The organism is Methylosinus sp. sav-2 (genome assembly GCF_004366495.1).
Taxonomy (GTDB): Bacteria; Pseudomonadota; Alphaproteobacteria; order Rhizobiales; family Beijerinckiaceae; genus Methylosinus.
The window spans coordinates 1-110,040 of sequence record NZ_SOEJ01000007.1 but is presented as its reverse complement, the minus strand read 5'-3'; the positions used below and the strand labels follow the sequence as shown (position 1 = coordinate 110,040).

112 protein-coding genes, 2 tRNA genes and 1 riboswitch (1 of these 115 only partly in view) are annotated in these 110,040 nt (G+C 65.3%); of the genes, 57 read left to right on the top strand and 57 right to left on the bottom strand.

Going from position 1 to position 110,040, the window contains the following annotated elements:
- The 4 genes from EDE12_RS13505 to EDE12_RS13490 all read left to right on the top strand — a co-directional run.
- On the top strand, positions 1-441 hold the final stretch of the coding sequence (locus EDE12_RS13505; RefSeq protein WP_026598467.1) for a Ni/Fe hydrogenase subunit alpha. It extends 852 nt beyond the left edge of the window; the window shows 441 of its 1,293 coding nt (coding positions 853-1,293); its start codon lies beyond the left edge, outside the window; the stop codon is at positions 439-441.
- A 2-nt stretch (positions 442-443) separates the two neighbouring features.
- On the top strand, positions 444-932 hold the full coding sequence (locus tag EDE12_RS13500) for a hydrogenase maturation protease (RefSeq protein ID WP_084768488.1): 489 nt from the start codon (positions 444-446) through the stop codon (positions 930-932).
- 62 nt (positions 933-994) lie between these two features.
- Positions 995-1,069: transfer RNA gene (locus EDE12_RS13495), tRNA-Gly, on the top strand.
- Positions 1,070-1,178: 109 nt separating this feature from the next.
- Positions 1,179-2,306: a GGDEF domain-containing protein gene (locus tag EDE12_RS13490; RefSeq protein ID WP_026598468.1), complete on the top strand. Its 1,128-nt coding sequence runs from the start codon at positions 1,179-1,181 to the stop codon at positions 2,304-2,306.
- A 12-nt stretch (positions 2,307-2,318) separates the two neighbouring features.
- On the opposite strand, the gene ureG is transcribed toward EDE12_RS13490, so the two are convergent.
- The 13 genes from ureG to EDE12_RS13425 all read right to left on the bottom strand — a co-directional run bounded on the left by ureG (position 2,319) and on the right by EDE12_RS13425 (position 14,090).
- Positions 2,319-2,957 (bottom strand): urease accessory protein UreG, encoded by a 639-nt coding sequence (gene ureG / locus EDE12_RS13485; RefSeq protein ID WP_024879705.1) that lies wholly within the window; start codon positions 2,955-2,957, stop codon positions 2,319-2,321.
- Positions 2,954-3,697 carry an urease accessory UreF family protein gene (locus EDE12_RS13480; RefSeq protein WP_245275749.1) on the bottom strand — a complete coding sequence of 248 codons (744 nt, stop codon included), beginning with the start codon at positions 3,695-3,697 and terminating at the stop codon, positions 2,954-2,956. Before EDE12_RS13480 ends, ureG begins: the two co-directional genes overlap by 4 nt.
- Positions 3,627-4,115 (bottom strand): urease accessory protein UreE, encoded by a 489-nt coding sequence (locus tag EDE12_RS13475; protein ID WP_026598470.1) that lies wholly within the window; start codon positions 4,113-4,115, stop codon positions 3,627-3,629. The genes EDE12_RS13480 and EDE12_RS13475 overlap by 71 nt, the downstream gene beginning before the upstream one ends.
- Before the next feature lie 10 nt (positions 4,116-4,125).
- Positions 4,126-5,838 (bottom strand): urease subunit alpha, encoded by a 1,713-nt coding sequence (gene ureC, locus EDE12_RS13470; protein ID WP_026598471.1) that lies wholly within the window; start codon positions 5,836-5,838, stop codon positions 4,126-4,128.
- Positions 5,828-6,151 carry an urease subunit beta gene (locus tag EDE12_RS13465; RefSeq protein WP_024879709.1) on the bottom strand — a complete coding sequence of 108 codons (324 nt, stop codon included), beginning with the start codon at positions 6,149-6,151 and terminating at the stop codon, positions 5,828-5,830. Before EDE12_RS13465 ends, ureC begins: the two co-directional genes overlap by 11 nt.
- Entirely contained in the window at positions 6,148-6,450 is a 303-nt protein-coding gene (locus tag EDE12_RS13460) for an urease subunit gamma (protein ID WP_026598472.1), read from the bottom strand. The genes EDE12_RS13465 and EDE12_RS13460 overlap by 4 nt, the downstream gene beginning before the upstream one ends.
- A 92-nt stretch (positions 6,451-6,542) precedes the next feature.
- Positions 6,543-7,286: an urease accessory protein UreD gene (locus tag EDE12_RS13455; RefSeq protein WP_051592444.1), complete on the bottom strand. Its 744-nt coding sequence runs from the start codon at positions 7,284-7,286 to the stop codon at positions 6,543-6,545.
- A 65-nt stretch (positions 7,287-7,351) separates the two neighbouring features.
- Positions 7,352-8,050, bottom strand: coding sequence for an urea ABC transporter ATP-binding subunit UrtE (urtE, locus tag EDE12_RS13450; RefSeq protein WP_026598474.1), 699 nt, complete (start codon positions 8,048-8,050; stop codon positions 7,352-7,354).
- A 4-nt stretch (positions 8,051-8,054) separates the two neighbouring features.
- Complete coding sequence (gene urtD / locus EDE12_RS13445) at positions 8,055-8,816, bottom strand: urea ABC transporter ATP-binding protein UrtD (protein WP_026598475.1); 762 nt, start codon at positions 8,814-8,816, stop codon at positions 8,055-8,057.
- The gene (gene urtC / locus EDE12_RS13440; protein ID WP_026598476.1) at positions 8,813-9,934 is read right to left on the bottom strand and encodes an urea ABC transporter permease subunit UrtC; all 1,122 of its coding nucleotides are present in this window, start codon (positions 9,932-9,934) and stop codon (positions 8,813-8,815) included. Before urtC ends, urtD begins: the two co-directional genes overlap by 4 nt.
- 9 nt (positions 9,935-9,943) lie before the next feature.
- The gene (urtB, locus tag EDE12_RS13435; protein ID WP_024879714.1) at positions 9,944-11,515 is read right to left on the bottom strand and encodes an urea ABC transporter permease subunit UrtB; all 1,572 of its coding nucleotides are present in this window, start codon (positions 11,513-11,515) and stop codon (positions 9,944-9,946) included.
- Between the two features lie 70 nt (positions 11,516-11,585).
- Positions 11,586-12,860, bottom strand: coding sequence for an urea ABC transporter substrate-binding protein (gene urtA, locus EDE12_RS13430; protein ID WP_024879715.1), 1,275 nt, complete (start codon positions 12,858-12,860; stop codon positions 11,586-11,588).
- 36 nt (positions 12,861-12,896) lie between these two features.
- The gene (locus EDE12_RS13425; protein WP_024879716.1) at positions 12,897-14,090 is read right to left on the bottom strand and encodes a hypothetical protein; all 1,194 of its coding nucleotides are present in this window, start codon (positions 14,088-14,090) and stop codon (positions 12,897-12,899) included.
- 176 nt (positions 14,091-14,266) lie between these two features.
- On the opposite strand from EDE12_RS13425, the gene EDE12_RS13420 reads away from it, so the two are divergent.
- The 4 genes from EDE12_RS13420 (at position 14,267) to EDE12_RS13405 (ending at position 19,246) form a co-directional block, all read left to right on the top strand.
- Positions 14,267-14,608 (top strand): hypothetical protein, encoded by a 342-nt coding sequence (locus tag EDE12_RS13420; RefSeq protein ID WP_024879717.1) that lies wholly within the window; start codon positions 14,267-14,269, stop codon positions 14,606-14,608.
- 29 nt (positions 14,609-14,637) lie between these two features.
- On the top strand, positions 14,638-18,009 hold the full coding sequence (locus tag EDE12_RS13415; protein ID WP_026598477.1) for an ATP-binding protein: 3,372 nt from the start codon (positions 14,638-14,640) through the stop codon (positions 18,007-18,009).
- Positions 17,999-18,916 carry a DNA-binding response regulator gene (locus tag EDE12_RS13410; RefSeq protein ID WP_024879719.1) on the top strand — a complete coding sequence of 306 codons (918 nt, stop codon included), beginning with the start codon at positions 17,999-18,001 and terminating at the stop codon, positions 18,914-18,916. The genes EDE12_RS13415 and EDE12_RS13410 overlap by 11 nt, the downstream gene beginning before the upstream one ends.
- A gap of 123 nt (positions 18,917-19,039) precedes the next feature.
- Positions 19,040-19,246 carry a SlyX family protein gene (locus tag EDE12_RS13405; protein WP_036290821.1) on the top strand — a complete coding sequence of 69 codons (207 nt, stop codon included), beginning with the start codon at positions 19,040-19,042 and terminating at the stop codon, positions 19,244-19,246.
- Positions 19,247-19,286: 40 nt separating this feature from the next.
- Here the strand turns inward: EDE12_RS13405 and EDE12_RS13400 are convergent.
- Positions 19,287-19,371, bottom strand: a tRNA-Leu gene (locus EDE12_RS13400).
- A 161-nt stretch (positions 19,372-19,532) separates the two neighbouring features.
- On the opposite strand from EDE12_RS13400, the gene EDE12_RS13395 reads away from it, so the two are divergent.
- The 3 genes from EDE12_RS13395 to EDE12_RS13385 are packed head-to-tail and all read left to right on the top strand — an operon-like array spanning position 19,533 to position 20,961.
- Positions 19,533-20,114 carry a YqaA family protein gene (locus tag EDE12_RS13395; protein ID WP_026598478.1) on the top strand — a complete coding sequence of 194 codons (582 nt, stop codon included), beginning with the start codon at positions 19,533-19,535 and terminating at the stop codon, positions 20,112-20,114.
- Positions 20,111-20,608, top strand: coding sequence for a disulfide bond formation protein B (locus EDE12_RS13390; protein WP_134188121.1), 498 nt, complete (start codon positions 20,111-20,113; stop codon positions 20,606-20,608). Before EDE12_RS13395 ends, EDE12_RS13390 begins: the two co-directional genes overlap by 4 nt.
- A 59-nt stretch (positions 20,609-20,667) precedes the next feature.
- On the top strand, positions 20,668-20,961 hold the full coding sequence (locus EDE12_RS13385; protein WP_026598479.1) for a hypothetical protein: 294 nt from the start codon (positions 20,668-20,670) through the stop codon (positions 20,959-20,961).
- A gap of 15 nt (positions 20,962-20,976) precedes the next feature.
- Here the strand turns inward: EDE12_RS13385 and rlmN are convergent, their stop codons facing one another.
- Positions 20,977-22,143, bottom strand: coding sequence for a 23S rRNA (adenine(2503)-C(2))-methyltransferase RlmN (gene rlmN, locus EDE12_RS13380; RefSeq protein ID WP_026598480.1), 1,167 nt, complete (start codon positions 22,141-22,143; stop codon positions 20,977-20,979).
- A 78-nt stretch (positions 22,144-22,221) separates the two neighbouring features.
- On the opposite strand from rlmN, the gene EDE12_RS13375 reads away from it, so the two are divergent.
- Both EDE12_RS13375 and EDE12_RS13370 read left to right on the top strand, forming a co-directional pair.
- A complete protein-coding gene (locus EDE12_RS13375; RefSeq protein ID WP_051592445.1) occupies positions 22,222-23,538 on the top strand; it encodes a nucleotide disphospho-sugar-binding domain-containing protein in 1,317 nt (438 codons plus the stop codon).
- A gap of 2 nt (positions 23,539-23,540) precedes the next feature.
- Entirely contained in the window at positions 23,541-23,912 is a 372-nt protein-coding gene (locus EDE12_RS13370; protein WP_051592446.1) for a protease inhibitor I42 family protein, read from the top strand.
- On the opposite strand, the gene EDE12_RS13365 is transcribed toward EDE12_RS13370, so the two are convergent.
- Entirely contained in the window at positions 23,909-24,778 is an 870-nt protein-coding gene (locus EDE12_RS13365) for a methyltransferase domain-containing protein (RefSeq protein WP_026598482.1), read from the bottom strand. The genes EDE12_RS13370 and EDE12_RS13365 overlap by 4 nt on opposite strands.
- Positions 24,779-25,013: 235 nt before the next feature.
- On the opposite strand from EDE12_RS13365, the gene EDE12_RS13360 reads away from it, so the two are divergent.
- From EDE12_RS13360 to EDE12_RS13345, 4 genes are all read left to right on the top strand, one after another.
- Positions 25,014-25,547: a L,D-transpeptidase gene (locus EDE12_RS13360; RefSeq protein WP_051592447.1), complete on the top strand. Its 534-nt coding sequence runs from the start codon at positions 25,014-25,016 to the stop codon at positions 25,545-25,547.
- A gap of 453 nt (positions 25,548-26,000) precedes the next feature.
- Positions 26,001-26,504, top strand: coding sequence for a YbjN domain-containing protein (locus EDE12_RS13355; protein ID WP_024879729.1), 504 nt, complete (start codon positions 26,001-26,003; stop codon positions 26,502-26,504).
- 5 nt (positions 26,505-26,509) lie between these two features.
- The gene (proC, locus tag EDE12_RS13350) at positions 26,510-27,334 is read left to right on the top strand and encodes a pyrroline-5-carboxylate reductase (protein WP_026598484.1); all 825 of its coding nucleotides are present in this window, start codon (positions 26,510-26,512) and stop codon (positions 27,332-27,334) included.
- Between the two features lie 98 nt (positions 27,335-27,432).
- Complete coding sequence (locus tag EDE12_RS13345; protein ID WP_026598485.1) at positions 27,433-28,257, top strand: TetR/AcrR family transcriptional regulator; 825 nt, start codon at positions 27,433-27,435, stop codon at positions 28,255-28,257.
- 22 nt (positions 28,258-28,279) lie between these two features.
- Here the strand turns inward: EDE12_RS13345 and EDE12_RS13340 are convergent, their stop codons facing one another.
- The 3 genes from EDE12_RS13340 to EDE12_RS13330 all read right to left on the bottom strand — a co-directional run bounded on the left by EDE12_RS13340 (position 28,280) and on the right by EDE12_RS13330 (position 31,525).
- Complete coding sequence (locus EDE12_RS13340; RefSeq protein ID WP_198029879.1) at positions 28,280-30,775, bottom strand: esterase-like activity of phytase family protein; 2,496 nt, start codon at positions 30,773-30,775, stop codon at positions 28,280-28,282.
- A gap of 131 nt (positions 30,776-30,906) precedes the next feature.
- Positions 30,907-31,221 carry a hypothetical protein gene (locus EDE12_RS13335; RefSeq protein ID WP_024879733.1) on the bottom strand — a complete coding sequence of 105 codons (315 nt, stop codon included), beginning with the start codon at positions 31,219-31,221 and terminating at the stop codon, positions 30,907-30,909.
- A 112-nt stretch (positions 31,222-31,333) separates the two neighbouring features.
- Complete coding sequence (locus EDE12_RS13330) at positions 31,334-31,525, bottom strand: hypothetical protein (protein ID WP_024879734.1); 192 nt, start codon at positions 31,523-31,525, stop codon at positions 31,334-31,336.
- Between the two features lie 167 nt (positions 31,526-31,692).
- On the opposite strand from EDE12_RS13330, the gene EDE12_RS13325 reads away from it, so the two are divergent.
- Positions 31,693-32,388 carry a dienelactone hydrolase family protein gene (locus EDE12_RS13325; protein ID WP_026598486.1) on the top strand — a complete coding sequence of 232 codons (696 nt, stop codon included), beginning with the start codon at positions 31,693-31,695 and terminating at the stop codon, positions 32,386-32,388.
- A gap of 57 nt (positions 32,389-32,445) precedes the next feature.
- Positions 32,446-32,658, top strand: a complete 213-nt coding sequence (locus tag EDE12_RS13320; RefSeq protein WP_018265794.1) for a hypothetical protein — start codon at positions 32,446-32,448, stop codon at positions 32,656-32,658.
- A 3-nt stretch (positions 32,659-32,661) separates the two neighbouring features.
- On the opposite strand, the gene EDE12_RS13315 is transcribed toward EDE12_RS13320, so the two are convergent.
- The 3 genes from EDE12_RS13315 to EDE12_RS13305 are packed head-to-tail and all read right to left on the bottom strand — an operon-like array spanning position 32,662 to position 35,368.
- Positions 32,662-34,029 carry an ATP-binding protein gene (locus tag EDE12_RS13315; protein ID WP_026598487.1) on the bottom strand — a complete coding sequence of 456 codons (1,368 nt, stop codon included), beginning with the start codon at positions 34,027-34,029 and terminating at the stop codon, positions 32,662-32,664.
- Positions 34,026-34,805: a response regulator gene (locus EDE12_RS13310; RefSeq protein ID WP_026598488.1), complete on the bottom strand. Its 780-nt coding sequence runs from the start codon at positions 34,803-34,805 to the stop codon at positions 34,026-34,028. Before EDE12_RS13310 ends, EDE12_RS13315 begins: the two co-directional genes overlap by 4 nt.
- Positions 34,802-35,368 (bottom strand): MarR family transcriptional regulator, encoded by a 567-nt coding sequence (locus EDE12_RS13305; RefSeq protein WP_026598489.1) that lies wholly within the window; start codon positions 35,366-35,368, stop codon positions 34,802-34,804. Before EDE12_RS13305 ends, EDE12_RS13310 begins: the two co-directional genes overlap by 4 nt.
- Positions 35,369-35,623: 255 nt before the next feature.
- Here EDE12_RS13305 and EDE12_RS13300 point away from each other — a divergent pair, with 255 nt between their 5' ends.
- From EDE12_RS13300 to EDE12_RS13290, 3 genes are all read left to right on the top strand, one after another.
- Positions 35,624-36,511: a branched-chain amino acid aminotransferase gene (locus EDE12_RS13300; RefSeq protein WP_026598490.1), complete on the top strand. Its 888-nt coding sequence runs from the start codon at positions 35,624-35,626 to the stop codon at positions 36,509-36,511.
- Positions 36,512-36,671: 160 nt separating this feature from the next.
- Entirely contained in the window at positions 36,672-38,090 is a 1,419-nt protein-coding gene (locus tag EDE12_RS13295; RefSeq protein WP_026598491.1) for a glutamate synthase subunit beta, read from the top strand.
- A 7-nt stretch (positions 38,091-38,097) separates the two neighbouring features.
- Complete coding sequence (locus EDE12_RS13290) at positions 38,098-38,289, top strand: hypothetical protein (protein WP_024879741.1); 192 nt, start codon at positions 38,098-38,100, stop codon at positions 38,287-38,289.
- Positions 38,290-38,351: 62 nt separating this feature from the next.
- Here EDE12_RS13290 and EDE12_RS13285 read toward each other — a convergent pair whose 3' ends face one another.
- The 3 genes from EDE12_RS13285 to EDE12_RS13275 form a co-directional block, all read right to left on the bottom strand.
- On the bottom strand, positions 38,352-38,966 hold the full coding sequence (locus tag EDE12_RS13285) for a L,D-transpeptidase (protein WP_024879742.1): 615 nt from the start codon (positions 38,964-38,966) through the stop codon (positions 38,352-38,354).
- 159 nt (positions 38,967-39,125) lie between these two features.
- Entirely contained in the window at positions 39,126-40,487 is a 1,362-nt protein-coding gene (locus EDE12_RS13280; protein WP_084484887.1) for an SGNH family hydrolase, read from the bottom strand.
- A 98-nt stretch (positions 40,488-40,585) separates the two neighbouring features.
- On the bottom strand, positions 40,586-41,155 hold the full coding sequence (locus EDE12_RS13275; protein WP_348625814.1) for a hypothetical protein: 570 nt from the start codon (positions 41,153-41,155) through the stop codon (positions 40,586-40,588).
- 145 nt (positions 41,156-41,300) lie between these two features.
- On the opposite strand from EDE12_RS13275, the gene EDE12_RS13270 reads away from it, so the two are divergent.
- Complete coding sequence (locus EDE12_RS13270; protein WP_083967130.1) at positions 41,301-41,990, top strand: ribonuclease T2; 690 nt, start codon at positions 41,301-41,303, stop codon at positions 41,988-41,990.
- A gap of 3 nt (positions 41,991-41,993) precedes the next feature.
- Complete coding sequence (gene rlmJ / locus EDE12_RS13265; RefSeq protein WP_026598493.1) at positions 41,994-42,845, top strand: 23S rRNA (adenine(2030)-N(6))-methyltransferase RlmJ; 852 nt, start codon at positions 41,994-41,996, stop codon at positions 42,843-42,845.
- A gap of 61 nt (positions 42,846-42,906) precedes the next feature.
- On the opposite strand, the gene EDE12_RS13260 is transcribed toward rlmJ, so the two are convergent.
- A complete protein-coding gene (locus EDE12_RS13260; protein WP_024879747.1) occupies positions 42,907-43,455 on the bottom strand; it encodes a hypothetical protein in 549 nt (182 codons plus the stop codon).
- Between the two features lie 34 nt (positions 43,456-43,489).
- A complete protein-coding gene (gene ilvD, locus EDE12_RS13255) occupies positions 43,490-45,334 on the bottom strand; it encodes a dihydroxy-acid dehydratase (protein ID WP_026598494.1) in 1,845 nt (614 codons plus the stop codon).
- 113 nt (positions 45,335-45,447) lie between these two features.
- Between ilvD and EDE12_RS13250 the strand changes: the two genes are divergently transcribed.
- Both EDE12_RS13250 and EDE12_RS13245 read left to right on the top strand, forming a co-directional pair.
- A complete protein-coding gene (locus EDE12_RS13250) occupies positions 45,448-46,542 on the top strand; it encodes an NAD(P)/FAD-dependent oxidoreductase (protein ID WP_026598495.1) in 1,095 nt (364 codons plus the stop codon).
- 124 nt (positions 46,543-46,666) lie between these two features.
- Positions 46,667-48,064, top strand: a complete 1,398-nt coding sequence (locus tag EDE12_RS13245; protein WP_245267276.1) for an exopolysaccharide biosynthesis polyprenyl glycosylphosphotransferase — start codon at positions 46,667-46,669, stop codon at positions 48,062-48,064.
- A 110-nt stretch (positions 48,065-48,174) separates the two neighbouring features.
- Here the strand turns inward: EDE12_RS13245 and EDE12_RS13240 are convergent, their stop codons facing one another.
- Positions 48,175-48,447, bottom strand: a complete 273-nt coding sequence (locus EDE12_RS13240) for a hypothetical protein (RefSeq protein ID WP_024879751.1) — start codon at positions 48,445-48,447, stop codon at positions 48,175-48,177.
- A 234-nt stretch (positions 48,448-48,681) separates the two neighbouring features.
- Complete coding sequence (locus EDE12_RS21880) at positions 48,682-48,873, bottom strand: hypothetical protein (RefSeq protein ID WP_166671857.1); 192 nt, start codon at positions 48,871-48,873, stop codon at positions 48,682-48,684.
- Between EDE12_RS21880 and EDE12_RS13235 the strand changes: the two genes are divergently transcribed.
- Positions 48,860-50,035, top strand: coding sequence for a cyclopropane-fatty-acyl-phospholipid synthase family protein (locus tag EDE12_RS13235; protein WP_245275750.1), 1,176 nt, complete (start codon positions 48,860-48,862; stop codon positions 50,033-50,035). The genes EDE12_RS21880 and EDE12_RS13235 overlap by 14 nt on opposite strands.
- 10 nt (positions 50,036-50,045) lie before the next feature.
- Entirely contained in the window at positions 50,046-50,615 is a 570-nt protein-coding gene (locus EDE12_RS13230; protein WP_026598497.1) for a hypothetical protein, read from the top strand.
- Between the two features lie 99 nt (positions 50,616-50,714).
- On the opposite strand, the gene EDE12_RS13225 is transcribed toward EDE12_RS13230, so the two are convergent.
- Positions 50,715-54,344, bottom strand: a complete 3,630-nt coding sequence (locus EDE12_RS13225; protein WP_026598498.1) for a vitamin B12-dependent ribonucleotide reductase — start codon at positions 54,342-54,344, stop codon at positions 50,715-50,717.
- Between the two features lie 603 nt (positions 54,345-54,947).
- On the opposite strand from EDE12_RS13225, the gene EDE12_RS13220 reads away from it, so the two are divergent.
- Positions 54,948-55,493 carry an SRPBCC family protein gene (locus tag EDE12_RS13220; RefSeq protein ID WP_026598499.1) on the top strand — a complete coding sequence of 182 codons (546 nt, stop codon included), beginning with the start codon at positions 54,948-54,950 and terminating at the stop codon, positions 55,491-55,493.
- Positions 55,490-56,446 (top strand): hypothetical protein, encoded by a 957-nt coding sequence (locus EDE12_RS13215; RefSeq protein WP_026598500.1) that lies wholly within the window; start codon positions 55,490-55,492, stop codon positions 56,444-56,446. Before EDE12_RS13220 ends, EDE12_RS13215 begins: the two co-directional genes overlap by 4 nt.
- On the opposite strand, the gene EDE12_RS13210 is transcribed toward EDE12_RS13215, so the two are convergent.
- Complete coding sequence (locus EDE12_RS13210) at positions 56,427-57,644, bottom strand: FAD-dependent oxidoreductase (protein WP_026598501.1); 1,218 nt, start codon at positions 57,642-57,644, stop codon at positions 56,427-56,429. The genes EDE12_RS13215 and EDE12_RS13210 overlap by 20 nt on opposite strands.
- A gap of 51 nt (positions 57,645-57,695) precedes the next feature.
- The gene (gene pstS, locus EDE12_RS13205) at positions 57,696-58,742 is read right to left on the bottom strand and encodes a phosphate ABC transporter substrate-binding protein PstS (RefSeq protein WP_026598502.1); all 1,047 of its coding nucleotides are present in this window, start codon (positions 58,740-58,742) and stop codon (positions 57,696-57,698) included.
- Between the two features lie 241 nt (positions 58,743-58,983).
- Here pstS and EDE12_RS13200 point away from each other — a divergent pair, with 241 nt between their 5' ends.
- Both EDE12_RS13200 and EDE12_RS13195 read left to right on the top strand, forming a co-directional pair.
- A complete protein-coding gene (locus EDE12_RS13200) occupies positions 58,984-59,391 on the top strand; it encodes an NADH:ubiquinone oxidoreductase subunit NDUFA12 (protein ID WP_024879759.1) in 408 nt (135 codons plus the stop codon).
- Between the two features lie 117 nt (positions 59,392-59,508).
- The gene (locus EDE12_RS13195; protein ID WP_024879760.1) at positions 59,509-60,183 is read left to right on the top strand and encodes a DUF2155 domain-containing protein; all 675 of its coding nucleotides are present in this window, start codon (positions 59,509-59,511) and stop codon (positions 60,181-60,183) included.
- Here EDE12_RS13195 and aat read toward each other — a convergent pair.
- Positions 60,155-60,862 (bottom strand): leucyl/phenylalanyl-tRNA--protein transferase, encoded by a 708-nt coding sequence (gene aat / locus EDE12_RS13190; RefSeq protein ID WP_024879761.1) that lies wholly within the window; start codon positions 60,860-60,862, stop codon positions 60,155-60,157. The genes EDE12_RS13195 and aat overlap by 29 nt on opposite strands.
- A gap of 234 nt (positions 60,863-61,096) precedes the next feature.
- Complete coding sequence (locus tag EDE12_RS13185; RefSeq protein ID WP_026598503.1) at positions 61,097-63,046, bottom strand: malonate decarboxylase subunit alpha; 1,950 nt, start codon at positions 63,044-63,046, stop codon at positions 61,097-61,099.
- A gap of 349 nt (positions 63,047-63,395) precedes the next feature.
- Between EDE12_RS13185 and EDE12_RS13180 the strand changes: the two genes are divergently transcribed.
- Positions 63,396-63,884: a cupin domain-containing protein gene (locus EDE12_RS13180; protein ID WP_026598504.1), complete on the top strand. Its 489-nt coding sequence runs from the start codon at positions 63,396-63,398 to the stop codon at positions 63,882-63,884.
- On the opposite strand, the gene EDE12_RS13175 is transcribed toward EDE12_RS13180, so the two are convergent.
- Both EDE12_RS13175 and mdoH read right to left on the bottom strand, forming a co-directional pair.
- Positions 63,863-64,168: a hypothetical protein gene (locus tag EDE12_RS13175; protein WP_024879764.1), complete on the bottom strand. Its 306-nt coding sequence runs from the start codon at positions 64,166-64,168 to the stop codon at positions 63,863-63,865. The genes EDE12_RS13180 and EDE12_RS13175 overlap by 22 nt on opposite strands.
- Before the next feature lie 26 nt (positions 64,169-64,194).
- The gene (gene mdoH / locus EDE12_RS13170; RefSeq protein ID WP_026598506.1) at positions 64,195-65,994 is read right to left on the bottom strand and encodes a glucans biosynthesis glucosyltransferase MdoH; all 1,800 of its coding nucleotides are present in this window, start codon (positions 65,992-65,994) and stop codon (positions 64,195-64,197) included.
- A gap of 127 nt (positions 65,995-66,121) precedes the next feature.
- On the opposite strand from mdoH, the gene EDE12_RS13165 reads away from it, so the two are divergent.
- The 5 genes from EDE12_RS13165 (at position 66,122) to EDE12_RS13145 (ending at position 70,289) form a co-directional block, all read left to right on the top strand.
- Positions 66,122-67,093, top strand: coding sequence for a zinc-binding alcohol dehydrogenase (locus tag EDE12_RS13165; RefSeq protein ID WP_084768494.1), 972 nt, complete (start codon positions 66,122-66,124; stop codon positions 67,091-67,093).
- A gap of 12 nt (positions 67,094-67,105) precedes the next feature.
- Complete coding sequence (locus EDE12_RS13160) at positions 67,106-67,504, top strand: 6-carboxytetrahydropterin synthase (RefSeq protein ID WP_024879767.1); 399 nt, start codon at positions 67,106-67,108, stop codon at positions 67,502-67,504.
- On the top strand, positions 67,501-68,547 hold the full coding sequence (locus tag EDE12_RS13155) for a glycosyltransferase family 4 protein (protein ID WP_026598508.1): 1,047 nt from the start codon (positions 67,501-67,503) through the stop codon (positions 68,545-68,547). Before EDE12_RS13160 ends, EDE12_RS13155 begins: the two co-directional genes overlap by 4 nt.
- Positions 68,544-69,386, top strand: coding sequence for a methyltransferase domain-containing protein (locus tag EDE12_RS13150; protein ID WP_024879769.1), 843 nt, complete (start codon positions 68,544-68,546; stop codon positions 69,384-69,386). Before EDE12_RS13155 ends, EDE12_RS13150 begins: the two co-directional genes overlap by 4 nt.
- 129 nt (positions 69,387-69,515) lie before the next feature.
- Positions 69,516-70,289 carry a DUF4261 domain-containing protein gene (locus tag EDE12_RS13145; RefSeq protein ID WP_024879770.1) on the top strand — a complete coding sequence of 258 codons (774 nt, stop codon included), beginning with the start codon at positions 69,516-69,518 and terminating at the stop codon, positions 70,287-70,289.
- Between the two features lie 44 nt (positions 70,290-70,333).
- Here EDE12_RS13145 and EDE12_RS13140 read toward each other — a convergent pair whose 3' ends face one another.
- A complete protein-coding gene (locus EDE12_RS13140; RefSeq protein ID WP_024879771.1) occupies positions 70,334-70,873 on the bottom strand; it encodes a cytochrome b in 540 nt (179 codons plus the stop codon).
- Positions 70,874-71,498: 625 nt separating this feature from the next.
- Here EDE12_RS13140 and EDE12_RS13135 point away from each other — a divergent pair.
- On the top strand, positions 71,499-72,998 hold the full coding sequence (locus EDE12_RS13135; protein ID WP_024879772.1) for a phosphomannomutase/phosphoglucomutase: 1,500 nt from the start codon (positions 71,499-71,501) through the stop codon (positions 72,996-72,998).
- Between the two features lie 4 nt (positions 72,999-73,002).
- Here EDE12_RS13135 and EDE12_RS13130 read toward each other — a convergent pair whose 3' ends face one another.
- The 3 genes from EDE12_RS13130 to EDE12_RS13120 all read right to left on the bottom strand — a co-directional run bounded on the left by EDE12_RS13130 (position 73,003) and on the right by EDE12_RS13120 (position 74,931).
- Positions 73,003-73,758, bottom strand: coding sequence for a TadE/TadG family type IV pilus assembly protein (locus tag EDE12_RS13130; RefSeq protein ID WP_026598509.1), 756 nt, complete (start codon positions 73,756-73,758; stop codon positions 73,003-73,005).
- Positions 73,755-74,357 carry a TadE/TadG family type IV pilus assembly protein gene (locus EDE12_RS13125; protein ID WP_245275751.1) on the bottom strand — a complete coding sequence of 201 codons (603 nt, stop codon included), beginning with the start codon at positions 74,355-74,357 and terminating at the stop codon, positions 73,755-73,757. The genes EDE12_RS13130 and EDE12_RS13125 overlap by 4 nt, the downstream gene beginning before the upstream one ends.
- A gap of 106 nt (positions 74,358-74,463) precedes the next feature.
- On the bottom strand, positions 74,464-74,931 hold the full coding sequence (locus tag EDE12_RS13120; RefSeq protein ID WP_024879775.1) for a pilus assembly protein N-terminal domain-containing protein: 468 nt from the start codon (positions 74,929-74,931) through the stop codon (positions 74,464-74,466).
- Positions 74,932-75,165: 234 nt separating this feature from the next.
- Here EDE12_RS13120 and EDE12_RS13115 point away from each other — a divergent pair, with 234 nt between their 5' ends.
- The 10 genes from EDE12_RS13115 to EDE12_RS13070 all read left to right on the top strand — a co-directional run bounded on the left by EDE12_RS13115 (position 75,166) and on the right by EDE12_RS13070 (position 84,190).
- On the top strand, positions 75,166-75,330 hold the full coding sequence (locus EDE12_RS13115) for a Flp family type IVb pilin (RefSeq protein WP_024879776.1): 165 nt from the start codon (positions 75,166-75,168) through the stop codon (positions 75,328-75,330).
- A 142-nt stretch (positions 75,331-75,472) separates the two neighbouring features.
- Positions 75,473-75,637, top strand: a complete 165-nt coding sequence (locus tag EDE12_RS13110) for a Flp family type IVb pilin (RefSeq protein WP_024879777.1) — start codon at positions 75,473-75,475, stop codon at positions 75,635-75,637.
- A 139-nt stretch (positions 75,638-75,776) separates the two neighbouring features.
- Positions 75,777-76,283 carry a prepilin peptidase gene (locus EDE12_RS13105; RefSeq protein ID WP_024879778.1) on the top strand — a complete coding sequence of 169 codons (507 nt, stop codon included), beginning with the start codon at positions 75,777-75,779 and terminating at the stop codon, positions 76,281-76,283.
- Between the two features lie 136 nt (positions 76,284-76,419).
- Positions 76,420-77,208: a Flp pilus assembly protein CpaB gene (cpaB, locus tag EDE12_RS13100; RefSeq protein ID WP_026598511.1), complete on the top strand. Its 789-nt coding sequence runs from the start codon at positions 76,420-76,422 to the stop codon at positions 77,206-77,208.
- Positions 77,209-77,239: 31 nt separating this feature from the next.
- Positions 77,240-78,721 (top strand): type II and III secretion system protein family protein, encoded by a 1,482-nt coding sequence (locus EDE12_RS13095; protein WP_245267277.1) that lies wholly within the window; start codon positions 77,240-77,242, stop codon positions 78,719-78,721.
- Between the two features lie 21 nt (positions 78,722-78,742).
- Positions 78,743-79,468: a CpaD family pilus assembly protein gene (locus EDE12_RS13090; protein WP_024879781.1), complete on the top strand. Its 726-nt coding sequence runs from the start codon at positions 78,743-78,745 to the stop codon at positions 79,466-79,468.
- Positions 79,468-80,721 carry a hypothetical protein gene (locus EDE12_RS13085; RefSeq protein WP_024879782.1) on the top strand — a complete coding sequence of 418 codons (1,254 nt, stop codon included), beginning with the start codon at positions 79,468-79,470 and terminating at the stop codon, positions 80,719-80,721. The genes EDE12_RS13090 and EDE12_RS13085 overlap by 1 nt, the downstream gene beginning before the upstream one ends.
- Before the next feature lie 32 nt (positions 80,722-80,753).
- Positions 80,754-82,193 (top strand): CpaF family protein, encoded by a 1,440-nt coding sequence (locus tag EDE12_RS13080; RefSeq protein ID WP_026598512.1) that lies wholly within the window; start codon positions 80,754-80,756, stop codon positions 82,191-82,193.
- Positions 82,194-82,209: 16 nt separating this feature from the next.
- Positions 82,210-83,181, top strand: coding sequence for a type II secretion system F family protein (locus EDE12_RS13075; RefSeq protein ID WP_024879784.1), 972 nt, complete (start codon positions 82,210-82,212; stop codon positions 83,179-83,181).
- Between the two features lie 37 nt (positions 83,182-83,218).
- The gene (locus tag EDE12_RS13070) at positions 83,219-84,190 is read left to right on the top strand and encodes a type II secretion system F family protein (protein ID WP_024879785.1); all 972 of its coding nucleotides are present in this window, start codon (positions 83,219-83,221) and stop codon (positions 84,188-84,190) included.
- Here the strand turns inward: EDE12_RS13070 and EDE12_RS13065 are convergent.
- Both EDE12_RS13065 and EDE12_RS13060 read right to left on the bottom strand, forming a co-directional pair.
- The gene (locus EDE12_RS13065) at positions 84,162-85,046 is read right to left on the bottom strand and encodes a tetratricopeptide repeat protein (RefSeq protein WP_026598513.1); all 885 of its coding nucleotides are present in this window, start codon (positions 85,044-85,046) and stop codon (positions 84,162-84,164) included. The genes EDE12_RS13070 and EDE12_RS13065 overlap by 29 nt on opposite strands.
- A gap of 67 nt (positions 85,047-85,113) precedes the next feature.
- Positions 85,114-86,181: an FUSC family protein gene (locus tag EDE12_RS13060; RefSeq protein ID WP_026598514.1), complete on the bottom strand. Its 1,068-nt coding sequence runs from the start codon at positions 86,179-86,181 to the stop codon at positions 85,114-85,116.
- 87 nt (positions 86,182-86,268) lie between these two features.
- Between EDE12_RS13060 and EDE12_RS13055 the strand changes: the two genes are divergently transcribed.
- The 3 genes from EDE12_RS13055 to EDE12_RS13045 are packed head-to-tail and all read left to right on the top strand — an operon-like array spanning position 86,269 to position 88,966.
- Positions 86,269-87,663, top strand: coding sequence for a leucyl aminopeptidase family protein (locus EDE12_RS13055; protein WP_026598515.1), 1,395 nt, complete (start codon positions 86,269-86,271; stop codon positions 87,661-87,663).
- On the top strand, positions 87,660-88,508 hold the full coding sequence (locus tag EDE12_RS13050; RefSeq protein WP_026598516.1) for a C40 family peptidase: 849 nt from the start codon (positions 87,660-87,662) through the stop codon (positions 88,506-88,508). The genes EDE12_RS13055 and EDE12_RS13050 overlap by 4 nt, the downstream gene beginning before the upstream one ends.
- On the top strand, positions 88,505-88,966 hold the full coding sequence (locus tag EDE12_RS13045) for a MaoC family dehydratase (protein ID WP_026598517.1): 462 nt from the start codon (positions 88,505-88,507) through the stop codon (positions 88,964-88,966). Before EDE12_RS13050 ends, EDE12_RS13045 begins: the two co-directional genes overlap by 4 nt.
- Before the next feature lie 25 nt (positions 88,967-88,991).
- Here the strand turns inward: EDE12_RS13045 and EDE12_RS13040 are convergent, their stop codons facing one another.
- From EDE12_RS13040 to EDE12_RS13020, 5 genes are all read right to left on the bottom strand, one after another.
- The gene (locus EDE12_RS13040) at positions 88,992-89,774 is read right to left on the bottom strand and encodes a purine-nucleoside phosphorylase (protein WP_026598518.1); all 783 of its coding nucleotides are present in this window, start codon (positions 89,772-89,774) and stop codon (positions 88,992-88,994) included.
- Between the two features lie 102 nt (positions 89,775-89,876).
- Positions 89,877-91,499, bottom strand: a complete 1,623-nt coding sequence (locus tag EDE12_RS13035; RefSeq protein ID WP_026598519.1) for an ABC transporter ATP-binding protein — start codon at positions 91,497-91,499, stop codon at positions 89,877-89,879.
- Positions 91,500-91,507: 8 nt separating this feature from the next.
- Positions 91,508-92,650, bottom strand: a complete 1,143-nt coding sequence (locus EDE12_RS13030) for an ABC transporter permease (protein ID WP_036290826.1) — start codon at positions 92,648-92,650, stop codon at positions 91,508-91,510.
- Between the two features lie 33 nt (positions 92,651-92,683).
- Positions 92,684-93,793 (bottom strand): microcin C ABC transporter permease YejB, encoded by a 1,110-nt coding sequence (locus tag EDE12_RS13025; protein ID WP_026598521.1) that lies wholly within the window; start codon positions 93,791-93,793, stop codon positions 92,684-92,686.
- Positions 93,794-93,799: 6 nt separating this feature from the next.
- Positions 93,800-95,689, bottom strand: a complete 1,890-nt coding sequence (locus EDE12_RS13020) for an extracellular solute-binding protein (RefSeq protein WP_245275753.1) — start codon at positions 95,687-95,689, stop codon at positions 93,800-93,802.
- A 309-nt stretch (positions 95,690-95,998) separates the two neighbouring features.
- On the opposite strand from EDE12_RS13020, the gene EDE12_RS13015 reads away from it, so the two are divergent.
- Positions 95,999-97,450, top strand: a complete 1,452-nt coding sequence (locus EDE12_RS13015; RefSeq protein WP_026598523.1) for an NAD-dependent succinate-semialdehyde dehydrogenase — start codon at positions 95,999-96,001, stop codon at positions 97,448-97,450.
- A 5-nt stretch (positions 97,451-97,455) separates the two neighbouring features.
- Here EDE12_RS13015 and EDE12_RS13010 read toward each other — a convergent pair whose 3' ends face one another.
- Complete coding sequence (locus tag EDE12_RS13010; RefSeq protein WP_024879797.1) at positions 97,456-97,887, bottom strand: cupin domain-containing protein; 432 nt, start codon at positions 97,885-97,887, stop codon at positions 97,456-97,458.
- 137 nt (positions 97,888-98,024) lie between these two features.
- A riboswitch (cobalamin riboswitch) is annotated at positions 98,025-98,229 on the top strand.
- Positions 98,230-98,405: 176 nt separating this feature from the next.
- On the opposite strand from EDE12_RS13010, the gene EDE12_RS13005 reads away from it, so the two are divergent.
- Genes EDE12_RS13005 through EDE12_RS12995 form a run of 3 tightly spaced genes read left to right on the top strand, consistent with a single transcriptional unit; the run spans position 98,406 to position 101,539 of the window.
- Positions 98,406-100,364 carry a TonB-dependent receptor gene (locus EDE12_RS13005; protein ID WP_245511933.1) on the top strand — a complete coding sequence of 653 codons (1,959 nt, stop codon included), beginning with the start codon at positions 98,406-98,408 and terminating at the stop codon, positions 100,362-100,364.
- 24 nt (positions 100,365-100,388) lie between these two features.
- Positions 100,389-100,952: a hypothetical protein gene (locus EDE12_RS13000; protein WP_024879799.1), complete on the top strand. Its 564-nt coding sequence runs from the start codon at positions 100,389-100,391 to the stop codon at positions 100,950-100,952.
- A 50-nt stretch (positions 100,953-101,002) separates the two neighbouring features.
- Positions 101,003-101,539, top strand: a complete 537-nt coding sequence (locus tag EDE12_RS12995) for a hypothetical protein (protein ID WP_134188119.1) — start codon at positions 101,003-101,005, stop codon at positions 101,537-101,539.
- 74 nt (positions 101,540-101,613) lie between these two features.
- Here the strand turns inward: EDE12_RS12995 and EDE12_RS12990 are convergent, their stop codons facing one another.
- The 9 genes from EDE12_RS12990 to EDE12_RS12950 form a co-directional block, all read right to left on the bottom strand.
- On the bottom strand, positions 101,614-102,567 hold the full coding sequence (locus EDE12_RS12990; RefSeq protein WP_024879801.1) for a hemolysin family protein: 954 nt from the start codon (positions 102,565-102,567) through the stop codon (positions 101,614-101,616).
- On the bottom strand, positions 102,560-103,078 hold the full coding sequence (ybeY, locus tag EDE12_RS12985) for an rRNA maturation RNase YbeY (RefSeq protein ID WP_026598525.1): 519 nt from the start codon (positions 103,076-103,078) through the stop codon (positions 102,560-102,562). The genes EDE12_RS12990 and ybeY overlap by 8 nt, the downstream gene beginning before the upstream one ends.
- The gene (locus EDE12_RS12980; protein WP_024879803.1) at positions 103,075-104,121 is read right to left on the bottom strand and encodes a PhoH family protein; all 1,047 of its coding nucleotides are present in this window, start codon (positions 104,119-104,121) and stop codon (positions 103,075-103,077) included. The genes ybeY and EDE12_RS12980 overlap by 4 nt, the downstream gene beginning before the upstream one ends.
- Entirely contained in the window at positions 104,118-105,560 is a 1,443-nt protein-coding gene (gene miaB, locus EDE12_RS12975; protein WP_026598526.1) for a tRNA (N6-isopentenyl adenosine(37)-C2)-methylthiotransferase MiaB, read from the bottom strand. The genes EDE12_RS12980 and miaB overlap by 4 nt, the downstream gene beginning before the upstream one ends.
- A 12-nt stretch (positions 105,561-105,572) precedes the next feature.
- Complete coding sequence (locus EDE12_RS12970; RefSeq protein ID WP_024879805.1) at positions 105,573-106,388, bottom strand: lysophospholipid acyltransferase family protein; 816 nt, start codon at positions 106,386-106,388, stop codon at positions 105,573-105,575.
- 63 nt (positions 106,389-106,451) lie between these two features.
- Positions 106,452-106,943, bottom strand: coding sequence for a GNAT family N-acetyltransferase (locus tag EDE12_RS12965; RefSeq protein ID WP_024879806.1), 492 nt, complete (start codon positions 106,941-106,943; stop codon positions 106,452-106,454).
- An 11-nt stretch (positions 106,944-106,954) separates the two neighbouring features.
- On the bottom strand, positions 106,955-107,662 hold the full coding sequence (gene tsaB / locus EDE12_RS12960; RefSeq protein ID WP_024879807.1) for a tRNA (adenosine(37)-N6)-threonylcarbamoyltransferase complex dimerization subunit type 1 TsaB: 708 nt from the start codon (positions 107,660-107,662) through the stop codon (positions 106,955-106,957).
- 46 nt (positions 107,663-107,708) lie between these two features.
- The gene (locus tag EDE12_RS12955) at positions 107,709-108,260 is read right to left on the bottom strand and encodes a NifU family protein (protein ID WP_024879808.1); all 552 of its coding nucleotides are present in this window, start codon (positions 108,258-108,260) and stop codon (positions 107,709-107,711) included.
- Positions 108,261-108,350: 90 nt separating this feature from the next.
- The gene (locus EDE12_RS12950) at positions 108,351-108,788 is read right to left on the bottom strand and encodes a hypothetical protein (protein WP_024879809.1); all 438 of its coding nucleotides are present in this window, start codon (positions 108,786-108,788) and stop codon (positions 108,351-108,353) included.
- A gap of 317 nt (positions 108,789-109,105) precedes the next feature.
- Between EDE12_RS12950 and fixJ the strand changes: the two genes are divergently transcribed.
- Positions 109,106-109,804, top strand: a complete 699-nt coding sequence (fixJ, locus tag EDE12_RS12945) for a response regulator FixJ (RefSeq protein WP_024879810.1) — start codon at positions 109,106-109,108, stop codon at positions 109,802-109,804.
- The last annotated feature ends 236 nt before the right edge of the window (positions 109,805-110,040 follow it).

The window sequence follows — 110,040 nt, the reverse complement described above, 5'->3', positions numbered from 1 at the left end:
GCGAAGGAGGCGGCGCGCGAGGCGGGCCTCGAGGCCGTCTGCGTCAATCCCTATCGCAGCATCATCGTGCGCGCGGTCGAGACGATCTATGCGCTGGACGAGGCGCTGCGCATCATCGCGCGCTATGAGGAGCCGGACGCCTCCTGCGTCGCGATCGAGCCGCGCGCCGGCGTCGGCCATGCCGCGACCGAGGCGCCGCGCGGCATGCTCTATCATCGCTATCGGCTCGAGGCGGACGGAACGATCGCCGAGGCGATCATCACCCCTCCGACCTCGCAGAATCAAGCGATGATCGAGGAGGATCTGAAGCGCCTCACCGGCGCCTTTCTGCATCTGCCGGAGGACGAGCTTCGTCATCGCTGCGAGCAGACAGTTCGCAATCACGATCCCTGCATCTCCTGCTCGACGCATTTTTTGCGGCTCGAAATCGATCGGGGCTGAAGATGCGGCGTCGCATCCTTCTGTGCGTCGGCAATCCGGATCGCGGCGACGACGGCGCCGGCCCACGCGTCGGCGCGCTGCTACGCGAGGCGGCTGCGCTCGATATCGTCGAATGCCGCGGCGACGCGAGCGCCATTCTCGCGGCGCTGGAAGAGGCCGCCGAGGCGGTTATCGTCGATGCAGCCATTTCCGGCGCGCCGGCCGGGACGGTGCGGCGCTTCGACCTCGGCGACGAGGGGGAGCTGTTACCGATCGATTCTGGCTGGTCCAGCCACGGCTTCGGCCTCGCCGAGGCGATCGGCCTCGCGCGCGCCCTCGGCGCGTTTCCGCCTGTTTGCGTTCTGTTCACGATCGAGGGCGAGAGCTTCGCTCCGGGCGCGCCCCTATCGGCGGCGGCGCAGGCCGGCGCGGCGGCGGCGGCGGAGCGGATTCTCGCCGAGTTCGCGGCGAAAGAGCGCTCGGACGGCGCTTCTTTTTTCACCGCGGGATAAATTGTCCGACCTTGCCCACAGAGCAGAAAAACCCTATAGGAATAACTGTCTTCAGGCGGTACGCGGGCGTAGTTCAGTGGTAGAACGACAGCTTCCCAAGCTGTATGTCGTGGGTTCGATTCCCATCGCCCGCTCCATTTTGCGCAGTCTGTTTCAACAGCGCTCGCTTTTCGGCCGCCTCGCTCGAATGCGCTTTCGATTCGCATCGCGGAGCCGGTCGGAAAGTCTCATCCGGATCGTGTGACCATGGCGGATTGTCTCCCGACCTTGCTGCTGATGAATTCTGCCGTATTCGCGGTTCTCGGCGCCTTTCTCTATCTCGTCTGGCGCGAGGATCCGGAGGCCGCGGAATATCGCTGGTGGTGCGCGGCGCAGCTCATGATCAGCCTAGGCGTCGCTCTGCTATCCTTGCGCGAATCCTATCCGCTGCTCGCGATCGGCCTCGGCAATGCGCTCACTCTGTGGGGCGTCGGCCTCGTCTGGGGCGGATCGCGGGTTTTCATCGGCCGTCCCGTGGACATGCGTCTGGCGCTCGCCGGCGGCGCGATCTGGCTGCTCTTCTTCTCCCTGAGCGTCGATTCGGTCCGTATCGTCGACCGCTGCGCCATATCGGCGGTCTATGCTTTTCTGCTCGCCGACGAATTCTCCTCGGTGCGTCGGCACAGGACGCGCACGCAGCAGGCGACGATCGCGCTCGCCGCCGCGCATGCCTGCTTCGGGGCGGTGGTCGCGGTCATCGTCGTCATGCTGATGGCGCGCGGCGCTCCTTTCGATCCGAAGCCCTTCGTCGTCTCCGTCGCGCTGGAATCCGTGAGCTATGGTCTGCTGATGGGCTTTGCTCTGCTGGCCGTGACCAAGGAGCGGGCCGTCGCGCGGCAAAAATTCATGGCGGCGACCGATCCGCTGACCGGCCTCTCCAATCGGCGCAGCTTCGATCATAATGCCGATGCGGTGATCCGCAGCTCGCGCGGCCAGGGCGATTCGGCGCTGCTCATCTTCGATCTCGATCGGCTGAAGGCGATCAATGACAGCTTCGGCCATTCGATGGGCGACCGCGCGCTGACCACTTTCGGCGAAGTGGCGGCCAAGAGCATTCGCAACGAGGATTTTCTGGCGCGCATCGGCGGCGATGAATTCGCGCTGCTGCTGACGCGGGTCGATAGCGCGCGGGCGGTCGCCGTGGCCGAACGCATTCGTTCGGCCTATGTTTCCGCGGCGGCGGCGCTCGGCGACGGATTGTCATCCGTCAGCGTCGGCATCGCGCTTTCCGACCAGGAGACGAGCGATCTCTCCGCGCTGAAGGAGGCCGCCGACAAGGCGCTCTACGCCGCGAAATCCGGCGGCCGCAATCAGGTCTTCGTGGCGCAGGCGTGAGATCGAGCGGCCTCAGCGCGCCTCGGCGCGGGTAAGTCCGCCCATGCGCTCGATAAAGCCGGCGATTGTATCGAGCCCGATATTCTCCTTCAGATTGGCGAAAACGAAGGGCCGGCCGCCGCGCATTCGGCGGGCGTCGCGATCCATCACCTCGAGCGAGGCGCCGACCAGAGGCGCGAGGTCGATCTTGTTGATGACGAGAAGGTCCGAGCGCGTGATGCCGGGGCCGCCTTTGCGCGGAATCTTGTCGCCGGCCGAGACGTCGATGACATAGATGGTGATATCGGCGAGCTCGGGGCTGAAAGTGGCGGCGAGATTGTCGCCGCCGCTCTCGATGAGGATGAGATCGAGATCGGGGAATTTGCGGTTCATCTCGGCGACGGCGGCCAAATTGGCGGAAGCGTCCTCGCGGATCGCCGTATGCGGGCAGCCGCCCGTCTCGACGCCGATGATGCGCTCGGGCGCGAGCGCGCCGGAGCGGGTGAGGAATTCCGCGTCCTCTTTCGTGTAAATGTCATTGGTGATGGCGGCGAGGCGATATTTGTCGCGCAGCGCTTTGCACAGCCGGTCCATCAGCGCCGTCTTGCCGGAGCCGACCGGGCCGCCGACGCCGACGCGCAGCGGACCGTGAGGAGAATGGGGCGCGGTCATGAGCGGAACAGCCTCGTATATTGCGTTTCATGGCGCATGGACGCGATGTCTATGCGCAGGGCGGAGGTGGTGAGCGTGTCGAGCGGCGTCGTCTCGGCGGCGCGCGCGGCGCGCATGATGATGGGCGTGAGCGCGGCGAGCGCCAGCAGCCCATCGGTCTGGCCGAGCGGAATGAGCCGCACGCCGGCCGAGACGAGATTGGCGGCGAAGGCGTGAGCAAAGGCGCGCAGAGCAGCGTCCAGCGGCGCGTCCACGACCGCCGCGCCGACCGCGACGGGAAAGGCGATCTCGCCATCGCGCCGCGCGGCGAGCGCATCGAGCGGCGAACCAGGAAAAGCGGCGCATGTAGCGCGTGCGAAGGCCGCGCCCTGATGGCGCGACTCCAGCGCAGTCTCCGCGCTCGAGCGCCAGGCGGCGGCAAGATCGGCTGTCACGTCTAGCCCATCCACGTCATTGGCGCGGGCGGCGCGCCAAGCGGCGGCGAGAAAGACGAGATCACACCAGCCGCCGCCCATTTCCAGTGCTGCGCCGATATAGGCTTGGAGGCCGCCGCGGTCGCTGACGTCGCCCGTTTCCACGGCCCACTCCAATCCGTGGCTGAAGGCGAAGCCGCCGACGGGATAGGCCGGCGACATGAATGTTAGCAGCGACAGCAGCCAGTCGCGTGGCTCAACCATGTCCGTGGTCATGATGACCGTGCGCGTGATGATGATCGTGACTATGCGATGAATGGCCGCCATAGGCGCCATTCTCCGGATCGAACGGCAGATCGCGCCGCGTGACGATCCCGCCCAATCCTTCGACCATGTCGGCGATGACGGAATCGTCTCGAATGACGAGTCGATCGGGAAAAATCTGAATGGCGAGATGGCGATTGCCGAGATGATAGGCGAGGCGTGGCAGGCCCGCCGTTCCCGCTTCTATCACCAGAACCGGCTCCGGTTTTGCGACGACGCGGATTACCGAGCCGTCCTCGAGCGCGAGCCCGTCGCCCTCGCCGAGCCGCGCGGCTTCGGCGAGATCGAGCAGGAACGCCTCGCCCTGATCGCTGGTCAGGCTGCGGCGCCGACGATGGCGCTCGTCCCAATCCAGCGTCGCCGTCCCGCGCTCTCGCCCTTTGTCCCAGCTTCCCGCGGGAAGCCTATGCGCCGCACGCATCTTCGCCCTCTCAAAACAGGAAATAGCGCTGCGCCATTGGCAGCACGGTGGCCGGCTCGCAGGTCAGCAGCTCGCCATCGGCGCGCACTTCGTAAGTCTGGGCGTCGACCTCGATCTTCGGCGTCGCGTCATTGAGGATCATGCTGCGCTTGGAAATCCCGCCGCGCGTGTTGGTCACGACATGCAGCGGCCGCTCGAGCCCATATTTCTGCGCGACAGACGCCTCCCGCGCGGCGCGGCTGACGAAGGTGACGCAGCTCTGCGTGAGGCTGCGGCCGAAGCCCGCGAACATCGACCGATAATGCACGGGCTGCGGCGTCGGTATGGAGGCGTTGGGATCGCCCATCGCCGCCATCGCAATGCTGCCGCCCTTCAATATGAGATCCGGCTTAACGCCGAAGAATGCCGGCGACCACAGCACGAGATCGGCGAGCTTGCCCGGCTCGATCGAGCCGACGAGATCGGCGATTCCATGCGCTATGGCGGGGTTGATCGTATATTTCGCCACATAGCGGCGGGCGCGGAAATTATCATTGCCGGCGCCGTCGCCAGCGAGCTTGCCGCGCTGTCGGCGCATCTTATCCGCCGTCTGCCAGCAGCGAATGATCACCTCGCCGACGCGGCCCATCGCCTGGCTGTCGGAGGAATACATCGACAGCGCGCCGAGGTCGTGGAGAATATCCTCCGCCGCGATCGTCTCCTTGCGAATGCGGCTCTCGGCGAAGGCGATGTCCTCTGGAATCTTCGGGTCGAGATGATGGCAGACGAGCAGCATGTCGAGATGCTCGTCGAGCGTGTTGATCGTATAGGGTCGCGTCGGATTGGTGGAGGAGGGGAGCACATTGGGCTCGCCCGCCACTTTGATGATGTCCGGCGCATGGCCGCCGCCGGCGCCTTCCGTATGAAAGGCGTGAATGGTGCGGCCCTTGAAGGCGGCGATCGTCGCCTCGACGAAGCCGCTCTCGTTCAGCGTGTCGCTGTGCAGCGTGACCTGCACGTCATATTCGTTGGCGACGGTCAGCGCGCAATCGATCGCCGCCGGGCTCGAGCCCCAATCCTCATGCAGCTTGAGGCCGATCGCGCCGGCCTCGATCATCTCGACGAGCGCTCGCGGCTGGCTGGCGTTGCCCTTGCCGAAAAAGCCGAGATTGACCGGCAGCCCCTCGGCAGCCTGCAGCATGCGCCTCAAATGCCAGGGGCCGGGCGTGCATGTCGTCGCCTTTGTCCCTTCGGCGGGGCCAGTGCCGCCGCCGAGCATCGTCGTGACGCCGCTCGCCAGCGCTTCCTCGCACTGCTGCGGGCAGATGAAATGAATATGCGTGTCTATGCCGCCCGCGGTGACGATGCGGCCTTCGCCGGCGATGATCTCCGTGCCCGGTCCGATGATGATATCGACGCCGGGCTGAACATCGGGATTGCCGGCCTTGCCGATGCGCGCGATGCGCCCGTTGACGATGCCGATATCGGCTTTGACGATGCCCCAATGATCGAGGATCACGGCATTGGTGATGACGGTGTCGACCGCGCCTTCCGCATTGGAGCGTTGGCTCTGGCCCATGCCGTCGCGGATGACCTTGCCGCCGCCGAATTTCACCTCTTCGCCATAAATCGTGTGATCGCGCTCGATCTCGATCAGCAGCTCCGTATCGGCGAGGCGAATGCGGTCGCCGACCGTCGGTCCGAACATTCCGGCATAGGCGCGCCGAGAAATCTTATTCGCCATCTCGCGCCCCCAGAGGTCCCATCACCGCGCCATTGAATCCATAGACCGCGCGCTCTCCGGCATAAGGAACGAGCGTGACGATGCGCGTCTGTCCCGGCTCGAAGCGCACGGCCGAGCCGGCGGGAATGTCGAGCCGCATGCCGCGCGCCTTGGCGCGATCGAATTGCAGCGCGCTATTGGTCTCGCCGAAATGATAATGCGAGCCGACCTGAATCGGCCGATCGCCCGTATTGGCGACGGCGAGCGAAATGGTGGCGCGGCCTTCGTTGAGGGTGATCTCGCCCTCGGCGGGAATGATCTCGCCCGGTATCATCGGATCGGCTCGTGAACGGTGACGAGCTTCACGCCATCCGGGAAGGTCGCCTCGACCTGCACCGCCTCGATCATCTCGGCCACTCCCTCCATCACCTGCTCGCGCGTCAGCACGCTCGCGCCTCGAGTGCGCAGCTCCGCCACCGAACGTCCGTCGCGCGCGCCTTCGACGACGAAATCGGTGATGAGCGCGACCGCCTCCGGATAGTTGAGCTTGGCGCCGCGCTCGAGGCGCCGGCGCGCCACCATCGCCGCCACGGCGACGAGCAGCTTGTCTTTTTCGCGCGGCGTCAGATGCATTCCGCGTCCTCCCTGTCGAGCGAGCCTGAAGGCTCGCGGTCCTTTGGCGCGCTCGGACCGCGAGCCTTCTAGCTCGCCCCGGCGCATCTTCTTTAGTTTAGCCACAGACGCGGCGCTGCGCCGCGTCCGCCGGTCGCCTCGGGTCGCAACGCCGCCATCGCCTCGATCACCGCGCCACGCAGCCGCGCCGCGTCGCTATCGAGAAAGCGCATCAGCAGAACGCCATTGACGAGCGTCGCCGCGCCTTGCGCGAGGTCGCGCGCGCGCGGCAGAAGCGCCGAAGCATGCGGCCCGGCGATGACGATCGTCGCATAGCCGGCGGCCTCGCCGAGGCCGAAGCGAACTGCGCGTTGCGCCGCTATGTCGCCCGCGAAGCCGATGGCGTCCGCCCACACCGGCTTGCCGTCGATGCGCAGCATCCAGGCGTCGCGCAGCGCGCCATGGTTCAACCATTCGCCGCTCGCGCGCCGGCCGAACAAGATCGTCTCGACGCCGAGAAATCGCGCGCTCGGCGCGAGGTCGATCTCGATGCGCCGTCGCAGTCGCGCGCCATCGAAGAGGATGGTCTCCTGCGGCAGCCATTCGAGCCGCGCGCCTTCTCCGCAGCGAAGATGCGCGACGATCTCGGCGTCGTCGCCGCTGGAGCGATAGATTTTCTCGGCCGCCGGCGTGGTGATCGTCAGCGCGGCGCCGGCCTCGACCTCTATGTCCAGCGCATAGCAATCGCCGCCGACGACGCCGCCGCCGGTGTTGATGATCGCCGCCTCGGGCGCCTCGTTGGGCTCGACGGCCGGAAACAGCGCCCTCAGCGGCGCCTCCTGCGCCAGATGTCGCAACCGGCTCGCTCCCTGAACTTGCGCATAGCGCAATTCTATTCGGCCCCTCGCGCGTTGAGGACCGTTCACAACGCCACGAAATCCCTGATGTTGTCCTTGTCCATATCGGCTCCGAGACCTTGCTTGACGATCTGCCCGCGCGACATGACCATGTAATGATCCGCCAGCTCGCGGCCGAAGTCATAATATTGCTCGACGAGCAGAATGGCGAGATCGCCGCGTTTGCTCAAGCCCTTTATCACCTCGCCGATGAGCTTGATGATGGAGGGCTGGATACCTTCCGTCGGCTCGTCCAGAATGATGAGCTTGGGATCGGAGACCAGCGCGCGGGCGATGGCGAGCTGCTGCTGCTGGCCGCCGGAGAGATCACCGCCGCGCCGCCGCAGCATCTCCTTCAGCACCGGGAACATCTCATAGATTTCGCTCGGCACAATGGAGGCCTTGCGGGCCGGCTTCACCGCCATGCCCATCAGCAGATTTTCCTCCACTGTGAGGCGGGAGAAAATCTCGCGGCCCTGCGGCACATAGGCGACGCCGCGCGCTGCGCGCTGATTGGGCGAGAGCTTGGAGATATCCTCGCCATCGAATCTTATGGCGCCGCTGCGGATCGGCGTGACGCCCATGATGCTGCGCAGCAGCGTCGTCTTGCCGACGCCATTGCGCCCGAGCAGCACGGTGCAGGCGCCTTTGGGCGCGGTGAAGGAGACATCGCGCAGAATATGGCTGCTGCCGTAATATTGATGGAGGCCGCTGATTTCGAGCATGGTCCTAGCGCCCCAGATAGACTTCGATGACGCGCTCGTCGCTCTGCACCTCGCTGAGCGGGCCTTCTGCGAGCACGGCGCCTTCATGTAGCACCGTCACCTTGCGCGCTATGGCGCCGACGAACTCCATATCGTGCTCCACCACCATGATCGAATGTTTTCCCGCGAGCGACAGCAGCAGCTCGGCCGTGCGCTTCGTCTCGTGATCGGTCATGCCGGCGACCGGCTCGTCGAGCAGCAGCAGCAGCGGGCGCTGCGCGAGCAGCATGCCGATCTCCAGCCACTGCTTTTGGCCATGCGAGAGCAGACCTGCGCGCTCCTTGCCCTTGTCGGCGAGCTCCACCGTCTCCAGCAATTCACTGACGCGGTCGATCTGCTCGCCGGTGAGGCGACGAAACAGCGAGGCGCGCACGCTCTTGTCGGCCTTTATCGCGAGCTCGAGATTCTCGAACACGGTCAAATGCTCGAACACGGTCGGCTTTTGGAACTTGCGGCCGATGCCGGCGGCGGCGATCTGCGGCTCGTTCATCTTGGTGAGATCGAGCGAGCGGCCGAAATAGGCGGTTCCCACATCCGGCCGCGTCTTGCCGGTGATGACGTCCATCATCGTCGTCTTGCCGGCGCCATTGGGGCCGATGATGCAGCGCAGCTCGCCCGTGTCGATCGACAGAGAGAGGCCGCGCAGCGCGCGGAAGCCGTCGAAAGTGACCTGGACATCGTCGAGATAGAGCGCGACGCCGCTGGAGATATCCGGCTCGCCGATCATCGCGCGCGCTCCTTGCGGAAGGAGGCCAGCGTGTCGAAGAGGCCGATGACGCCCTTGGGCAGCAGCAGGGTGACGAGCACGAAGAGGAGCCCTAAGAAGAACAGCCAATATTCGGGAATGGCGGCGGTGAAGAAGCTCTTCGCGCCATTGACGATAACGGCGCCGATGAGCGGGCCGATCAGCGTGCCGCGCCCGCCGACCGCCGCCCATATGGCGATCTCGATCGAGGCGGCCGGCGACATTTCGCTGGGATTGATGATGCCGACCTGCGGCACATAGAGCGCGCCGGCCAGTCCGCAGATCGCGGCCGAGAAGGTCCAGATCGCGAGCTTGTAGGAGAGCGTGTCATAGCCGCAGAACATCACGCGGCTCTCGGCCTCGCGTATCGCCGTGAGCACGCGACCGAATTTGCTGGAGACGAGAAAGCGCGAGACGAGAATGAGCGCGAGAAGGCAGGCGCCGGTCAGCGTGAAGAGGATCATGCGCGTCGTCGGCGTCGCCAGCGGATAATCCACTATGCGCTTGAAATCGGTGAAGCCATTATTGCCGCCGAAGCCCGTCTCATTGCGGAAGAACAGCAGCATCATCGCATAGGTGAGCGCCTGGGTGATGATGGAGAAATAGACGCCCTTGATGCGCGAGCGAAAGGCGAAATAGCCGAAGACGAAGGCGAGCGTCGCCGGCGCGAGAATGGCGAGCGCGGCGGCATAGGCGAAATGATCGGTGAAGCTCCAGAACCAGGGATAGGCCTTCCAATCGAGGAAGACCATGAAGTCCGGCAGATCGGAATGATAGCTGCCGTCCCGGCCGATCTGGCGCATCAGATACATGCCGAAGGCGTAGCCGCCGAGCGCGAAGAATATGCCGTGGCCGAGGCTGAGAATTCCGGCATAGCCCCAGACGAGATCCATGGCGAGCGCCAGCATGGCGTAGCAGAAGAGCTTGCCGATGAGCGCGACCGATGCGTCGGAGAGGTGGAGGAAGGAGCCCTCCGGCGCGACGAGATTGGCGAGCGGCACGGCGACGAATATCGTCAGCGCCGCGGCGAGGAAGGCGAGCCAGCCGCGTAGGCCGAAGATCCGCGTGGCGAGCGATGGGGCAGGGGGGATGTAGAGCATGTCGCTAACTCAATCGGCCTGCCGGCCGCCGAGCGCGAACAGGCCCTGCGGACGCTTTTGTATGAAGACGACGATGAAGATCAGCAGGGCGATCTCCGCGAGCACGGCGCCGGCCATATTCTCGAGAATCTTGCCGGCGACGCCCAATCCGAGCGCCGCATAGACGGCGCCCGCGAGCTGTCCGACGCCGCCGAGCACCACCACCATGAAGCTGTCGACGATATAATGCTGGCCGAGATCCGGCCCCACATTGCCGACCTGCGATAGCGCCACGCCCGCGAGGCCGGCGAGGCCCGAGCCGAGCGCGAAGGCCATCGTGTCGATGCGCGAGGAATCGACGCCGACGCAGCGCGCCATGCCGCGATTCTGCGTGACGGCGCGCACGAAGAGGCCGAGGCGCGTTCGCGCCAGCAGGAAGGAGACGAGCAGCAGCACGCCGACCGAGAAGATCAGTATGACGATGCGATTATAGGGAAGCTCGAGATTGTCGGTGACGAAGACACGGCCGGACATCCAGGCGGGGTTCTCCACCTGCACATTCTGCGCGCCGAACAGGCTGCGCACCGCCTGCATCAATATGAGGCTGACGCCCCAGGTGGCGAGCAGCGTCTCCAGCGCGCGGCCATAGAGAAAGCGGATCACCGTGCGCTCTATGGCGACGCCGACGAGAGCGGCGACGAGGAAGGCGACCGGCGCGGCGGCGGCGAGATACCATTGGAAATGATCGGGCAGATGCGCGCGGAAGAGATTTTGAACGATATAGGTCGCATAGGCGCCGATCATCATCATCTCGCCATGCGCCATGTTGATGACGCCCATCAGCCCGTAAGTGATGGCGAGGCCGAGCGCGGCGAGCAGCAATATGCTGCCGAGGCTCAGCCCCGAGAAGACGACGCCGAGATTCTCGCCGATGGCGAGGCTCGATTCGACATTGCGCAGCGAGCGCGTCAGCGCGACGCGCACTTCGCCGTCGTCCTCGGTGGCGAGGCGCGTCTTCAACGCCTCGCGGACGCGGCCGGATATGGTGGTGCGCAGCGCCTGCGCGGCGGAGAGGCGCTGCACGCGATCGGCGCTCTGCAGCTCGCCGAGCGCGCGCATCTGGCGCAGCACGTCGCGGACGCTGGCGTCGCGCTCCTTCTGCTCGGCTTTCGCCAGCAAGGCGACGCGGCTCTCGTCGAGCTCGGCGCTCTGCAGCCGCTTCACCGCTTCGAGCCGGGCGGCGCGATCGGGCGAAGCAAGCTCGATCAGCGCGATCGTCTCCTCGATCGCGAGACGCAGGCTATTGCTGGTCGAGGCGTCCTCGGCGTCGGCGGGAAGCTCGGCAGGCGTGCGTTCCAGCGCGTCCACGACCTTGTCGCCATCGACGATGAACGCCTTGTCGCCGGCGAGCTTAACGCGGTCGGCGAGGAGATCGCGTAGAAAAGGGATGGCGGAGAGATCGCCGCGCGCGGCGGCGGCGCCCAGCGCTCTATGCTGCTCGTCGGGATCGCCGCCGGTCAGCTGGGCGATCGTCTCGCGGTCGAGCGCCATGGCCGGCGCGACGGACATAGCCAGCAGCAGGCCGACGATCAGTCTGAGCATACGCAAGTTTCAACGCTCCATTTCAAAGCCGCATCGGGCGGCCCGATCGCCGGGCCGCCCGCCAGTCTCGTCAATGCGTGTCCGGCTCGTCCTTTTTCTTGTCATTGCCGGGAATGAAGGGGCTCCAGGGCTGCGCGCGCACGGGGCCGGGCGTCTTCCACACGACATTGAACTGGCCGTCCGCCTTCACTTCGCCGATGAACACCGGCTTGTGGAGATGGTGGTTCTTCGCATCCATCTCGGCGGTGAAGCCCGACGGCGCCTCGAGCTTCTGACCGCCGACGGCGGCGATCACCTTGTCGACATCGGTGGTCTTGGCCTTCTCGACCGCCTGCTTCCAGAGATTGACGCCGATGTAAGTTGCCTCCATCGGATCATTGGTCAGCGGCTTGTCGGCGTTGGCGACGCCATGCGCCTTGGCGTAGGCGGCCCATTTCTTCTTGAACTCCGTATTGGCGGGGTTCTTCAGCGACATGAAGTAATTCCACGCCGCCAGATGGCCGACGAGCGGCTTGGCGTCGACGCCGCGCAGCTCCTCCTCGCCGACCGAGAAGGCGACGACCGGAACTTCCGTCGCCTTGAGCCCGGCATTGCCCAGCTCCTTGTAGAAGGGCACGTTGGAGTCGCCATTGATCGTCGAGACGACCGCCGTCTTGCCGCCGGAGGCGAATTTCTTGATGTTGGCGACGATGGTCTGATAATCGCTATGACCGAAGGGCGTGTATTCCTCCATTATGTCGGCGTCGGCGACGCCCTTGGAATGGAGGAAGGCGCGCAGGATCTTATTGGTCGTGCGCGGATAGACGTAATCGGTGCCGAGCAGCACGAAGCGCTTGGCGCCGCCGCCGGCCTTGCTCATCAGATATTCGACGGCGGGAATGGCCTGCTGGTTCGGCGCCGCGCCCGTGTAGAAGACGTTCTTCTCAAGCTCCTCGCCCTCATATTGCACCGGATAGAACAAGAGGCCGTTCAGCTCCTTGAACACCGGCAGCACGGATTTGCGCGACACCGAGGTCCAGCAGCCGAAGACGACGGCGACCTTGTCGGTGGCGAGCAGCTGGCGCGCTTTTTCGGCGAAGAGCGGCCAGTTGGAGGCGGGATCGATGACGACGGGCTCGAGCTTGCGCCCGAGCACGCCGCCCTTGGCGTTGATCTCCTCGATCGCCATCAGCGCCGTGTCCTTCAGCACGGTCTCGCTGATGGCCATGGTGCCGGAGAGAGAATGCAGAATGCCGACCTTGATCGGCCCCTTTTCCTCCGCGTGCGCCGGAACGAGCGCGGTCGACGCGAGCAACGCGCCTGCGGCGAGCATGCCGAGACTCTTCACCATAACTCTACGTTTCATTCGTCTCTCTCCCAGGTCGGATAGGTCGCGCCGCGCTCAGAATTGGATCTGAACGCCGAGGATGAACTTGTCGATGTCCTTGCGCGCGGTGAATTGGTTGATCGCGTAATTGGCCGTGATGCGCAGATTGTGTCCGTCGATCACATAGGAGACGCCCATGTCGTATTGGCGCTCCCATGTCGCGGCGAGCGTGTCGCGGAAGGATTGATAGCGGAAGTAAGGCTGGAAACGGCCCCATCCGATCACGTAAGGAATGAGATAGCCGGCGCCGACCATATAGGCTTCGCCGGGCCGTATGCCGCCGACGAGATCGGTCGAGCGGGCGTTGTTGAAATTGGTGGCGACGTCGTTCACGCCATGGGTGTAATAGCGGTAATAGGCGCCCTCGAAGGTCGCGGCGCCGAATTCGCCGAGCTTCTTCTCGAAGAGAACGTCGACGTTCCAGGCGGTGAAGTCGGCGCGCTGCAGCTGATTGCCGACGCCGTCCTGCTGATATTGCGCCGCGACGCCGATCGCCAGCACATCTGCGCCGCCGAAATAGGTGCTGCTGGTGTAATAGGCGGGATCGGGATCGGGATCGAGCAGATTGAGATTGAGGCGGCCGGCGAACAGCGGATTGCCGGATTGGTTCGACGCGCCGATGATTTGATTGTGGCCGTCATAGACGCCGAATGAATAGGTGAGGCGCTTTTCGAACAGCTTGCCCCAGACCGTGCCGCCGTCCATGCGGCCGGAGACCTTGCCGGGATAGCGCGAGACGACGCCGGGATAAGACCAGCCGAGCAGATAATAGGGACCGTCGAGATTGGCGCGGTCGCTCGGCGGCAGCATGCGGCCGCCCCAGACGTTGATCTCGTCCAGCGGCTCGAACTGGCCATAGCCGTCGAGCACCTGAATCGTATTGTTGCTGGAGACTTCCGTGTTGAAGGTCGCCTTCAGATATTGATTGAAGGACGCCGAGGAGAAGATGCGGAAGCTCTCGAGGTCGACGCGATCGGGATTGGTCCCGGGCGTGTGATTGCGCGTGACGTCGCTGAAGAAGGGACGCAGGCCGAATCCGACGCTGACCCATTGATCGTCGCCGAACGGAACCACCACACGGGCCTGCGCCGCCTGATCCCCAATCAGGCAGCAGACCGCCAAGGCGAGCGCCGGCGCGGCCTTGGCCGCGAGCTTGGACCGACGGCGCGTTGTTTCTTGCGCCGCAAGTGCTTCGTGGGATTGGTTCATCTGTCCCCCTCGTGTCGTCCCCCCGGCGATTCGCGCCGGTTTCGTCACGTCAAGGACTAGTCGTGCGAGCCCCTAGGTAGGAATACGCTGAAATGCGTATTGCTCCGTTCGCGCCTTTTCGTCGAATAGGGCATGAGAGCCGACGCAGATTCGTCGGCGCTGGGGGAGAGACGCGCATGCGCAGATCGACGGCACTGGATATTTTCGGATTGACTGCGGGAACGCTCGCGCTCGTCTTTGCGGTGGGGCAGGCGAACGCATCGTCGAAGAGCCATAAGGGGACGAAGCCGGCCGCTTCGGTCGCCGCGCCACGCTACGCCGTGGACATGTGGTGGAACATCGGCGGCGATATGGGCGGCCTGAAGAAAGCCACAGACGCCTGCGTCAAGAAGCTCGGCGAGGCCGAGCGGCCGACGCTGGTGTCGCCGCCGCCTTCGACGACGATCCTGACCAAGCCCATGCTAGACTGTCTCGAGGCGCAGGGCTGGCGACCGGCGGGCGAGCCTCGGCCGGTCTGACGCGGGCGACGCCCCAACGTAAAGAGAGCATGCGCGAGCAGCAGCGAATTTTCCCGGTCCGTCGGACCTATAACAAGTTCGTCGCGGACCAGACGCTCGAGGATTATTCGCTGCGCTACACGGCGGAAGCGGCGCGCCGCTTCACGCCTTGGCGCGTCGCCAACACAGCGCTCGGGGCGATTTCCTTTCTCGCCTGCGAGGCGCTGGGCGGCGGCGTGACGCTGATGTTCGGCTTCACCAACGCCATGGCGGCGATCCTCGCCGTCGGCGCGCTGATCTTTCTCGCCAGCCTGCCGATCGGCCATTACGCGGCCAAATATGGCGTCGACATGGATCTGCTGACGCGCGGCGCCGGCTTCGGCTACATCGGCTCCACCGTCACCTCGCTGATCTACGCCTGCTTCACCTTCATCCTCTTCGCCATAGAGGCGACGATCATGGCCGATGCGCTGCAAATGTGCCTCGGCGTGCCGCTCGGCCTCGCTTACGCTATTTCTTCGCTCGCGATATTGCCCATTGCAGCGCTGGGCATTCGCTTCATCAGCCGCTATCAGCTATGGACGCAGCCGATCTGGCTCGTGCTGCAGACCGCGCCGCTCGTCTATCTCATCGCCGTCGGTGGGCCGGCCGTCTCCGGCTGGATGTCGTTCGCCGGCGCTTCGGGCGCGCTGAACGGCTCTTTCGATCTGAAGCTCTTCGGGCTTTCCGCCTCGATCCTGCTGTCGCTGCTGCCGCAAATCGGCGAGCAGGTCGATTATCTGCGCTTTCTGCCGACGACGGCGCGCATCGGCGCGCGCAGCTGGCGTTTCGCGCTCTTCGCGGCCGGGCCGGGCTGGATATTGATCGGCGTCGCCAAGCTCGCCGCCGGCTCCTTTCTCGCCTATCAGGCATTGTCGCTCGGCGTTCCGGCCGAGCGGGCGGCGCAGCCGAGCGAGATTTATTATCTCGCCTTCTCGAGCCTCGTTCATTCGCCCGGCCTCGCGCTGGCGCTCACCGGTCTCTTCGTCGTCGTCTGTCAGACGAAGATCAATGTCACCAACGCCTATGCCGGCTCCATCGCCTGGTCCAACTTCTTCTCGCGCATCACGCACAACCATCCCGGCCGCGTCGTCTGGCTGGTGTTCAATGTCACTCTGGCGCTATTGCTGATGGAATTCGGCGTCAGCCATGTCATAGACAGCATTCTGACCTTCTACTCGAATTTCGCCGTCGCCTGGATCGGCGCGCTGACCGCAGATCTCGTCGTCGACAAGCCGCTCGGATTGAGCCCGCCACAGATCGAGTTTCGCCGCGCCTATCTCTATGACGTCAATCCGGTCGGCTGTGGGGCGATGCTCGGCTCGCTCATCGTCTCGACGGCGGCGCTCTATGGCCTGCTCGGCGACACGCTGCAGCCGCTTTCGGCGATCGTCGGCTTTATTGTCGCCTTCTCGCTCGCGCCGCTCATCGCCTACGCCACCGGCGGGCGCTATTATATCGCGCGCCCGCAGGCTGTCTTCCGCGAGCCCATGCGCTGCATGATCTGCGAGAACGAGTTCGAGCCCAGCGACATGGCGTCATGCCCGGCCTATGGCGCGGCGATCTGCTCGCTGTGCTGCTCGCTGGACATGCGCTGCAAGGACGCCTGCAAGCCCGAGGCGCGGCTCGCCTCGCAGGCGCGCGCGCTCTTCTCTGCGCTTCTGCCGAGATTCTCGCTGCCCTTCTTCTCGACGCGCGCCGGCCGATTTCTCGTCGTGCTCGGTCTGCTCGCGGTGACGAGCGCGGCGATCCTCGGCGCGATCTATTTCCAATATGCGGCCGTCGTCGGTCCGGTGCAGAGGCCGATCATTCGCACGACGCTGGAGATCGTTTTCGTCGGCCTGCTGCTCGTCATGGGCGTCGCCGCCTGGACATTGGTGCTCGCGCAGGAGAGCCGCCGCGTGGCGGAGGAGGAGACCCGCCGCCAGACCGAGATTCTGCACGAGGAGATCGCGGCTCACGAGCGCACCGACGCCGAGCTGCAACGCGCCAAGGAGGCGGCGGAGGCGGCCAATATCGCTAAGACGCGCTTCATAGCGGGGCTCAATCACGAGATTCGCACGCCGCTCAACGCCATCAACGGCTATGCGCAATTGCTGGAGCGCGACGCCACTGATCGTCCGCAGGACGCGGTGCGCGTCATCCGCCGCAGCACGGAGCACATCACCAATCTCATCGACGGATTGCTGGACGTCGCCAAGATCGAGACCGGCTCGCTCGATGTGGCGCGCGATATTTTCCGCATCGACGAGACGCTGGACCAGCTCGTCGATATGTTCCGCCTGCAGGCGGCGGCCAAGGGCGTCGCCTTTCGCTATGAGCGCAGCCCCGATCTGCCGCGCTATGTGCGCACCGACAGGAAGCGCCTGCGGCAAATCCTCATCAATCTCGTCTCCAACGCCGTGAAATTCACCGAGCGCGGCCATGCGGGGCTGAAGGTCTCCTATCGCAACGACATTGCGGAGTTCATCGTCGAGGACACGGGGATCGGCATCATGCCGGAGGATATGCAGCGCATTTTCGCGCCCTTCGAGCGCGGCCGCATGGCGGCTGTCTCCGCCATTCCCGGCACCGGCCTCGGCCTCACCATCACCAAGCTGCTGACGCAGATCATCGGCGGCGAGATGCGCGTCGAGAGCGAGGTCGGTCGCGGTAGCCGCTTTGTCGTGCGCCTCTATCTCACCGCCGCGACCTCGCCGGAGGAGGGGCAGAAGCCGCCACAGATTCGCGGCTATGCCGGGGCGCGCAAGACCATTCTCGTCACCGACGACACGGCGACGCACATCGATGTGATGCGCCAATCGCTGGGCGGGCTCGGCTTCGACGTGCTGACGGCTTCTAATGGCTCCGATTGCGTCGCGCTCGCCATCGAGCGCAATCCCGATCTCGTCATGCTCGATATCGCAATGCCCGGCATGGACGGCTGGGAAGCGGCGCGGCGATTGCGCGACGCGCTCGGGCCGGAGACACCGATCATGATGGTCTCCGCCAACGCCCATGAGCTGATGGAGCGGCGCGGCCCCGATTCGCCGCATGATGATTTTCTAGTGAAGCCGATCGAATTTTCCGAAATGCTGGACCGCATCGGCAATCTTCTCGGGCTCGATTGGTTCTATGTCGCGGCGCGCGCCACGCCCGGAGCGGAGCCTTTCGCGCCGGCCGCGCTCGCTTTGCCGCGCGAGAGCGTCGAGAAGCTGCTGCATCTATGCCGCGTCGGCCACAGCCGCGGCATAGAGGCCGCGCTGCGCGAGATAGAGGAGGCGGCGCCGGAGCGCTCCGCGGCGATCGCCCAATTGCGCGCCATGGCGCAGAATTTCGAATTCGAGGAGCTGGCGCAGACTCTGGAGGCCGCATTGACGCAGGAGATCGAGCATGTCGGCTGATCTGCGCCAGCGCGACACGGCGCTCGTCGTCGATGACAATCGCGACGAGCTCAGCCTGCTCGTCGAGGCGCTGGAGCGCGCCGATTTCACTGCGCTCGCCGCCACCAATGGCGAGGCGGCGCTGGCTCTGCTCGAGCGCGTGACGCCCAATGTCGTCGTGCTCGACGCGGTGATGTCCGGCCTCGACGGTTTTGCGACCTGCCGGCGCATAAAGCAGAATCCGCGTTTCGCGCATCTGCCGGTGATCTTCCTCACCGGGCTCAAGGACACGAGCCATGTGCTCATGGGCCTCGAGGCTGGCGGCGTCGATTATGTGGTGAAGCCGGTCATCATAGAGGAGCTCGTCGCCCGCATTCGCATTCACGTCTCCAACGCGAAGGCCGCCTTTGGCGCGCGCGTGGCGCTGGACGCCACGGGCCGCCATCTCCTGGCGACGGATCGCGACGGACGTCTGCTCTGGTGCACGCCGCAGGCGGCCGATCTTCTCGCGGCGCGTCTCGGCCCCTTCGAGATTTTGCGTTCGCAGCCGCCGGAGGCTTTTGCGGCGTTGCTGCGCGAAGCGGCCGAGCGCCGCGACCATGACGCCTCCGCGGCGGCGGGGCCGGTCGCCATCTCTTTTCTCTGCGAGATCGGCGGCGACGAGCTGCTGTTTCGCCTGACCGAGCCGCAGAGCGTCAGCGACGAGGCGTTTTTGGCGCAGAAATTCGCGCTGACATTGCGCGAGGCGGAGGTGCTGAGCTGGCTCGCGCGCGGCAAGTCGAATCACGACATAGCCGAGATTCTCTGCATCTCGCCCCGCACGGTACACAAGCATCTGGAGCGCATTTTCGTGAAGCTCGGCGTCGACAGCCGCTCCTCCGCGACCTCAGTGGCGCTGCAGACGCTGAAGGCATTGGCGGCGGATTGAGGGGGCGACACACGCTCCGGCCGGGCGGAGCCGGAGCGGAAGCTCTTGTCTTTCCGCGCGATCGAAGCTTGGATGCGCGCGCCGGCCGATGGAATGCGTGGCGCGATGGAGCCCTTATGAGCGATGAGCTTTCGGATATGTCCTCTCGTCTCGTCGCCCTGGAGACGGCGCTCGCGCATCAGGGACAGGACCGTCGCCGAGCTGAACGACGTCATCGCCTCGCAATGGCGAAGGATCGACACGCTGGAACGGCAGATCGCCCGCTTGCGCGAGGAGTTCCAGACGCTCGGACTCCGCGACGCGCCGGAGCGACCGCCGCCGCATTATTGAGATGCGAGCGCGGTTCTATCTACTTGAATTATTAGGCTATTGGTGCCCCTGGCCGGAGTCGAACCAGCACTCCTTGCGGAACTCGATTTTGAGTCGAGCGCGTCTACCAATTCCGCCACAGGGGCGCGGGCCGGCGGGGCCGGCGTCGCGGCGCGGATATTAGCCGGGCCGAAGCCTCCGTCAAGGCGAGCTTGCGCGTTTCGCACGGCCGATGCGCGGCCAGCCTCGCCTCCGCCGCCGCGAGATGGTAAGCGAGGGGCGCTTCGCCCTTAGAACCGGTTGGAAAATGATCAAAAAGCTCTACGACTGGACCATGTCGCTCGCCGGCAGTCGGCATGCGCCTTTCGCGCTCGGCGCCATAGCTTTTGCGGAAAGCTCCTTCTTCCCGGTTCCGCCGGATGTGATTCTCCTGCCGATGTCGCTAGCCGAGCCCAAGCGTTCCTGGTTCTATGCCGGCATCTGCACCGTGGCCTCTGTGGCCGGCGGCGCGCTCGGCTACGCCATAGGCGCGCTGTTCTACGACACGATCGGCCTGTGGCTCATCGATCTCTATGGCTACGCCGCCAAAATGGAGGCGCTGCGCGCCTTTTACGCGCAATGGGGCGCGCTCTTCATATTGGTGAAAGGGCTGACGCCCATTCCCTATAAGCTCGTCACCATCGTCTCCGGGCTGATGGATTATAATTTCGGCCTGTTTCTCGCGCTCTCGCTGGTGACGCGCGGCCTGCGCTTCTTCATCCTCGCCGCCGCCATCAATCATTTCGGCGATTTTCTGCGCGACAAGCTCGAGGCGCATTTCGGCCTGTTCATCGGCGGGATGGCGGCGATCGTCGTCGTCGGCTTCGTCGTAGCGGCGAAATTCCTGTGATCGCGGCGCTGCTCTCCACGCGACAACGCGCGGCGCTGGCCGTTCTCGGCGTCGCCGTCGCCACCATAGGCGGCGCCTGGATCATCGAGGCGATGGGCTTCGCCCCCTGTGAGCTGTGCCTGAAGCAGCGCATTCCCTATTATGCCGGCATTCCGCTCGCCGCCTTCGCGGCCATAGCGCTGCAGCGGGGCGGGGAGGGGGCCGCGCGCGTCGCCCTGGCGCTGCTCGGGCTTTTGTTCGCGGCGGGAACGGCGCTGGCGCTCTATCATTCGGGCGTCGAGCTGAAGCTCTTTCCCGGCCCCTCCGAATGCACGGGCGCTCTGCGCAAGGCCGGCTCCTTCGACGATTTCCGCTCCTCGCTCGACAAGATGAAAGTCGTGAGCTGTGATCGTCCGGCGTTGCGCATCTTCGCGCTCACGCTCAGCAATTGGAATGTGCTGATCTCCGCCGCTCTCGCCGCCATCGCCTTTCGCGCCGCGCGCGGCGGCCGCTGAAATTCTCCGACCGGCCTTGTCGCAGGGCCGGCTCGCGCCATCCTCTGCCCGATAGAGATGTGACCTTTCCTCTCGGCGGCGACCAATCGGAGAATTCGATGCGAGTCTTCCAGCAATACGACATGCAGACGCAGGGCGTTCAGACCAGTCCGGACGGTTCGCCCAACACGCGGGCGCTCGGCCGGCATCTCATCCTATTGGAGAATCGCTTCAACGAATTGGCGAACGACGTCAATCTGATGCAGGACAAGCTGACGAAAATCCTCATCACGCTCGACAAGCTCGCCAATAAGGGCGCGCCGACCAATGGCCCCGTTACCAGCGCGGAGGCGCTGCGCCGGCTGCTGGGCTGACTGTTCCGGCCTGGCTCACTCCACCGCGAGCCGCGCCCTTGCGCGCAGCTTCTCGGTCTCGCTCTTCAGCTGACCGCAGGCCGCGAGAATGTCGCGGCCGCGCGGCGTGCGCACCGGGCTCGCATAACCGGCGTTGAACACGATGTCGGAGAAACGCTCGATCGTCTCCCAATCGGAGCATTCATAAGGCGCGCCCGGCCAGGGGTTGAAGGGGATCAGATTGATCTTTGCCGGAATGCCCTTCAGCAGCCGCACCAATTCGCGCGCTTCCGCCGGGCTGTCGTTGACGCCCTTCAGCATCACATATTCGAAAGTGATGCGCCGCGCATTGGAGGCGCCGGGATAGTCGCGACAAGCGTCGAGCAATTCGCGGATCGGATATTTCTTGTTGAGCGGCACCAGCTCATTGCGCAACGGATCGCGCACGGCGTGCAGCGAGATCGCGAGCATAGGCCCGCATTCGGCGCCGAGCTTCTCGATCTGCGGCACGACGCCCGATGTCGAGACGGTGATGCGCCGCTTCGACAGCGACAGCCCGTCGCCATCGGACATGATCTCGATCGCATCCTCGACCTGCTCGAGATTATAGAGCGGCTCACCCATGCCCATGAAGACGATGTTGGAGACGGCGCGCACATCCGGCCCCGAGGGCACGAGCCCATCTGTGGGCGGCTCGAGGCCGGGGAAATCGCCGAGCCGCGAGCGCGCGACGAGAAGCTGCGCGACGATCTCGCGCGTCGTCAGATTGCGCACCAGCTTTTGCGTGCCGGTGTGGCAGAAGCTGCAATTGAGCGTGCAGCCCACTTGGCTGGAGACGCATAAGGTGCCGCGGTCGCTCTCGGGAATGTAGACGCATTCGATCTCCGCGCCCTTGTCGTTGGCGTCGACAGGGTCGAGCCGCAGCAGCCATTTGCGCGTGCCGTCGGTGGAGACCTGCTCGGCGGCGATCTCCGGCAGCGTGAGCGTGAAACGCTCGGCGAGCTTTGCGCGCACGACTTTCGAGATGTTGAGCATCTCGGAAAATTCGCGCGCGCCGCGGAAATAGATCCAATGCCACAGCTGCGAGACCCGCATTTTGATCTCGCGCTCCGGAATCTCTATGGCGCGCAGCGCATCGGCCAGCTCGGCGCGCGTGGCGCCGGCGAGCGACGGCATTGGATCGGAAGCGGAAGCGGCGGTCATCTAAGTCCTCTTTCTCACGAGGAAAGCAGTATAACATGCGCGCGGGCCGACTCCATGGGGCGGAGGAACAAAGCGGTTATGGGAGACGGGCGGAAAATCGTCATAGCGACCTTCGGCTCGCTCGGCGACCTCAATCCTTATGTGGCGCTCGCTCATGCCTTGAAGCGCCTCGGCTTTCGCCCGGTGATCGTCGCCTGTGCCTTTTATCGGGAGTGGATCGAGAGCGAGGGGCTCGGCTTCGCCGTCATGCGGCCGGATATAGACGAGTTGGCCGCTAGGCTCGGCATGGATATAGGCGGGCTCGCCGATCGCGTCGCGCGCGAGGACGGCTTCATGTTCCGCGAGCTGATCTTTCCTTATCTGCGCGAGAGCTATGAGGATGTCGCCGCGGCGAGCGAGGGCGCGGCGGCGATCATCGCGCATAGCATCTGCTTTTCGGCCAAGCTCGCAGCGGAGCGGCTCGGCGTGCCGCTCTTCGACGGCGTGGTGTCGCCGCTCTTTCTGCTCTCCGCCTATGATCCGCCGCTCGGCCCGCGCTCGCGCTTCATGGCGCAGCCGCGCTCGCGTCTGGCGCTCGCCTATAACAAGGCGCTCGGCTTTGCGCTGACGCATTTTCTGGCCTTTCAGGGGCGGCCGATCGCGCGGCTACGGCGTGAGCTCGGCCTGCCGCATCGGCGCGGGCGCGCACTCTTGACCGGAGGCCCCTATGCGCTGGGGACGCTCGGCCTGCTCAGCCCGCTGCTGGCGCCGTCGCAGCCCGATCATCCGGCCGATCTCTTTGTCGCCGGCCATACTTTCCACGATCGCTTCACCGATACGGCCGAGGCCTTGCCGGCGGGGCTGGCGGAATTTCTCGCCGCGGGCGAGCCGCCGATCGTCGTGACGCTGGGCAGTTTCGTCGTGCATGCCCGCTCGGACTTCTACCGCGCCGCCGGCCGCGCGGCGTTGAGCCTCGGGCGCCGCGCGGTGCTGCTGGTTGCCGATGAGGAGCGCGAGGCGCTGGCCGAGGGATTGCCGCCGCAGCTTTTCGTCGCCGGCCATGTCCGCCATTCGCTGATCTTCCCGCGCGCCGCCGCCATCGTTCATCACGGCGGCTCGGGAACTTGCGGGCAGGCGCTGCGCGCCGGGAGGCCGCAGCTCGTCGTCCCCGTCTTCGGCGATCAGCACGACAATGCCGCTCGAGTGGCGCGTCTCGGCGTCGGGCGGCTGCTGCCCTATGAGCGCTGCGCCGCCGACCGCCTGACGAAGGAGCTGGGCGCGCTGCTCGCCGACGCGCGTCATGCGCAGAAGGCCCGCGAGGCCGCCGATCGCATAGGCTGCGAGGATGGCGCCGCCGCGGCTGCGGCGAAGATCGCCGAGTTGATCGGATGCGCGGCAATTGCGGTCGAGGCTTAAGGATGACAAATCCGATTCTTGTCGCGATAGCGATGATTTTGCTCGAATTATCTGCGGTTCGGGCCGGGGAGGGGCGTCTTTCTCTGGCCAAGGGCGAGACGCGGACAATCGAATTCGTCGAGAATCCGTCCACCGGCTATGTCTGGCGCTTCGATCGTGAGGCGAGCGAAAATCCGGCGATCATGCGGGTCCGCGACGGCGGCTTCACGCCCGCGGGCGGCGCGCCGGATCGGCCGCTGGCGGGCGCGCCGGGCCGGCGTTTCTTCCGCATAGAGGCCGTCGCAGCGGGGAGAGCGCGTCTGGTCTTCGTCGAGGAGCGTCCTTGGGAGAAGCGCGCCGTTCAGCGGCGGACGATCGAAGTTCTGGCGCGCTAACCTTCCTTCGGCTTCAGCGCATCGGCGAGCCGCATTTGCGCCGAGCCTGGCTGCAGCGGCTTCTGCTGGCTCTCATGCGGCGCCCAGCCGGAGAGCCAGACCAGCTCCATCGTCGCGCGCACGCGGCCGTCGGCATCGGAAAAGCGTGTCGCGTAGATTTCCGCCGCGCGCAGCAGAATGGCGCGCCGCAGCGGCTTGCGGGAGCGCTCCGTCAGCACATTGGCCGCGCCCATGGCGCGCAGCTCGGCGCAGAGCGCGAACATGGAATCATAGCGTAGCGTGAAGGAATCGACGTCCGTCACCGGCAGGGCGAAGCCCGCGCGTTGCAACAGCCCGCCGAGATCGCGCAGATCGACGAAAGGCGAGACGCGCGGACTGGCGCCGCCGGAAATCTCGTCCTCCGCCTGGGCGAGCGCGGCGCGCAGCTCTATGAGGCTTGCGCCGCCCGGAAAGCAGGCCAGAAACAGCCCATCCGGCGCCAGCATGCGCCGCGCCTGGGCGAGCGCGCCCGGCAGATCGTCCACCCATTGCAGCGCAAAGCCGGAGACGATGAGATCGAAAGCCTCCGCCGCGAAGGGCAGCGCCTCCTCCTCGGCGACGAGATCGACGCCGGGCTCGTAGAAACGCCCGGCCCGCAGCGGCGCGGGACGCCCGCCGGCGGCGACGGTCTGCGCGAAATGCGCCGCTGGGGTGCAGAGATCGAGCGAGCGGGGGAAGGGGCGCTTTATGCCCGCCAGCCGGTCGGCGAGATCATCGGCGGCGCGCGCCAATAGAAAATCCGGCGCGCCGCGCGCTGCGGCCCGCGCCAGCCGGCGACGCAGCAGAGCGCGATCGAAGATCGCCGGCGCGGACTGTCCTCTCTCCATGCCCCGTCATGCCCCGAACGCGCGGCCCGCGCAACCGCCGCCCGGCGCGCCGGAAATGGGGCCGCGGAAATTAGGCGGGGATTTCTCGGCATTTGTCGCGCTTTAGCGAGACAGGTAAGGAAATCTTAGTGTTAAACCGTAACCGCAACTATGGGATGGCTGGCGCGGAATGTGGCCGAAGCTAGAATGCGCGACATGTTCGAATGCGACGCCGGCCATTCGGAGAAGGTGAGCCATGTGCATTTCGTTTCGTCAGCGTATTTCGAGTTTCACGGCCGCGGCGGCGCTCGCGGGCGGCCTCGCTCTGCCGGGGACGGCGAGCGCGGCGCATAATGTCGTCTCCTACAGCGCCCCGGTTCAGGCGGGCACTGTGGTCATCAGCGCCCGCCAGCGCAGCCTGTTCCTGGTTAACGGGGACGGCACCGCCATTCGGTATCCGGTCGCCGTGCCCAAGGCCGGCAAGGAATGGTCCGGCTACGCCCATATCGACGGGAAATATGTGAATCCCGATTGGGTTCCGCCGGCGGTGGTCAAGCAGGACCATCCCGAGCTGCCCAATTTCATCCATGGCGGCTCGCCGCATAATCCGATGGGCGTCCGCGCCCTGACGCTCGACCGCAATCAGGTGGCGATCCACGGCACCACCAATAAGATGCGCGCCTCGGTCGGCACGGCCGCTTCCTATGGCTGCATTCGCATGCTGAACGAGGATGTTGTGGACCTCTATGAGCGCGTCGGCGTGGGCACGCCGGTGGTCATGACGCCCTGATCACGCTTTTCGATCGATCAGAACTCACGCCCCAATAGATAATAGAGTGCGTCATCCGATCGGATCGGAGCGGATGACGCGCTCGAAAGACGAAAGCGGAACAGCTCCAAGGCCGTCGCGCAGCTTCGCGCAAGCCGAGCGGCGGAGACTTGTCCCATGGTTTTTCGTTCCGCGAATGCTTCAGCTTGTGGACGTCGGCCCGCCGCCTGTAGACCGGCCGGAACGAATCCACCACTGTGCGACAAATCGACGAACGCACTTGAGGTTCGCGCCCACGAAGAGTTGAGTCGGCGGCATTTCAATCGTTTCGAGTATAGTGAACGAGCAGGACGATTCGTTTCGTCGGCGGTTCCCGAACAACGGGAACGCGAGGCTCGCAGTCAGCGTATGCGTCTCTGAAGAGAGAAGCGTCCGTCGCCCTCGTCTGGCCGACCCTCACATTAGGTTTCGCTCATGCTGATCGCACCTGACAAAGACTTCGACCGTCCCCTGCATCCCGTCGACATCGTCGAGCAATTGGCGGCCACCAATGACTGGAGCTTCGATCGTGACGCCGAAGACGAGATTTCCATCTCGGTCGCCGGCGGCTGGACGGACTATCATGTGGCCTTCACCTGGCTGGCGGAGCTCGAGACGCTCCATGTGAGCTGCGCCTTCGATCTGCGGGTGCCGGAGCGCCGCCGCACCGAGGCGCAGGCGCTGATCCGCACCATCAACGAGCAGCTCTGGGTCGGCCATTTCGATCTTTGGCCGACCGAAGGGGTGGTCATGCATCGCCAGGGCCTGCTGCTGACTGGCGGCGCCCAACCCTCCGGCCCGCAATGCGCCGCTCTGCTGGACCATGCGCTGGAGACCTGCGAGCGCTATTATCAGGCGTTCCAATTCGTGCTCTGGGCCGGCAAGGGCGCTAAGGAAGCGCTCGAGACCGCGACCTTCGAGACCAAGGGAGAAGCGTGATCCAAATGGCCGACGCGGCCGAGCTGCCCCGCTCCATCACTCTGGTCGGGGCCGGAAAAATGGGTTTCGCCCTGCTGCAGGGCTGGGCGGCTCGCGGGCTTTCTGGCGCGGGCGTGACCATTGTCGAGCCGCAGCCTTCGCCGGCGCTCGTCTCGTTCGCGCAGGAGCGCGGCTTTCGCCTCAACCCCGAAAATCGCGAGGCCCCGCGCGCGCTTCTGCTCGCCGTGAAGCCGCAGGCGCTGGATCAAGTCGCGCCGACGATCGCGGGAGAGGCCGGCGCCGATACGCTCATCGTCTCCATTCTCGCCGGCAAGCGCGTCGCCGATCTTTCCGCGCGGCTGCCGCAGGCGCGGCTTTTCGTGCGCGCAATGCCCAACACGCCGGCCGCCATAGGCCGCGGAATCACCGGCGCCTTCGCCGCGCCCGCCGTCGATGCGGAGAATCACGCGCTGGCGGAGGCTCTGCTCGCCGCCGTCGGCGAGGTGGTGTGGGTCGAGACCGAGCCGCTGGTCGACGCCGTGACTTCCGTGTCCGGCTCCGGTCCGGCCTATGTCTTCTATTTCGTCGAGTGCCTGACCAGAGCGGGCGTCGAGGCCGGCCTGCCGGAGGAGACGGCGGCGCGGCTGGCCCGCGCAACCGTTTCCGGCGCCGGCGAGTTATTGCGTCAGAGCGCCGATACGACGCCGGCGACGCTTCGTCAGAACGTCACCTCGCCCGGCGGCACGACCGCGGCGGCGCTCGAGGTCCTGATGGCGGGCGACGGCCTCGCGCCGCTGCTGGAGCGCGCGGTCGCCGCGGCGAAGCGCCGGGCGGGGGAATTGTCCGGCTGAGCGGCGCAAAGCGCTTCCGATTCGGCAAAAACGCCCTAAATTAGCTTGCCTAAATTGACTTGGAAGCGGCTGGCTTCGAGCGATGTGAGGAGGCGGCGATGGCGACGAGCGGCAAGACCAACGAAACAGGCAATGGAAGCGGCTCGGTCCGCGACCGTATCGTCGAATCCTTGATGCGGCTGGCGGCGCGCCGCGCCTTCGAGGATATCGCGATTTCCGACATCGCCCAGGACGCGGATGTCTCGCTCGCGGATTTCCGCGACTGCTTTCCGTCCAAGGGTGCGGTGCTGGCGGCTTTCTCGCGCAAGATCGACCGGCAGGTGCTGGAGGATTTTGCCGGCCGCTATGCCTCGGAGCCCGCCAAGGAGCGGCTCTATGAGGTGCTGCTGCGCCGTCTCGAGGCGCTCGAGCCCTATCGCAATGCGCTGGAATCGGTGTCGCAATGGGCGTCCACCGATCCGCTGGCGGCGGCCGCGCTCAATCGCGAGACGGTCAATTCCATGCGTTTCATGCTGGAGGCCGCCGACATAGACAGCGAAGGCGCGCTCGGCGCGTTGAAGCTGCAAGGCCTCTCCATCGCCTGGTGGCGCGTGCTCGGAACCTGGTTCGACGATCGCGACGTCGATCTGTGCCGCACCAAGGCCGCGCTCGACCGTGAGCTCTCGCGCAGCGAGGCGGTGATCGAGCGGATCGAGGATGTGAGCCGCTTGACCTCGCCGCTGCGCGGTCTGGCGCGGGCAGTGTTCCGCGGAATGACCGGCCGCCGTCGCCACCGCCATCATGCGCGCGACCGCGACGATGAGTTCGAGGAAGATTATGAGGAGGCGCGTCGGCGTCATCACCACGCCGAAGATCATCCTCACGCCGATGGACATCACCACGGCGAAGGCCATCGCCGGCATCCGGACGACGCCACCGCTTGACGGCGGCGTCGTCCCGCTTTCATCAAAAGCCGATGCGCACGGCCGTCGTCACCGAATGGGCGACGGCCCCGTTGCGAGTCGCGACATCGGCGTCATAGCCGATGCGCCAGCCGATATTCGGCGCGAGATCGCCCTGCGCGCCGACGCCGACCGTGACGGAATTGCGATCATAGGTCGGAATGAGGATCGTCTGCGTCGCCATTTGGCTGAGCACGCCGGCGAGACTGACGTTCACACGCCTGGGATCGCGGTCGAGCATCTCATTATAGGCGACCCGCACCCAAGGATTGACGCCGAGGAAAGAGGCCGAGACCTCGCCGCCAAAGCGCAGCGTCGTCGCATAGGTCGAGTGCTCCGGATAGACGACATTGCCGCCGGCCGCCCCGCTCTCCGTATAGCCGCGAATGGTCGCATGGGTCTGCGTCACGCCGAAGAAGGGCGTGAATTGGAAGGCGTCGAGCTTCAGCTTGGCGCCGATCTCGCCGCCGAACGCGTAAGAATCGACGCTGGTGCGGCCGACGCCGGTGAGCCCATAGGCGCCGAGGCGGCGAATGTCGGAGAAGCCGACGTCCGGCGAGAAGGTCGCCGTTCCGTGCAGATAGAAGAGATCGCCGAAATAGCCGGCGTAGAGGCTCGGCGAGACGGTCGGCGAAATGTCGAAATAGCCGAGCGCGCCGCCGCCATATTGGCCTGCGCGCACCGTCGCCGCGACGCCCACGCGAATCTCCTTCCAGCCATAATCGACGCCGAAGGAGCCGCCATAGAGCGTGCGGTCGCCGTCGAGCCCGGGTCGCGACGCAGTGGGGCCGAAATCGACATTTCCGCCGAGCCAGGTGGAGAGGCCCTGCGCCGCGAAGACGCCGCTCTGCGCGCGTCGAATCGATTGCAGCTGCGCGATGACCGGCGCGGCGGCGCTCGAGGCGAGGCCGAGAGCGCCGGCGTCGATGCGTCCGAGCACCTGGGGCGTCGTATCGCGCATGGATTTGAGGAACAGCGGATCGACGGCGGTCGGCAAAGTGAGCTGATAGACCAGGACCATATTGTCGTTGTTCTGGCCGGAGTTATAGCTCTGGCCCTGCATCACGCCATTGGTCGTGGTGAAATCATTGTCGTTGGAGACGAAGAGGTAGAAGTCGTTCGGCCGGCCCTCGACGAGCGTCGGGACGAGCGCCATGCCCTCCCATTTCTCTGACAGAGTGAGCTGCGACTGCGCCGACTGGCCGGGCGCGCCATTGTTGAGATTGAGGCCGAAGCGGGCGAGTTGCGTCGTGTTGAGCATGTTCACGAGCTCGACCGACTGCGCCGGCGTGATCGCCGGATTCAGCACGCCATTGGGCGCGACCTGACCGCCCGCCGTCGTATCGGCGGCCGTGCCGGCGATATTGGTCGCCTGACCGATGTCGACGAGATAGATGGATTTGACCATGATCGGATTGCCGCCCGCCGGACCCTGGCCGGTTCCGTCGCGCGCCAGCACGAGGAACTGCTTGTCGTTGAGCGCCACCATCTCGCTCTGCGCCGCGGTGCGATTGGCGCTGCCGCCATCGCCGTTCAGCCTGTAGGTCGGCAGCTGCAGCACATAGGTCTCGATCGGCGCCGCCGGCGTCGGATTGAGCGAAATATCATAGACCAGGATGCGCGTATTGTTGCGCGTCTGCTGTCCAGAGGCCTGATCCTGCATCGTCGCGCTCTGCAGGATCGCGAAAAGCCGGTTGCCGTCCGGGCTGACCGAGACCGCCTCGAGCCCCTGATTGTTGCGGCGTCCAGTCGTCGGCGCGACTGTCGAATTGAAGTCGATCGCGCCATTGGTCCGCGGCAGCAGCGCCGAGGGAACTCCGACCGAGCCGACGAGATTGCCATTGGCGTCGAAATAAAAGATCGACGGGCCGTATTCGTCGCTGACGTAGAAGCTGCGGTCGGTCTTGAAGGCCAGCCCCTCGGCGTCGAGCGATAGCTTGCCGGCGCCGATCGAGCCAGCGGAAGGGCTCGGCGTGAGGCGGCCGAAGAGATTGACGGCTCCCGACCCAGAATCGGCGCCGGTGAATGTCTTGCCCTGATTGTCGCGCAGCAGGACGCCGCCGTCGGGCGTCATCTGCACCTGATTCTGCGAGCTGGTGGAGGCGGGGAGATTCGCGCCCGAATAGGGCGAGAAGGCGATGTTGAAGCGCAGCAGCCGTCCCGCATAATCGGAGAAGACGCCATTGGCGGGATCGTTGAGGCCGCGGTCGGGCAGGGCGAGCATGGTCGCGACGAAAGTCGAGCCGCTGCGCCGCCAGGAATAAGGGTCGATGGCGAGGCTCGAGAAGGAGCCGAGCGTGTCGCCGAGGAAGTCGATCGTCCCCGCCGGAAGACGTCCGGTTCCGACGAGACCTTGATTGGTGAAGGTCACGCCACCCAGGCCGACGGAGGCGGCGCCGTCATTGGCGACGATATTGGGCGTACGATAGGTCTGCGCCATTGCGGCGCCGTGAAGCGCGAGCGTCGAGATGGACGCGAGCAACCAGTAACGAAAAGGCATTTTATCCCCCGGCTTTAGCTTGGCCGGAGGTCTATGGCCGCCTGTTAACGATTCGGTGACAGTCTGGCCACGATCGTTAACAGAGCGGAAACATTTTCACGCTGTGGCCTTTGCGCCACGATGCGCGAGCGTCACAAGGACACGTAGACGAATTTGAGGCCCTTGAGTGTCGGGTAGTTCTCGCGCAGCGCCTTGGCGACCTTGCCGACGAGATCCTTGTCGCCGGCGGCCGAAGGGCCGACGAAATCCGTTCCCTGCATCCATGTCTCGAGGAAGCAGTGGAGCGTGTTGTCATAGGCGTCGTCGGTCGGATGCGCCGTCTTGTCGACGAGCGAGGCGATTCCGTCGGTGCTGACCTCGAGCCGCCAGTCGCGGTCGTCGACGACCGAGCCGATGAGCTTCGCAATGTCGGCGTCGGTCCAATCGCCCTTCAAATCAACGGCCATTTTTTTCGCTCCTTGGTGCGCGCGGCTTCGGCGGCGCGGGACAAAATGGACGAAGGGCCGGGAACGCCTGTCGGATATCCGACAGGCGCGCGTCGCGGCCCTTACCGCTCGCTCACTTCTTGGTGAGCTTGGCCACCGCCATATCGATCGCCGTCGTCGCCTCGCCGACGGTCAGCCAGGCGTCCGCGCGGTCCTCGCTCTTGAACGACTTGCCGAGATTATACGGCTCCTCACCCGGCACGTGCAGGAAACAGGCCCATTTTCCGTCGGCCTGCTCCTCGACCGTCACTTTGTAGTCCGCCACGCGGTCCTCCTCCTGTTGCTTTGCGTTGGGTCTCACGGTGCGCCGGTCCGTCTCCGGCGCGGCGACGATGAAGCAGATTGGGCGCCATATGCCGAGACATGCGGCGGCACGCTTATTGAACCTCCCTTTTTGGCCGGCGGGGCGCCGGCGCACGGAGGACGCACCCCATGACCGACATTGTGGAAGGGCCGGCGCTGGCCGCTCTCTCCTGCGGCAAGCCCGCTTTTCTCGTCGTGATGCTGCATGGGGAGGGCGCCGACGGCCAAACCATGGTCGATCATGCGCTCAATTGGGCGCCGACCATGCCAAAGGCCGAGTTTCTCTCCGCCGAGGCGCCCGCCGGCGCCGATGGCGTGAAGCGCTGGTTCGACGCCGCTGATCCAGAGGGGCTCGCCAAAGGGCTGGCGGCGCTCGAGCGCTTTCTCGAGGCGGCGCTGGCCAAGCGCCGGCTGCCGGCGTCGCATCTGGCGCTGGTCGGCTTCTCGCAAGGAGCGACCCTCTCGCTGCTCGCCGGCGTCGCGCGGCCGGGGCCGGCGGCGGCGGTGGTCGCCTTTGCCGGCGGTCCCTATGGCGCGGCGCCGTCCATCGGCCCTGATGGCGCGCCGCCCGTGCTGCTGATCCATGGCGACGCCGACGCCATCTCGCCGCTCGCCGCCGTGCGCGAGACCAAGACGGCTCTCACAGGGCAGGGCGCCAAGGTCCTGTCGATGACGCGCAAGGGTCTCGAGCATGCGATGGACGATGACGGGGTGATCGCCGCGGGCGATTTCCTCACCGAGCATGTCGTGCACAAGAAGAGCGCGGCGCATGAGGACGATCACGATCATGACCACGACGATCACGATCACGATCACGCGCATTGAGGCTCGGCACGGCTCTTGCGGGACGAGGTCAGGCACATTGCGAAAGGAGATCAGAACATGGCCCTGACCGCCGAGGACATAAAAGAAGGCAAATGCTATGCGACCCGCGGACCGGAGCGATACAAGGTGATCGCCATCAATCCGCGCGGGATCGTCACCTTCCTGACCTGGGAAGGCAATCAGAAGCCGAGCCCCCTGCGCGCCAATTGCGGCATGAAGGCCTTTCTGGAAGGCGTGACGAAGGAAATCCCCTGTCCGGCGGAGGGCTGACCGTCACACCGGCAAGGTGACGGTCGCGCGCAAGCCGCCGAGCGGCGAGCCCTCGAGCGTCACCTCGCCGCCATGCGAGCGCGTGATGTCGCGCGCTATGGCGAGGCCGAGGCCCGAATGGCTCTCGTCCTGATTGCGCGACTCGTCCAGCCGGTAGAAGGGCCGAAAGGCGTCTTCTCGCCGCTCGACCGGAATGCCCGGGCCGTCGTCGTCTATGTGGATGGTCAGCATATGGCCGTCATTGACGGCGGTGAGCGATATGTTTTTCGCATAGCGCTGGGCGTTGCCGACGAGATTGGCGAGGCAGCGGCGGAAGGCGGCCGGGCGCACGGCGACCTGCCTGCGGCCGGCAAAGCTCGTCTCGGCCCGAAGGCCGCGCCGCTCCGTGTCGGTTTTCAGCTCGTCCAGAATGGCGGTCACATCGGTCTCCGCCGTCGCCTCGCCGCCGTCGCCGCGCGCGAAGGCGAGATAGGCCTCCACCATGCGCTCCATCTCGTCGACGTCCTTTTTCATCTCGGCCGTCTCCGCCGTCTCGCCGATGAGGGCGAGCGACAGCTTGAAGCGCGTGATGATGGTGCGCAGATCATGCGATACGCCATTGAGCATGGTGGTGCGTTGCTCCATGGCGCGCTCGACGCGGCGCTTCATCTCCAAAAATGCGGCGCCGGCCTGCCGCACCTCGCGCGCGCCGCGTGGGCTGAAGGCGACCTCGCGGCCCTTGCCGAATTCCTCCGCCGCGCGGGCGAGGCGCAGAATCGGACGGATCTGATTGCGCAGGAAGGAGGTGGCGATGGCGATGATGACCAGAGACGCGATCACGGTCCAGATGAAGAAGATTTCCGAGTTCGACGCATAGGCCTGGGTGCGATGCGCGAGCAGGCGCATCACCGAATCGTCGAGCGCGACTCTGATTTCCACGATGTTGGAGCGCCCCACCGTGTCGATCCAGAAGGGGCGCTGCAGGCGCAGCGACAATTCCCGCGACAGCGTATGGTCGAGCAGCGAGAAGAAGGGCTTGGCGGCGGGCGGCGGCAGCGGCTCCTTGGGCAGGAAATGAACGTCTATGCTCAAATCCTCGCCGGCGATGCGCTGGATGATGTCGCGATGCTCATCCTTGGGAAAGGCCTCGTAGAAATCGATCAGCGCCGCCACATCGCGCGCCACGGCGGCGGAGAGGCGAGACGTCACCGCCTGCCAATGCCGCTCCATGAAGAAATAGGCGACCGCCGATTGCAGCAGCACGATCGGTAGAATCACGATCAGCAACGAGCGGGCGTAGAGGCCTTTGGGCATGCGCTCGTGCAGCCAGCCGGCGAAGCGCCGCCAGAGCTGGCGCGGGGCGTCGAGCGCGGCGGGGAGGGCTGATGTCATTGCGCTTTTCCGTATTCCTCGTCCGGTCCGATGACGGCGTCCGCCCACAGCCTGTATCCGCGGCCGCGGATCGTCTGCAAATGGCGCGGGCCTTGCGCGTCGCTCTCGAGCTTGCGGCGCAGCCGCGCCACCTCGACATCGACGCTGCGTTCGCCGGCGCTCTCGACTTTGCCATTGACGAGGCGCTGCGCCAACCTCTGCCGTGAAACGATCTCGCCCGCATTCATCGCCAGCACGCGCAGAATCTCCTCTTCGCGAGTCGTCAAATGGACGATTCGATCATGCTCGCGCAATCGGCCCTTTTCGAGATCGAAGCCAAAGGCGCCGAAACGCACGCTCGCGGCCGCCGGGGTAGGGCGGGCGGCTCGGCCGGCGCGGCGCAGAATGCTGGCGATGCGCAACGACAGTTCGCGCGGCTCGAAGGGCTTGGCGAGATAATCATCGACGCCGGCCTCCAGCCCGGCCACGCGATCGGCCGTCTCGCCGCGCGCGGTCAGCATGAGAATGGGGGAGGAGCGCAGCGGCTCCGCCTCGCTACGCAATTTGCGCGCGAATTCCGGTCCGCTCTCGCCGGGCATCATCACATCGAGGACGATGAGGTCGAAGGTCATGTCCGCGAGCCGCGCGCGCGCCTGGGCGGCGTCGCCGGCGGCGCTGACCAGATAGCCCTGCGCGGCGAGATAGCGCGACAGCAGCGAGCGTATGCGCCTGTCGTCGTCGACGACGAGAATATGCGGGCCGGGCTCGGCCGCGGTCTGCGGCGCCGGCGCGCTCATGCGGCGTCGTCTTCGGTGAGCGGCCGCCGGCGCCGGCGCGGCGGCAGATGGGCGCGCACTTTCTCGCGGTCCGGCGCGTTGACCATGGCCAGCAGAAAATCGACGGTCGTCTCGCGCGCCTCCGGCGGCAACTCGCCGAAGACGCGGCGAAAGCGCTCCGATTGCAGCGTCGCCAGCTCCTGGGCGAGACGTGCGCCCTTGGCCGTCGGAAAGAGGAGGCGCTGGCGGCGATCGGTCGCGCCCTCGCGCGCCTCGACGAAGCCGGCGTCGAGCAATTGCTTGAGCACGCGGTTGAGGCTCTGCTTGGTGATTTTCAGAATATCGAGCAGGGCGGCGATGGCGAGGCCGGGGCGGCGATAGACGAAATGCAGAACGCGGTGATGGGCGCGGCCGAATTGGTAATTCTCGAGCAGCCGGTCGGCGTCGCCGACGAAATCGCGATAGGCGAAGAAGAACAGCTCGATGAGATCGAACATGGGTTCGCTCTCGGGCGCAGGCTCGCGTCCGACGAGCGCCTGCGTCGAGGTCGGGCGCAATGGCTTGCGTTCAATGGATGCTTTCACGTCGGGAACCGCTATATGTCGGTGGAAGCGAAAAAGCCGTGAACCATGCCCTGGACAGGGCGCTCGGAAGCCCGCCCTCTGAATGGGAGGGTGAAACGCTCCCTCCGGCGCCGCTCGATCGTCCTGAACTTATACGTCAGCTATATTGACATATTTCTGACCGATGGCTAGTGGTTTGGAGAAGGCCGGCTCGAGACCGGCCGCCGCATGGGACGGCTCCCTTCTTTTTCGCCCTTGACCTCATCGGAGTGTCGGATGTCGGTTTTGCCTTTCGACCAGCGCGACGGCTACATCTGGTTCAATGGCGCGCTCATCCCCTGGCGCGACGCCAAGCTCCACGTTCTCTCGCATGGGCTGCACTATGGCTCCAGCGTGTTCGAGGGCGAGCGCGCCTATGGCGGCGTGATCTTCAAATCGACCGAGCATTCCGAGCGCTTCAAGCGTTCCGCGCAGATCCTCGATTTCGAGATTCCCTATAGCGTCGCCGAGCTCGACGCCGCCAAGGCCGCGGTGGTGAAGGCCAATGGCTTCGACAGCTGCTATGTGCGGCCGGTGGCTTGGCGCGGCAGCGAGATGATGGCCGTCGCCGCGCAGAATTCGACGATCAATGTCGCGATCGCCGTGTGGGACTGGCCGAGCATGTTCGACGTGGCCACCAAGATGAAGGGCATTCGCCTCGACGTCGCCGATTATCGCCGGCCCGATCCGCAGACTGCGCCCTCGCTGGCCAAGGCGGCCGGCCTCTATATGATCTGCACCATCTCCAAGCATCGCGCCGAGCGCCGCGGCTACGCTGACGCTCTGATGCTCGACTGGCAGGGCCGCGTCGCCGAATGCACCGGCGCCAATATCTTCTTCGTGAAAGACGGCGTGCTGCACACCCCCATCGCCGATTGCTTCCTCGACGGCATCACGCGCCGCACGGTCATCGATCTCGCCCGCCGCCGCGGGATTGAGGTGGTCGAGCGCCGCATCATGCCGGACGAGCTGCCGGAGTTCAGCGAGTGCTTCATCTGCGGCACGGGCGCCGAGGTCACGCCGGTCGCGGAGGCCGGTCCCTATCGCTTCACGCCGAGCGCGATCTCGCGCACGCTGATCGAAGACTACACGCGCGAAGTCGATCCGAAAGCGGCCGCCGCCTGAGCTTCGCCGCGTAAAAGCGCGCGCGGAGAGACATTCGCGAGCCGGCGGACGAGTCGGGAAAGCGATATCCGAGACGATTTGCTTCGTGTCCTACGCGTCTTCGTGGTAAAAAATCCCTCGAAGGCACCATTGATACGACGGGCCGAGGGGTTGGCGAGGCATGGGAAAGGTCACGGGGTTTCTGGAAGTCGACCGGCAGGACCGCAAATATAAGCCGGCCGCCGACCGTATCCGCCATTATGACGAATTCGTCATCGCCCTCTCCGAGGAGGCGACCCGCAATCAGGCGGCGCGCTGCATGGATTGCGGCATTCCGTTCTGCCACAATGGCTGTCCGGTCAATAATCAGATCCCCGACTGGAACGACCTCGTCTATCACGGCGACTGGCGCCGCGCGCTGGCCAATCTCCACTCCACCAATAATTTTCCGGAGTTCACCGGCCGCGTCTGCCCTGCGCCCTGCGAGGCCTCCTGCACGCTGAATCTCGTCGACCAGCCGGTCACGATTAAGACGATCGAATGTGCGATCGTCGACCGCGGCTTCGAGGCGGGCTGGATTTCGCCCGAGCCGCCGAAGACCAAGACCGGCAAGCGCATCGCCGTCGTCGGCGCCGGCCCGGCCGGGCTCGCCGCCGCGCAGCAGCTGGCGCGCGTCGGCCATGACGTGCATGTCTATGAGAAGTTCGCCAAGGCCGGCGGCCTGCTGCGCTACGGCATTCCCGACTTCAAGATGGAGAAGCATCTCATCGACCGCCGTGTGGCGCAGCTCGAGGCGGAAGGCGTGGCCTTCCACTATAATGTGCATGTCGGCGTCGATCTCGAGGCGGAGAAGCTCGTCGCCGAGCATGACGCCGTGATCCTCTCCGGCGGCTCCGAGCAGCCGCGCGATCTTTCCATTCCGGGGCGCGATCTGCGCGGCGTGCATTTCGCCATGGATTTCCTGCCGCAGCAGAACCGCCGCGTCTCAGGCGAGCCGCTCGTCACCAATGAGCCGATCCTCGCCTCCGGCAAGCATGTCGTCGTCATCGGCGGCGGCGACACGGGCTCGGACTGCATCGGCACATCGGTGCGCCAGGGCGCGCTTTCGGTGACGCAGCTCGAGATCATGCCGCGCCCGCCGGAGAAGGAAGCCAAGCTCGTCACCTGGCCGGACTGGCCGCTGAAGCTGCGCACCTCCTCTTCCCATGACGAGGGGTCGACCCGCGAATTCGCGGTGATGACGCGCGAGTTCATCGGCGCCGACGGAGCCGTCACCGGCCTGCGCTGCGAGCGCGTCGATGGCAAGCTGGCCGCCATTCCTGGCAGCGAGTTCACGCTGAAGGCCGATCTCGTGCTGCTGGCCATGGGCTTCGTCTCGCCGGTCCGCGAGGGCCTGCTGGAAAAGCTCGCGGTCACGCTGGACCCGCGCGGCAATGTGGCCGCCGACGTCAAATCCTATCGATCGTCACGCGAAAAAGTCTTCGCGTGCGGAGACATGCGGCGCGGGCAATCGCTTGTCGTATGGGCGATCCGCGAGGGCCGGCAGTGCGCCGCCTCGGTGGACGCCTTCCTGATGGGCGAAACAAATCTACCGAGGTGAGGAAAACATGCCCACGGCCTTGTGGTTCTGCGAGAATATCGGAAATTCGGCTCTGCCCTATGCGCTGCTCGCCATGCCGATCGGCGGCGCCTATCTCTATGGGCAGAAGAAAACGCGTATCGCCTGGATTTTGATCGGCGTCTGGGTCGTCGCGCAGGTCATCATCTCCGGCCTGACCAACGCCAATTGCGTCGGCTGACGCGACCGAGCCGAAAATAAGACGCCGGCGCTCGTCGCGAGACGAGCCGCCGGCGTTTCTCGTCAGAGGACGTGGACCTGCGTGCCGACCTTCACGCGGCTATAGAGGTCGCTGACGTCGCCGTTCAGCATGCGGATGCAGCCGGAAGAGACGCCATGGCCGATCGTCCAGGGCTCGTTCGAGCCATGGATGCGGAACATGGTGTCGCGGCCGCCCGAATAGAGATACATGGCGCGCGCGCCGAGCGGATTATTGGCTCCGCCGCTCATATGGCGCGGCAGATCGGGGCGGCGGTGCAGCATGGCGGAAGGCGGCGTCCAAGCCGGCCAGGCCTCCTTGCGGCCGATATGCGTATGGCCGCGCCAGGTGAAGCCCGGACGGCCGACGCCGACGCCATAGCGCATCGCCTGGCCATCGTTCATCGACAGATAGAGAACGCGATTCTGCGTGTCGACGGTGACCGTTCCCGGCCGCTGGCGGGTCGGATCGGCGACGACCGAGCGCGTCGAGGAATATTCGCCGGAGAGCTGGCCCTCGGAAGAGGACGGGGCGCTCGCCGCCGCCGAGCGTCCGCTGAATAGAAAGGCGAACGGGTTTTCGAAAGCCTGCGCGGCGGGCGCAGCGCAGCCGAAGCCCAGCGCGAGTGCGACAGAAAGAGACGAACGACGAAAATACATGATGGATACTCCCTTCGAGGCCCTCGGGCCTTTCGAGCGGGAGAAAAATGCGCCGCCGGCGCGCCTGTTCCCTCGAGGCCGCTTCGCCAGCGCGCTTCATTCGAGACGAATTGAATGCGGAATTGACGGTTTCCGCGCGTTTTGAGCGAACCGTCCCGCTCAGCGCGTCTCGGCGGCGGAGGGGGCGACGGCGGGCTCCGGGGTCGAAGCCTGCGCAGGCGTCGGCGCGGAGACCGGCGTGACCTTGGCGCCGCCTCGCGGCCAGGAGAAATCATCGGCGCGGCCGGGCTGGCTCGGCTGCTCGCCGCCCTCGACGAAAATATGATCGACGAGCGCGCGCGCCGCGGCGGCTTGGGCCTCTCCCGTCGTGGAGGGGGATTTCACGCGCCGCGCCAGCTCGCCGTCCGCCGCGACGGCGGCGCTCGTCAGCGACTGCGTCTGGCCGATCGCCGGCCGATCCGCCGGCAGAGTGGGCGCGACCGCGGGAGCCGGGCCGCTCGGCGCGATGATCTGGACCGGCGGGGCGACGACGGCGGCCTCTGCGGGCGGCGTTTCCTCGGCCGGGGGCAGGGCGGCTTCCGCCGGCGCGGCGTCGGGCGTCGGATGGCGCGCGTCGAAGAGCCGCTTGATCTCGCCCTCGACGAAATGGGCGAGCTTTCGCGCGCCGACATCGGTGAAATGGACGCCGTCCGCCGACCGCAGCTTGACGATGCGCCCGTTTATATCCGGGCCGAAGGCCTGGTATTGGTTGCGCTCATCGGCGAAGGCCTCCCAAATATCGATGAAAGCCGCGCTGTCCTGCGCCGCCGCCTGGCGGTAGATGTCGTTGAGCTTCGCCATATCGGCGGCGAAATGCTCGCTCTTGGTGACGGGCAGAGAGACCCAAACCAGCGGAATCTTCTTCTCGCGAAACGCCGCGCGCACAGTCTCCACCCGTTGGGCGTAGCGCTCGCGCCAGCGCGGCGACAAGGTCTCGATCGTCTCCGCGCCCTCGTGAATGGCCTGACGATCATTGGAGCCGATCATGATGACGGCCATGTCGATCTTGTCGCCGCCGGCGAGTAGCTCGCGCGCGGCCTTCGGCCAATCGAAATAATCCTCGCGCACCAGGCCCGTGCTGTCCTTCGCCCGGTGCAGGATGCGAATGTCGGCGCGGTCCGAATAGGCCTCGTCCAAGCCGTCGGCCAGCATTTGGCCCAGGCTGTCGCCGATCACCGCCACCTGGAAGGGCGGCGGGGCGTTGGGGTCCTCGGGCTTTTGCGTCTTGTCCTTCTTGGCCGCCTTGCTCTGGCCGTGCCAATAGGCGGGCGCGCTATATTCGCGATGCGGCACCAGCCGGCGCATGCGGCCGGTCTCGCGCGCAGCCGGGCGGGCCTCCGAATGGGCGCGTGGGCGGCCGCCGAACAGCCCTTGAAAGAAATCCCCGACCGGGTCCTGCGCCCGCGCGCTGTCCACACCGCTAAAGAGCAGCGCGAGGAAAAGAATCGCGAAAAGGCCGAGGGTGCGGGAGAGGCTGCGCATATCGCCAATATAGCGCGGCCCCGGCGTCAAAGCGATCCGGCGCCGCGCTGAGACGCGCGGGGCGGATCGCTTCGCCGTTAGCGGCTGCGCTCGCGCTATTATCGTAAATGCGCGGGCGCTTGCGGATTATGCGCCGGATCGGTGTCGTGCTTGGAAAGCTTCTCCACGACGCCGCCGCCGACGAAGGGCGTGAGATCGGCTTCGAGCGCGTCCGCAGCGGCCTTCGGATAGACCTCCTCGCCTTCGACATAAAGGGAGAAGGATTTGACGTGCTTGGCTTTCTTGACCGGGTCTTCGATCGTCGCCTTGGTCCATTTGTAGAGCGGAAAATGTTCGACGCCCTGTTTCTCCGCCTCGGCGACATAATGGGCGAAAGCGTCGAATTGATTGCTCAGCGCGGCGTGATGCTTGGCCAAAATCGCGGCGATCGGCGCGAGAGCGGCGTTCTGCGGATCGGTGCGGGCGAGCTCGGCGTAGTCGTCGCTGATGTTCAGCCGGATCTGATAGCGCAATTCTTCGCTCATCTTGATGCTCCTGATGTCGGGACGCCCGGACGCCGCGCCGTCTTGGCCGTCGATCGTCGCGGCGCGCGCCGGCTCGGTCCGCGCCGCTTCGGCGAGCCCGAGCAGCGCCATTGCGGCGAAGAGCGTGCGAATTGCGCTCGGCACGTGGCGTTTCTCCGTGACGTCGTCCCATTATCCTAGTGAATAAGTAGGTTACGTCAACGCCCGTCGGCTTTCGCCGAACCGCCGCTTGACGCGACGCCTCACGCTCCGGCATCAATCCGCATCCGGGCTTTTTCGGAGCGGGCGCATGTTCAAGCAAACGACCCTCGTCGGCGCCGTCCTGGCGCTCCTGTCGCTTTTCGCGCCGATCGGCGTCATGGCGGACCCGGAGCGGAGCGCGGCGATCGATCCGGCGGAGGCGCGTGGCGCCGGCGGCTTCGACTTCTATGTGCTGACGCTCTCCTGGTCGCCAGCCTTCTGCGAGAGCGGCGGCGGCCGCGAGTATCGCGCGCAATGCGAGCCCGGCCTCGGCAAAGGCTTCGTCACTCATGGCCTGTGGCCGCAATATGAGCATGGCTTTCCGAGCGATTGCGACGGCGCCGCGACGCCCTCGCGCATGGCGCTAGAGCATGTCGCCGGCGTCTACCCCGATGAAGGCCTGGCGCGGCACGAATGGCGCAAGCATGGCCGTTGCTCGGGCAAGAGCCCGACCGATTATTTCCTCGACGTGCGCCGCGCGACGCAGAGCGTGACCATACCGGCGCCGCTCGAGCGGCCGCGGCAGGCGCAGAGCTTTGCGCCGCTCGATATTCAGCGCGCCTTCATCGCCGCCAATCCGCGGCTGCGGCCGGGCATGCTCGCCGTCACCTGCCGCAAGGGCGCGCTGCAGGATGTGCGCATCTGCTTCTCGCGCGATCTGCGCGAGTTCCGTCCCTGTCCCGAGATCGCGCGCGGCGCTTGCCGCTCCGGCGAAATCTCCGTGCCGGCGCCCTTGTAGACGATGAATTATCGCCATGGGTTTCATGCCGGCAATTTCGCCGATGTGTTCAAGCATGCGCTGCTGGCGCGGCTTCTCCTCTATCTCACGCGCAAGGAGACGCCGTTTCGCGTCATCGACACGCATGCGGGGGAGGGCGCCTATGATCTTTCCGCCGATGCGGCCGAGCGCACGGGCGAGTGGCGCGGCGGCATAGGCCGGCTCGCCGATCTCTCCGGCGCCGATGCGCGGCTGCGCGATCTGCTCGCGCCCTATCTCGATATCGTCGGCCCGCTCGGCGCCGAGGGGCGGCCGGCGCTCTATCCCGGCTCGCCGCTGATCGCGATGCGCTTCATGCGCCCGCAGGATCGCGCCGTCTTCTGCGAATTGCGGCCGGACGCTTTCGACGCGCTGCAGACGCGCTTTGCGCGCGACAAGCGCGTGAAGGCCATTCATCTCGACGGCTATGTCGGTCTCTCCGCCTTCGTGCCGCCGAAGGAGCGGCGCGGGCTCGTGCTCATCGATCCGCCCTTCGAGCAGCGCGACGAGACCGAGCGCATGCTGAAGACCTTTCTCGACGCGCATCGCAAATGGCCGACGGGGATTTATGCGCTGTGGCGGCCGATCAAGGATGCGGCGGAGCAGCGCTGGCTGATCGGCGCCTTGCGCTCCAGCGGCGTGAAGAAGATTTTGCGTCTCGATCTGTGCGTCGGCGGCGCCGAGGCGGACACCAAGCTGCGCAGCACCGGCCTTCTCGTCGTCAATCCGCCCTTCACTTTCGAGGAGGAGGCGCGGGCGATCTCGGCCTTTCTCGCGGAGCGCTTGGCGCAGGGGCCGGGCGCCGGATGCGAGATCGAATGGGTGAGCGGGGAGTGACGCGGCAAGAGCGAGCCGCTTCATGAAACGTTACGGGCCAAAAGCGATATTTTCTGCGCGCCTATCTTGGGTATGACGGAATCATGCCGCGTGCCTCGGAATGTGTGATGACGCGGTCGAAATTTCTCGATCTGCTGTCGCGGAGTGTTTCATCTCCGCAAAATAGGATGGCTATCCAATCGTCATGGGCATTCAGCGACGGGCGTTGCGAATGAGTCTTAGTAAAACATGCGGCCCTGAGCGGGTAGCCTTCCGGCTGGCCAGGACGGAACGGTTCGTTCGGATGCTTATACTCGACGTGCAGAGCCAAGGTATGGCCGAGAGTATTTCGAAAAAAGAAGATGGCATCCGATTCCAAAGATCTGCTCCCGGCGATGCGACATGTGCAACGGTCGTCCTTTCCGCAATGATAGTTGGCCCAGAATGGCTGTATCGTCGGCTTTTTGCGCCACCGAACCGCGCGCTGCTCGTCGATTAAAACGGGAGCGCCTGCGTAATGCGCTTGCGCTCGCGTTCCTCGGATGAGCCAATCGCGAACGGTGATCGAATTGAAGACCGCATCTGCGATCGCATCGAGAAATGGCTGCGCCTTTTCCGAATATGCCGCCATGTCTCATCTCATGAGAGAAGTCTGTCGAACTCATTCACTCCCCTGGAACCTCGCGCACGGCGCCGCGCGCGGCGCTGGTCGTCATCGCCGCATAGGCGCGCAGAGCCTTCGAGACCTTGCGCGCGCGCTTGGCCGGCTTCCAGCCGTCCTTGCCGCGCGCGTCTTCCGCCGCGCGGCGCTTCGCCAGCTCGTCCTCGGAAACGGCGAGGCGGATGGAGCGCGCCGGAATGTCGATCTCGATCTTGTCGCCTTCCTTCACCAGACCGATGAGGCCGCCCTCGGCCGCCTCCGGCGAGACATGGCCGATGGAGAGGCCCGAAGTGCCGCCGGAGAAACGCCCGTCGGTGATGAGCGCGCAGGCTTTGCCGAGGCCCTTCGACTTCAGATAGCTCGTCGGATAGAGCATCTCCTGCATGCCGGGGCCGCCGCGCGGACCTTCGTAGCGGATCACCACCACATCGCCGGCGACGATTCTGCCATTCAAGATCGCATCGACCGCGGCGTCCTGGCTCTCGAAGACGCGCGCCGGACCGGCGAATTTCAGAATGGAATCGTCGACGCCCGCCGTCTTCACGATGCAGCCGTCGAGCGCCAGATTGCCGGTGAGAACCGCGAGTCCGCCGTCCTTGGAGAAAGCGTGGTCCGCATCGCGCACGGCGCCTTTCTCGCGGTCGAGATCGAGCGCGTCGAAGCGGCGGCTCTGGCTGAAGGCCACTTGCGTCGGCACGCCGCCCGGCGCGGCGCGGTAGAAAGTCGCGACGCTCTCGCTATTAGAGACGCGCACGTCCCAACGCGCGAGCGCCTCGCCGAGCGTCGTCGCATGCACGGTCGGCAGATCGGTATGCAGCAGGCCGGCGCGCGCCAGCTCGCCGAGAATGGCGTAAATGCCGCCGGCGCGATGCACATCCTCGAGGTGAATGTCCGGCACGCTGGGCGCGACCTTGCACAGGACCGGCACGCGCCGCGACAGGCGGTCGATGTCCGCCATCGTAAAGGGGACTTCCGCCTCATAGGCGGCGGCGAGAATATGCAGCACCGTATTGGTGGAGCCGCCCATGGCGATGTCGAGCGTCATGGCGTTCTCGAAAGCTTCGAACTTTGCGATGGAGCGCGGCAGCACGCTGGCGTCATCTTGCTCGTACCAGCGGCGGGCGAGATCGACGATGAGATGGCCGGCCTCGACGAAGAGGCGCTCGCGATCGGCGTGCGTCGCCAGCACAGTGCCATTGCCTGGCAGAGCGAGGCCGAGCGCCTCGGCGAGGCAGTTCATCGAATTGGCCGTGAACATGCCGGAGCAGGAGCCGCAGGTCGGGCAGGCCGAGCGCTCGATCACCTCGACATCGGCGTCGCTCACTTTGTCGTCGCCGGCCGCGACCATGGCGTCGACGAGGTCGAGCGCGTGGCTCTCGCCATGCAGCACGGCCTTGCCGGCCTCCATCGGGCCGCCGGAGACGAAAATGGCGGGGATGTTCAGCCGCAGCGCGGCCATCAGCATGCCGGGCGTGATCTTGTCGCAATTGGAGATGCAGACGAGAGCGTCGGCGCAATGGGCGTTGCACATATATTCGACGCTGTCGGCGATGATCTCGCGCGAGGGCAGGGAATAGAGCATTCCGTCATGGCCCATGGCGATGCCGTCATCGACCGCGATCGTGTCGAACTCCTTGGCGACGCCGCCGGCCTTCTCGATCTCGCGCGCGACGAGCTGGCCGAGATCCTTCAGATGCACATGGCCGGGCACGAATTGGGTGAAGGAATTGGCGACGGCGATGATCGGCTTGCCGAAATCATCATCCTTCATGCCGGTGGCGCGCCACAGGCCGCGCGCGCCCGCCATATTGCGTCCATGAGTGGTGGTGCGGGAGCGGAACGGCGGCATGGGCGGCTCTCTTCTTCTTTCAAAAAGCGTGTCGCAGATGCACTATCCCAAGGAGCCAGACCCCGCAACCGGCCGAAGCCGGCGGAGCGTGAGCGTCGGCCGAGAGGAAGCCCATGGCGCGCGCATTGATCGTCGGCGCCGGCGTGGTCGGGCTCGCGGTCGCCCGCAGCCTCGCGTCGCAGGGCCATGAGGTCATCGTCGCCGAGGCCGGCCCTGCCATCGGCGGCGGCGTCTCCTCCCGCAATAGCGGGGTGATCCACGCCGGGCTCTATTATCCGACCGGCAGCCTGCGCCATCGGCTCTGCGTCGAAGGGCGGCGCGCGCTCTATGCTTTCGCGCAGAGCCATGGCGTCGCGCATCGCCGGCTCGGCAAGCTGATCGTCGCGACGGAGCCGGGCGAGGAGGAAAAGCTCGACGCTCTGCTGGCGAATGGGCGCGCCAATGGCGTCGAAGGCCTCGCCGCCTGTAGCGCTGCCGAGGCGCGACGGCTGGAGCCGGCGCTCTCTTGCGCAGCGGCGCTGCTCAGCGCCGAGACCGGCGTCATAGACGCGCCCGGGCTGATGCTGGCGCTTCGCGGCGAGATCGAGGATCACGGCGGCGCGATCGCTCTGGCGACGCCGGTTCCGGGAGCCGAGCGGATCGGCGACCTCTGGCGCATTCGCTTCGGCGGCGTCGATGCGGGCGTGGTGGAGGCCGAGCTTCTCGTCGTGGCCGCGGGGCTGCGCGCCCAGGCGGTCGCCGCCGCCATAGCGGGGCTCGATCCGGCGGCTATACCGCCGCTGATCCTCGCCAAGGGCAGCTATTTTGCCTTTTCCGGCCGCGCGCCCTTCACGCGGCTGATTTATCCCGCTCCCATCGATGGCGGGCTCGGCGTCCATGTCACATTGGATCTCGCCGGCCGCATGCGTTTCGGACCGGATGTGGAATGGATCGACGCCGAAGATTATCGCGTCTCGGCCGCGCGCCGCGCCGATTTCGAGGCGCGCATTCGTCGCTACTGGCCGCAGCTGCCGGCCGAGAGGCTCGTTCCCGACTATGCCGGAATAAGGCCCAAGCTGACCGGGCCGGGCGCGCCCGCGGCGGATTTTCGCATTCTCGGCCCGGCCGATCACGGCCTCGCGGGGCTGGTCTGCCTGTTCGGCATAGAGAGCCCGGGACTCACCTCGGCGTTGGCGCTCGGCGATCATGTCGCCGCCTTGCTGGACTGAACGCATCTGTCTCGAAACAGAGCATATGCGCGACTTGCATTGACAGAAAATTAAGCTACATTACTTCCGAATATTTTCGGGGTTGACTAGTATGTGGTTGGATTTCTGCGACTCGCGGGACGTCGTGTGGTCCCGCAGATCGACTCGCAAGTCGAAACGAATTTCGCTCCATAATTTTTCTGCCGGATTTGCCGCCTTCGACATTTTCACTCTGATCGTCGCGGGCTTCGCATGCGTGGGGCTTCCCGGCGGATCGGCAGGGGCGTCGCCGCAGGAGTGGCAAATCTGGGCGATTTTCTTCGCCGCCTCCCTGCAGTTCGGATTGGCGCATATTTTCGAGGTCTATCGGACCTCGAGCGTGCTCGATCGCCGACATGTGCTGCGGCGCGCGACGCTTTCCTTTCTCGCCACTTTCGCCTTGATGATCTGCATCGCCGCGGCGACGAAATCGGCGGAGAGCTATTCGCGCCTCTGGTTCTTCTCTTGGGCCGGGTCGAGCACGGCGATCGCGGTCGCCGCGCGCGCCTTGATCTTGAGGCGCATCCGCGAGGCGCTGGCGGAAAGCGCCTTCGTCCATCGCGCGCTCTCGGTCGGCGTGCTCTGCGACCCGCTGCATCCGCGCGAGATCGAGGGTGAGACCCGCAATGAGGAGGTCGTGGTCGGCTACGCCAAATACGCCGATCTCGCCGAGCTCGCGGATTTGTCGGATCGCATCGTCCAGGACGAGATCGACCATGTCTATCTCGCAGCGCCCTGGGCCGAGATACCGAATGTTCTGCGCAATCTCGACATGCTGCGGCATCTCTCCACGCGCGTGTTCGTCCTGCCTGCGGATCGGCGCGTGCTGGCGGATGTCGTCGGCGTCGCGAAATTCGGCGACCGCATCTCCTTTTGTGGAATTGAGGAGCCGATTCACGGCTGGAGCCTCTGGTTCAAGCGCCTCGAGGACATTGCTCTCGCCTCATGCGCTCTCATTCTGCTGGCGCCGCTGATGGCGGCGACCGCGCTGGCGATCAGGATCGACTCCCCTGGTCCGATCTTCTTTCGACAGCAGCGCGTCGGCTTCAACGGCCGCATTTTCGAATTGTGGAAATTTCGTTCCATGTTCGCCGAGAAGACCGATGCGCACGCCACCGTTCAGACCAGTCGCGGCGATCCGCGCGTGACGCGCATAGGGCGTCTCATCCGGCGCTCGAGCATCGACGAGCTGCCACAATTGATCAATGTGATCCTCGGGGATATGTCGATCGTCGGCCCGCGTCCGCATGCGCTGGCCACCAAGACCGACGGGCGCAATCTCGAGGAGCTGGTCGAATATTACGCCGTGCGCCACAGGGTGAAGCCGGGCATGACCGGCTGGGCGCAAGTCGAAGGGTTCCGCGGCGAGCTGGACACGCTGGATAAGCTGCGCAACCGCGTGGACTGCGACCTCTATTACATCGACAATTGGACGCTTCTACTCGACGTCGGCATCATATTCCGCACCATGATGATGGTGCTGCGCGATTCGCGCGCTTATTGAGAGAGGCGGCGCGGCGTCTGATCGCCGAGCCTAGGGCTGCTGCGACGAGGGCCGCGCCACGGCCGGCCCTCGGAAAATTCCGCGCGCTTCGTTAATTCGCTGCGCTTCCCTCACCACTCCCGATTCGCGTCATTGATGATGACGACGCCGATCGCCTTATCGGCGTCCATGCCGCTCGACAGCCTGTGCGGGCCGAGATGGTCCTTGCTGTCGGGGTATCGATTGAGCATCACCAGCTCGATCATGGGCGCGCCGCAGTCATAGAGGCTGTCGTCCTCGCCATGGACCAAGACGCGCGCGGCCGCGGGCAGTTTCTGCAAGGCCTCGATCAGCTCGCCGACCGTCTTGGGGCGCTCGCGGGTGAATTTCGGTTCCTCGGCCAAGTCGATCTCCTCTTACGCATCAGCCCTCGCCTGCGGCGCAGGGTCGTCCATGCAGAGACGCCCATGCAAGAAACGGCGCGCAGGGCCGGCCGGGCTTCATCCCGCCGCCGGCGCAAAAAAAAGCCGCCCCGCGATGGGGCGGCTCGAAAAAGGCTCAGGAGAAGGTCGAGAGGAGGAATTCCACACTCTGCCGCTGTGGCTGGTCTGAGAGACCGGGGCCGGTGAGCGACCTGCTCACAATGGCCCGCGCCGGATCGCGGCGATGTGCGTGAACGCACGGGCCGGCGGCGCGGCGGCGTGGCCATGCCCGCATATTGAAGCATGGGCGCACGGCGATATCTGAGGTTTCGGCGCTTTGCCGAACTCCAGCCGGACGTCGCAAATGACAGCGCTGTTTTCGCTCGAACGGCTCTTGACGAGAACCATCGCAGCGGGCTCGCTGACGCTCGTCGGGCCGGACGCCGGCGTGCGCCGCTTCGGGCGCGGCGCGCCGGAGGTGACGGTCGAGATCAAGGATCGCAATCTCGCGCAAAAGCTGGCGCTAGCGCCCGATATCGCTCTCGGCGAAGCCTATATGGACGGCTCCTTCGTCATAGGGAGCGGCGATATCTACGATTTCTTCGACTTGTGCTTCGCCAATTTCGGCCAAGGCTACGGCCATTGGCCGTGGCGCGCCGGCGCCATGGCGCGACGCATGCAGAAGCGCCTCGCGCGCAGCAATTCGCCGAGCGCCGCGCCGGACGAGATTCGCGCGCATTACGATCTCTCCGATGAGCTCTATGCGCTGTTTCTCGATTCCGGGCGTCAATATTCCTGCGCCTATTATCTGACGCGGGAGGACTTGGCCGAGCAGGCGCAGGAGCAAAAGCTCGCCCATATCGCCGCCAAGCTGCTGCTGCGGCGCGGCCAGCGCGTGCTCGATATCGGATGCGGCTGGGGCGGGCTCGCGCTCTATCTCGCGCGCGTCGCCGATGTCGAGGTGACGGGCCTCACCCTCTCGCAGGCGCAATGCGACTATGCACAAAAACGCGCGCGTGAGACGGGTCTCGACAATCGCGTTCGGTTCGCTGTGCAGGATTATCGCGAGGAGACCGAACATTATGACCGGATCATATCGGTCGGCATGTTCGAGCATGTCGGATATGGCCGCTATTGCGAATATTTCGAGAAGCTGCGCGCGCTTCTCGTCGAGGATGGCGTCGCGCTGGTCGACACCACGGGCAGCGCCGCCGGGCCGGGCGCCGGCAACCCATGGATCGAGAAATATATTTTTCCCGGCGGCCAGGCGCCCGTTCTCTCGGAGATCAGCGCGGCGATCGAGCGCGCCGGCCTCTATGCGACCGACATAGAGATTCTGCGCCTCCATTACGCCGACACGCTGCGCATGTGGCGACGACGCTTCAAGGACAATTGGTCGCGCATAGCGGAGATCTACGACGATCGCTTCTGCCGCATGTGGGAGTTCTATCTCGCGAGCTGCGAGGCGGGGTTCCGGCATTCCGGGCTCGTCGACTTCCACATTCAGCTGGCGAGGCGCATCGACGCCGTGCCGCTCACCCGCGACTATCTATATCGCACGAGCATATGAGGAGACAGTCATGGCGTCCGGCGAGGAGACCAGCCAAGTTCGCGAGGCTGTCGGCGTGTTCGACACCGCCGACGCGCTTCAGGAGGCGATTGACGAATTGCAGACATCGGGCTTCGATCTCGCCGAAATCAGCCTGATGGCCGGCGAGCAGACCGTCGATGCGAAACTCGGCCACGCCTATAAGAAGGCGGCGGATGTGGCGGACGACGCCGATGTTCCGCGCGGCTCGTATATCTCGCCGGAGTCGATCGGCGAGGCGCAAGGCGCGCTGGTCGGCGGACTCGGCTATATCGGCGCCATTGGAGCGGCGGGGCTGATCTTCGCGAGCGGCGGAACCATGGCGGCCGCGCTCGCGGCGGCGGCTATCGCCGGCGGCGGCGGCGGGTTGGTCGGAGCGCTCTTCGCCAGGCTGATCGGCGAGCATCACGCGCAATATCTGCAAGAGCAGCTGGATCGCGGCGGCATATTGCTATGGGCGCGCACGCGCGACGCGGCGCATGAGAAAAGCGCCGTCGAGATTCTCAACAAGCACTCTGGCCGCGACGTCCATGTGCATGGCGTGCCAGACGCGCCTTTGTGAGCGGCGCGTGGTCTTTGTCTACTCGGCGGCGAATGCGAAGATTCGCCGCCGAGCCGTATTTCGAAAATCAGCGCGACTCAGCAGACGACGCCGTTGCGCTCAGCTGCAGCCTGTGGTGCTGCCGCAGGTCTCGCATTTCAGGCATGTCCCATTGCGCACGAGCGTGAAATTCGCGCATTCGGGGCAGGCTTCGCCGACATAGCCTTTCATCCGCGCTTCGGCGCGCTTGTCGGCGACGCTCTCCACCGGGCGCGTCGGCGCGGTCCAGCCGAGCTCGGACAAGGGCTGCTCCGCCTCTTCCGTGACATTCTCGCGCAGCGCCGTCGCGCCGCCGCGCACCAGCATCAGCCGATCCGTCTTGGAGCGCAGCAGGCCTTTCGAGACGACCGACGATGCGCTCTCTGGCGCCTTGCCCTCATGCTCGCCCTTGCCGAGCACGTCATGGCCGATATCCTCCGGCGACACATGGGCGAGGTCGTTGCGCCCGAGATAGGAGATCGCCAGCTCGCGGAACACATAGTCCAGAATGGACGTTGCGTTCTTGATCGCGTCATTGCCCTGCACGAAGCCCGCGGGCTCGAAGCGCGTGAAGGTGAAGGCGTCGACATATTCCTCGAGCGGCACGCCATATTGCAGGCCGAGCGAGATGGCGATGGCGAAATTATTCATCAAGCTGCGGAAGGCGGCGCCTTCCTTGTGCATGTCGATGAAGATCTCGCCGAGGCGCCCGTCCACATATTCGCCCGTGCGCAGATAGACCTTATGGCCGCCGACGGCCGCCTTCTGCGTATAGCCCTTGCGCCGATCCGGCAGCTTCTCGCGCTCGCGCACCACTTGATGCACCACGCGCTCGACGATGCGTTCGGCGATCGCCGCCGCGCGCGCCGGCGCATTGGCGGAGAGGATCTCCTCGGCGACTTCCTCCGCCTCGTCGTCCGCGTCGGAGACGAGCTGCGAGGAGAGCGGCTGCGACAGCTTGGAGCCGTCGCGATAGAGGGCGTTGGCCTTCAGCGCGAGCTTCCAGGACAGGAGATAGGCTGCCTCGCAATCCTCGACGGTCGCATCATTGGGCATGTTGATCGTCTTGGAGATCGCGCCCGAGATGAAGGGCTGCGCCGCCGCCATCATGCGGATGTGGCTCTCCACCGACAGATAGCGCTTGCCCGTGCGCCCGCAGGGATTGGCGCAATCGAACACGGGATAATGCTCCGCCTTCAAATGCGGCGCGCCTTCCAGAGTCATCGCGCCGCAGATGTGGACATTGGCCGCCTCGACGTCCTGCCTCGTGAAGCCGAGATGCGTAAGCAGATCGAAGCTCGCATCTTCCAGCGCCGCCGCCGGAACCTTCAGCGCGCCGGTGAGGAAATCCGCGCCGAGCGTCCATTTGTTGAAGACGAATTTGATGTCGAAGGCGGAGGCGAGCGCCTTCTCCACCGTCTCGATCTTCTCCTCGGTGAAGCCGCGCGCGCGCAGCGAGGTCGTGTTGATCGCCGGGGCGTTGGAGAGCGAGGCGTGGCCGACGGCGTAGGCCTCGATCTCGGCGATCTCGGATTCTCTGTAGCCGAGGGCGCGCAAAGCTTCCGGCGCGGCGCGATTGACGATCTTCAAATAGCCGCCGCCGGCGAGCTTCTTGAATTTCACCAGAGCGAAATCCGGCTCTATGCCGGTGGTGTCGCAATCCATGACGAGGCCGATCGTGCCGGTCGGCGCGACGACGGAGACTTGCGCATTGCGATAGCCATGCTCCTCGCCGAGCGCGAGCGCCTCGTCCCAGGCGCGGGTCGCGCGGGCGATGAGCGCCGCATCGGGGCAGGCGGCGTGGTCGAGCGGCACGGGCGCGGTCGCGAGTCCTTCATAGCCGGCGCGCTGGCCATGGGCGGCGCGGCGGTGATTGCGAATGACGCGCAGCATGGCTTCGCGATTGGCCTCGAAGCCCGAGAAGGGGCCGCGCTCCTTGGCCATTTCCGCCGAGGCGCGATAGGCGACGCCGGTCATGATCGCGGAAAGCGCGCCGCAGATCGCGCGGCCGGCCTCGCTGTCATAGGCGATGCCGGAGGACATCAGCAGGCCGCCGACATTGGCGTAGCCGAGGCCGAGCGTGCGATATTCGTAAGACAGCTGCGCGATCTCCCGCGAAGGGAATTGCGCCATCAGCACGGAGATTTCTAGCACGACGGTCCACAGCCGCACAGCGTGCTCATAAGAGTCGACGTCGATGCGTTTCGTCTGCGGATCGCGGAACTGCAGCAGGTTCAGCGAGGCGAGATTGCAGGCGGTGTCGTCGAGGAACATATATTCCGAGCACGGATTGGAGGCGCGTATGGCGCCGCCGGCCGGGCAGGTGTGCCAGTCGTTGATCGTCGTGTGGAACTGAATGCCGGGATCGGCCGAGGCCCAGGCGGCATAGCCGATCTTCTCCCACAATTCGCGAGCCTTCAGCGTCTTGGACGGCTTGCCGTCGAGACGGCGCGTCAGCGTCCAATCGCCATCCGTCTCCACCGACTTCAGGAATTCGTCGGTGACGCGCACGGTGTTGTTGGAGTTCTGGCCGGAGACGGTGAGATAGGCCTCGCTGTCCCAATCGGTGTCATAGGTGTCGAAGGAAATGTCCTTATAGCCCTGACGCGCGAATTGAATGACGCGCTTGATGTAATTGTCCGGCACCTCGGCGCGGCGCGCGGCTCTGATCTCGCGCTTCAGCGCCGGATTCTTCTCCGGGTCGAAGCAATCGAAGCCCGGCCCCTCGCAATTGACGCAGGCGCGCAGCACGGCTTTCAGATGCTTCTTGACGATCTTGGAGCCGGCGACGAGCGAGGCGACCTTCTCCTCCTCCTTCACCTTCCAGTCGATGAAGGCCTCGATATCGGGATGGTCGACATCGACCACCACCATTTTCGCGGCGCGGCGCGTGGTGCCGCCGGATTTGATCGCGCCCGCCGCGCGGTCGCCGATCTTGAGGAAGGACATGAGGCCGGAGGAGGAGCCGCCGCCCGAGAGCTTCTCCTTCTCGCCGCGCAGCTTGGAGAAATTGGAGCCGGTGCCGGAGCCATATTTGAACAGGCGCGCCTCGCGCACCCAAAGATCCATTATGCCGCCGTCATTGACGAGATCGTCCTCCACCGACTGGATGAAGCAGGCGTGCGGCTGCGGATGCTCATAGGCGGTCTTGGACTTGGTCAGCTTGCCGGTCTGGTAGTCGACATAGAAATGACCCTGGCTGGGGCCGTCGACGCCATAGGCCCAATGTAGGCCGGTGTTGAACCATTGCGGCGAATTGGGCGCCGCCATCTGGCGCGCCAGCATGTAGCGCAGCTCGTCCTGAAAGGCGGAGGCGTCCTCCTCCGTGTCGAAATAGCCGCCCTTCCAGCCCCAATAGGCCCAGGCGCCGGCGAGACGGTCGAACACCTCGCGCGCCGAGGTCTCGGAGGAATAGCGCTCCGCCTTGGGCAGAAGGGCGAGCGCCTCGGAGTCGGGAACAGAGCGCCACAGGAAGCTCGGAACCTCATGCTCCTCGACGCGCTTCAGCCGCGCCGGCACGCCGGCCTTGCGGAAATATTTCTGCGCGAGCACGTCGACGGCGACCTGGCTCCAATCGGCCGGCGCGTCGATATTCTCGAGCGAGAACACCACCGAGCCGTCAGGGTTGCGGATCTCGCTGCGCGCGGCGCGAAATTCGATATCCGCATAGGGAGACTGGCCGGCGGTCGTGTGGCGTCGCTCGATCTTCATCGTATTTCGATCCTCGAAAATTGCGCGCGGTGAATCGATCGCGGCCGATGAGTCGGTCGCGACAAGCTCGTTTTGGCAGGGACTCTACGTCGGCTGGAAACGCAGATACGGGGGTCGGGCCGCAGCGCGGCGGATAGCCGCGGCGACGAGGCGCAGCTTAGGCTGCCGAAAAGCGTCGCGCCGCCCGCTCGGGGCGCGCGAGAACCAGCTTTTTCGATCATCCGCCGCTGCGTCATTAGACCCCGGCACAGTGCGTCACTCTTCCATGGGCGTCAAGATGTAGTGTGAGGAATAAATAATCAGACAATATCTTGCAAAATTCCGTGGATAATGGGGAAAGCCGAGTCGCGCTCTGGACAACGGGCTCGACGTGAGCCGAGCTTTACGTAAGGGGGATCGGAGCGCGATTCTCGAGCAGGCCGGCGGGCGGCGACTCATTCCTCGCCGAAAGCTTTGTCGCCTCTCCGGGAGCTCTGCCGCCCTATGGCGGGATTTTCCGCCCGCCGAGATCGGGAGTCTTGACGCCGCAGGGCGCGGAGGAGTTAGTTGCGCGCCGGCGGCGCCGGGGCAATAGGCGCCTAAAAAGCCCTGCAGGAGGTAGTCATGTCATTCGTCGTCGCGCGCCGGGGTTTCCTGGCCGCCTTGTCGCTCGCGGCTCTGGCTTCGTCGGCCGCGCTCGCCCACGGCCCCTCGCGCCAGAAGGTGACGGAGACGATCGAGATCGCGGCTCCGGCCGAGAAGGTCTGGGCCATCGTCGGCAATTTCCAGGATTTGAGCTGGCTGCCCCCCGTCGCCAAGACGGAAGGAACGGGCGACAACACGCCCGACAAGGCCACGCGCCATATCACGCTGAAGAATGGCGGCGAGATCGACGAGCTGCTCACCAAATATGACGCCAAGGACTTCTCGCTCGCCTATCGCATCGAGAAGGTGGATGTGAAGATCCTGCCGGTGAACAATTACTCCTCGACGATCACGATAAAGCCGCAGGGCGACAAGAGCGTCGTCGAATGGCGCGGCGCCTTCTACCGCGGCTTCCCGAACAACGATCCGCCGCCGGAGCTCTCCGACGAGGCCGCGCTGAAGGCGGTGGGCGATCTCTACAAGGCCGGCCTCGCCTCGCTGAAGGCCAAGGTCGAAGGCAAATGATCTCTGCATCCTGGGGCAGGGCGGCGCGCGCCGCCCTTCTCGGGCTCGCTCTCGCCTCGCCCGCGGGAGCGGACGAGGCTTTCGTCACCAATCAGGGCAGCGGCGATCTCACCATCGTCGATCTTTCGACCATGGTGCCCGTCGCGACTCTGCCGATCGGCGGCAAGCCGGCCGGCGTCGCGGTCTCGGCTGATGGCGCGCGCGCCTATGTGACGAGCCCGGAGGGCAAATATCTCTCCGTCGTCGACACGCGCGAGCGTCGCGTCCTGCGCAAGATTCCGCTGGAGGGCGGTCCGCTCGGCCTCGCCGTCGCACCGGATGGCAAGCGCGTCTATGTCGCCGACATGTATGAGCAGCGGCTCTTTGCGGTCGATCCGGAAGCGGGCGTCGTCGCCACGGCGAAAGTCGGCGTCACGCCCTCCGGCGTCGCGGTGACGCCGGACGGCAAGACGATCCTCGTGGCGATTCGCGACGCCAATAAAATCGCCTTCGTCGATGCGGCGTCCTTCGAGAAGCTCGGCGAGCTCGATGTCGGCCGTCATCCCTTCGGCGTCACCATCGACGCCAAGGGCGAGCGCGCCTACACCGCCAATGTCGAATCGGATGATGTCAGCGTCGTCGATCTTTCGAGCCGGCGCGTCATCGCCACGGTGAAGGTCGGCAAGCGGCCCTATTGCGTGGCGCTGGCGCAGGGCAGGGGCTTCGTCACCGATCAATATGCCGAATCGGTCAGCGTCTTCGATCTCTCGACATTCGCGTCGGTGTCGCAGGTGAAGGTCGGCGAATATCCGGAAGGCATAGGGGCGAGCCGCGACGGCAAGACGATCTATGTCGCCAATTGGTTCACCAATGAGTTCTGGTCGATCGCCGCCGACAGCCTGAAGGTGATCGCCAAGGCCAAGACCGGCGACGGCCCGCGCGCCTTCGGCGCTTTTATCCGCGCGATGAATTGATGTGCTCCGGCCGCACGCCGAGGCCGATCAGCCGCGCCGGCAATTGCCGTAGCGCCGGGAAAATATCCAAAAGCCGCAAGGCCAGCGGCGGCTCGAAGGGCTGGTCTGCGGCGAGCACGTTGCGGATCACGCGATTCTGAATGAAGAGCTGCAGCCGTTGCGTCAACCGCGCCGGAAGCTCGCGGCGCTTCTGCACGGCGCCGACATCCGCGTCGCGCAGCGTCCCATCGCGCAGCTTTTCGGCGAGGAGATTGGCGGTCGCCACAGCGTCCTGAATCGCGAGATTGATTCCAACGCCGCCGATCGGCGACATCGCATGGGCCGCGTCGCCGATGCAGAGCAGGCCCGGCCGGCTCCAATTCTTCAGCCGATCGACCTGAACGGTCAGCAGATTCACATCCTCCCAATCGCGCAAATCCTCGACGCGATCCTCCAGAAAGGGAACGCTGTCGGCGAGGGCGCGGCGAAGCTCGTCGATCGGTCGGCTCCGCAGCGCCTGCGCGCCGCCTTTTGGAATCACATAGCCGATCTGCCAATAGGAGCCGCGCTCGATCATCGCCACCATGCGGCCCGGCGCGATGCGGCCGAAAGTTTCTTCCGGATCATCCGCCTTGCGCCGCAGCTCGAGCCACAGCACATCCATGGGCGCGCCCAATTCCTCGACCGCGAGGCCCGCCGATTCGCGCATCCGCGACGTCCGCCCATCCGCGGCGATGGTGAGATCGGCTCTGATCTCGAGCGGTCCCTCCGGCCCCTCGGCGCGCAGGCCGACGATGCGGCCGTCCTCCTCGAGGAGTCCCTCTGCTGCGGTCTTCATCGACAGGCGGAAGTTCGGCAGCTTCTTCGCCTCGCCGGCGATGAAGTCCAAAAAGTCCCATTGCGGCATGAAGGCGACGAATTTGCACAAGGTCGGCAGGTGGCGGAAGTCGGCGACGACGAATTTGCGGTCTCCCAAAACCGCGGAGAGCTGAAACGCCTTGCGATGCGGCAGCTTCAGAAATTTCTCGAGCAGGCCGAGCTCGAACATCAGCTGAAGCGTGGAAGGATGAATCGTGTCGCCGCGGAAATCGCGCAGGAAATCCGCGTGCTTCTCGAGGACGATCGTCTCGACGCCGGCGCGGGCGAGCAGAAAGCCCACCATCAGCCCCGCCGGGCCGCCGCCGACCACGCAGCATCTCGTGGAGATCGTCTGCGTCATCGGCCGCTCCTGTGCGAATAGGCCGCGCGCGGCCGCTGCCGACCTTTATGGTCAGTTCAGCAGCGGTTTTCCATTCGCATCCTTCACATTGGCCGCCCAGCTCTTGCGAATCAGCGTCACCACGGAGGCTGGCATGGGCTCGAAATCCAGCTCCTCGGCCGCCGCGGCGCCCTTGGAGAAAGCCCAGTCGAAGAATTTCAGCGCTTCCAGCGCCGCGGCCGCATCCTGCGGCTGCTTCGGCAGCAGAATGAAGGTCGCCGCCGCGATCGGCCAGGAGCCCGCGCCCGGCTGCTCGGTCAGCAGATGGAAAAAGCCCGGCGCGCCGGCCCAATCGGCATTGGCGGCGGCGGCCTCGAAGCTCTCCTTGCCCGGCGCGACGATCTTGCCGTCGCGATTCACCAGGCTGACGGCGGCGAGCTTATTCTGCTTGGCGTAGGCGAATTCGACATAGCCGATCGCGCCTTTGGCGGTGGCGACATTATTGGCGACGCCCTCATTGCCCTTGGCGCCGAGGCCGAGCGGCCATTCCACAGCCACGTTCTCGCCCACCTTCGCCTTCCAATCGGCGGAGACGCGGGAGAGATAGTGGGTGAAGCAGAAAGTCGTGCCCGATCCGTCCGAGCGGTGCACGACGACGATCGACGTCGCCGGCAGAGCGATCTTCGGGTTCAGCGCGTGGATCGCCGGATCGTTCCAGAGCTTGATTTCGCCGATAAAAATGCGCGCGAGCGTGGTCCCGTCGAGGACCAGCTCATTGGAGCCGACCCCGTCCAGATTGACGACGGGGGTGACGCCGCCCACCACTTGCGGCCATTGGATGAGCCCGGCTGCGTCGAGCTCCTTGGCGCTCAGCGGCTGGTCCGAGGCGCCGAAAGTGACTGTCCGCGCCTTGATCTGGCGGATGCCGCCGCCCGAGCCGATCGATTGATAATTGACGCGATTGCCGGTTTCTTTCGAATAGCTCTGCGCCCATTTGGCGTAGATGGGCAGGGGAAAAGTCGCGCCGGCGCCGGAAATATCGAGGGCGCGCGCGCTCCCCACTGAAAGGATCGCCGCCAGAGCGGCGTGAAGAATGAGCCTCGAGGCTTTGGAAATCATGCGGCCGTCCCTTGGAATTTCGACGCGTGGCTCTTGTCCACGAGAGCTGGAAGCCAATGGTTTCAGCTCTCTGCGGCGCGCCTTGGCGGCGCGACGGCTGTCGTTTTTCTGTCACATGCCTCCTTTTCTACGACTTCGCGCCAAAAGCAAAGCCCACGCAGCGGAAGTGGCGCGCCCGACTGGACATTGCGCTGTCTTGACGCAATAAGGGGCCACGCAAACATTCTTGGACGCTTCCGACATGTCCTACATCATTCGCTTCTTCACTTGGTGGAACCGGGCGACGCTCAGCACGGGCCTGTGGACGCTGCTCTATGGCGAGCGCGTCGGGACGGATGAGTTCGGCAATGTCTATTACCGCCGCCGCGGCGGCAAGAAGGACAAGGCGCTCGGCTTCGAGCGCCGCTGGGTCATCTATAAGGGCTATGCCGAGGGCTCGGCGACGCCGCCCGGCTGGTACGGCTGGCTGCACCACACGGTCGACACGCCGCCGACGCAGGAGAAATACGAGCCGAAGGAATGGGAGCTGACCTATCGCCCCAATCTGACCGGCACCTCCGCCGCCTATCATCCGCCGGGCTCGATCCTGGCCGAGGGCCGCCGCGCTCCCGCCGGCGGCGACTATCAGGCCTGGACCCCCGAGGCTTGAGGCGAGACGGTCGCGGCCCTGTCCGCGACCATCGATCCGCCACGCTCTTCCTATTCAACGACGGCGCATGAGGCGCGGGCGGCTGGCCCGAGCCAGAGATCGGAAACGAGAGCCGATATGATCTCCCGCTGCTTCCGCCTGCGTTTCGCTCTTTCGGGAGCCGCCTTCCTCGTCGGCCTCGGCGCGGCGGCCGCGGATCCCATACGCAATCCCACCGCCATTTTCGCCGGGCTCGACAAGACGACAGGCCGGATCATCAATTTCGACGTCGCCATAGACGAGACCGTGCAATTCGGCTCGCTTCAGGTGACGCCGCGCGTCTGCAACACGCGTCCGCAGACCGAGGCTCCGCAGACCACGAGCTTCGTCGAGGTCGACGAGCAGGACACGGGGAAGAACGACGCCAAGCGGATTTTCTCCGGCTGGATGTTCGCAGCGAGCCCAGGCCTGCATGGCGTCGAGCACCCGGTCTATGACGTTTGGCTGGTCGATTGCCGCGGCGGCAAGGAGATCGTTCAGGCGCCGGCGGCCGATCCTGCGGCGGCGGCCACTGCCGTCCCTGCGCCGGAGAAGAAGCGCTCCCGCTCTCGCAAGGTCGAGCCGGTCGCGCCCGTTCCGGTCGAGGCCGCGCCGATCGGCCCGCGCGATTCGGTTCCGCCAGAGGCCGCGAAGGCCCCGGAGAGCGCCGAGCCAGCGGCCGCGGCTCCGGCCGAAAAGCCCAAGAAGAAGAAAAAGAAGCAGCCCGCGCAGGAGCCGGCGCCCGCTACGGCGCCTTCGCCTTTTCCGTTCTGAGCTGTGGCTCCGGCCGCAGAATCGCGACGATCTCGCGGCCGGGAACGGGCGCGTCGTCCGGCCAGGCGGCGAAACGGGCAGGGACCGACAAAGACTGCTCCAGCAGAGCATGATAGGCGTCGCGGCTGACCTCTATCGCGCCGAGCGAGGCGAGATGCGTGGTCATGAATTGCGTGTCGAGCAGGCGGAAGCCGCCTTTGACGAGCCGCGCGACGAGGTGCGCCAGCGCCACTTTGGAGGCGTCGGTCTCGAGGTGGAACATGCTCTCGCCGAAAAAGGCGGCGCGCATAGAGACGCCATAGAGGCCGCCGACCAGTCTTCCATCCCGCCAGCATTCGACCGTATGGGCGAAGCCCATGTCGAACAGCTTGCGATAGAGCCGCTTGATCTCGGAATTGATCCAAGTGTTCTCGCGCTTGGGCGCGGAGGCCGCGCAAGCCGCGATCACGGCGTCGAAATCCGTATCGACCCGCACCTCGAAACGATCCGATCGGATCGTCTTGGCGAGCGAATGTGAGACCTTGAACGCATCCAGCGGGAAAATGGCGCGCTCCTGGGGGTCGACCCAGAAGAGCTGCTCCTCTTCGGCGCTTTCCGCCATTGGGAAAAGGCCGATCGAATAGGCCCGCAGCAAAATCTGCGGCGTGATGGCGTAATCTGCGGAGGAAGGGCGCGACATTTCGCAGATTGTAGCGCAATGCGCGCCGGAATCGAGAGCGTTCGTCGCCCGGGCGTGGCTCGAGCCGCCGAAAGGGTGAACGGGGCGGGGCGCGCCGAGCGAGACTAGGTGGAAACACGTTCTACAGAGCGCCTTCGGCGCTCGGGAGGGGAGAGCAGCTCCTCGCGTCTCACCCCACCCCGGCTCGATATCGCCGGCCGACCCTCCCCCTGAAGGGGAGGGTAGAATGGCCGCTCAGCCTTCGCCGATCACCTCGAGGAAGCTATGCGCGTCCTCCTTGCGCTCGAAGACATGCGGGGCGATGCCGCGCTTGCTCAGCGCTTCCTTGAGCTTCAAGCGCAGGAAGGCGCTGGTCGTGTAGCGCGTCGTCGTCACATAATAATTCTCGAGCATATATTGGATCATCTCCGCATAGTAATCGTAGAGATGCTCGCTGATGCGGAAGTTGTCGAGATTGACGACCTGATTGACGCGCTTGCCGATCTTCTGGCAGGCGTCGATCAGCATCTTGCGCAGATCGTCGATGTCGCGCTTGGAGCGCGCGCTCCAGCCCTCGAGATTGAGGAACTGAATATTGCGATCGGCGTCATAGCTCACGCGATCCTGCAGATCGAGATTGAGCAGATCGGAGATCAGGCCCATCGGCTCGTCGACGAAGATGCGCTTGTCCATCAAGATCGGATGCTTGACGATGGGCTTGAAGTCCATATGCGGAAGAATATCCCGCTCTATGTCTATGCCCGGCGCGATCTCGATCAGCTCGAGACCCTCCTTCGTCAGCTGGAAGACGCAGCGCTCGGTGACATAGATCACCGGCTGCTCGCGCTTTTGCGCATATTTGCCGCTGAACGTCACCTGTTCGACGAATTTCAGGAATTTGCGGGCGCGGCCCTCTTTGAGGATTTTCACCTCGCCGTCCTGAATCGCAATGTCGAGCCCGCCGGCGGTGAATGTGCCAGCGAAGACGACGCTGCGCGCGTTCTGGCTGATGTTGATGAAGCCGCCGCAGCCGTTGAGGCGTCCGCCGAAGCGGCTGGTGTTCACATTGCCCTGCTCGTCGCATTCGGCCATGCCGAGGCAGGTCATGTCGAGACCGCCGCCGTCATAGAAGTCGAATTGCGTGTTCTGATCGATGATCGAATCGGCGTTGGTGGCGGAGCCGAAGGAGGAGCCCGAGGCGAGCACGCCGCCGATGGCGCCGGCTTCCGTCGTCAAAGTGATGAAGGGGGTGAGCTTCTCTTCATTGGCGACGGCGGCTATGCCCTCCGGCGCGCCGACGCCGAGATTGACGACGCCGTTGGGGGGCAGCTCGAAGGCGGCGCGGCGCGCGATGATCTTGCGCGCGTCGAGCGTCATTTTCGCCATGCTCTCGACCGGAACGCGAATCTCGCCGGCCAGCGCCGGATTATAGATGATCCCGTAATTCATACGGTGCAGCTCGGGCTGATCGGCGACGACCACGCAATCCACCAGAATGCCCGGAACCTTCACGTCCTTGGGCCGGATGGAGCCGGCCTCGACGATGCGCTCGACCTGCGCGATGACGATGCCGCCATTATTATGCGCGGCCATCGCCTGGGCGAGCACGTCGAGCGTCAGCGCCTCCTTCTCCATGCTGATATTGCCGGAGGGGTCGGCGCTGGTGCCGCGGATGAAGGCCACGTCGATCTTCGTCGCCGTATAGAACAGCCATTCCTCGTCGTCGATGACGACATGCTTGACGATCTCTTCCGTCGTCACTTCGTTGACGCGGCCGCCGCCGAAGCGCGGATCGACATAAGTATAGAGGCCGACCTTGGAGAAGAGGCCGGGCTGACCGGCGGCGCAGGCGCGATAGAGCTGCGAGATGACGCCTTGCGGCAGATTATAGCCGAGAATCTTGTTCTCCGCGGCGGCCTGAGCGACCTTGGGCATGCGGCCGAAATTGCCGGCGATGACCCGGCGCAGCAGGCCTTCATGATGCAGGCGGCCGGTGCCGAGCCCTTTGCTGTCGCCGGCGCCGGCGGTCATGATGAGCGTGAGGCCGCTCGGTCCGCCGGTCTCGACGAAGCGCTTCTCCAGCGCGGCGTGCAACGCCTCGGGAATGCAGCTCTGGACGAAGCCGGTGGTGGTCAGAACGTCATTTTCGCTGATGAGCGCAATCGCTTCGTCGGCTGTAATGACCTTGTTGTTCTTGTTGTTCATTTCCCTCGAGTTTCCTCCTCGCCGCCCGGCAGGGCGAAGGCTGCGGGCGTTGTCATTCCCGCGTTCCGCAATAGAAGGGCGCCGGGTTCGAACTGCCCTCGACACTAGAGTTTGCGACAGGGTTTCGCAATAGCGCCAGGAAATCGCCGCAGAGCCGCGAAGGCCCAAAACGCCTCGTTCGGCTGCGGCTCCGCGTCGCAGCTCGGCGAGCGCGCTGCGGCGCCGCGAGGGCGAGAGTCGGCGCTCAAATGCATATTTATCTTATAGGCTTTAGCGACTATGCTGCGCTCATGGTCGGCGAGACGCGGCCGAACTGCGATATTTTCCGACGGCGTCCATAGAGCAAACCATGACCAAGCTCAGATTTCTCCTCGCGGGCGCCGCAGCGGCGGCGGTTCTCGGCCAGACCCTGCCCATTGGCGCGGAGCCAGAAAAGAGTTTCGTCTACAAGCCCGCCGACGAGGTTCAATTCAAGAGCCCGCTCGGCATCGGCCCCGCCCAGGCGGTGCTGTTCGGCGATCCGTCGAAGCCCGGCGTCTATGTGGTGCGCGTGCGCTTCCCGCCTGGACATCATTCCAATCCGCATTTCCATTCGAAGGATCGCCATGCGGTGGTGGTCTCGGGCACATGGTGGAACGGCGTCGGCGAGGAGCTGGATTTCAAGAAGGCGCGGCCGGTGACGGCGGGCTCCTATGTGCTGCATCCGGCCGGCGGCGTGCATTGGGACGGCGCGGGCGAGGAGGAGGTCGTCATTCAGATCACCGGCGAAGGGCCGGTGGAAACGACGTCGGTCGGGGCGCCGGGCGCGCCGCAGGGCTATTGGCCGAAGCCGAAGTGAGAGCGGCCCATCTCCAGTGACGCGATGGCGCGCGGCTCCATCGCGCCCATGGCGTGGGCGGCCGCGTCCGAAAGCGCCGCGACCGCCATCAGCAGAGCCCCGGCGAGCGCGGCCGATGCGAGAAAGCGTTGCGCCGGGGGCAGCGGCTCGTCGGCGGCCGGCCGCGGGGCCACGACAACGAGCCGGCGCGGCGCCATTATGCGCGGCGCGGCGGCGTCCGCGCTCTCCGATCGCAGCACGCGCAGCGAGGCGCGGAGTTCTTCCCGGCGCGTTTCGTCTCTCATGCGAGCGTCCGATCCCATCTGATCCCTCACGCGGAAATGCGTTCGTCCGATGAAGCGATCGCCCGAGGCTCGGGCGTCGCCTCCCGCCGCTGGGGCGCGCGCAGCCGGGCGAAGATCGGCGGCGGCGCGAATTCCTCGGGGACGCCGCAGAGCCCTGCTTGCGTGAACCAGGCGCCGAGACGCGGCCAGGCGCTGGCGAGCGCAAAGGGAAATGCGGCGACATAGCCGAAGGTCAGCGGCGCCGACCACAAGGCCAGAGAAGGCGCGGAAAATCCGGCGATGGCGAGAACCAGAGCGCCGAAAGCGAATGCCGGCCAGAGCGCGCGCGCCGTCTCCCACGCGCCGAGGCTATGCGCGTCGCGGCTCTGTCCGCTCCAGCCCGTCTCGCCCTCGAAGGGAAGGCGCGCGAGCAGCACAGTGACGCCGAATGTCGTGACGGCGCCGATGATGAAGGAGAAGACAATCTCGAGCGCCGCGCCGAGCAGCAAGCGGACGGCGCCGCCATAGCGGCGCACGCCGCCCGGCGTCAGCGCAATATCCGCATAGCCGGCGAGCTTGGGCGCGAGATAAAAGCCGAGAAACAGAAGATAGAGCGCCGCCGCCGAGCCAGACGGAAAGCGCGACACATCCTCGACCAGCGGCAGCAGCGCGCCGAGCAATATGATCGCCGTCCAGGCCGGCGCGCCGATGAACATGCTGATCGCCCAGATGAGCTGAAAGCGGCTCATCGGCAGCAGTCCCGGCAGAGAGAGCAACTCCCAATACTGCATGTTCCCGCGGCACCAGCGCAGGTCGCGGCGCATGAATTCCAGCAGCGTCGGCGGATTTTCCTCATAGCTTCCGCTCTCCACCGGCAGCACGCGCACCTCATAGCCCGCGCGCCGCATCAGCGCCGCCTCGATCTGATCATGCGAGAGAATATGCCTCTCGCCGGAAAGACGCGGTAGATCGCAATATGCCGCGAAAGGCGCGATGCGCACCAGCGCATTATGTCCCCAGAAGGGGCCGCAATCGGCGCCCCACCAGGCCGCGCCCATCGTGTAGCTGCGCATTCCGGCGCGCATGCCGAATTGAAAGGCGCGCGCGAAGGCCGAGCGCGATGGCGCGCCGACCACGAGGCTCTGAATAATGCCGATGCGCGGATAGGCTTCCCCGATGCGCACGAGACGCAGAATCGTCTCGCCGTCCATCAGGCTGTCGGCGTCGAGCGGAATCATGAATTCATAGGCGCGGCCGAAGCGCTCGCAGAAATCGCGAATATTGCCGGCCTTGTATCCGATATTGTCGGAGCGTCGGCGGTAATGCAGCCGCGTCGCCTCGGCGCCTTCGGCCGCGCGCCAGCGGGCGAATTCGGTCTCTTCCTGCGCGGCGATGCGCGGATCGGTGGTGTCGCTCAGCACGAACCAATCGAAGTGAGCGCCTTCGCCGGTCGCGTCGAGATCGGCCTTCATGGCGGCAAGCCGCGTCAGCGCGCGGGCGGCGTCCTCATTGCGGATCGTCAGCGTGACGGCCGTGCGCGTGCGGATGCGGCGGCGCGTGTCGCCGGCGCGGGCGAAAGGCGCGACGCTGTCGAGCGGACGCGGATGAAAATGCAAGAGCCAGAAGCCGAGAACGGCGTTGCTGACGCCGAGCACGCTCCAGGGCGCGGCAATGGCGAAGCAAAGGAGAATCGCGGCGTCGATGACGCTCCAGCCGTCTTGCCCCAGAATATCGGCGAGCCAGATCAGCAGGGCGACATAAACGGCGGCGTTGATCGCAGCGACCAGCAGGCGTCGCCGGAACAGTTCGGATCGGTTCTGGAGACCGGCGGGGGCGGCGGCGGACATTCGCGTCGTCGTTTCCTATGCGGAACCGGGAAAATCGGCTGGCGCGCATCGCCGCCGTGTTCTAGCAATAGCCGCGAAGCATGAGGTTTGTAAATTGGCCGAGTCGAATAAATCCTATTTTAATGGTATGAAAGAGGCGCGATCGCTGTGGGTCGAGGCTCCGCGGAGCGCTGCGCTACGCGCTTCGCGTCTCGCGACGCCGGGGCCGGAAGATGCGCTGGTGCGGACGCTGTGGAGCGCGGTCAGCCGCGGCACGGAGCGGCTCGTCTTCGAAGGCCGCGCGCCGCGTTCGGAATGGGAGCGCATGCGCGCGCCGTTTCAGGAGGGCGCTTTCTCCTTTCCGGTGAAATACGGCTATTGCGCCGTCGGCCGCGTCGAGGAAGGGCCGGCCGAGCTTCTCGGCCGCGACGTGTTCTGTCTCCATCCGCATCAGGATTTTTTCGTCGCGCCCGTCGCCATGCTGCGGCCAATTCCGCAGGAGACGCCGGCCCGCCGCGCGCCGCTCGCCGCCAATATGGAAACGGCGCTGAATGGGCTTTGGGATTCGGGAGCCGGGCCGGGCGACCGCATCGTCGTCATCGGCGCAGGCGTTCTCGGCCTGCTGGTCACAGCTCTCGCAGCGCGCCTTCCGGGCGCCGAGGTGCTGATTCATGATCGCGAGGACTCTCGCGCTGAGATCGCCGAGAGTCTCGGCGCGCGATTCGTCGGCGCCGACGCGCTGGAGGGGCGGGGCGCGGATGTCGTCTTCCACGCCAGCGCCTCCTCCGAGGGGCTGGCGCTGTCGCTCGCCGCGGCCGGGCTGGAGGCGACGATCGTCGAATTGAGCTGGTATGGGGAGGGGCAGGTCTCCGCGCCGCTGGGCGGCGGCTTTCACGCCAATCGGCTGCGGCTCGTCTCCTCTCAAGTGGGGCAGGTGGCGCCCTCGCGGCGGCCGCGCTGGAGCTACGCCCGCCGGCTGGACAAGGCGCTGGAGCTGCTGGCCGATCCGCGGCTCGACGCGCTCATCACCGAGGAAGTCCCCTTCGCCGACGCGTCGCGGGAGCTGCCGCGCATCCTCGCGCCGGGGGCGAGCGGCCTCGCCACATTGTTTCGCTATTGAACGGAGAAGAAAATGTACGCAGTCGAAGTCCGCGACCACATCATGATCGCCCATAGCTTCAAGGGCGAGCTGTTCGGCCCGGCGCAGCGCATGCACGGCGCGACTTTCGTCGTCGATGTGGCGTTTTTCCGCGAGACGCTGACCGTCGACGAGGTGGTCGTCGACATCGGCCGCGCCCATGACGCGCTGAAAGCGACGCTGGCGCCGCTGAACTACCAGAATCTCGATGAGATCGAGCAGTTCAAGGGCCGGCAGACGACGACCGAATTCCTCTCGCGGCATATTTTCGACGCGATGGCCGCCGCAGCTCGCACCGGCGCGCTCGGGCCGGGCGGCGAAGGGATCTCGCGCATTCGCGTGACGCTGCACGAATCCCATGTCGCCCGCGCCTGGTTCGAGGGCGCCGTGTGAGGCGCATCGTCTTCGCCATTCCCGGAGACATAGAGGCGAGGACCGGCGGTTATGGCTATGACCGCCGCGTGCTCGCGGAATTGGCGCGGCAGGGCGTCGCGGCGGTCCATCTCGCGCTGCCGGGCGGTTTTCCGCATCCGACGGCCGAGGAGGAGCGCGCCGTCGCCGCGGTTCTCGATCGTGAATTGACGGCGGATGATGTCGCGCTCATCGACGGCCTCGCCTATGGCGCGTTGTCCGAGGCGGTGATCGCGTTTATTGCGGCGCCGATCGCGGCGCTCTGCCATCATCCGCTCTGTCTCGAGGCGGGGCTGTCGCCCGCCCGCGCGGCGGTTTTGCGCGAGAGCGAACGCCGGGCGCTGGCCCGCGCCGCTCATGTGATCGCCACCAGTGCGCATACGGGCGAGACGTTGATCTGCGATTTCGGCGTGCCGGAGCGCAAGCTGACCATCGCTCCGCCGGGAACCGATCCGGCCGAGCGCGCAAGAGGCTCGGGCGGCGCGCCGTTGCTGCTCGCCGTCGGCTCCATCATTCCCCGCAAGGCGTTCCATCTTCTGGTCGAGGCGCTGAGCGGCCTTTCCGATCTCGACTGGCGCCTCGCCATTGTTGGCGGCGCCCATCATTCGCCCCAGACGGCGGCCGATCTCGCGCAGCTCATAGAGGCGAAAGGTCTCGGCGGACGCATCGTTCTGCGTGGCGAGCTTTCCGGCGAGGCGCTGGACACGGCCTATCACGGCGCGGATGTCTTCGTCTCCGCATCGCTTCATGAGGGCTATGGCATGGCGCTCGCCGAGGCGCTGGCGCGCGGGCTGCCCATCGTCGCGACGACGGGAGGCGCTGCGGGCGACACAATCCCCGATAGCGCCGCGCTGAAAATCCCGCCGGGGGATGTGGCCGCGCTGCGCGATTCTCTGCGCGCGATCATTGCGGATTCGGCCTTGCGGGCGCGGCTCGCCGAGGCCTCCTGGCGCACCGGTCGGGCGCTGCCGCGCTGGGAAGAGACGGCGCGCATCATCGCCAATGTGACGAGGGGGCTGGCATGAGCGGTTTCTCGGCCGAATGGCTCGATCTGCGCGAGAGCGCCGATCGCGCCGCGCGCAATCCCGCCTTGCGCGAGACCGTCGCGCGCGCCTTCGCGGATCGCGAGTCTCTGACCATCGTCGATCTCGCCTGCGGGGCCGGCTCCAATTTGCGTGGCCTCGCCGAATATCTGCCGGCGCGCCAGAAATGGCTTCTCATCGATCATGATCCGGCGCTGCTCGCCGCCGCGAGAGCGCGTCTCATCGCCTGGGCGGATGTCGCGGAGGAGGGCGAGACGCTGATCCTCTCCAAGGTCGCGCGGCGCCTCGATGTCGAGTTTCGGACCGCCGATCTTTCCGGCGGCGCGGGGGCGGCGCTCGAGGGAAAGATCGACCTCGTGACTTCGGCGGCTTTTTTCGATCTCGTCTCGGCGCAATGGCTCGAGGCCTTCGCGGAGCAGATCGCGGCGCGCCGCCTGCCGCTCTATGCGATATTGAGCTATTCCGGCGAGGAGCGCTGGACGCCGCCGCATGCCGACGATGCGGGAATGCTCGCCGCCTTCCACCGCCATCAGGCGCGCGACAAGGGTTTTGGACCCGCCGCCGGGCCGCGCGCGGCGGAACTGCTGGCGCGCGCGCTGGAGAGGCTCGGCTATAGCGTCGAGACGGCGCCGAGTCCCTGGCGGCTCGGCGCGGCGGAAACGGCGCTGATCGCCGCTCTGGCCGAGGGCTCGGCGGCGGCCGTGGCCGAGACCGGGGAGGTTTCGGCTAGAATCGTCGAGGATTGGCGTCGCGCCCGCCTGGCGGCCGAGGGATGCGAGATCGGGCATTCGGACCTGTTCGCGCGGCCGAAGGGCGGATGAGGCCGGGCGGTCGGCACCGCCATGGCGCCATCTGTGCTAGAAGCAAAATGGTTCCCGACATGGGGCAATCGGGCGGAGAGTCCGCTTCGGTCTCTCGCGTCAACTCTCACCTTTCACCCGGAGCCCAGTATGGCCGCCCCCAATGAAACAATGCTCGCGCTCGTTCTCTCGAAGGATGGGCGGCTTCCCGAGGGGGAGGCGCTCGGCTCCGCGATCCGCCGGCATTTGCCGCAGGCGCAGACGCCCGACAAGGAGGTCCCGGGCGGAACCAGCGTGTTTCTCGTCGATGGCGGCATGGTGGCCATCGGCGGCGTGACGGCGCCGGCGCCCATAGCCCAGGACGACCCTTGCGTCGCCTATGCCTGGCATTGGAAGGATGTCTGGTCGGTGATCGAAGGCCATGCGGGCCATGTGGTGGTGGCCGTGACCGGCGGCGCCGACGCCAAAGCCAGAGCGCGTCTGCTCGGGCGCGCGATCACGGCGGTCATAGAGGCGACGCCCTCCGCTTGCGCCGTGCATTTCGCCGGCTCCGACGCTCTTTGGCCGGCCGCGCTCGTCGCCGAGGCGGTGTCGAAGGGCGGCGACGAGCCCCCGGTTCCCTTCTGCGTCGCCGTCGCGCTCGGCCGCGATCCAGATGGCGGCGTTTCGGCGATCACCAAAGGTCTCGACGCTTTCGGCCTGATGGAGATAGAGACGCGCGGCTATCTCGAGGATCCGAGCCAGCTCAGCGGCTTTCTGCTCGATCTCGCCGCCTATCTGATCGACGCCGGCGACGTTCTGAGCGACGGCGACACGATCGGCCCGGACGCCGACACCAAGATCATCGTGCGGCGCGAGGCCTCGGTCGTGGCGCCGGGGCAGAATGTCTACCGGCTATATTTCCCGACTCAGGGCCACGCCTGACGGCGACCGGCGGGGGCGCATCGGCCGCCCCCGCCCGGGCCTCGCTATTTGCGCCAAGACTGCGGAAGCATCCGCCAGACCACCTCGTCGCCGGCGATACGGTGGCGGATGACGCCCGCCACATGCAGCGCGATCAGCGCCAGCATGGCCCAGCCGAGAATTTCATGCAGCTCGAAGAGCTGTTTCGATAGCGGCTCGTCCTTGCCGAGGAGGGCCGGGAGATGGCCGAGCCAGAAGAAGCTCGGCCCGAGGCCATAGGCCGACAACGCAAGCCAGCCGACGATCGGCGTCGCGATCAGCAGCAGATAGAGCCCGCGATGCGTCGCTTTCGAGACGAGACGCTCGGCCGGCGTCAGATCGGCGCTTGCGCCCGGCCGATGGCGCAGTCGCGCGAGAAGGCGGGGAACCATCAGGGCCAGCACGATGACGCCGATCGATTCGTGCAGCACGAAGAGATTGTCCTGCAACGGCCCTTTATCGAGATCGGCCATCACCACGCCGGTCGGCAGGGAGGTCAGCGCCAGAGCGGCGATGATCCAATGCAGCGCCTTGGCGAGAGGCGTATAGGGCTGTCGCTCGACCATGCGAATCCTCCATGCCGTTGCGGCGGCGATGATCGCCCAGCCGTCTCGAATGCGCAATCGGCCTCCGAGACAGTATTTAAATCCTATAGGAATAATTGACTATAACGGCGTCCGGGCCTATAGCTGAACCGCGCTCAGATCTCCCCGAAAAGGGCTTTGACTCTCGCGAGTCATCGAGAGCTAGCCGGGCGCATCCCCCATGTGCGCGCCGGCGGTCGGCGCGGCGAACCACGTTGGTTCGCCGCGCTTTTTTCGTCGGAGCCGCCTCGGTCGCGTTGTCGCGCGATCGGCGCCGCCGAAGACGAATAGCGGCGACAAAGAATATTTTCGATATTTTTCCCCTCGCCGACGTAAAACCGTCACATGTCGACGTACGCTTTTTCATCCACATGAAAATCCGTAGAATTCGTCGTCGGCCATTGCTCGGCCGATGCCCCACATCTGTGCGCCTCGACCGATTCTTCGGGTCCCAAAGGACCGGAAACCGGCGTAAAGCATCCGATATCTCGATCGATCCGCCGGCGCCGGACGGCGGATCGCGGGGAGGGGGACGTCCTGTGGTTTGGCGCGGCGGCGTTTTTCCCTTATGTCCTTGCCAACCGAGGTTCGTCCTTTAGGAGATGCGATGTTTCCGACCCCCGTTTCCGATCTCGCCCCGAACACTTACGCCTATGAGACGACGCCGCTCGTGAAGCCGACGGGGTTTCGCGAATATGACGCGCGCTGGCTGTTCGAGAAGGAGCTCAACCTCATGGGGGTGCAGGCGCTCGGCCTCGGATTGGGCACGCTGCTCCATGAGATGGGCGTGCCGCTCGAGCTCGCCACCGGCCATGACTATCGCGCCTATTCCGCCTCCATAAAGCTGGCGCTGATCACCGGCCTGATGGCGGCCGGCGTGCGCGTGCACGATATCGGCCTCGCGCTCTCGCCCATGGCCTATTTCGCGCAATTCGCGCTCGACGTTCCCGCCGTCGCCATGGTCACGGCTTCGCACAATGACAATGGCTGGACCGGCGTGAAGATGGGCGCGCAGCGTCCCGTCACTTTCGGCCCCGTGGAGATGGGCCGGCTGAAGGAGATCGTGCTCGCCGGCGTTTTCCGCTTCGCCGAGGGTGGCTCCTATCGCTATGTCGATAATTTCGGCGCCCGTTATCTCGACGATCTCGCCTCGGGTATAAAGCTCACCCGCAAGCTGAAGGTCGTCGCCGCCTGCGGCAATGGCACGGCGGGCGCCTTCGCGCCCCAGCTGCTGGAGCGCATCGGCTGCGAGGTCGTGCCGCTCGACACCGAGCTCGATTATAATTTCCCGCATTACAATCCCAACCCCGAAGATCTGCATATGCTGCACGCCATGGCCGACAAGGTGCGCGAGAGCGGCGCCGATGTCGGTCTCGGCTTCGATGGCGACGGCGATCGCTGCGGCGTCGTCGACAATACGGGCGAGGAGATTTTCGCCGATAAGATCGGCGTGATGCTGGCGCGCGATCTCTCCAAGCTGCATCCGGGCGCGACCTTCGTCGTCGATGTGAAGTCGACGGGATTGTTCGCGACCGATCCGGAGCTGCTCTCGCGCAATGTGAAGGCCGATTATTGGAAGACCGGCCATTCCTACATCAAGCGCCGCGTGACGGAGCTCAAAGCGCTCGCCGGTTTCGAGAAATCCGGCCACTTCTTCTTCAACGCGCCGGTCGGCCGCGGCTATGACGACGGCCTGCTGACGGCGGTGCATGTGCTGCAGATGCTCGATCGCAATCCGGACAAGTCCATGTCCGATCTCTACGCCGCGCTGCCCAAGACCTGGGGCTCGCCGACCATGTCGCCGCATTGCGCCGACGAGACGAAATATGGCGTCGTCGACAAGGTGATCGCGCGCTTCCAGAAGATGGAGGCCGATGGCGTCGCCTTCACGGGGCAGAAGATTCGCGATCTCGTCACCGTCAATGGCGTGCGCGTGACGACCGCCGACGGCACATGGGGCCTGGTGCGCGCCTCATCGAACAAGCCGGAGCTGGTCGTCGTCGTCGAGAGCCCGGTGTCGGAGGCGCGCATGCGCGAGATGTTCCACGCGGTGGATGCGGTGCTGCGCGAGAATCCGGAAGTCGGCGCCTATAATCAGACGATCTGATCGTTCAGGGCGTCCCAGGCGTGCAGTTGGTTCCGCTCGTCATGTAATATTGCACATGATTGGGGCTGTAGGTGTTGCGCACCGGCGAATAGCTGGTGCGCGACATCTGCGGCGCCGCGGTCTTCATCCAGGTGATCGTGCGGCTGAAGGAGGGCTGATAGCTGTAGATCACATCGGCGACGATGATCGAGCCGACGGTCGGCGTCACGCTGGTCGTCGTCGTGCCGCCGCCGGCGTTGGCCAGCGTCACCGATTTCGCGCTCGTATAGCTCGTCGGCATGGAATTGGGGTCGACAGGCGCGACATCGGCCGCGTTGAGCTTGGCGACATTATTGATCTTGCAGGGGCGCAGCGTGCCTGAATTCTTGGCGATGGTCCAATTCACGCTCGCCTTAAAGCCGCTCGTCTGCGTCGCATCGGCGCTGACCGTGACCTCTGAGATCGTCATTTTGAGATTAGTGGTCGGCAGTGGCGACATCAGCGTCGTCGCGGCGGAGAAGATCGCCTGAATCGTCGTCTCGTCCATTCCGGCCTGGCCGGAAAAGGAGCCGCCGGTCAATTGCTGCGCGGTGAGATCAGAGAGCGTATGCGCGACCAGATCGAGCCTCTGGCTCGCGCGCTGCCCGAGCGCCAGCTCCGCGAGGCCGAGATAGATCACGAGCACCAGCGGCAGCATGAGCGCGAATTCGACCGCCGCGAAGGCGCGCTCCTCGCGCAGCAAGGCGCGCGCATCTCGGAGCTGGGCCGGCGACGCGCTCATGTCGGCTCCACGCGAAAGGCCGCGACGCCGAACAGCAGATGTGTCCAGCGACTATTGTAGGTCACCTCTCCGCCCGTCGTTTTGCCGAGCGTTATGCCGGTCAAAATGCCGCCGGTGAGAATGGCGGTCACGGCCGGCATCGGATAGACGATGCGCACCACGGCGACATGGCCGGAGGCAGGCATAGAGATCGTCGAGCTCGCCGCCGGAGGAGTCGAATAGAAGGAATTGGAGGTCGAGGCTTTCGACCAGTCCGCGACCTCGGCGATATCGACGAGAATTTTCGAGCAGTCGAAGGATTTGCTCAGCGTGCCTGAGGCGACGACGCCGCTGGCCTGCCATGTGCAGACATATTTATCGATGAAATTCTGATAGGTCATGTTGGCGAGACTGTGCGTCAGCACGGCGCGGCTCGCATGAATGGTGGTCACCTGCAGCTGCTGGCTCTTGAAATAGACGATGCCGGTCTCGAAAATCGCGCCGAGCAGGCCCAGCATCGGAACGAGCACCATGGCGAATTCGACGGCGAGCGCCGCGCTCTGGTCGCGCCGGAAGCGAATTACGCTCGCAGCGAAACGGCCCGTCGGCTGTCGCGACAAAATCTCTTCTCCGCTCATATCTCGAACCCATGGTCCGAAAGGGCGTCTCGCGTCCGCCCCTTTTGATCCCCCATGCGCGCCCCGTTGCGTCCCTGGGCGACGTCCTTCAACGCTTGGGCGAGGATGAACCCTCATGCTGCTTCACCGCGTCGAGAACCCGCGCCGTATAGTCCTTGTCGTCGCCGAGATCGACGGCCGGCGCGCAATCGGGCGAGCAAGCGTAGGATTCGCGGCGCGAGCCGCGCAGTACGACCAGCTTGTCCATCGGCTGGGTGACGGTGATGATCTCCTCGCCGACCTGATTGCCGGTGGGGTCGAGCAGGATGAGATTGGTCGATCCGAAGCTTTTTCCGGTAACGACCATGAGGCGATTGGTCTTCAGCATCGTCACATCGGCGATGAGCGGATTGCCGATGATGAGCGTCTGAGCGCCTTCTGGCATGCGCACCACGCGAGCGCGGTCTATATCCACGAAAACACCACGTCTTTCGCCCTCGCGCGCCATAGCGACGCCGGCGGTGACGGTCGCGCCGACCAATAATGCCAAATATCCATGGAAACGGGACGAGCGCATCACGCACCTCTGAACAATCATCGCCTTTGCGAGGCTTCGCGTCGAACAAAACCACGTAATAGTGAATCATTGCTGAAAATGAGAAAGCGTCGCGCCTCGCGTCCTGAATTTCATAGGTCGATGATGCGATTAACGCGTTTGCAAGAAGTTCTACGTAGGGTCTCGTCCTGTCCGGCGAACGGGCTCGATCGAGCGACGCCGCCGAACTCAGTCAATAGAGCGAGGAGCACGAGTATGAAGAGCTTGATTTCGCGGTTCGTTAAGGACGAGTCCGGCGCGACCGCCATCGAATACGGCCTGATCGGCGCGCTGATCTCCGTCATCATCATCACCGCAGTGAAGCTCGTCGGCAGCAACCTGTCGCAGACCTTCAACAAGATCGCTCAGAATCTGAGCTGAGGTCTGGCGGGCGCTGATCTCGCCGCCCCCGCGTCGAGATCATTTCAGCGCACGCATTCCCGCCGAAGGCCGGCTCGTGAACGGGGCCGGCCGGCTCGGCGCATGGGCGGCGAATCGTGCCGCCCTACATTAGGAGAAGGCGATGAAATCGTCGGTTATGAAATTTTTGGACAATGAGTCCGGCGCCACGGCTATCGAATACGGCCTCATCGGCGCTTTGATTTCTGTCATTATTATTACCGCTGTGAAGCTCGTCGGCAGCAATCTGTCAGAGACTTTCAACAAGATCGCTCAGAACCTCAGCTGAACGATCGCCCGACTCGTGCGCGCGCGTCGGCTCCTCGCCGCGCGACGCGCGAATCGCGCGCTCATCCGAGCGCGCCGAAACGACTTCGAGAGGCGCCTTTGTCGCAAAAGAGAGAGGCGCGGCGACAGGAACGACACTGATGATCGCAGCCGCCGCCGCGCTAATCCTCTTTCCGGCCCTGATGGCGTTTTCGGCCTTCGCCGATCTTCTCACCATGACGATTCCCAATCGCGTCTCCTTGGCGCTCATCGCCTTGTTCGCGATTTTCGCCGCATGGCTCGGCATGCCGCTCGACAGCGTCGCGTCGCATGTGGCCTGCGGGGCGGCCGTGCTCGCCGCGACCTTCCTCATGTTCAATCGCGGCTGGATGGGCGGCGGCGACGCCAAGCTCGCCTCTGCGACGGCGCTGTGGCTCGGCTTCGAGCAACTCGCCGATTACGCGCTCGTCGCCTCTCTGGCGGGCGGCGCGTTGACTCTCGCTATTCTCGCGTTGCGGCGCTTCGAGCCGCGCTTCGTCGCCAAATCGCCGCGCCTCGCGCATCTTTGCGACGCCACTGAGGGCGTGCCTTACGGCATAGCGCTCGCGATCGCCGGAATCGCCGTCTATCCCAATTCCCAGCTCTGGGCGCTGCTCACCGCCGCATGACGGCGGCGCTGCGAGATCCTTTCGCTTCGCAATGCGAAAGAGCCTGCTGTCTTACCGGCGATTAACCATAATTTGACGTTTTTCCGCTTTCATTCGGAATGCTCCGCTCTAGGTGGAGCGATCGGACTGGAAGCAAATGAACAAGGCGCAGATCGTGGTTCTCGGCGTCGCCGTCGTGGCGGGCGGCGGAGCCTTCCTGATGATGAACGGATCGCCGCCCGAGGCGCCGAAGATCGTTCAGATGATCCCCACGCAGCCGCAGACCGACAAGGTTCTCGTGGCGACGCGCGATCTCTCCTATGGAACCGCGCTCGCGGAGCCGGACACCAATTGGATCGATTGGCCGATCGGCGCCGTGCCCCAGGGCGTGCTGCGCAAGAGCGAGACGCCGAACGGCAAGGAAGATCTGCAGGGCTCCTATGTCCGCAACCCGATCTCCAATGGCGAGCCGGTGCGGCGCGAGCGTCTGGTCAAAGGCCCGACCGCGGGGCTGATGTCGACGCTGCTTCCCGCCGGCCATCGCGCGGTCGCGATCGACATCTCGCCCAACACGACTGCGGGCGGCTTTATTCTTCCGAACGACCATGTCGATGTGATGCGCACCTATCGCGACTCCGATCGCGGCCGTGAAGGCGGCTCCGCCGACCTCTCCTCGGAAGTCATTCTCACCAATGTGCGCGTGATGGCGATCGGTCCGATCGTCGAGACGAAGAACGGCGAATCCGTCGTGACCGGCGCGACCGCCACGCTCGATCTCGAGCCGCGGCAGGCCGAGCTCGTCATTCTCGCGCAGCGTACCGGCCAATTGGCGCTCATGCTGCGCTCGATGGCGGATGCGCATGACGACGACAAGCGCGCTTCGGCGGCGGACGATTCATTGACGGTCGTGCGCTTCGGCTTCCCATCAACCATGCGCACGCGCTGAGGCGATGCGGCTCATCGAAGGACGGCGCCACATGGCGAAAATCGAACGCGGAACGACGGATATGGGCAGGTCGGCGCGTCGGCTATCGGGGGCGGCGGCGCTCGCGATTCTCGCGCTCGCCGGCGTCTCGCTCGGAGCCATTCCGGCGTCCGGCCAGGAAAAATGGGGCGTCCAGTCGAGCGCGGAGGCGATGATGTCTCGACGCATCGCCATGGGCGTCGGCAAGTCGATCATCGTCGATCTTCCGGCCGAGGCGTCGGAGATCGTGGTCGGCAATCCAAAGGTCGCCAATGCGGTCGTCCGCTCGGCGCGCAAGCTCTACATAATGGGCGCGGAAACGGGCCAGACGACGATTTTCGCGCTCGATCGCGCCGGGCGGCAGATCGCCAATCTCGAGATCAGCATCGGCCGCGACGTCGGCGAGCTCGGGCCGCTGTTGCGCGCCGCCCTACCCAAATCGAACATCACCGCACGCACGGTCAATGACACGATCATTCTGACCGGCACGGTCGAATCCGCGTCCGAGGCGCAGCGCGCCGTCGACATCGCCAAGGGCTTCGCCGCGCGCTCGTCCTCCGCCCAGGGCAATGGCGCCGGCGGCGAAGGCCTCGTCGTCAACGCGCTCACCATCAGCACGCAGGATCAGGTGATGCTGAAGGTCACGGTCGCCGAGGTGCAGCGGCGCGTGATCAAGCAGCTGGGCGTCTCGGCCAAATCCGGCGGCGAGGCGATTTTGTCCGGCGGTTGGGGCAAGCTCGTTCAGGAGAATCCCTTCGCCATCAATTCCGCCCTCACTTCCAGCGCATTGAGCCTCAATGGCCCCAACAGCACATCCGCGACGCTGCAGGCCTATGAGCGCTACGGCGTCTCGCGCATTCTCGCCGAGCCGACCGTCACTGCGGTTTCCGGCGAGTCGGCAAAATTCACCGTCGGCGGCGAGGTCGCGGTGCCGGGCAATGGCAATTGTATCAGCGGCTCGATCCTCTGCACCGTCGGCATCACGTTCAAGCAATATGGCGTGTCGTTGAACTTCACGCCTGTGGTGCTCGCCGAAGGCCGCATTCTCCTGCATCTCGCCACAGAGGTGACGGAGGTCGATTATCAGGGCGCGCAGACCTATAATGGCGTGACCGTTCCCGGCTTCAAGACTCGTAAGAATGAGACGAGCGTCGAGCTGCCGTCCGGCGGCTCCATCGCCACGGCGGGCCTGCTGCAGCAGAAATCCGATCAGGCCATCAACGGCCTGCCGGGCCTCATCAATCTGCCGGTGCTCGGAACGCTGTTCCGCTCGCGCGATTATCTGCGCAACGAGACCGAGTTGCTCATCATCGTCACGCCCTTCATTGCGCGCTCGATCCAGGCGCGCGATGTGTCGCGGCCCGACGACGGCTTCGCGGACGCCAGCGACCCGCAGGCCTGGTTGCTCGGCCGCGTCAATCGGCTCTACGCCAATCCCCAACATCCGCAAGCGGTTCCACGCCTGAAGGGCCGCGTCGGCTTCATTCAGGACTGAGCGCGCGAGGAGCGGCTAAAGATGTCTATCCGACTGAACAGCGCGAAACTCAAAGCCTTCGGAACGAGGCTCGCTTGCCTCGCCGCGATGGCGCCTCTCGCCGGCTGCGGCGTGAACAGAACGCTGCCGGCGCCCGCCGTCGCGCAAGACTATCGCGACCGTCATCCGGTCGTGCTCGCGGACGCCAGCACCTCCATCGACGTGTTGCCGTCGCAGCGCCTCGACTATGCGACCACGGGGCGCATTCATGATTTCGTGCTGCGCTATCGCCGCTTCGGCCATGGCCAGATCACGCTTCTCGCGCCGACGGGAACGAAAGATCAGCTCGCCGTGCGCGGCGGCGTCGATGCGGTGAAACGCATATTGGCGGAGAGCGGCGTCTCCAGCGCCGTCTATGTCGCCTCCTATCCGGTGACAGATCCAAATCTGGCCGCGCCTGTGCGTCTGTCCTTCCAGGGCGTTCGCGCGAAGGTCGCGGGACGGTGCGGCCAATGGCCCGCCGATCTCGCTTCTGCGAGCTCGCTGGAAGGGTGGGACAACACCACCTATTGGAATTTCGGCTGCGCGAGCCAGACGACATTGGCGGCGCAGATCGACGATCCGCGCGATCTCGTCACGCCGCGCGGCGAGACGCCGGCCGACATCGAATCGCGCATGCGCGCGATCGGCAATGTGCGCAAGGGCGCCGATCCGGCGACGAATTGGAACGTCAAAGGCACGAATATCAGCTCGGTTGGAGGCGGTTGATGAAAGAGCAGTCGGCAGTGGCGGAGAGCGACGCGGCGGCGCAGATCGCTCCCTTGCCGCGCATTTCCGTGCAGGCGTTCTGCGAAACGCCGGACGCCGTGGCGGTGGTAAATTCCGCCGCCGTGGACCGCCGCATGGACAAGGCGCATGTCAAGGTTCACATGGGCGGCGTCGCGGCCGCGATCGAGGCGTTCCGATCGGCGCCGACGCCGAATCTGATCGTGCTCGAGGCGATCGGCGAGCGTGAGACGCTCATCGGTCAGCTGGAGACGCTGGCGGAGTCCTGCGACTCCGGCACCAAGGTCGTCGTGCTCGGCCATGTCAACGACATATCGCTCTATCGTGCGCTCATGGCGCGTGGCGTCAGCGATTACATTGTCGCGCCGATCGATGTGCTCGGCTTCATCGCCCGCATCTCCGATCTCTATAATAACAGCGCCGAGGCGCTGGGGCGCATCGTCGCCGTGGCCGGCGCCAAGGGCGGCGTCGGCTCCTCCTGCATTGCGCATAATCTCGCCTGGTCGATCGCGCGCGCGCTGCAGATGCAGACGGTCGTCGCCGATCTCGATCTCCCCTTCGGCACTGCGGGGCTGGATTTCAACCAGGACCCGCCGCAAGGCGTCGCGGAAGCCGTGTTCGCGCCGGATCGCGTCGACGCCAATCTCATCGACCGTCTGCTCTCCAAATGCAGCGAGCAGCTCAGCCTGCTCGCCGCGCCCGCGACGGTCGATCGTCTCTATGATCTGCCGGAGACCGCTTTCGACGCGATCGTGGACACGCTGCGCGCCACCGCGCCCTGCACCGTGCTCGACGTTCCGCATCAATGGTCGGCCTGGACGAAGCGCATGCTGATCGGCGCCGATGAGGTGGCGATCGTGGCGGCGCCCGATCTCGCCAATCTGCGCAACGCCAAGACGCTCATCGATCAGCTGCGCGTCGCGCGTCAGAACGACTCGCCGCCCAAGCTCGTCTTGAATTTCGTCGGCGTGCCGAAGCGCCCGGAGATAGCCGTGGCGGATTTCGCCAGGGCGATCGAAATGGAGCCGTCGGCGATCATTCCCTTCGATCCGAAGCTGTTCGGCGCCGCCTCCAACAATGGTCAGATGATCGCCGAGGTCGACCCCGGCGCCAAGATCATCGAGCAATTCGACGCGCTCGGCCGCGAGGTGACGGGGCGCGCGGTGAGCCGCAAGGTCAAGAGTGGATTATTCGCGCCGCTGCTCGATCGTTTGTCACGAAAGCTGGCGGGCTGACGAGCGGCGACTGAGCGTAACGAGGAGATCGCATGTTCGGAAAGCGTACGAACGTCGGAACGGCGCAGACGGCGACAGCGCGGTCGACACAGCAGGCGGCGCCGGTGATCAAGGCTCCGACGCCGAATGCTGCGCCCGAGCCCGCGAGCGCGATGGCGGCGGCTCCTCCCGAGCAGAAGCGCTCGGAACAATATTACGTGACGAAGAGCATGATCTTCGGCGCGCTCATCGAGGCGATCGATCTCGCCCAGCTCTCCAAGCTCGAGCCGGAGAGCGCGCGCGACGAGATCAGAGATATCGTCAATGAGATCGTCGCGATCAAGAATGTCGTGATGTCGATCGCCGAGCAGGAAGAGCTGCTCGACGACATCTGCAACGACGTGCTCGGCTATGGTCCGCTGGAGCCGCTGCTCATGCGCGACGATATCGCCGACATAATGGTGAATGGCGCCGCCAAGACCTACATAGAGGTGGGCGGCAAGATTCAGCTTACCAACATCCACTTCCGCGACAATGCGCAGCTGATGAATATTTGTCAGCGCATCGTCAGCCAGGTCGGCCGCCGTGTCGACGAATCCTCGCCGATCTGCGACGCGCGCCTGCTCGACGGCTCTCGCGTCAACGTCATCGCGCCGCCGCTGGCGATCGATGGTCCTGCGCTCACCATTCGTAAGTTCCGCAAGGACAAGCTCACTCTCGATCAGCTCATTCGCTACGCATCCATCTCGCCCGAAGGCGGCGAGGTGCTGAAGATCATCGGCCGCGTGCGCTGCAATGTGCTGATCTCCGGCGGCACGGGCTCCGGCAAGACGACGTTGCTCAACTGCCTCACCAACTCCATCGACACCGACGAGCGCGTGATCACCTGCGAGGACGCGGCGGAATTGCAGCTTCAGCAGCCGCATGTGGTGCGCTTGGAGACGCGCCCGCCAAATCTCGAGGGGCAGGGCGCGGTGACGATGCGCGATCTCGTCAAGAACTGCCTGCGTATGCGTCCCGAGCGCATCATCGTCGGCGAGGTTCGCGGACCGGAGGCTTTCGATCTTCTGCAGGCGATGAACACGGGCCATGACGGGTCGATGGGCACGCTGCACGCCAACTCGCCGCGCGAGGCGCTCGGCCGTCTCGAATCCATGATCACCATGGGCGGCTTCTCGCTGCCGGCGAAGACGATCCGCGACATGATCGTCTCGTCGATCGACATTATCGTGCAGGCGGCGCGCCTGCGCGACGGTTCGCGCCGGATCACCCACATCACCGAGGTGCTTGGCCAAGAGGCGGATGTCGTCACGCTGCAGGATCTCTTCGTCTATGAGATCGTCGGCGAGGACGCCAATGGCCGCATCATCGGCCGGCATCGCTCCACCGGCGTCGGTCGGCCGCGCTTCTGGGAGCGTGCGCGCTACTACGGCGAGGAGAATCGGCTCGCCGCGGCGCTCGACGCCGCCACTGTCATCGACGACGAAAATTAGTTTCGAGGGCCAGAAAATGGATCGTCAATCGCTCCTTTCCGCGCTTCTCGTCACCTTCGCCGTCGGCGGAGTGATGTACGCTTTCGTCTATCCCTATCTCTCCGGCGAGATTCAGGCGCAGAAGCGGACGGCGGCGCTCATGTCCTCCACCGAGCGTCGTCGCGACGCGCGGAGCGGCGATCCGAACAAGCGGCGTAAGCTGATTCAGGAGAGCCTCAAGGACGTCGAGACGAAGAAGAAAGCCAAGGTGACGCTCGAGCAGCGCATCGCGCAGGCGGGGCTGACGACGACGCGTACGATATTTCTCATCGCTTCGGCGGCTTTCGGCCTGCTGGTGGCTTTCCTCGTCTTCGTCTTCAACTCTGATCCGCTGGTCGCGGTCGGGGCGGGCGTCGTCGCCGGCGTCGGCGCGCCGCATTGGCTGCTGGGCTTTTTGGCGCGGCGGCGCATCGCGAAATTCATCGCCGAATTTCCCGGCGCCGTCGATATCATCATTCGCGGCGTGAAGGCCGGCCTGCCGGTCGCCGACTGCTTTCGCATGATCGCGGGCGAGGCTGCGGAGCCCGTGCGCGGCGAATTTCGCCAGATCGTCGAATCGCAGACGATAGGACTGTCCATCGCCGAGGCGACGGAGCGTTTCGCCGATCGCGTGCCGGTGGCGGAGGCGTCGTTTTTCTCGATCGTCATCAGCCTTCAGCAAAAGGCAGGCGGCAATCTCTCCGAGGCGCTCACCAATCTCGCCGGCGTGCTGCGCGAGCGAAAGAAGATGAAGGCGAAGGTGAGAGCCATGTCCGCGGAGGCCAAGGCCTCGGCGGGCATCATCGGCAGCCTGCCGTTTCTCGTCGGCCTCGTCGTCTGGTTCACCAATCCGGCCTATATCGCCGTGCTGTTCAATACGACGGTCGGAAACATCATCATCGGAGCGAGCCTGCTCTGGATGGCGATCGGCGTCTTCATCATGCAGAAGATGATCGACTTCGAAATTTGAGCAGTCGTGTCGCGTCGAGCGAGGGGTCACTAAAGTCATGGAGCAGATCGTCAAGCTAGCGACCAATGGACGGCTGGTGTTCAGCGTCGTCGTCGCAATGGCGGTCATCGCCACCATATGGTCGCTCGGAGCGACCTTCTTGCAGAGCGACGCATTGGCCAAGCGCATGAAGAGCGTCGCCAATGAGCGCGAGCGCATCAGAGCGCGCGAGCGCGCGACGGCCAAGGCGGATGGCGGCGGCCTGCGCTATCAGCCCAAGCAATATATGAAGAATGTCGTCGATCGCTTCTCCTTGTCGACATGGCTCAACACGGATGACGCCAAGCTGCGCCTCGCCTCGGCCGGCTATCGGGGGCCGCAGGCGGAAGTGACCTTTCTGTTCTTCCGGCTGGTGACGCCGATCGCATTCGCGCTCTTCGCGGTCTTCTATCTCGTCGTGCTCGACGATTCCGATTGGCCCATGCTCACCAAGGCGGGCATCGTGATCTTCGCGACATATCTCGGCGTCAAGACGCCGGAGCTGTTCATCAGCAACACGATCGCCAAGCGGCAGCAGAGCATGCGCATCGCTTTTCCCGATGCGCTAGATCTCATGCTGATCTGCGTCGAATCGGGCATGTCGGTCGATCACGCCTTTCGCAAGGTGGGGCAGGAGATCGGCGTGCGCTCGGCGGCGCTCGCCGAGGAATTCGCGCTGGCGACGGCGGAGCTCTCTTATCTGCCGGATCGTCGTCAGGCCTATCAGAATCTGACGGCGCGCACCGGCCTCGACAGCGTGAAGCAGATTTCGACCGTGCTCATTCAGGCGGAGAAATACGGCACGCCGCTCGGCCGCGCGCTGCGCGTCACGGCGCAGGAGAGCCGCGACATGCGCATGGCGGAGGCCGAGCGCAAGGCGGCCGCGCTGCCGCCCAAGCTCACCGTGCCGATGATCGTCTTCTTTCTGCCGGTGCTGATGGTCGTCGTGATGGCGCCGGCGATTATTCAGGTGATGGCGCAGAGCTGGTGAGCGCGCCGAGCTTTGCGCGCGGCGCGGGCGCTTCGGCGCTCTTCTTTTGCTTCGTCTTCTCGCTGTAGCTCTGGATCTCGCGCCAGCTGTTGGATTGCGCGATCATCTGGCGGATCGAGGCGACATTGGCCGCGGCGTCGATCGGCGAGAGATCATGGCGCGACCAGTTCTCCGCTTCGTCGAACTTGCCCTGCAGCGCAAGCACGAGCGCGAGATTCTGACGTACCCGCATGTCCGCCGTCGGCTGCGACGCGGCGGTCAGCAATGTGCTTTCGGCCTGCGGCAGCTGCTTGGAGAGCGCATAGGAGAGCCCGAGATTGGAGAGAACCTTCGGGTCATTGGGCTTGATCTTCAACGCGGTCTGATAATAGTCGCGCGCTTCGTCGTGATTGCCGAGCTGATCGGCGATCGAGCCTTGCGCGGAGAGCACAGTCCAATCGGGTCGCTCCGGCGTATGGGCGCGCGACAAGACATCGGCGGCGTCGCGCAGACGTCCGGCGTCGGCGAGCGACTTGCCATAGGCGCCGAGCACGGAGAGATCATCCGGATAGCGAATGGCGAGGCCTTGCAGCACGGCGACGGCCTGCGCGTTGCGATCCAGCGCATGCAGCGCCTTCGCATAGGTGAGCGCGACCGATTTGTTCTTGGGGTCGGCGTCGAAGCGACGACCCCATTCGTCGGCGAATCGGCGTAGCTCGGCATCGTCGCTCGGCAGCTCGGCGCGTCGCGTCGCGCCGATCGAGCCGGTGACGTCGGTGAGCGGCTGCGCGCAGCCGCCGAGCGCGAGCAGCGCGCAAATCACGAGCGCGCTCGGCGCGCTTTTGCGGCGCGTCGCGACGAAATGGGACGGGAACATCGGGCGACCCCTCTCTTGCGGTTGAACCGTCAGGGTCGAGCAATAAATCGTTAACCTTGCCGCTTCCTTAACGAGCGCGCTCGGCGATCCGGCGCTCGAGCTCGTCGAGATCGCCGCGCCATTGCTCGAGCGCGAAGCCGAGCGCGAAGACATGCTCGACCTGCTCCACCGGCAGGCCGCGGAGGATTCCTTCTTCTCGGAGCGCCGTGATCTCTCGCGAATAAGCGTCGAAGGCGGCGTCCAATGTCTTGCTCACGACGGGCGCGCGCGCGTTCGTCAGCGCGGCGCCGTTCTCGAGAAGCTGGGCGGCGGCGGCTTCCGCGATGCGCGCGAGCAGCGTCTCGAGGCGCGGGCGCAGCCGCTCCGGCAAGGGCGTGACCGCGGCGCGGCCGATCATCACCAGATCATGCCGCATGCGCAAAAGCGCGCGCAGCAGCGGCGCGAGATCAGGCTCGGCCTCGAGGAAGACGATGCGCTCATGACGCGCCTCCTGCTCCATCTTGTCGAGACGGGCGAAGGCGTCGCCGACGCCGCGCTGCAGATCGCGAATCGCTTCCGGGTCCTGCGGCCGGGCGAAGCCCGAGAACAGCGGAGCCAGCGCCTCGGCCATTACGGCGAGCATTTCGGCGCCGGCCTCGAGCGCGAGAATGCGGGCGCGCGCCGGAAAGACGAGATGCGACACGACGAGCGCGACGGCGCCGCCGAGCGCCACCTCGAGCACGCGATCATAGGCCGAATGGAAGGCGGTCGCATGTGTGATCGTCGGCGCGAGCACGACGATGACGCCGGTCGCCGGCGCGACGGAAAAGCGCGGCGTCAAAGCGGAGAGCAGAGCGAGCGGCGCTATGGCGAGGCCGAGCAGAAGCAGCAGCGCCAGCTCATGCGCGCCGGGAACGTAATTGGAGACGAGGCCGGCGTAGATCGCGCCGCCCAGCGTGCCGAATGAATAATCGATCGTCGCCTTGACCGAGCGGCCGACGCTCATTTGCGTGAGGATGACGGCCGTCAGCACGGCCCATAAGATCATCGGCGTGCCGAGGAGATGGCCGATTCCGAGCGTCGCAACAGCGGCGATCGTGATCCTTGCGCCGAGCGCGAGCTGGGCGCGATAGCGGGAGAGGGGACCGATTTCCATGGGCCAAGTCCTATAACGTCTTCGTGTCCTTCGTGTCTTGGTGCTAAAAAACGACAAAGACAGGAACGAACTCGAAAAGAGGGCGATATGAGCCGATTGGAGGAGTGGACGGCGGAGGCGACGCCGATCGATTTCGTCGATAAGGAGAGCTGGCCGATTCTCGCCGAGACCTTGCCGCCGCCGATCGCCGCCTTCGCGCGCGCTTGCGGCTTCGATGGCAAGGTCGGCGCGTATTTGCTCGCGCCGGGGCCGGAGGGCGCGCCGGCTTTGGCGCTGTTCGGCGTGGAGGCGGCGGGGGCGCGCCATCGCGATCCTTTCCTTCCCGGCAAGCTCGCGGCCTTGCTGCCGCCGGGCCTCTATCGTCTGCGCGAAGGCGTATCCGATTCCTATTCGGCGGCGCTCGCCTTTTTGCTCGGCGGCTATTCTTTCTCGCGCTATGTCGCACCCAAGAAGGAGCGTCCGCGCCTCTGCGCGCCGCAGGACGCCGATCGCGCGCGCATAGAGCGCGTCGCCGCCGCGCTCTGCTTCGGGCGCGATCTCGTCAACACACCCGCCAATGATCTGGGGCCGGAGGCTCTGGCGGAGGCGGCGCTGGCGCTCGCCGCGCGGCATGGAGCGCAGGCGCGCGTCATCGCCGGCGATGCGCTGCTTTCGGAGAATTTCCCGCTCGTCCATGCGGTCGGCCGCGCGGCGGCGCAGGCGCCGCGGCTCGTCGACATCACCTTCGGGCCGGAAGAGGCGATGAAGGTGACGCTGGTGGGGAAGGGCGTCTGCTTCGACAGCGGCGGCCTCGACATCAAGCCGAGCAGCGCCATGCTGCTGATGAAGAAGGACATGGGCGGCGCCGCCACGGCGCTGGCGCTGGCCGATATTCTGATGGGCTCCGGCGCGCGCCTGCGCCTGCGCGTGCTGCTGCCCATCGTCGAGAATGCCATTTCGGCGGACGCCATGCGGCCGGGCGACATTTATCCGAGCCGCAAGGGTCTCTCGGTGGAGATCGGCAATACGGACGCCGAAGGGCGGCTCATTCTCGCCGACGCTCTGGCGCTCGCCGCCGAGGAGGACCCTGATCTCCTGCTCGATTTCGCCACGCTCACCGGCGCGGCGCGTGTCGCGCTCGGCCCGGAGCTGCCGGCCTTTTACACGGGAGACGATTCTCTGGCGCTGGAGATCGAGACCTATGGCCGCAAGCTCGGCGATCCGGTGTGGCGGCTGCCATTGTGGGAGCCCTATGATTCGCAGCTCGACGGCAAGGCGTCCAACATCGTGAATGTGTCGTCGAGCGGACATGCGGGCTCGATCACCGCAGCGCTGTTTCTGCGCCGCTTCGTGACCAAGCCCGAGAAATGGGCGCATTTCGATCTCTTCGCCTGGACTCCTTCCGCCAAGCCGGGCCGGCCGGAGGGCGGCGAGATTCAGACGGCGCGGCTCCTCGCCGAGCTGATCGAGGAGCGCGCCGCGCGTTGGAGCGTCAAGACATGAGCGAGAGCTTCGACAAAAGGCTGACGCCGGCGCGGCCCGATCTCGCCGCGCGCCACCTCGAGGGCAAGGTCGAGGCGGCGCGCTTCGTCGATGGGCGCCGCATGCAGGTGAAGGAGGGCGTCGCCGATCTGAAGCGCGAGCCGCGGCCGGATGCGCGGCTCGACACGCAGGCGCTCTATGGCGAGACGGTCGTCGTCTATGACGATGAGGAGGGCTGGTCCTGGGTGCAGCTCGAGCGCGACTCCTATGTGGGCTGGATCGCCGCCAATGTGCTCTGGAGCCGCATAGAGACGCCGACGCATCGCGTCAGCGTTCCCCGCACCTTTATTTTCCCGCGAGCTGAGATCAAGGACCCGCCCTTGCTCGCTCTGCCGCTCGGAGCCGAAGTGGAGATCGTCGGCGAGCGCGACAAATTTCTCATCGAAGCCGGCGGCGGCTTCATCTATCGAACGCATCTGACGCCGCGCGCGTCGCGCGTCGCGGATTTCGTCGCTGTGGCGGAGAGCCTCATCGGCGCGCCCTATCTTTGGGGCGGCAAGAGCTGGCTCGGCGTCGACTGCTCCGGCTTGGTGCAGAGCTCGCTCGCTCTGGCCGGGGTAGAGGCGCCGCGCGATACGGATTTGCAGGAGACATCGCTCGGCCGCGCGCTCGCCGAAGGCGAGTCGATGCGGCGCGGCGATCTCGTTTTTTGGAAAGGCCATGTCGGCATAATGCAGGACGCGGAGCGCCTGCTGCACGCCAACGCCTTTCATCTGCAGGTCGCCAGCGAGCCCTTCGCGCCGGCGCGGGAGCGGATTTTGGCCTCCGGCTCCGCGGTGACGAGCGTGCGGCGAATCCTCGAATGACGACAATGCCCGAGCCGCTCTATCTCGAGGACCTCTTCGTCGATCAGCGTTTTCGCGGCGGGCCGCTCGAGGTCACGACGGAGGAGATCAAAGCCTTCGCGACCAAATTCGACCCGCAGCCCTTTCATCTCGACGAGACGGCGGCGAAGGACAGCCTGTTCGGCGGTCTGGTGGCCAGCGGCTGGCACACGGCCTCGCTCACCATGCGGCTGCTGACGCAATGCGCGTCTTTTTCCGGCGGGCTGATCGGCGTCGGCGGCAAGATCGAATGGCTGCGGCCGGTGCTGCCGGGCGATCTTCTGAGCGTCGAGGCGACGATCCTGCGTATTTTGCCCTCGAAATCACGCGACGATCGCGGAATGGTGAAGATGCGCGTCGTGACGTCCAATCAGCGCGGCGAAACCGTGCAACTGCTCGCCGCCAATGTGCTCGCCTTCCGGCGGCCTGCGGGGCCGTGACGCCGCGCTCGGATATGTGCGGCCGCTATTTTACTTTTTGATATGCGCGCAGCAGGCGCCGCAGGGCGATGACGCCGGAGGCGCGGCTCGGATCATAGGTCGGATTGCCGCCGGCAAAGCCCGTCGCATAATCCGAGATGACCGCCATGGCCGCGAAAGGCAGAGCGAAACGCTTGGCGAGTATCGCCTCCGGCGCGATCGAGACGCCGAGCGCGTCCGCGCCGAGCATGCGGGCCATTTTGGCTTCCGCTGGCGTCTCATAGCTCGGACCGGAGAACCACATGAAGACGCCTTCATGCAGCGTCACCCCGGCGCCGGCGCTCGCCTGCTTGAGGCGTCGCAGCAGCCTTTTGTCATAGGCGCCGTTCATATTCACGAAATTCTGGCCCGCGGCGCCGATGAGCGGGTTGAGGCCGCTGAAATTGATGTGATCGGTCACGGAAAGAATGGAGGAGGGCTGAAAATCGGCGTTGGCGGAGGTGGCGAGGCCGGTGGAGAGCAGAGCCCGCACATTCAAAAGCGTCAATGTCTCGATCGGCGAGGACATCAGGCTGGGATCGCCGCTGTCGTAGAATTCCGAGCGGCCCTTGAGGAACAGCATGGGCGCGCCTTCGACGAGGCCGATCACGACCTCGCCGCCCTCGATATCAGGAAAGCCCGGCAGCTCGGAATAGGCAATGGCGACCGCCTGCTCGCCAATATCGGCGGCGGCGAGAAATTCGCGTCCGAGCACGACCGCGGTTTCGATTGGCCCCAGAGGATTGCGCGCGCCGATGATATCGGCGGCGTCCCTTGCGCGCGTGCTCATGAATAGCCTCGAAAGAATTCGAATCGTCGCTGCCGAGTGTGACGAAGCGGCGGCTTCGCCGCAAGTGCGCGCAGGGCTTTTGCGTGCGACGCTCTCATCGGCTCAATCGCCCTGATGCGGCTCGGCCTCTATGCGGAAGGCGGCGGCGAAGAGAGCGCGGGTATAGTCGCTCTTGGGCGCCGCGAAGACGTCCACCGCCGGGCCTTCCTCCACCACCCTGCCGTGGCGCATCACGATGAGATGCGCGGCGAGCGACTTCACCACTTTGAGATCATGGCTGATGAAGAGATAGGCGAGGCTGTGCTTGGCCTGCAATTCGCGCAGCAGATCGACGATTTGCGCCTGCACGGACATGTCGAGCGCCGAGGTCGGCTCGTCGAGCACGATGAATTTCGGCTTGAGCACAATGGCGCGCGCGATGGCGACGCGCTGGCGCTGACCGCCCGAGAATTCATGCGGATAGCGATCCATCATGGCGGGGTCGAGCCCCGTCTCGGCCAGCGCCTTGGCGACGATCTCGCGCGTCTCCTCGAAGGAGAGGCCCTTCATCTGCACGCCGAGGCCCTCGGCGACGATCTCGGCGACCGACATGCGCGGCGACAGCGAGCCATAAGGGTCCTGGAAGACGATCTGCATGTCGCGGCGCAGCGGGCGCATTTCTGCGACCGACTTCGCGTCTATGCGCTCGCCGAGATAGAGGATCGGCCCCTCCGAGCGGATGAGTCGCAAGAGCGCGAGGCCGAGCGTCGTCTTGCCGGAGCCCGATTCGCCGACGACGCCGACCGTCGAGCCGCGGCGCACCGCGAGGGTGACGCCGTCCACCGCCTTGATATGGCCGACGGTGCGGCGCAGGAAGCCGCGCTTGATCGGAAACCAGACCTTGAGATCATTGGCGGCGACGAGAACGGGCTCGTTCTCATCCTCCACCGGCGGCGCGCCTTTGGGCTCGGCGGCGAGCAACGCCTTGGTGTACGGGTGCTCGGGCGCGGAGAAGACTTTCTCGACATCGCCCTTCTCGACGATACGGCCGTGCTGCATCACGCAGACATCGTCGGCGAAGCGCCGCACCAGGCCGAGATCATGGGTGATGAAGAGCATGGCCATGCCATAGGTCTTCTGCACGCGCTCCAGCAGAGCGAGAATCTGCGCCTGCACGGTCACGTCGAGCGCCGTCGTCGGCTCGTCGGCGATGAGCAGGTCCGGCCGATTGGCGAGCGCCATGGCGATCATCACGCGCTGGCGTTGGCCGCCCGACAATTGATGCGGAAAAGCGGTGAGACGCTCGGAGGGGTTCGGAATGCCGACCTCGCCGAGCAGCTCCACGACGCGCGCGCGGATCTTTTCCGCGCCGCGCGCGCCATGCAGCTCGAGGATTTCGCCGATCTGCTGCTCGATCGTCTGCAGCGGATTGAGCGAGGTCATCGGCTCCTGGAAAACCATGGTGATCTTCGCGCCGCGAATGGCGCGCAGCTTGGCGTCCGAGAGCTTCAGAATATCCTCGCCGGAAAAGTCGATGCTTCCCGACGGATGAATCGCCGACGGCGGCAGCAGCCGCACGATGGAGAGCGCGGTGATGGATTTGCCGGAGCCGGATTCGCCGACGAGCGCCAGCGTGCGCCCGCGCTCGACCGAGAAGGAGACTTTGTCGACCGCGAGCGTCTCCTTGCCGCCTTGCGAGAAGGCGATGGAGAGGTCGCGGACGTCGAGGAGGGGAGAGGAGCCCATGCGATCGTTCACCGGAAGGTCTTTCGCGGGTCGAAGGCGTCGCGCACCGCTTCGCCGATGAACACCAGAAGCGAGAGCATCAGCGCGATGATGACGAAGCCGGTGAGGCCGAGCCAGGGCGCCTGGAGGTTGGATTTGCCTTGCAGCAGCAATTCGCCGAGCGATGGCGAGCCCGGCGGCAGGCCAAACCCTAAGAAGTCGAGCGAGGTCAGCGTCGTGATCGAGGAATTGAGAACGAAGGGCAGGAAGGTCAAGGTCGCGACCGTGGCGTTGGGCAGGAGATGGCGCGTGATGATGCGGAAATTGGAAAGGCCGAGCGCGCGCGCCGCATTCACATATTCGAAATTGCGCGCGCGCAGAAATTCCGCGCGCACCACATGCACGAGCGACACCCAGGAGAACAGCAGCAATATGCCGAGCAGCACGAAGAAGCCCGGCGCCAGAAAGGAGGAGACGATGATGAGCAGATAGAGCTGCGGCAGCGACGACCACACTTCGATGAAGCGTTGGAAGACGAGATCGATCCACCCTCCGAAAAAGCCCTGCACCGCGCCTGCGGCGACGCCGACGATGGAGGAGATGCTCGCCAGAATGAGGCCGAACAGCACCGATAGTCGGAAACCATAGAGCAGACGCGCGACGACGTCGCGGCCTTGATCGTCGGTGCCGAGCCAATTCCATTCGATCGCAGAGCAGCCGAGATGCGCTTTCTCCGGTCCGAGCTTCTTGGCGGCCGCAGCCTCGCATTGCGCCTTGGTGAGCAGCCATGTCGGCGGCGAGGGCGCGGGCGTCGGCAGATCGAGATTATGCGTGTCGTAGGAATAGTGAATCGGCGGCCAGATCATCCAGCCGTTCGCTTCGATCTCTTTCTCGATGGTCGGGTCGCGGTAATCTGTACGCGCGAGAAAGCCGCCGAATTTCTCTTCCGGATAATCCTTGAAAATGGGGAAGAGCAGCTCGCCCTTGTAATAGGCGAGCACGGGCTTGTCATTGGCGAGGAAGTTGGACGCCAGCGACAGCAGAAAGAGCGCCATGAAGACAAAGAAGGACCAATAGCCTCTGGAATTGGCCTTGAAATTCTGCAGTCGGCGCCGGTCGATCGGCCGCAGGTGAAACAGGCCGCCGCCCGGAATTTCCGGCGCGAGCTTCATCGTCGGGGCAGGGATGTGGGTCTCGTTCATCGGTCAGACCTCGCGCGTCTCGAAATCGATGCGCGGATCGATCCATGTGTAGGTGAGGTCAGAGAGGAGATTCACCACGAGGCCCAGCAGCGCGAAAATATAGAGATTGGCGAACACCACCGGATAATCGCGATTGACGATGGATTCGTAGGAGAGATAGCCGAGCCCGTCGAGCGAGAAGATGGTCTCGATCAGCACCGAGCCGGTGAGGAAGGCGTGCACGAAGGCGCCCGGAAAGCCGGAGACGACGATGAGCATGGCGTTGCGGAACACATGGCCATAGAGCACGCGATTTTCGGTGAGGCCCTTCATGCGCGCCGTCTGCACATATTGCTTACGGATCTCGTCGAGGAAGGAGTTCTTGGTCAGAAACGTCTGCGTCGCGAAGGCGCCGAGCGTCATGGCGAGCACGGGCAGGCAGATGTGCCACAGATAATCGCCCACCTTGCCGATGAGCGACAGCTCCGAGAAATTCTCCGAGACGAGGCCGCGTAGCGGGAATATCTGCCAAAATGAGCCGCCGGCGAAGAGCACGATGAGCAGCATGGCGAAGAGGAAGCTCGGTATCGCATAGCCGATGATGACGAGATTGGATGTCCAGGAGTCGAAGCGCTCGCCGTCGCGCACTGCTTTGGCGATGCCGAGCGGAATGGAGACGGAATAGGAGATGAGCGTCATCCATAGGCCGAGCGACATGGAGACGGGCAGCTTCTCGCCGATGAGCTTCAGCACGCTCTCGTCACGGAAATAGCTGCGGCCGAAGTCGAAGACGGCGTAATTCTTCACCATCAGCAGGAAGCGTTCCCAGGCCGGCTTGTCGAAGCCGAACTGCTTTTCCAGCTCTGCGATGAATTTGGGATCGAGCCCCTGCGCGCCGCGATATTTGGAGGCGCCTTCCGCGCCAGCGCCCGGCGTCGCCGCGCCGCCGCGGCCGACGTCGCCGCCGCCGCCGGAAAAGCGCGAGGTCGCGCCCATGTCATAGCCCTGCAGCTGCGCGATGACGCGCTCGACAGGGCCGCCCGGCGCGAATTGCACAATGGCGAAGGAGATGAGCATGATGCCGAGGATCGTCGGGATCATCAGCAAAAGGCGTCGCAGAATATAGGCGGCCATATTCGTTCAACGCCCCGTGTAGTTGATCTTGCGCGCCTTGGCGTCGTCCCACCACCATGTCGCGGCTATGCCCGTGTCGAAGCGCGGATAGCGCTCCGGGCGGCCGAACACGTCCCAATGGGCGATCCAATGCGTCGGCTTGTAGTAATGCGGAATCCAATATTGGCCGGCGATCAGCACGCGGTCGAGCGCGCGGCAGATGGCGGCGAGCTCCTCGCGCGAGGTGGCGACCAGCGCCTTCTCGATCAGAGCGTCGACGACCGGATCGGCGACGCCGATGACATTTTGCGAGCCCTTGGTGCGCGCCGCCTCGGAGCTGAACATGATGCGCAACTCCTCGCCCGGCGAATAGGCGATGCGCACGCGCTCCATGATGACGTCATAGTCGTGATCGTCGAGGCGCGACTTGTATTGCGCGGCGTCCACGATGCGCATGCGGGCGTTGACGCCGATCAGCTTCAAATTCTTGATGAAGGGCTGCGTGTGCCGCTCGAACATGCTGGTATTGTAGAGAAACTCGAATTCGAGCGGCTTGCCGTCGGGCAGGCGCAGCAGGCCGTCCTTGCGCGTGCAGCCGGCCTCGGTCAAGAGATCGACGGCCTTGCGCAGCAGATTACGATCCTGTCCAGAGCCGTCCGACACCGGCGGCTGAAACGGCGCCTCGAAGACTTCCCTGGGCAGGCGATCGCGGAACGGTTCCAGCAGAGCGAGCTCGGCCGGCGTCGGAACGCCGACGGCCTCGAGATCGGAATTCTCGAAATAGGAGCTCGTACGCTTATACGAGTCGTACATGAGATTATGGTTGGTCCATTCGTAATCGAATGCATAGCCGAGCGCCTTGCGCACGCGCGGATCGCTGAACACCGGCCGGCGGATGTTCATGAACCAGCCCTGCGTTCCCGATATGTTGTAATCGGGAATTTCCTCGCGCTTCACACGGCCGTCGCGAAAGGCGGGGAAATCATAGCCCGTCGCCCAAATGGCCGAGGTGTATTCCTCATGCACGGTGAAGGCGCCGGCCTTGAAAGCCTCGAAAGCGACATTGCGGTCGCCGTAATAATCGAAGCGTATCGCGTCGAAATTGGCTTGGCCGACATTGACCGGCAAATCCTTCGCCCAATAGTCCGGCACGCGCTGGAATGCGATGAAGCGGCCCGGGTCGACCGCGCCGATCTTATAGGAGGAGGAGCCGAGCGGCGGCTCGAGCGTCGTCTCGTTGAACTTGTGCTTGGTGTAATAGGCCTTGGAGAAAATCGGCTGACTGGCGACGATGATCGGCAGATCGCGCGCGCGGCCGGGCGCGAATTTCACCACCAGCACGTCATCCGCCTCGGCCTTGGCACTGACGAGATCGCGCATCGATTGCGCGATCATCGGATGGCCTTCCGCCTTCAGAATGTCGAGCGAGAAGGCGACGTCATGGGCGGTGAGCGGCGAGCCGTCGTGAAATCGCGCCTCCTTGCGCAGGAAGAACGTATAGGTGAGCTTGTCGGCGGAGATGCGCACCTTTTTCGCGACGAGCCCATAGAGCGCGTCGCGCTCGTCCAGGCTGCCGGCCATCAGCGTGTCATAGATGAGCCCGACGCCCGCGGCCGGATTGCCGCGCAAAATATACGGGTTGAGCGAATCATAGCTGTTCTTCTCGGGCGGCGGCGGCTCCATCACCAGCGTTCCGCCCTTGGGCGCCTTGGGGTTCACATAGGCGAAATGCGGAAAATCCGCCGGCTCGGCGAGCTCGCCGAAAATGGAGAGCCCATGGCTCTCGGTCTCGCCCGGCGCAGCTTCGGCGAGGGCGGGGCGCACAGCCCATCCCGGCAGGGCCAGCCCTGCGAAGCTCGAGAGGGCGGCGAGCGCCCGGCGGCGCGTCACGGGAAGAAAATTGCGTGTTTCAGCCAAGGTGATCTCGCTTTCGGGGCGTCATGACTGGCGCGAGCGCGGCGGCTTACGCGAATCCCGCGATTATGTCGGATTTTCGGGATGAAGCCATATGAGATTGCAGTTGCTTCCCACATGACGCGCGAGCCGGGGCTGCGGTTCCGCCTTTCGCGGCAGCGCGCCGGATAGGCCCGGAAAGCGCCGCTTTTCAGGCAGCGGGACCGCGGGCGGGCCTCTCCCGCGCGATTTGCGGAAGCTAAATGTTGTGTCCGCTGGCCAAGGCGCCGTATTCGATGGCCCCTTTCGTATCGCGTCGGGAGCGCAGCCGAGATGACCAGAGAGCCCCGCCCGTTCCGCCACCAGGCCTTCATCGACGGCGCCTTCGTCGCCGCCGACAATGGCGCGACCTTCGCCGTTCGCGATCCGGCTACGGGCGCGGTATTGGCCGAGGTCCCGGACATGGGCGCGGCGGAGACGCGCCGAGCGATCGAGGCCGCCGAGCGCGCGCTGCCCGACTGGCGCGGCAAGCTCGCCAAGGAGCGGGCGCAAATATTGCGGCGGCTGCATGATTTGCTGCTCGCCGATCAGGAGCGCCTCGCGCAGATCATCACCGCGGAGCAGGGCAAGCCGATCGCCGAGGCGCGCGGCGAGATCGCCTATGCCGCGGCCTATTTCGACTGGTTCGCGGAAGAGGGCCGCCGCGTCTATGGCGATGTGATTCCGCAGCAGGCGCGCGAGAAGCGCATTCTCGTGTTCAAGCAGGCGATCGGCGTCACCGCCGCGATCACGCCCTGGAACTTCCCTTCCGCCATGATCGCGCGCAAGGCCGGCGCGGCGCTCGCCGCCGGCTGCACCATGGTGGTGAAGCCGGCCGAGCTGACGCCGCTCTCGGCCATAGCGCTCGCCGAGATCGCCCAGCGCGCCGGCGTGCCTGACGGCGTGCTCAATGTGGTGACGACCAACGACCCCGCCAGCGTCGGCGTGGAGCTGACCTCCAATCCGACCGTGCGCAAGATCACCTTCACCGGCTCGACAGAAGTGGGGAAAATTCTTCTGCGCCAGGCGGCGGAGAATGTGCAGAAGTGCTCGATGGAGCTCGGCGGCAACGCGCCTTTCATCGTCTTTGCCGACGCCGATGTCGATCTCGCGGTGAAGGGCGCGCTCGCGACAAAATATCGCAACAGCGGCCAGACCTGCGTCTGCGCCAATCGCTTCCTCGTGCAGAAGGATGTGGCGGAGGCCTTCGGCGCCAAGCTCGTCGAGGCGGTCTCGAAGCTGAAGGTCGGGCGCGGCGTCGAGCCCGGCGTCGTCATCGGCCCGCTGATCGAGGAAGCTGCGGTCGAGAAGGTCGAGCGTCTCGTCGCCGACGCCCGCGCGCGCGGCGCGAAAGTGCTGACCGGCGGCGGACGCCACGAGCTCGGCGGCAATTTCTACGCGCCGACCGTGCTCGTCGACGCGAGGCAGGACATGCAAATATTCCAGGAGGAGATTTTCGGCCCTGTCGCCGCCGTCACCCCCTTCGAGGATGAAGCGGAGGCGATCCGCCTCGCCAATTCGACGCATTACGGCCTCGCCGCTTATTTCTACAGCCGCGACATAGCGCGCGTGTTCCGCGTCGCAGAGTCGCTCGAATTCGGCATGGTCGGCGTCAACGAATCGCTGATGTCGAGCGAGGCGGCGCCTTTCGGCGGCGTGAAGCAGTCGGGCATGGGACGCGAGGGCTCCAAATACGGCATAGAGAGCTATCTCGAGATCAAATATGTCTGTCTCGGCAATATGTGAGGCGCTCAGCCCGCGCGGTTCGGCGTGCCCAGCACATGCACGTCGGGCGCGATCATCACATTGTCGAAACGCTGCGTGAACATCGGAGCCGCGAAGAAGGCGACGGCGCGCAGCGTTTCCTCTCCCGTGTTGACGAGATCATGCCGCAGCGGCGTCGGAATGACGAAGACGTCGCCCGGTCGCACATGATGGGTGACGCCGCCCTCGGCGCGCAATTCGCCGGAGCCGCCGAGAATATATTGCGTCTCCTCGGTGGCGTCCGTGTGCCAGCCGAGCCGTCCGCCGGGCTCGATCTCATAGACGATGGTCGAGGATTGCGTGGCGCCATGCTCGCCGCAGGAGGCGAAGGCGCCCGCCCAGCGCACGCTCGGATCGTCCACGCCGCCGACTTTGGCGCGCGGCAGGTCATTGGTGGCGACGAGGTGAATGGCGCTCATTTATCTTCTCCGAAATTCGAATCGAATTTTCCATGGGGCGAGAGACCCGGGACGAGACCCGCCGCCGCAGTCCCAACGCGCCGCGCGAGGCTTCGTTCCGAACATGCGGACGGGCGCTTGACAGGGCGGCGCTGCGCGGCTCTATTGAAAGGGATGGTTCCCTTCCGAGGGATCAAAAGGGAATGCGGTCAGCGCCGGCGACGGCGCGAAGCCGCGGCTGCCCCCGCAACTGTGAGCGGCGAGCCGAGGATCAAACGAGCCACTGGAGCAGACGCTCCGGGAAGGCGATCCGAAGGCGCTGACCCGCGAGCCAGGAGACCTGCCATCAGTCGTGGTCACGCGCGATAGCGTCGGGCGGGGTGCACCGAGGCGGCCGAGACCCTTTTCGCTTTGCGCGAGAGGGCCGCGACCTTTCGCAGTGACGGCCCACGTCTGCTGCGAGTCTTCCGGCAATGTCCTCCCTGTCCCATCGGGCCGCCCTTGCGGGCGCCGCTTCTCGTTTTGCGCTTTGTTCCGCCGTGCTTCTCCTTCCCGCTTCCGCCGCTGGGCAGGAGGCGCTGCCCACGGTCGAAATCGGCGCGGCGACCATCGTCTCCGCCGATCGCGTCGAGGAGCGCGTCGACAAATCCTCCTCCGCCGTCACTGTGATCCCGTCCGCGCAGATCGAGAAGCGCGGCGCGACCGGCCTCACCGAGGCGCTGCGTGGCGCGCCGGGCCTCGATCTCTATGAGACTGGCGGCCCGGGCGCGCAGACCTCCGTCTTTCTACGTGGCGCAACGCCCGGCCAGACGCTCGTCCTCGTCGATGGCGTGCGCATCGGCGATCCGTCCTCCACCGATGGCTCCGTCGATCTCGGCGGCCTCGTCGCCACGGACATAGAACGCATAGAGGTGCTGCGCGGCCCGCAATCGGCGCTCTATGGCTCCGACGCGATGGGCGGCGTCATTCACATCGTCACGCGCAAAGGCGAGGGGCGGCCGCGCGCGTCTCTCTCCCTGGAAGGCGGCTCCTATGGAACCGGACATTTGCGCGCGCGCGTCTCGGGAAGCGAGGATCGCTTGTGGTACGCATTCGCGATCGATGCGCTGACGATCGACGGCCATCCGCGCTATGGCTATCGCATCACGCGGCCGCTGACGATCGGCGACGGCAAGACGCCTCTGCCGCCTCTGCCGCCCAATGATCCGACCAGAAAAGGCGGCGCCAGCGCGCGCCTCGGTTATCGCGTGAATGAGGATGTCTCGGTCGAAGCCGGCTTCTACGGCTATGACAGCGCGATCCGCTTCGACAATCCCTATTCTTTCTCCGCCGTGGATGTTTTCGATCCGCAGAACCATCAGCATGCGACATTCGCGCAGGGTTTTGCGCGCATCGACGCCGATATGTTCGATCGCGCTCTGCACAATCGCTTCACCCTCGTCGCCAATGCGACGAGCAGAGACGTGTGGCAGGCGCGCTCCTGCTATGACGCCAGCTATAATTCCTACAATTGCCGGCGTGGCTATCGCGGCGCGCGGCGTGGCTTCGAATATCAGGGCGATCTTTCGCTCGGCGGCTTCGGCCTGCTGACCTTCGGCGCGCGCAATGAGACGGAGTCCGTGCGCACGTCGCAGGACCCGGTTCCACCGACCACATTCACGCCGATCGAAGCTGCGCAGACGACGCATTCGGGCTTCGCGCAGCATAAGCTCACCTTGCTCGAGCGCTTTGATGTGAGCTATGGCGGCCGCATCGACGCTGTGGATCAGAACCGCACATTCGCGACATGGCGCGCCACCGCCGCTTATCGCCTCGAGGAGACTGGAACGAAATTACGCGGCAGCGCTGGAACGGGCGCGCGCGTCGCCTCGCTCTATCAGCGCTTCAGCCAATATGGCGATCCGACGCTCGCGCCGGAAACGAGCGTCGGCTATGACGTCGGCGTCGATCAATCCTTGTTCGGCGAGCGTCTCTACGCGTCTCTGTCGCTGTTCGAAAATCGCTTTCGCGATCTCATCGAATTCGGCCGCGCGCCGAGCTGCGCTGCGACACAGGCTTTCGGCTGCTATTACAACGTCGGTCGCGCGCGCACGAAAGGCGTCGAATTTTCCGGCGAGGCGATTGTCGTTCCCGGCGAATGGCGTTTGCGCGCGAGCTACACGCATCTCGCCGCGGAAAATCTGACGACGCAGCGCAGCCTGTTCCGCCGGCCGCGCGACAAGGCGACGGGCTCCCTCATCTACACGGGAATCGCAGGGCTTGAGCTCGAGGCGCGCCTCACCGTCGTGGGGCCGAACCCCGATTACGACTATATTTTCTCGCAGCGCGTGATGCTCGCGCCTTACGCAAAGCTCGATCTCTTCGCCGATTACAAGATCGACGAGCGCATGTCTGTGTTCGCGCGGATCGAGAACGTCAACGATGCGCGCTATGAGGAAGTCTATGATTACGGAACGGCGGGACGCTCCATTTATGGCGGCGTGAAGTTCAGCTGGTGACGAGGCTTCAGGGAGAATGAACCAATGACGGATGCGACGCCGCAACGGCGCATGGAGCCGGATGGAACGCCGGTCGATGTATTCGCTCTGCCGACCGACGCGCAGAGCCTGGAAGCGCTCTTGCGTGATCTCTTCGACAATCATTGGCGCGAGATCGTGTTCGGGCCGATCATTCAAGGCGCGGCATTCGAGATACATGTCGATCATGCGCCGACGCGCATTGGTTTGCTCGATGGCTATCTCACCATCGCTTTCGGGCAGACGCATTTTCACATCTGCATCGGCGAGACGAAAGGACCGCGCAGCCGGCCGACGTCGCCAGAGCTCGCGCAGCACAGGCGCACGGCGCGCGCGGAGCTGCATCGGCGCTTCTCGGGGACATGCGTTCCAATGTCCTGGAGCCTGCAATTGTTCAATGGCGCGGATGAGCAGCAGCTCGCCGTGCTCTTGCCCAATCCGTTTCTGCATCCAGAGACGGAGAAAATCCTGCGTGAGCCCGATTGGTCGCGGCTCGCATTGTGGGATGCGCTGCGGGCGCGCTGGCTCGGTCTCGTCGAGCCCGATCCGCTCGATCGGCCCGCGCATTGATCTTCGGCAGAGCAGGGCGTCTGGCCCGGCTCGTTAAAAAGGAGCATCGTATGACAAGGCTTTCACTTCCCATCATCGATGAGCGCAATCTGCTCTGGAGCGGCGCGCTCATTCTCGTCGGCGCCTTCTTCTCGCTGGCTTTCGCTTGCGCGGCGCCGCTCGCGGGCTTCGCCGCCATTGCGGCGCTCACCAGCGCGCGGCGCAATGCGCTGGCGCTGACGGCCGCGATCTGGTTCGCCAATCAGCTCGTCGGCTTCACCATGCTGCATTATCCATTGGACTTCGAGACGCTCGCCTGGGGCGGCGCGCTCGGAATCATCGCGCTCATCTGCTGCGAGACCGCGCGTTTCGCCGCGCGCTTTGCTGTCGGCGCCGGCGCGCCCTTCGCCGCGCTCGCCGCGAGCTTTCTCGTTTTTGAGGGCGCGCTCTTCGCCATCACCCGCGCTGTGGGCGGCGATGTCTCGCATTATGCGCTCGCCAGCGTCGCGCGCATCTTCGCCATCAACGCCTGCGCCTTCTTCGGCCTCTGGGCCGCGGCGCTGGTCTGCTCGACGATCGTCGCGTTGCGTCCTGCGCGCCACGCCTGACGCGCGTCACAGACGCCGAGCATTCGAGCGCTACCCGATCCAATCGGATCGGGTAGCGTTTTCGCAGGAGAAGCTTATTTCGGCGCGTGCACCAGCAGCCGCGCGACGCGGCGCGGATCGGCTTCGACGATCTCGAACTCCCAGCCCTCGACCGGTGCAGGCACGATCTCGCCGCGCATCGGCACATGGCCGGCGAGCGAGGCGACGAGCCCGCCGAGCGTCGTCACTTCGGCGCCGTCGTCCTCGGGCGTGAAATCGACGCCGAGCCGCTGCGACACTTCCTCGAGATCGGCCTTGGCGTCGATGAGAAACACGCCGTCGGATACGGTCTCTATGCGCGGCTCCTCATCGACGTCATGCTCGTCCTCTATGTCGCCGACGATCATCTCGACGATGTCCTCCATCGTCACCAGCCCATGCGTGCCGCCATATTCGTCGATGACGAGCGCGAGATGCGTCCGCGTCGCCTGCATCTTCACCAGGAGATCGAGCGCCGGCATGGAGGGCGGCACATAGAGCACCGGCTTCAGCACGGTGACGGTGGAGAGTTCCGCGGAAAAATCGATCGCGGCGAGGGAGACGGTCGGCGCATGCTCGCTCGGCGCCGGCGCTTCCGCCGTCACAGGCTCGGCGCGCTCGGCGAGCGAGGCGAGATAATCGACGAAATCGCGAATATGGATCATACCGCGCGGATCATCGAGCGTGTCGCCATAGACGGGCAGGCGGGAATGGCCGGCGTTGCGGAACAGCGCCAGCGTCTCGCCGAGAGTCGCGTCCTGCGCGACGGCGACGATATCGGCGCGCGGGATCATCGCGTCGGCGACGCGCAGATCATGCAGGGCCAGCACATTCTTCAGCAGCACGCGCTCATGCGGCGTCACATCGCCGGCGGCGCCTTCCAGCGCCTCCTCTATGTCCTCGCGCACCGAGGGCGAGCCCAGCCCGATGAGCGCGCGCAGCCGATCGACGATGCCGCTTCGCTGCTCGCGCCTCGTGGCCGCGTGCTCGCCATTATCCGTCCTAGACATCGCCGTTCGATTTTCCTTTGGATGAAGCTTCCGCCACGGGCTCGGAGCCTTCGTAAGGATCATTGAGGCCGAGCGCCGCCGCTATGCGGCGCTCCAGCGCCTCCATCTCTTCGGCCTCCCGTGGAGTTTGATGGTCGTAGCCGATCAGATGCAGAAATCCATGAATGAGCAAATGGGTGAGATGCGCCTCGAAGCTCTTGTCCTGCTCCGCCGCCTCGCGCGCGACCGTCTCATGCGCGATGACGATATCGCCGAGCGCCATGCGGCGCGCGAGCGGGCCGGGCGTCTCGAAGGAGAGCACATTGGTGGGCTTGTCGATGCCGCGCCATTGCGCGTTCAATTCGCGGATGGTGGCGTCATCGGTGAAGTTGACGCTCAGCTCGCAGTCCGGCGCGAGCGGCGCCGCCGTCTGGGCGACGCACTCGCGCACGGTACTCTGCGTCAGCTCGTCGAGGCCGGCCTGCTGATCCCAGCAGGGCGCAGTGACGATAATGTCGATCGCGACGCTCATGATTCTCGAGGCTTCGCCTTCTCCCGCCCGGCAGCCTCATAGGCGCCGACGATTTGCCGCACGAGGTCGTGGCGCACGACATCGCCCTCGGCGAATTTCACCCTTCCGACGCCCTCTATATTGGAAAGCAGCGCGATCGCCTCGCTCAATCCGGATTTTTGGCCGGGCGGGAGATCGGTCTGCGACGGGTCGCCATTGACGATCATACGCGATCCGTCGCCGAGACGGGTGAGAAACATTTTCATCTGCATGGAGGTGGCGTTCTGCGCTTCGTCGAGCAAGACGCATGCCTTGGTGAGCGTGCGTCCGCGCATGAAGGCGAGCGGGGCCACTTCTATCATGCCGGTCTGAATGCCGCGCTCCACCATGCGCGGGTCCATGAAATCATGAAGGCCGTCATAGATGGGTCTGAGATAGGGATCGACCTTCTCGCGCATGTCGCCGGGCAGGAAGCCCAAGCGCTCGCCGGCCTCCACCGCCGGGCGCGAGAGGATGATGCGCTCGACCGCGCCCTGCTCGAGCAGCGAGACCGCATGGCCGACGGCGAGCCAAGTCTTGCCCGTGCCGGCCGGCCCTTCGGCGAAGACCAGCTCATGGCGCTTCAGCGCCCGCAGATAGAGATCCTGGGCGAGGTTTCGCGCCCGCACCGGACCACGCCGGCGCGTCGAAATCTGCTCGAAGACGGCGCGGCCGGGCTCCGCCTCAGGAAAGAGGCTGCCCTGGCGGGCGGATTCTTGTATTGCGCCATCCACGTCGCCGAGGCCCACTTTCTGGCCGAGCTGCACGCGGCCGTAGAGAATTTCGAGCACGCGGCGGGCCTGCTCGCAGCCCTCGGGTCGGCCCTTGAGCGTGACATGATTGCCATTGGCGAAGCAGGAGACGGCGAGGCGCCGCTCGATCTTGGCGAGATGCTGGTCATAGAGGCCGAAAACCAGCGAGGCGTAACGATTATCCTCGAAGGCGAGCGTGATCTCCGCCTCCGGCTCGCCCGAACGCGGCGCGTCCGGCTGTTCGAAGACCCGTCTCTCGCGGTCGAGCGTCACAGGGCGGCCTCCCTCGCTGCTTCAAGGCTCGTTCGGCCGACGATGCCGCCGGCCAGCGAATTGGAGCCGGCGGCGACGATCGTCACCGGCAGAGTCTTTCCGATGAGCTCCAGGCCGCCCATCGCATGGACGGGCTGCATATAGGGGCTCTTGCCGGCGATCTGACCCTCGTGCCGGCCGGGCTTCTCGAACAAGACCTCGACCGTGCGGCCCACAGTGGCGGCGTTGAACGCCTGCCGCTGCTCCTCGACCAGCGCCTGGAGAATGGCGAGCCGCTCGGATTTGACGCTCTCGTCGACCTGATCCTCGCGCTCGGCGCCGGGCGTGCCGGGGCGCGGCGAATATTTGAACGAAAAAGTGGACGCGAATCCGACGGCGCGAATGAGCTCCAGCGTCGCCTCGAAATCCGCGTCGGTCTCGCCGGGAAAGCCGACAATGAAATCGGAAGACAGCGCAATATCCGGCCGCGCCGCGCGCAGCCGCGCGACGATGTCCAGATAGAAGCTCGCGTCATGGCGTCGGTTCATCGCCTTCAAAATGCGATTCGAGCCGGATTGCACGGGAAGATGCACGAAGGGCGCCAGCGTCGGCAGCTCGGCATGGGCGTCGATCAGCTCCTGCGTCATGTCGATCGGATGGCTCGTAGTGTAGCGCAGCCGCGTGACGCCTTCGATACACTCCAGCCGCGCCAGCAGGCGGGGCAGGGACCAGGGCGCGCCATTCTCGTCCAAGCCGCTATAGGCGTTGACGTTCTGGCCGATGACGGTCAGCTCGCGCACGCCGGCCGCGGCCAGCGCCTCCGCCTCCTCGATGATCTCCGAGGGGCGGCGCGACATTTCCGCGCCGCGCGTGTACGGCACCACGCAGAAGGAGCAGAATTTGTCGCATCCTTCCTGTGCCGTGATGAAGGCGGTGACGTCGCGCACACGCTTGCCCGCGGCCGCAGCGCGGCGCAGCGCCTCGAACTTGTCGGCGACGGCGAAATCCGTCTCGGCGACGCGCTCGCCGGCCTCGGCGCGGGTCAGGAGATCGGAAAGGCGGTGATAGCTCTGCGGCCCGACGACGAGATCGACCGCGCGCTGGCGGCGCAGCACCTCCTCGCCCTCCGCCTGGGCGACGCAGCCGGCGACGACGATTCGATAGTCCCGGCCTTCGGCGCTGCGCTCGCTCTTCACCCGGGCGAGGCGGCCGAGCTCGGAATAGACCTTTTCCGTCGCCTTCTCGCGAATATGGCAGGTGTTCAGCACGACGAGATCGGCGTCGTCCTCATCGGCGGCCTCCGCATAGCCGCGCGCCGCGAGCAGATCGGCCATGCGCGTCGCGTCATAGACGTTCATCTGACAGCCATATGATTTCACATAGGCTTTCGCGGTTCCCAGGGCTCCCGGCGCTTGCTCGAGGGATGAGGCGGGCGCGGGCTTCGATGCGGCGTCGGAAATCTCGGTTTCTCCTCAACGGGCGGCGTGGTCTCGCGCCGGGGCGATATTACTCTCGCTTTCCCGGCCCGCAACGTCCGTCGCCAGAAGTTCTCGCACGCGCGCCTCTGTGGCGGCGGCGAGAGCCTTGCGGTCGCCGGAGCCGGGGTCCACCGCCTCGCCCCACAATATATAGCATTTGGCGCCGCCGCGCTTCATCAGACTCCATAAATGTGGGAGGAAAGTCATATCCCCGTACCAGCCCACATCGAGCCTGTCGCCCAGCCCGCTGTTTCGCTCCGTGTAGAGAATGGCGGCCGGGGCGAGCATGGGCGCGGCCGCGTTCGTGGCCGCGAGCTCGCTCAGCATGGCGAAATGCGAGGCGTTGAATTTCAGCACGCCGGCGCCGTCGCTCGACGTGCCTTCCGCAAAGACGACGATATCGTCACCCTGTCGCAGCCGCTCCGCCAGAGCCGCATTGACGATGGGGATGGCCCGTCGATTGCCGCGCTCGACGAAGACGGTGCCCTGCAGCCGCGCCAGAAAGCCGAGCACCGGCCAGGCGGAGACCTCGGACTTCGCCAGAAAGACCAGTGGATAGCGGCTGGCGAGGGCGATGATGTCGGTCCAGGAGACGTGATTGGCGACGACGAATCGCGGACTCGCTCCCGCGAGCCGGCCCTGCTCGCGCACATCTATGCCGATGATCGCGCACATCACCCGGCAAAAGCCGGTCTGAATATTATGACGCAGCTCCCAGCGCCGTCTCCGCGCCAGCCATTGGATGGGGACGAAGATGACGAAGGCCCCGGTCATCGCCAGGACGAAAGCGAGCGCGCGCAGATAAGGCATGGCCCTGTCTCTAACGCGCGAACGACAGTTTCGTGACAGCGTCGGCGCGCTATTGGCCGGATATCACAGCTCGCAGCGCATCGTCAGCGCGGCCTGACGCTCGCCATTGGGCCGCTGATAGTAATTCTCGCGCCGGCCGATCGTCTTGAAGCCCAGCTTCTCATAGACCTTCAGCGCGGCGGCGTTGTCCTCGCCCACCTCGAGGAAGACGAGGCGCGCCCCGCCGCGCTCGAGATTGCCGAGATGCGCCGCGAGCAGCGCCCTTCCGAGCCCGGCGCCGCGGCGGGCCGGATCGACGGCGAAGGTCAAAATCTCGGCGTCCGGCGGCAGCAGGCGGGACAGCGCCATGCCGCCCATCTCGTCCTTGAGCAGGCGCTCGTTCATTGCGCCGTCGGCGAGCACGATGCGGTCGGTCAAAAGGCTCTCGAAATCGATCTTCGACCAGGGGAAGGCGAAGGAGCCCGCGTGAATCTTGGCGCAATCATAGGCGTGATCGGCGCCGATGGGGCGGATCACATAATGCGGCTTGGGGAAGAAGGTCGAAAACAGGCTCATGACGCGGGAGCTCATGCGCCGGCCGGGGCGTCTTGCAGCGGTCGCTCTTGTGGCGGGCGCTCCAGAGGCTTGGCGTCGGGAGCCTTCAAATAGAGCGGGCGAGCCGGCGCGGTCGCCGGATCGGCGACGAGGCCGAGCCGGGCGACAAAGGCGATATCGGGCGCCGGCGCGCGGCTGGCGACCTCCGCCTCGAGGCCGGCGAGGCGGGCCTCCTCGGCCAGCAGCGGCGCGCCGGAGCCGATCAGCCGCAGCGGGCCGGAGCCGAGCGCGCGCAGCGCCTCATGGGCGCCGACGCGGCGCGGCGACAAAAGAGTGCGGCCGTCCGGCCCATAGGCGGTCACATAGACCTGGCCATGGCGCGCGTCGATCGCCGCCGCCACCACGCCGTCGAAGGGGAGCAGAACATAAGGCGCGGCCAGCGCCGCCAGAGTGGAGACGCCAACGATGGGCGCCTTCACGGCGAGGGCGATGGCCTGTCCGGCCGCGAGCCCGATTCGGATGCCGGTGAAGGAGCCCGGCCCGACCGTGACCGCCACCCGTCCGATGGAGCCGAAGCCGCCGCCCGCCGCGGCGACGACGCGCTCGATGAGCGGCAGCAATTCCTCGGCGTGGCCGCGCTCCATCGGCGCCGTCTCGATGGCGAGTGGGTCGGCGGCGCCCAGATCGAGCACGCAGGCGGAGACGGCGGGAAGCGCCGTGTCGATGGCGAGGATTCTCATTGCCGGCGGATTATGACGGGTTTCGCGCGGCTTTCAAAGCGGCCTCTCAAACCTGCTGCACGGACGTGACCTGGGGCACGAAATGGCGCAGCATATTTTCTATGCCGTTCTTGAGCGTCGCAGTGGAGGAGGGGCAGCCGGAGCAGGACCCCTTCATCGCCACATAGACGGTTCCGTCGCGAAAGCCGCGGAAAGTGATGTCGCCGCCGTCATTGGCGACCGCTGGACGCACCCGCGTCACGATCAGCTCCTTGATCTGCGCCACCGTCTCGGCGTCGGCAGGATCGAAGAATTCCGCGGGAGCAACCTCGGCGCCCTCGATGACGATCGGCTGGCCGGAGCTGAAATGCTCCATGATCGTGCCGAGAATGGCCGGCTTCAGATGCGCCCATTCGGCGTCGGTCTTGGTGACGGAAACGAAATCCGGGCCGAACATCACCGCCTCGACGCCGTCGATGGAGAGCAGCGCGCCGGCGAGCGGCGAGGCGGCGGCGGCCTCCGGCGTGCGGAACTCGCGCGCGCCTTCGGCGAGGACGGGGCGGCCGGGCAGGAATTTCAGCGTGGAGGGATTGGGTGTGGATTCGGTCTGAATGAACATTGGTCTTCTCCGCGGCGTCCGGTTCAAGGCCGGCGTGGCGATGTTACGGAGCTTATGTAGCACGAAATCCGCCGCGCCGCAGCAATCGCCTCAACCGCCGCGACGGCCGGCGCGGGCGTGGGCGCGCAAAATGTCGAGCAGCGTCGCGGCATGGTCCGAGCGCCGCGCGCGCGCTTCGCCGATGGGCTCGAAATCGGAGAGATCGGGAAAAAATTTGCGGGAGCCTTTGAACATCAGCAAGCCCGTCGCCGTGACCAGAATGTCGCCGCGCCGCAATGTCGGATCGTCGAGACGCGCGTCCTCGCGTTCCGCGCGAGCCTCCGCGATGCGATCGAGATCGGCGACGACGCGCGACGCGAAAGAGTCATAGCGCTCGCGCGCTTCGTCGATCTGCCGCAGCCATTGCGCGCGTGTGTCATCGTCTGCGCGCGAGTCCTCTTGGTCTGTGCGCGCGATCTCTTGCGCGCAGGCTCCGTGAAGCGTCGCCATCAGCAGGCATGCATGGAAGAAGCCTCTCGTCGTCGCCATGGCGCGCCGAAAAACCGCACCGCGCCGCGCTGCGTGAATAATGTTCGAACATGCGTTCGTGATTCGCACCTGCGCGTTTCCCGAGTACGTGTATTCCCCAGTTTGTCAATCTCTGTAGCGCCCGAATAATGATTATAGCGCGGGTCACGCCGATCGAAAGTCGGCGCATGGGTCGAGCACAGAGCTTTTCCGCGGTTGGTTATTCCGAGGTTCTTGATGATGATCTGTCCGCCGCCACGCGATGCGCAGCAATGCTTCGCGTTTCATGCTCCGGCGCGCGAATGCGCCGCCTTTTTCTCTCGAGACGAGCGATGCACATGGTCCAGCCGCCGCTGACGAGTCCGCTCGTCGACGATATGTCTCGGCGGATGTGCTCTATTCCGCAGGAGAGGACGAGTCGAGACGCCACGATCCATATCGTCGATGATGACGACGCCGTTCGTGATTCCCTCAGCCTTCTGCTGTCGACGGACGGCTTTCGGGTCCGCTCGCATGAGAGCGCCAGCCATCTTCTGGCGTCGGTGGAGCCGGGCGACACAGGCTGCGTGGTGACGGATGCGCGCATGCCGGAGATGACCGGCATAGAGCTGCTGGAGGCGATGAAGGCGCGGCGCTTGTCACTGCCGGTCGTCGTCATCACCGCCTATGCCGATGTGTCGCTCGCCGTGCAGGCGATGAAGCAGGGCGCCTTCGACTTTCTGGAGAAGCCCTTCGACAATGAGGCGCTGCTCGCCTGCGTGCGTCTCGCGCTCGCCTATGAGCGCGAGGAGCAGTTCCGCGCAGCGGAGACGCAGACCATAGAGGCGCGGCTGCAGACTCTCACCGCGCGCGAGAGCGAGGTGCTCGAGCGCCTGCTGCACGGCATGCCCAATAAGGTCATCGGCCGCGAGCTCGGCATCAGCGTCCGCACGGTGGAGGTCCATCGCGCCAATGTGATGCTGAAGATGAACGCCGGCAGCCTCTCGGAGCTGGTGCGCATGTCGCTCGCCGCCGAGCAGGCGCGCGGCAAGGGCTGACGAGCCGGCGCGCAGTCGTCTGCGCTTCTCACCAAGACGCTTCTCACAGGACGCTCCGGACGCCGGAGCGTCCTTTTTGTTAACCATAGGCTGTAGCGAACCGGTCACAGCCGGGCGATAAAGAGCCGGCGCGGCGCGTGAGGCCTTGTCTTCGCCAAAGAGACGGGGTCATTTGGGCGCGCGGCGAAGCTCCGGGAGCGGCTCGGAGCATTGGTCGGGGGCGGCGTGGTTTTGAA

Excerpts from the sequence above, each read along its gene's own strand:
- EDE12_RS13500 (WP_084768488.1), top strand. The coding sequence starts at position 444 with ATGCGGCGTCGCATCCTTCTGTGCGTCGGCAATCCGGATCGCGGCGAC.
- EDE12_RS13490 (WP_026598468.1), top strand. The coding sequence starts at position 1,179 with ATGGCGGATTGTCTCCCGACCTTGCTGCTGATGAATTCTGCCGTATTC.
- ureG (WP_024879705.1), bottom strand. The coding sequence starts at position 2,957 with ATGACCGCGCCCCATTCTCCTCACGGTCCGCTGCGCGTCGGCGTCGGC.
- EDE12_RS13480 (WP_245275749.1), bottom strand. The coding sequence starts at position 3,697 with ATGGCGGCCATTCATCGCATAGTCACGATCATCATCACGCGCACGGTC.
- EDE12_RS13475 (WP_026598470.1), bottom strand. The coding sequence starts at position 4,115 with ATGCGTGCGGCGCATAGGCTTCCCGCGGGAAGCTGGGACAAAGGGCGA.
- ureC (WP_026598471.1), bottom strand. The coding sequence starts at position 5,838 with ATGGCGAATAAGATTTCTCGGCGCGCCTATGCCGGAATGTTCGGACCG.
- EDE12_RS13465 (WP_024879709.1), bottom strand. The coding sequence starts at position 6,151 with ATGATACCGGGCGAGATCATTCCCGCCGAGGGCGAGATCACCCTCAAC.
- EDE12_RS13460 (WP_026598472.1), bottom strand. The coding sequence starts at position 6,450 with ATGCATCTGACGCCGCGCGAAAAAGACAAGCTGCTCGTCGCCGTGGCG.
- urtE (WP_026598474.1), bottom strand. The coding sequence starts at position 8,050 with ATGCTCGAAATCAGCGGCCTCCATCAATATTACGGCAGCAGCCATATT.
- urtD (WP_026598475.1), bottom strand. The coding sequence starts at position 8,816 with ATGATCGGCGAGCCGGATATCTCCAGCGGCGTCGCGCTCTATCTCGAC.
- urtC (WP_026598476.1), bottom strand. The coding sequence starts at position 9,934 with ATGCTCTACATCCCCCCTGCCCCATCGCTCGCCACGCGGATCTTCGGC.
- urtB (WP_024879714.1), bottom strand. The coding sequence starts at position 11,515 with ATGCTCAGACTGATCGTCGGCCTGCTGCTGGCTATGTCCGTCGCGCCG.
- urtA (WP_024879715.1), bottom strand. The coding sequence starts at position 12,860 with ATGAAACGTAGAGTTATGGTGAAGAGTCTCGGCATGCTCGCCGCAGGC.
- EDE12_RS13425 (WP_024879716.1), bottom strand. The coding sequence starts at position 14,090 with ATGAACCAATCCCACGAAGCACTTGCGGCGCAAGAAACAACGCGCCGT.
- EDE12_RS13420 (WP_024879717.1), top strand. The coding sequence starts at position 14,267 with ATGCGCAGATCGACGGCACTGGATATTTTCGGATTGACTGCGGGAACG.
- EDE12_RS13415 (WP_026598477.1), top strand. The coding sequence starts at position 14,638 with ATGCGCGAGCAGCAGCGAATTTTCCCGGTCCGTCGGACCTATAACAAG.
- EDE12_RS13410 (WP_024879719.1), top strand. The coding sequence starts at position 17,999 with ATGTCGGCTGATCTGCGCCAGCGCGACACGGCGCTCGTCGTCGATGAC.
- EDE12_RS13405 (WP_036290821.1), top strand. The coding sequence starts at position 19,040 with ATGAGCTTTCGGATATGTCCTCTCGTCTCGTCGCCCTGGAGACGGCGC.
- EDE12_RS13395 (WP_026598478.1), top strand. The coding sequence starts at position 19,533 with ATGATCAAAAAGCTCTACGACTGGACCATGTCGCTCGCCGGCAGTCGG.
- rlmN (WP_026598480.1), bottom strand. The coding sequence starts at position 22,143 with ATGACCGCCGCTTCCGCTTCCGATCCAATGCCGTCGCTCGCCGGCGCC.
- EDE12_RS13375 (WP_051592445.1), top strand. The coding sequence starts at position 22,222 with ATGGGAGACGGGCGGAAAATCGTCATAGCGACCTTCGGCTCGCTCGGC.
- EDE12_RS13370 (WP_051592446.1), top strand. The coding sequence starts at position 23,541 with ATGACAAATCCGATTCTTGTCGCGATAGCGATGATTTTGCTCGAATTA.
- EDE12_RS13365 (WP_026598482.1), bottom strand. The coding sequence starts at position 24,778 with ATGGAGAGAGGACAGTCCGCGCCGGCGATCTTCGATCGCGCTCTGCTG.
- EDE12_RS13360 (WP_051592447.1), top strand. The coding sequence starts at position 25,014 with ATGTGCATTTCGTTTCGTCAGCGTATTTCGAGTTTCACGGCCGCGGCG.
- EDE12_RS13355 (WP_024879729.1), top strand. The coding sequence starts at position 26,001 with ATGCTGATCGCACCTGACAAAGACTTCGACCGTCCCCTGCATCCCGTC.
- proC (WP_026598484.1), top strand. The coding sequence starts at position 26,510 with ATGGCCGACGCGGCCGAGCTGCCCCGCTCCATCACTCTGGTCGGGGCC.
- EDE12_RS13345 (WP_026598485.1), top strand. The coding sequence starts at position 27,433 with ATGGCGACGAGCGGCAAGACCAACGAAACAGGCAATGGAAGCGGCTCG.
- EDE12_RS13340 (WP_198029879.1), bottom strand. The coding sequence starts at position 30,775 with ATGCCTTTTCGTTACTGGTTGCTCGCGTCCATCTCGACGCTCGCGCTT.
- EDE12_RS13335 (WP_024879733.1), bottom strand. The coding sequence starts at position 31,221 with ATGGCCGTTGATTTGAAGGGCGATTGGACCGACGCCGACATTGCGAAG.
- EDE12_RS13325 (WP_026598486.1), top strand. The coding sequence starts at position 31,693 with ATGACCGACATTGTGGAAGGGCCGGCGCTGGCCGCTCTCTCCTGCGGC.
- EDE12_RS13320 (WP_018265794.1), top strand. The coding sequence starts at position 32,446 with ATGGCCCTGACCGCCGAGGACATAAAAGAAGGCAAATGCTATGCGACC.
- EDE12_RS13315 (WP_026598487.1), bottom strand. The coding sequence starts at position 34,029 with ATGACATCAGCCCTCCCCGCCGCGCTCGACGCCCCGCGCCAGCTCTGG.
- EDE12_RS13310 (WP_026598488.1), bottom strand. The coding sequence starts at position 34,805 with ATGAGCGCGCCGGCGCCGCAGACCGCGGCCGAGCCCGGCCCGCATATT.
- EDE12_RS13300 (WP_026598490.1), top strand. The coding sequence starts at position 35,624 with ATGTCGGTTTTGCCTTTCGACCAGCGCGACGGCTACATCTGGTTCAAT.
- EDE12_RS13295 (WP_026598491.1), top strand. The coding sequence starts at position 36,672 with ATGGGAAAGGTCACGGGGTTTCTGGAAGTCGACCGGCAGGACCGCAAA.
- EDE12_RS13290 (WP_024879741.1), top strand. The coding sequence starts at position 38,098 with ATGCCCACGGCCTTGTGGTTCTGCGAGAATATCGGAAATTCGGCTCTG.
- EDE12_RS13285 (WP_024879742.1), bottom strand. The coding sequence starts at position 38,966 with ATGTATTTTCGTCGTTCGTCTCTTTCTGTCGCACTCGCGCTGGGCTTC.
- EDE12_RS13280 (WP_084484887.1), bottom strand. The coding sequence starts at position 40,487 with ATGCGCAGCCTCTCCCGCACCCTCGGCCTTTTCGCGATTCTTTTCCTC.
- EDE12_RS13270 (WP_083967130.1), top strand. The coding sequence starts at position 41,301 with ATGTTCAAGCAAACGACCCTCGTCGGCGCCGTCCTGGCGCTCCTGTCG.
- rlmJ (WP_026598493.1), top strand. The coding sequence starts at position 41,994 with ATGAATTATCGCCATGGGTTTCATGCCGGCAATTTCGCCGATGTGTTC.
- EDE12_RS13260 (WP_024879747.1), bottom strand. The coding sequence starts at position 43,455 with ATGGCGGCATATTCGGAAAAGGCGCAGCCATTTCTCGATGCGATCGCA.
- ilvD (WP_026598494.1), bottom strand. The coding sequence starts at position 45,334 with ATGCCGCCGTTCCGCTCCCGCACCACCACTCATGGACGCAATATGGCG.
- EDE12_RS13250 (WP_026598495.1), top strand. The coding sequence starts at position 45,448 with ATGGCGCGCGCATTGATCGTCGGCGCCGGCGTGGTCGGGCTCGCGGTC.
- EDE12_RS21880 (WP_166671857.1), bottom strand. The coding sequence starts at position 48,873 with ATGGTTCTCGTCAAGAGCCGTTCGAGCGAAAACAGCGCTGTCATTTGC.
- EDE12_RS13230 (WP_026598497.1), top strand. The coding sequence starts at position 50,046 with ATGGCGTCCGGCGAGGAGACCAGCCAAGTTCGCGAGGCTGTCGGCGTG.
- EDE12_RS13225 (WP_026598498.1), bottom strand. The coding sequence starts at position 54,344 with ATGAAGATCGAGCGACGCCACACGACCGCCGGCCAGTCTCCCTATGCG.
- EDE12_RS13220 (WP_026598499.1), top strand. The coding sequence starts at position 54,948 with ATGTCATTCGTCGTCGCGCGCCGGGGTTTCCTGGCCGCCTTGTCGCTC.
- EDE12_RS13215 (WP_026598500.1), top strand. The coding sequence starts at position 55,490 with ATGATCTCTGCATCCTGGGGCAGGGCGGCGCGCGCCGCCCTTCTCGGG.
- EDE12_RS13210 (WP_026598501.1), bottom strand. The coding sequence starts at position 57,644 with ATGACGCAGACGATCTCCACGAGATGCTGCGTGGTCGGCGGCGGCCCG.
- pstS (WP_026598502.1), bottom strand. The coding sequence starts at position 58,742 with ATGATTTCCAAAGCCTCGAGGCTCATTCTTCACGCCGCTCTGGCGGCG.
- EDE12_RS13200 (WP_024879759.1), top strand. The coding sequence starts at position 58,984 with ATGTCCTACATCATTCGCTTCTTCACTTGGTGGAACCGGGCGACGCTC.
- EDE12_RS13195 (WP_024879760.1), top strand. The coding sequence starts at position 59,509 with ATGATCTCCCGCTGCTTCCGCCTGCGTTTCGCTCTTTCGGGAGCCGCC.
- aat (WP_024879761.1), bottom strand. The coding sequence starts at position 60,862 with ATGTCGCGCCCTTCCTCCGCAGATTACGCCATCACGCCGCAGATTTTG.
- EDE12_RS13185 (WP_026598503.1), bottom strand. The coding sequence starts at position 63,046 with ATGAACAACAAGAACAACAAGGTCATTACAGCCGACGAAGCGATTGCG.
- EDE12_RS13180 (WP_026598504.1), top strand. The coding sequence starts at position 63,396 with ATGACCAAGCTCAGATTTCTCCTCGCGGGCGCCGCAGCGGCGGCGGTT.
- EDE12_RS13175 (WP_024879764.1), bottom strand. The coding sequence starts at position 64,168 with ATGAGAGACGAAACGCGCCGGGAAGAACTCCGCGCCTCGCTGCGCGTG.
- mdoH (WP_026598506.1), bottom strand. The coding sequence starts at position 65,994 with ATGTCCGCCGCCGCCCCCGCCGGTCTCCAGAACCGATCCGAACTGTTC.
- EDE12_RS13165 (WP_084768494.1), top strand. The coding sequence starts at position 66,122 with ATGAAAGAGGCGCGATCGCTGTGGGTCGAGGCTCCGCGGAGCGCTGCG.
- EDE12_RS13160 (WP_024879767.1), top strand. The coding sequence starts at position 67,106 with ATGTACGCAGTCGAAGTCCGCGACCACATCATGATCGCCCATAGCTTC.
- EDE12_RS13150 (WP_024879769.1), top strand. The coding sequence starts at position 68,544 with ATGAGCGGTTTCTCGGCCGAATGGCTCGATCTGCGCGAGAGCGCCGAT.
- EDE12_RS13145 (WP_024879770.1), top strand. The coding sequence starts at position 69,516 with ATGGCCGCCCCCAATGAAACAATGCTCGCGCTCGTTCTCTCGAAGGAT.
- EDE12_RS13140 (WP_024879771.1), bottom strand. The coding sequence starts at position 70,873 with ATGGTCGAGCGACAGCCCTATACGCCTCTCGCCAAGGCGCTGCATTGG.
- EDE12_RS13135 (WP_024879772.1), top strand. The coding sequence starts at position 71,499 with ATGTTTCCGACCCCCGTTTCCGATCTCGCCCCGAACACTTACGCCTAT.
- EDE12_RS13130 (WP_026598509.1), bottom strand. The coding sequence starts at position 73,758 with ATGAGCGCGTCGCCGGCCCAGCTCCGAGATGCGCGCGCCTTGCTGCGC.
- EDE12_RS13120 (WP_024879775.1), bottom strand. The coding sequence starts at position 74,931 with ATGCGCTCGTCCCGTTTCCATGGATATTTGGCATTATTGGTCGGCGCG.
- EDE12_RS13115 (WP_024879776.1), top strand. The coding sequence starts at position 75,166 with ATGAAGAGCTTGATTTCGCGGTTCGTTAAGGACGAGTCCGGCGCGACC.
- EDE12_RS13110 (WP_024879777.1), top strand. The coding sequence starts at position 75,473 with ATGAAATCGTCGGTTATGAAATTTTTGGACAATGAGTCCGGCGCCACG.
- EDE12_RS13105 (WP_024879778.1), top strand. The coding sequence starts at position 75,777 with ATGATCGCAGCCGCCGCCGCGCTAATCCTCTTTCCGGCCCTGATGGCG.
- cpaB (WP_026598511.1), top strand. The coding sequence starts at position 76,420 with ATGAACAAGGCGCAGATCGTGGTTCTCGGCGTCGCCGTCGTGGCGGGC.
- EDE12_RS13095 (WP_245267277.1), top strand. The coding sequence starts at position 77,240 with ATGGCGAAAATCGAACGCGGAACGACGGATATGGGCAGGTCGGCGCGT.
- EDE12_RS13090 (WP_024879781.1), top strand. The coding sequence starts at position 78,743 with ATGTCTATCCGACTGAACAGCGCGAAACTCAAAGCCTTCGGAACGAGG.
- EDE12_RS13085 (WP_024879782.1), top strand. The coding sequence starts at position 79,468 with ATGAAAGAGCAGTCGGCAGTGGCGGAGAGCGACGCGGCGGCGCAGATC.
- EDE12_RS13080 (WP_026598512.1), top strand. The coding sequence starts at position 80,754 with ATGTTCGGAAAGCGTACGAACGTCGGAACGGCGCAGACGGCGACAGCG.
- EDE12_RS13075 (WP_024879784.1), top strand. The coding sequence starts at position 82,210 with ATGGATCGTCAATCGCTCCTTTCCGCGCTTCTCGTCACCTTCGCCGTC.
- EDE12_RS13070 (WP_024879785.1), top strand. The coding sequence starts at position 83,219 with ATGGAGCAGATCGTCAAGCTAGCGACCAATGGACGGCTGGTGTTCAGC.
- EDE12_RS13065 (WP_026598513.1), bottom strand. The coding sequence starts at position 85,046 with ATGTTCCCGTCCCATTTCGTCGCGACGCGCCGCAAAAGCGCGCCGAGC.
- EDE12_RS13060 (WP_026598514.1), bottom strand. The coding sequence starts at position 86,181 with ATGGAAATCGGTCCCCTCTCCCGCTATCGCGCCCAGCTCGCGCTCGGC.
- EDE12_RS13055 (WP_026598515.1), top strand. The coding sequence starts at position 86,269 with ATGAGCCGATTGGAGGAGTGGACGGCGGAGGCGACGCCGATCGATTTC.
- EDE12_RS13050 (WP_026598516.1), top strand. The coding sequence starts at position 87,660 with ATGAGCGAGAGCTTCGACAAAAGGCTGACGCCGGCGCGGCCCGATCTC.
- EDE12_RS13045 (WP_026598517.1), top strand. The coding sequence starts at position 88,505 with ATGACGACAATGCCCGAGCCGCTCTATCTCGAGGACCTCTTCGTCGAT.
- EDE12_RS13040 (WP_026598518.1), bottom strand. The coding sequence starts at position 89,774 with ATGAGCACGCGCGCAAGGGACGCCGCCGATATCATCGGCGCGCGCAAT.
- EDE12_RS13035 (WP_026598519.1), bottom strand. The coding sequence starts at position 91,499 with ATGGGCTCCTCTCCCCTCCTCGACGTCCGCGACCTCTCCATCGCCTTC.
- EDE12_RS13030 (WP_036290826.1), bottom strand. The coding sequence starts at position 92,650 with ATGAAGCTCGCGCCGGAAATTCCGGGCGGCGGCCTGTTTCACCTGCGG.
- EDE12_RS13025 (WP_026598521.1), bottom strand. The coding sequence starts at position 93,793 with ATGGCCGCCTATATTCTGCGACGCCTTTTGCTGATGATCCCGACGATC.
- EDE12_RS13015 (WP_026598523.1), top strand. The coding sequence starts at position 95,999 with ATGACCAGAGAGCCCCGCCCGTTCCGCCACCAGGCCTTCATCGACGGC.
- EDE12_RS13010 (WP_024879797.1), bottom strand. The coding sequence starts at position 97,887 with ATGAGCGCCATTCACCTCGTCGCCACCAATGACCTGCCGCGCGCCAAA.
- EDE12_RS13000 (WP_024879799.1), top strand. The coding sequence starts at position 100,389 with ATGACGGATGCGACGCCGCAACGGCGCATGGAGCCGGATGGAACGCCG.
- EDE12_RS12995 (WP_134188119.1), top strand. The coding sequence starts at position 101,003 with ATGACAAGGCTTTCACTTCCCATCATCGATGAGCGCAATCTGCTCTGG.
- EDE12_RS12990 (WP_024879801.1), bottom strand. The coding sequence starts at position 102,567 with ATGTCTAGGACGGATAATGGCGAGCACGCGGCCACGAGGCGCGAGCAG.
- ybeY (WP_026598525.1), bottom strand. The coding sequence starts at position 103,078 with ATGAGCGTCGCGATCGACATTATCGTCACTGCGCCCTGCTGGGATCAG.
- EDE12_RS12970 (WP_024879805.1), bottom strand. The coding sequence starts at position 106,388 with ATGCCTTATCTGCGCGCGCTCGCTTTCGTCCTGGCGATGACCGGGGCC.
- EDE12_RS12965 (WP_024879806.1), bottom strand. The coding sequence starts at position 106,943 with ATGAGCCTGTTTTCGACCTTCTTCCCCAAGCCGCATTATGTGATCCGC.
- tsaB (WP_024879807.1), bottom strand. The coding sequence starts at position 107,662 with ATGAGAATCCTCGCCATCGACACGGCGCTTCCCGCCGTCTCCGCCTGC.
- EDE12_RS12955 (WP_024879808.1), bottom strand. The coding sequence starts at position 108,260 with ATGTTCATTCAGACCGAATCCACACCCAATCCCTCCACGCTGAAATTC.
- EDE12_RS12950 (WP_024879809.1), bottom strand. The coding sequence starts at position 108,788 with ATGGCGACGACGAGAGGCTTCTTCCATGCATGCCTGCTGATGGCGACG.
- fixJ (WP_024879810.1), top strand. The coding sequence starts at position 109,106 with ATGGTCCAGCCGCCGCTGACGAGTCCGCTCGTCGACGATATGTCTCGG.